The sequence below is a fragment of the Nocardioides sp. Z35_8 genome (assembly GCF_059621125.1).
This window is the reverse complement of record NZ_JCAQIE010000002.1, coordinates 395,586-508,814: the sequence shown is the minus strand read 5'-3', so window position 1 is coordinate 508,814 and position 113,229 is coordinate 395,586. Positions and strand designations below refer to the sequence as shown.

Below are 113,229 nucleotides of genomic sequence, written 5' to 3'. Positions count from 1 at the left end.
AGGCAGGGCCACCGCGTTGATCTGCTGATTGAACGCGACGCGACGCTCGGTGTAGCCGACTTTGCCAAGGGTGGCGCCAATGCAGACGACAAGCACGCTTCCCTCCGCCACGGTTCGAGAAGAAGCAACCCCACGCTCACTTATCGAACGCTGGACTGCGTGAACGACGTTGCCAAACGCCAGGTCTCCGGGTGTGACGAATGGGACGTCATTCCCGGCGTTCGCTGGGTCGCGCGTTGGCGGTGTCTTGCCGGTTATGACTTCCCCTAACTCAGCAATCGTCGTCCGCTCGTCGGTGTCGTCCCAAATCGATTCGCGGGCTGAATCGAGCAGCAGCTCTGCTCGACGACGTGCGGCGTTCAGGTAGCCAGCGGCGGCGTCAAGGCGGGAGAGGTGGTCTTCAAGAAGGTCGACGATGCGGCGCTGCTCATCGAGGGGCGGGAGCGGCACTTCGATGGCGCCCAGGTCAGTCTGGTTGACCTTGTAGATGCCGGCGGTAGTTCGAGCAGACGACTCGATCTGCCGGCGAATGCTGGGAGACGACCAAACGAGGGCGAGGAATCTGGGCTCGACCCTCGTGGTGTCCGGTCTAACTCGGATCATGGTGTCCGGGAACGCCACCTCGTCGGGATCGACCGCCACTAGCCCGCCGCGCCCTACCAAGTCGAGGCTGCCATTTCCTCGGGAAACGAGGAAGTCACCTGCTCTGACGAGAAACCGCTCGGCATCTGCACGACTCCAAGCGCCTTCCTTGCGCTGCTGCAAATCGATGGTGCCGTTGCGCAGAGAAGTGAGTCGCAGGACGGGAAATCCGCCGGGTTGGTCCTTCACGGATCTCCCGTTCGCAAGGGGTTCCGTGATCAAGTCGCGAAGCGCTGCAGACGGCGTGCTCACGCGGTGAGTTCCGAATTCAGTTCGTCGATGAGCTCCGCCGCGCGGTCGCCGAGGTCGCGCAGGGCGCCGTCGGTGCCACCGCGCTCGATGAAGGGGGCGTCGTCGAGGTCCTCCGTACGGATGCCGGCAGAGTTCGCGATCACCTTGACCATGTTGTCAAGCCACCAGCGCTCTGAGTCCGTGAACGTCACGCCTGCCTGCTCCTGCTGGGCCAGCCAGGCGCCGTACCTTTCCTGCACTCGTTCGACGTAGGGGACGAGCTTGTCGTCGACACCGACGGTGAAGCGGACCAGCGAAACCAGGTCGGTCAACGTGCGGTGGTGGTTTCGAGACGGGCGCTGCGCGCCCTCCTCAACCACCGAGGCTTCGTACTCAGGATTGAGGGCGACGTACGCGTTCCAGATGATGTCGGGCGTCCAGTTGTACGGCGGGCGTGCGATGCGGTCCGCAAGTTCCTTGATGTCGCTGAAGGAGATCCTCCGTTCCTTCGCTTCGGTGAGGAGCTGGATAGCGGTGATCTCCGCGCGGTGCTCGTTGAGGTAGGCGTGCCAAGACTCGACGACGGACGTTGCCTTGCTGGTGTCGACCACGCCATATGCATCGAGCAGCACGTCGGCGGAGGCCTCGTCCACTACCCGGTCGTGGGTGCGGCGGAGCTCGAGGATGCGGGCCCGCAGGTCAGGGTTGGATGCGAGTGGCTTCACGGCGTCGATAATCAGCTGCTGACGGACCGTGTCCGGGTCCTCGGCACCTTCGATGGCCTCGGCCTGCCGGTCGGGGTCGACCGCATCCACGAGGTGGCGCACGACCTTCCGCACAGACCCGCCGGCGACGGAGTCGAGCTCGGTGCGTTCCCCGGGAGTCAGCTGGTGTTCGAGGGCGGCGAGTCGTGATGCGAGGGTTGCTGTCTCGTCCTCGGTGATGGTCAGGTTTGCGGCCTTCTCCAGCAGCTTCTGGAGGCTGACCGACTTCTCGCGGTTGAGCGGCGGCTCGACGAAGCCGTGCTCGGTGACCCCGATGGCGTCGATGAGCACGAAGCGAGTCTTCTGCTTGGCGTCGGGGGTGACTGCCTGGAAGTCGGCTGAAGGGATGGTGCGGGCGCCTCGGCCCTTCATCTGCTCGAAGTACTGCGGCGAGCGCACGTCGCGCATGAAGAACACGCACTCCAGCGGCTTCACGTCGGTCCCGGTGGCGATCATGTCGACGGTGACTGCGATCCGGAGCGCCGGGCTGGTGCGGAAGGCGGCGAGCTGCTGGTCTGCGTTGCGGGCGGTGTAGGTGATCTTGGCGGCGAAGTCGTTGCCCTTGCCGAACACTTCGCGGACCTGGGTGACGATCTCCTCGGCGTGGGCGTCGTCCTTGGCGAAGATGAGGGTCTTCGGCACGGTCGACCGTCCCGGGAAGATCTCGGTGAAGAGCTTGTCCCGGAAGGTCTCCAGCACGGTGCGGATCTGGTCGGTCGCGGTGACCGCGCGGTCGAGCTGGCCGCTGGTGTACTCGAGGTCCTCGTCCAGCGCCTCGTAGCGCTGGGCGCGGGTGCGCCGGTCGACCTTGGGGACGACCGTGCCGGCCTCGATCGTCGAGCCCTGGTCGCTGATCTGGGTCTTGATCCGGTAGATGTCGAAGTCGACGTTGACGTTGTCGGCCACCGACTGCGGGTAGGTGTACTCCGAAACGAGGTTCTGCTTGAAGAACCCGAAGGTCTGCTTGCCAGGGGTCGCGGTGAGGCCGACGACATGGGCGTCGAAGTACTCCAGGACACCGCGCCACTGGCCGTAGATCGAACGATGAGCCTCGTCGACCACGATCAGGTCGAACGTCTCCGGTGGGATGTCGGAGTTGTAGGCGACCGTGACCGGTGCGTCGGGCACCCACCCGTCCAGCTCGGGGTCGTCGCTCTCACCGACCTCCTCGTTGCGCAGCGCCTTGAAGACGCGCTGGATGGTGGAGATCGCGAGAGCCGTCGACTCCGGCATCGGGCCGCGGTTGAGCCGGTTCACGTTGTAGAGCTCGGTGAAGCGGCGGCCGTCGTCGGGGGTGCGATAGTTCTCGAACTCGGCCATCGTCTGCTTCGCCAGGTTGTTGCGGTCGACCAGGAACAGGATGCGGTCGAAGCCGCCGAACTTCAGCAGCCGGTAGGACAGGGTGACCGCCGCGTAGGTCTTGCCGGCACCCGTGGCCATCTGGACGAGGCTCCGGTCATAGCGCTGCTCGCGCAGGCTCTGTTCGACGCCGTTGATGGCCTCGATCTGCGCTGGCCGAAGAGGAGCGGTGTCCAGCGGCGGCATGGCGGTGACCTTGCCTCGCCAGGTGGGGTGTTGCTCGTCCTTCCCTCGCAGGGTCTTGGCGAGGGTGGCCGCCTTGGGAAAGCTGAAGATCCGGCGAGCCCGCGGCTCGGGGTCGAAGCCGTTGGTGAAGTGGGTCTCGGTGCCACTGGCCTCGAAGACGAACGGGAGCCGGCCGTCCTTGGTCTGCGCCGCCAACCTGACATCCGCCGGGAGCCCGTCGGCGTACATCGCGGACTGCCACTCGACACCCGACAGGGGAGTGCCCTCAGGCTTGGCCTCGATCACACCGACGACCCTCTGGTCGACGTAGAGCAGGTAGTCGGCTCGACCGTGCCCCGTCGCCATCGTTGCCTCGCGGCGCGCGACGCCTTGGGCCGCGAACAGGTTGAGCGACCTGCTGTCCTGCACTGACCAGCCCGCGTCGGTGAGCTGGCGGTCGATCAACACGCGGGCACGCGCCTCCGCGGCAAGGCGGTTGGCGTCGTCCCCGAGGTTCATGATGCCTCGTAGGTTATGCGCTATGGACTGGTGTGATGGCACTTCCCGAGACTGACCTGCACCGCATCCGGCTCTGGTCGCGTGAGCGCGTGCCCGAGCGCCTGTGGGACGAGCTGAAGGTCGAGGCCGACGTTTCTGACCGTCACGTCGACATCGTCGAGGTTCGGCCGCCGTGGGACGGTGTCGGCGAGCACACCCGGTTCCCGATCGCGCGGCTGCGCTACACGAAGTCGACCGGCCAATGGGCGATCTACTGGCGCGATCGCAACCTCAAGTTCCACGAGTACAAGCGCAAGCGGCCGACAAAGAACGTCCAGGCGCTCCTTGATCACATCGAGACCAGCGGCGACCCGATCTTCTGGGGCTAGCGAGCGGGGCATTGACCGTCAATATAATGGAGGATAACATCAGTTATATGAGAACTGAGGCGCCGCTGCTCGCTCCGATCTTCCGGTCGGACGGTCAGGCGCGCCTGCTGTCCACGTTGTTGCTGACCAGCGAGGAGCTGAGCGTGACCGATCTGGCCAGGCAGGCCGGCCTGGCTTACCCGACCGCGCACCGCGAGGTCGCGCGCCTGGTGGACGCCGGCATCCTGAGTGAGCGACAGGTGGGCCGCACGAGGCTGATCCGCGCCAACGACGAGAGCCCGCTGGTGGACCCCCTGCGCGAGATCCTCACGGTCGTGACCGGCCCGGTGGTGATCCTGGCCGAGGAGCTCGGTCGTATCGACGGGATCGAGTCGGCGTTCCTCTACGGCTCCTTCGCTGCACGGCTGCTCGGCGATGCCGGTCCGGCACCGCACGACATCGACGTGATGGTGCTCGGTGAACCCGACGTGGACACGGTCTACGAGGCGTGCACTCGAGTCGAGGCCGCGGTGCACCGTCCGGTGAACCCGACGATCCTCACCTCGGCGGAGTTCGCCGTACGCTCAGGCTTCCTGGACAACGTGCGCAACGGCCCGGTGGTCGCCGTGATCGGAGACCTGCCGTGGCACTGACTCCGCTCACTCGCGTCCAGCACGCGACGGTGCTCGCGCTGGTCGAGGCGCGACGTCTCGACGTCGTGCCCGCGGACCTCGCGCGTGCGACCTCATTCCTGCGCCAGGCCGAGGAGCGCCTGAACCAGCTGCCGCTGCTCACCAGCGTCGTCGTCAGGTACGGCATTGCCTACGACGTCTGCCACGACATCGGCGAGGCGCTGCTGGCGGCGTACGGCTTCCGGACGACCAACGGGCCGGGCCAGCACGAGGCGCTCGGCCGCTATCTGCGTGCCATCCTCGACAGGCCGCCGGCCGACCGGGCGGCGCGGGAGTTCGACCGCCTGCGACGCGCTCGTAACCAGGACCGCTACGAGGCGAAGCCGGTGGGTGCCGCGGCTACCGAGAAGGCCGAGCAGGTCGCTCGGACGCTGTTCGACGCTGCCCTCGCTCGCGAGCTCTCGCCGTGACCCAGCGGTCCGCAAACAGTCCGCAAGAAGTCCGGCTGAGGCCGACCCCGGCCAACGACGCTCAACGCCCCGCCGACGCGTTTCCGCAGTTCAGACCGTGTTTGTCGGCTCTGGCCAACGATGACCAAGGACAGCCAAAAGCCCCACTTTCGTTCCGCTTCAACGTGTGACGCGGCCGGCCCCGGCGCGTCGTACAGGGTGGAAGTCCCGTGGTAGCGCCCGCCGGGCGTGCGGACCCGACCCCCGCGCGACTTCGTCCTGTCCGACGCGCCGCGGCGTCCCTCACGTCACGTGGACGCTCGGCGTGGAGCAAGCTCGCTGAGCGGCCGCACCAACAGTGACGCCCGCGGGCTACACGGTGGCCACGACGTCCGTCCGGCCTTCGTGGGCGTCGAGTGCCGCAGCGGTGAGGCTGTTGGCGATGTGCGAGCAGGTCAGGGACCGGGCAGCGTCGGCATCCCCCTCGGTCACCAGCTCCACGAGGCGGTGGTGCTCCTCGAAGTCGCGCGTGCGGGGTTCACCTCCCGACGGGAGCTCGAGACCGGCTCGACGGTAGCGGTCCGACTTGTCCCACAAGTCGTTCAGCATGCGGATCATGACCATGTTGTGCGAGGCGGTGTAGAGCGCCTGGTGGACCTCACGGTGCGCGGCCAACGCCACCTCGCCCCACTGTCGCGTGACTGGGAGCAAGCTCTCCAGGGCGGCGTTCATGCGGGCGATGTCTGCGTCCGTGCGGCGTACGGCCGCCAGTGCCATGGCGGCGGGTTCGAGTGCCTGTCGGGTCTCGAACAGCTGTCGCGCCTCCTCGAAGTCCATCGCCGCCACCCGGGCGTTGCGATGCCCTTCGAGAAGGACGAGCCCTTCGCCGCTGAGACGACGGATGGCCTCGCGCAGTGGGGTGATGCTGATGCCCATCGACGCGGCGAGCTCGTACTGGGCTAGAGCCGACCCCGCCTCCAGTGAACCGTCCAGGATCTGCTGGCGGATCTGGGCATAGGCGACGTCCGCCTTGCTCGTGAAGGTGTAGGTGGTCACACGAACAAGGATGCCACATGTTTCTTATAAGTCGGGGTTGCTATGTGGCGTCCGTCACTCGTAGGGTGACCCGACATGCATCTTATAAGGTGCGAGGCACCCGAAGGAGCAACCATGCATTTGCGTATCCCTCTCATCTCCGTGGCCAGCGTTGCCGTCCTGTCACTCGCGGCCTGCGGTGGCGGCGACGCCGATCCTGCGGCCTACCCCGAGTCCGAGATCACGTTTGTGGTGCCGTTCTCCGCCGGCGGACCGACCGACACCGTCACCCGGCTGATCGCTGAGCCGATGGCGGAGGAGCTCGGCCAGCAGATCGTCGTGCAGAACGTCGAGGGTGCTGGCGGCACCGTGGCAGCCGGACAGGTTTCCGGAGAGGCCGGTGACGGTTATCAGGTGCTCATCCACCACATCGGCATGTCCACGGCGCCGGCCCTCTACCCCGACCTGGACTACAGCCCGCTCGAGGACTTCAAGACCGTTGGCCTGATCACCGAGCTGCCGATGACGATCGTGGCCCGCGCTGACTTCGAGCCTGAGACGCTCGAGGAGCTCTTGGCCTATGTCGAGGAGAACGCGGACACGGTGACCATCGCCAACGCCGGCGTGGGTGCCGCCTCGCAGCTGTGCGGACTGCTCATCGAGCAGGCGGTCGGGGTTGACCTCACCGAGGTGCCCTATGACGGCACCGGTCCGGCCTTGACCGACCTCATCGGCGGTCAGGTCGACTTCATGTGCGACCAGACCCCCAACACCGTTGCGCAGATCGAGTCGGGCGACATCAAGGCCTACGCCGTGACGACCCCGGAGCGGATCGAGGCTCTGCCCGACCTGCCCACCACCGCCGAGGCCGGTCTTGATGGCGTCGAGGTCGCTTCCTTCCACGGGCTCTACGTCCCCTCCGACACGCCCGACGAGGTCGTCGAGAAGCTCACCGCCGCGCTGCAGGTCGCGCTGGCTGACCAGAACGTCATCGACAGCTTCGCGGATCTCGGCACCGCGGCGGTGGCCGAGGACCAGGCGACGCCCGAGGCGCTCACGGCCAAGCTCGAGGAGCAGCTCGAGCTGTGGACCCCGATCATCGAGGCCTCCGGGGTCACGGGCGGATGAGCACTGTGCCTGCGGCGCCCGGCGACTCCGCCGGGCGTTCGGGTGCGGAGCGTTCCGGACCGTCCTTTCCGGACCTGATGGCCGGCGGCACGTTCGTCGTCCTCGGTCTCGCGTTCGCCATTGGCGGGTCGCGGTACGACATCGGCAGCGCGCTGCGGATGGGCTCGGGCTACGTCCCGCTCGTCCTCGGGACCATCCTGGCCCTGCTCGGGGCCGTGATCGTGGTCGCGTCGTTCCGCGGCGTCGACCCGACCGTGGCCAACGCCGACCGCGGAGACATCCCCTGGCGTCGCATGGGCCTGCTCCTGGCTGCGGTGATGTTCTTCGGGTTCACGGTGAAGGGTCTCGGGCTCGGCCCGAGCCTGCTCGTCACGACCTTCCTCGCGGCTCTGGCCGGGCACGGCACCCGCCCCTACCGGGCCGCGATCATCGCCACAGGCCTCACCGTGGTGTGCCTGATCGTCTTCGTGGCACTTCTGCAGCTGCGGCTGTCCGTCCTCGGTGACTGGCTGGGAGGCTGAGATGGACGGCATCCTTCTGGGGTTCGAGGTCGCCCTCCAGCCCTCCAACATCCTGATCTGCCTGCTGGGTGTCACGCTCGGCACCGCCGTCGGCGTGCTACCCGGCATCGGACCGACCGCCACGGTTGCGCTGCTGCTCCCGATCACCTTCTCCTTCGATCCGGTCGCCTCGCTGATCATGCTGGCGGGCATCTACTACGGCGCCCAGTACGGCGGCTCCACCACGGCGATCCTGCTGAACCTGCCAGGGGAATCGTCCTCGGTCGTGACGGCCCTCGACGGCCACCAGATGGCCAAACAGGGACGGGCCGGGGTGGCTCTGGCCACCGCCGCGCTCGGCTCGTTCTTCGCCGGCACGGTGGCGACGGTGGTGGTCGCGCTCTTCGCGCCACCCTTGGCGCAGGCGGCCCTCGAGTTCGGGCCAGCGGACTACTTCAGCATCGTGGTCCTGGGCCTGCTCGCCTCGATCGCCCTGGCCAGCGGGTCAGCGGTCAAGGCGCTGGCCATGATCGTGCTGGGCCTGCTGCTCGGCACCATCGGCCAGGACCAGTTCACCGGCGTCCCGCGCTTCACCTTCGGGGTCCGCGAGCTCTACGGCGGGCTGGACTTCGTGTCGCTCGCAGTCGGCCTCTTCGGCATCGCCGAGATCATCCGCAACCTCGAGCAGCAGCACAACCCCAGCCTGGTCACCAGGAAGGTGCAGGGCCTCTGGCTCACGCGCAAGGACTTCCGGCGCATCCGGATGCCCGTCCTGCGTGGCACCACGCTGGGGTCACTGCTGGGCGTGCTGCCCGGTGGCGGACACGTCCTGGCCAGCTTCACGTCGTACTCGCTCGAGAAGCGGGTCTCCAAGACCCCCGAGGCGTTCGGCAAGGGCGCCATCGAAGGTGTGGCGGCGCCGGAGTCGGCCAACAACGCGGCCGCGCAGACGTCCTTCATCCCGCTGCTCACCCTGGGCCTGCCGGCCCACCCGGTGATGGCGCTGTTGGTGGGTGCCTTCATCATCCAGGGCATCACGCCGGGACCGAACGTGATCAACGACGAGCCTGAGCTCTTCTGGGGCCTGATCGCATCGTTCTGGATCGGCAACGTCCTGCTCGTGATGCTCAACCTGCCGCTGATCGGCCTGTGGGTGCGGATGCTGAGCGTGCCCTACAGCGTGCTCTTCCCGGCGATCGTCGCCTTCGCATCGATCGGCTGCTACTCGCTGGGCCTCAATGCGTGGGACGTCTTCGCCGTCGCGGCGGCCGGGCTGCTCGGCTACTTCCTCATCCGCTGGGGCTGCGAGGCCGCTCCGCTGCTGCTGGGCTTCGTGCTCGGACCACTCCTCGAGGAGAACCTCCGCCGGGCGATGATCATCTCCCGGGGCGACCCGTCGGTGTTCGTCACCCGTCCGATCTCGGCCACGCTGCTGGCACTAACCCTGATCATCGTGGTGGTTTCTCTACTCCCGTCCGTACGCCGCAAGCGTGAGGTCGTGTTCCAGGGCGAGGACGACTAGCGCGCCCACGTCCACGCTCTGACGCCTCGTCGGGGCGTCTACCCGGTCTCTCCTCCTGCCGTCTTACAAGTTGCGAGAAAGGTTTTGTTGATGCGCATCGTCTCCGCCCATGAGGGGGTCATCCCCATCAGCTCGTCGATGAGCAACGCCTTCATCGACTTCTCCACGATGGACTGCTCGATCCTGGCGTTGGTCAGCGACGTCATCGTCGACGGAAAGCCGCTGGTCGGCTACGGCTTCAACTCCAACGGCCGCTACTCGGCCGGCGAGATCCTGCGGCGCCGCATCCTGCCCCGCCTGATGGACGCTCCTGAAGGCGCCATCCTCGACGAGGGGGGAGACCTGTCTCCCTCTCGAGCGTGGGACACGATGATGCGCAACGAGAAGCCGGGCGGCCACGGCGAACGCTCGGTCGCCGTGGGGGTGGTCGACATGGCGTTGCACGACCTGGCCGCCAAGATCGCCGGCGTGCCGCTCTACCGGTGGATCTCCGACCACTATGGCGACGGGGATCCGGACGACTCCGTCTTCGTCTATGCCGCAGGCGGCTACTACGCTCCGGGCAAGAGCGATGGCCATCTCCAGGACGAGATGCGCCGCTTCCTCGCCGCGGGATACGACGTCGTCAAGATGAAGATCGGCGGAGCCCCCCTCGCGGACGACCTGCGGCGGATCGAGGCCGTCTTGGAAGTCCTCGACGGAGACGGCTCACGACTCGCCGTGGACGTCAACGGCCGCTTCGACCTCGACACCGCCCTCGAGTATGCGAAGGCCCTCGATCCCTACGGCTTGTTCTGGTACGAGGAGGTCGGCGACCCACTTGACTACCGGCTCAACGCGACCCTCTCCGAGCACTACGAGAACCCGATCGCGACCGGGGAGAACCTCTTCTCGTTGCAGGACGCGCGCAACCTCGTGAGGTACGGCGGCATGCGGCCGGACCGCGACTACATCCAGGTCGACCCGGCGCTCAGCTACGGGCTCGTCGAGTACCGACGGATCCAGGACATGCTCGCCCAGCACGGCTGGTCGTCACGTCGTTGCATTCCCCATGGCGGCCACCAGTTCTCCCTGCACATCGCCGCCGCCCTCAAGCTCGGCGGCAACGAGTCCTACCCGGGGGAGTTCCAGCCCACCGGAGGCTTCGCCGACGACGCAGTCGTCGACGGCGGCCGCGTCGCACTCGACGACCGCCCCGGCATCGGCTTCGAGGGCAAGGCGAACTTCCTCAAGGTCCTTCGCGAGCTGCACGAGTAATGTCCCCATCGGCGTGAGGTGTCGAAGGCGGCCCACGGTTGGCTACGAGCGCACTGCCGCGGCCGTGCCTTGTAATCGTGAGCTGTCAACGGTGATGGGTGACGCCGTGAGCTGCGTCTGACGCGCCGCGGCGGTGGCCGCCTCGAGGTGCTCCGCCCCCGCCTGCCTCGAACGTGATCGGCAGCGGTTCCTGCGCCTGCGGTCCTAGGATTCGCGCATGGGGGAGAGAGGCGCCCGGCAACGGGCGGGAACGCGCATGCCGAGCATGGCACAGGTCGCCGAGCGCGCCGGCGTCTCCCACCAGACGGTGTCGCGCGTCCTCAACGACGCCTCGTTGGTGAAGGAGGAGACCCGGCTCCGGGTCCTGGCCGCGATCGAGGAGCTCGGCTACCGCCGCAACTTCGCCGCGCGCCTTCTCGCGACCAACCGGTCCCGCCGCATCGGCATGGTGACCGCGCACCTCGCACTGCACGGGCCGAGCATGATCGCCCTCGGCGTGCAGGAGGCCGGCCACTCCGCGGGCTACGACGTCGCGTTGGTGGGACTGCCGGAGTTCTCGTCCGAGCTGCTCGACAACGCAGTCCAGCGCCTGCTCGACCAGGCTGTCGAGGCCATCGTCGTCGCGGTCGCGCACCGCGAGGCGGCCGAGATGACGCGCTCGCTGCAGCTCTCCATCCCCCTCGTGACGGTGCAGGGAGTGCGAGCCGGTGCGCCGCTGTCCGCCGGCATCGACCAGCACGCCGGGGCGGCGCTCGCCGTGGACCACCTGCTCGACCTCGGTCATCGCCGTGTGGCGCACGTCGCGGGACCGGCCGACTGGGTCGAGGCCGACCAGCGGCGCGCCGGCTGGCGACACGCCCACGAGGCGCGAGGGCTCCTGCCCGGACCGGAGCTGGTGGGCGACTGGTCGCCGGCCAGCGGCCACCGCGCCGGACTGCTCATCGCTGACGACCCGGACGTGACCGCGGTCTTCGCGAGCAACGACCAGATGGCACTCGGCCTGTTGAACGCGCTCCACGAGCGAGGGCGCAGGGTGCCCGACGACATCAGCGTCGTGGGGTTCGACGACGTGCCGGAGGCAGCGTTCTTCTGGCCGGCCCTCACCACCGTGGCGCAGGACTTCGCCGAGCTCGGCCGACGGGCGCTGGCGCTCGCTCTCGCGGCCGTACGCGGTGACGACGAGGCCACGATCGAGCCCATCGTGCCCACGCTGACCGTGCGACGCAGCACCGCGGCGCCAGCGGGCCGGCTCGGCGGGTAGGCCGCCGCAGCGCCCGTCGCGGAGGCCGTGCGCTCGCTCGAGACGCTCGCAGGTCCTGACGTTCGGCACTCCGCAGGTCGTCGATGTGCCGAGCCCCTTGCGGGAACGCATGTTAGCGCTAACACTGTGATCATCGTCACTGCGGCCCGAACTCGGAACGGGGAGATCGCGATGGTGCGCCAGGCATTGGTCCGACTGTTCGCGGCAGGGGGGTCACGAGCGTGCGTGTTGCTGACTGGTGGTGCCGGGTCCGGGCACGCGGGGCCGGCGCGGGTCGTCCCGTTCGTCCACACCCTCGACGACCACCCTCGACGACCACCTTCGACGACCACCTTCGACGACCACCCTCGACGACCACGCCGCCACCGTCGCCGAACGGTCCGTACGGATCGTGCGATGAGCGCCACCAGTTCCGCCCCGGCCTCCCCGGTCGGGTCACCCAATCGAGAGCAGGACTCATGAAGCCAGGACGACTCACACGCGTGGCGGCGGCATTCGTCGCGGTCGCTGCGACCACCGCCACGGCCACGCTGGCCTCCACCGCGGTCATCGCCCAAGCCGCTCCCGTGGGCACCGAGGTGATCGTCAACGGCGGCGCCGAGGAGACCACGATCGCCCCGTGGCAGGCCCGCGGCGGTGGCACCGTGACGGTCACCCGCAACACCGACGACAAGGCCACGGGCACCGCCAGCCTGCTGGCGGCCAACCGCTCCAGCTCGGTGCAGGGCATCAGCCAGAGGGTCACCGTCGATCCCGGCTCGACCTACAGCGTGAGCGCGAAGATCAAGTACACCGACGCCGACCCCGTGCCGGCCTCGATGAAGTTCAACCTCACCGCGGACTACGGATCGAGCGCCGACGGCGCCCAGTATGTCGTCCTGGCGAGCTCGACCATCGCCCGAGGGAGCTGGGCGACCTTCTCCGGCTCGTTCACCATCCCCGACGATCGTGCGGTCGGCAACTTCCAGGTCTACTTCGAGAACGACTTCGGCCTGACCGCCTACCCGGCCTCCTTCGGTCTGGACGACGTCAGCATCACGAAGACGGGGGAGGGCGCCACGCCGGTCACCCGCCCCGACCTCCTCGAACGCAACGACAACACCGAGGCGGGCTCCTTCGGTGCGTTCGCCAAGCTCCCCGGGACCACCGGCGTCGCCGCGCGCGGCAACCCGCTGGTGACGCAGAACTTCGGAGCCGATCCCTGGGCGTTCGAGTTCGACGGACGCGTCTACGTCTACACGACCAACGACACCCAGGAGTGGTCCGACTGGCTGACCAAGGGCGAGTCGAACAACTACGGCCTGATCAACCAGATCAACGTGTGGTCGAGCGCCGACATGGTCAACTGGACCAACCACGGCGGCATCAACGCGGCCGGGCCCGCGGGCCTGTCGGGCACCAGCGCCGGTCGTCCGGGCAACTCCTGGGCGCCTGCCGTGGTCGCGAAGGACACCGACGGTGACGGCGACGAAGAGGTCTTCCTCTACTTCGCCAACTCTGCTGGGGGCATCTGGGTGCTGAAGGGTGACAGCCCGGTCGGACCCTTCACCGCGCCGCGGCAGACCGCACTGGTCTCCTTCGACACTCCCGGTGTGCGCAACAACAGCAACCCCGATGCCGCCGACGTGTGGTGGCTCTTCGACCCGGCCGTCCTCGTCGACGACGACGGCAGCGGCTACCTCTACTTCGGTGGTGGCGTCCCGGAGGCCAACGGTCAGCAGGTCAACCCGGACTCACCCGGCACCGCCCGGGCCATCAAGCTGGGCGACGACATGGTGTCCCTGGCCGACGACGACGGTGACGGTGCCATCGACCCGGCCGTCCTGGTCGACGCTCCCGCCGTCTTCGAGGACTCCGGCATCCACAAGGTCGGCGACACCTACTACTACTCCTACTGCACGAACTTCACCAACAACCGCGTGATCAACGGCAGGTCCCTGGGCCGCGGCAACATCCACTACATGAAGTCCGACAGCCCCCTGGGTCCGTGGACCGAGGACACCTACGTCGGTCCGGTGTTCCAGAACCAGTCGGCCTTCTTCGGCGTGGGCGGCAACAACCACCACGCGATCTTCTCCTTCGACGACCAGTGGTACCTGACCTACCACGCCGAGACGCTGGACCAGGCGCTGCAGAGCCCAAGCGGCACCAAGGGGTTCCGCAACGCCCACATCGACAGGATCTCCATCGCAGCCGACGGCACGATCACGCCGGCCACGGGGACCCGGACCGGTCCGGGGCAGCTGGCCGACCTCGACCCCTACGCGGGCCCGGTCTCCGCGGAGACGATCGCGTGGCAGGCGGGGACCCGGCAGGGCTTCGACGGGGACGGCTCCTTCGGCACGACGGTGCCGACCTCGATCCTGACCAGCATCGACAACGGTGACTGGACCTCGATCTCGAACGCCGACTTCGGCGCCCGCGGCGCCCAGTCACTGGTCGCCAAGGTGCGTGGGCGCAGCGGTGGGACGATCACCGTCAGCACCTCACCCGACCGTTCCGCCACCGCGGCGGTCCTGGGGAGCGTCGAGGTGCCGGCCGGCGACGGCTCCACGTGGAGCGACGTCACGGTCCCGATCACCGCCGGCGCACTGAACGGCGTGTCGGACGTGTACTTCTCGTACGCCGGTGCCGCCGGGACCAAGCTCTTCGACGTGGCGTCCTGGACCTTCACCGCCGTCTCGGCAACGACCCCGCCCACCACCCCGCCCACGGTCACCCCGCCGACGGTCACCCCTCCCGTGGTGGTGCCGCCGGTCGCCACACCTCCGGCCGTGACCCGCGTGGTGGTGCGGCTGCCCAGGTCCGCCCGCGGCAAGGCGGTGCGAGTCGGCACCAAGCTGGCGCTCAAGGTCACCCTGGACAACGTGCCGGTCGGCACCGTGTTCAAGGTCCGCGACGGGAAGAAGCTGGTGCGCGAGGTGACCTGGACCGGTGCACCGATGAAGGTCCCGGTCAAGGTCAAGCGCACGGGCACGCACCGCTACTCCGTGGTCGTGCCCAGCTCCTCCGCGATCACCGGCGGGTCGGACAGCGTGAAGGTCAAGGCGCGCGCCAGGCGCTGACACGCAGCACGATCGCGCACCAGCGGAAGAGCCGCAGGTCCCTCACGGGGCCTGCGGGTCTTCTCGTGCTGCGTCCCGGACGACAGCGTCACCGGCCCGCGCCGACCATGGGCTCCTCGGCCGGCGAGCCGTCCGCCTCGGCGCGCTCGACGACGACGCGTCGGACGACGGAGGAGATCGCGGTGCTGATCACCTCGGGCGACTTGTCGCTCGTCCCCTCCAGGTGGGCCTTGATCCACGCCGTGAGGTCGTCGCGCAGCCGGTCGACCGCGCCCCTGCCCCGGGCGGTCACGGTCAGGTCGTCGAGGTCGCCCTCGACGTACCCGGCGGCGATGACCTGGCGGAAGGGCGGCTCGAGCACCGCGGTGGGCAGGTTTCGGGACCGCGCCATCTGACCGACGTCGGCGCGATGTCCGGCGGCGGTGAGCCCGTAGACCTGGACGACCGCCCAGAGCCCGGCCGCGTCCAGGTCCTCCTCGGAGGACTGCAGGAGGTCCAGCACCCGGTCGCGGTGCCGACCGTAGAGCAGGTTCGTGATCCGGCGCGACAGCACCTCCTCGTTGTCCGGCGAGTGCGGGGCACCGAACCCGGCGCCGAGGTCCGGCGCGGCGTCGGCCACGTTGTCGGCGAGCTTGACCTGCGGCAGCACGAGCGCCAGGACGAAGGCGAGCACGGCGACCGGGACCGCCCAGAGGAACACCTGGGTCAGCGCCCCGGAGTAGGCGTCGACGATCGGAGCGATCACCCGCGCCGGGAGTGCGTGCAGCGCTTCCGGCGTCGCCCGGTCGGCGGCTGTGACGCTGGGTGACGTGGCGATCGCCTCGGGCAGCCGGTCCTGGAGGAAGTTGGCATAGAGGGTCCCGAAGATGGCCGCACCGAAGGCGCTGCCCATGGTGCGGAAGAAGGTGACGCCCGAGGTGGCGACTCCGAGGTCGCTGTACTGGACCGAGCCCTGCACGACGATCGTGAGGACCTGCATGCTCATGCCGATGCCGAGGCCCAGGACGAACAGGTAGAGCGAGGAGACCCCGAGGGGGGTCGACGGATCCATCCGGGAGAGCAGGAAGAGACCGAGAGCCATCACCAGGCTGCCGACGACCGGGAAGACCTTGTAGCGGCCGCTCTTGCTGACGATGTTGCCGGCGGTGACCGAGGTGATCAGCAGGCCCACCACCAGCGGCAGCAGGCGGAACCCTGACTCGGTCGCCGAGACGCCCTCGACGTACTGGAAGAACGTGGGCAGGAACGTCATCGCGCCGAGCATCGTGAAACCGACGACGAAGCTCAGGGCGCAGCAGACGGTGAAGACCCTGGCACCGAACAGGCGCGGCGGCAGGATCGGGTCCGCCGCCCGTTGCTCGATGAGCACGAAGACGCCGAGGACCGCGACGCCGCCGACGAGGAGGCCGATGATCTGCCACGAGCTCCACGCGTACGTCGTGCCACCGAAGCTGGTCGCCAGGATCAGCATCGAGGCGCCCACGGCGACCGCGGCCATGCCGGGGTAGTCGATGCGCGGCTTGGCCCCGCGGGCCACGTGGGGGATGGTCCAGCGTGCGGCGACGACCACGACGGCGGCGAGCGGGACGTTGACGTAGAAGCACCAACGCCAGCTGGCATTGTCCGTCAGCAGGCCGCCGACCAGCGGTCCGATCACGGTGGCGAGGCCGAAGACGGCGCCGAGCGCGCCCTGGAACTTGCCGCGCTCGCGAAGCGGGATGATGTCGGCGATGAGCGCGGTGGCCGTGACCGTGAGGCCGCCGGCGCCGATGCCCTGCAGCGCCCGGGAGCCGATCAGCCAGACCATGCCGTCGGCCAGGCCGCACAGCGCCGAGCCCAGGATGAAGACGATGACGCTGAGCTGGAAGACGAGCTTGCGGCCGAACTGGTCGCCGAGCTTTCCGGCCAGCACGGTGACCGTGGTCTGGGCGAGCAGGTAGGACGTGACCACCCACGACACGTGCGTGCCGCCGCCGAGGTCGCCGACGATGGTCGGCAGTGCCGTGGAGACGATCGTCGCGTCGAGCGCGGCGAGCAGCATGCCCAGGCCGATGGTCGCGAACGCCGCGATCCGGCGCCAGCCGGTGAGCGCCCGTGTGGCGACCGGCGCGGGCGCCGGTGTGGCGGTGGTGGCGGTGGTGGCGGACAAGGGGCCTCCTCCGGGTCGGGGCACCCACAGTGTTCAAGCCTCCGTCCGGTGAAGGAAGGGCCGTTGTGCCGGGGTCCCTGCGCCGCACGATCGGGCGGGCGTGCGCGACAGCGAAGCCCCGCGGCTGCGCACAGGCGAAGGCGATCAGCTCGTTGCCCGAGCGGAGCCCTGGTGGCGAGGGCCCCCGATCCCGCGACGCGGCTGGGGACGCGGGTCGGCTGGTGTGCCCTCGAGGTTCAGGCCGGGGCGTGGGGGCGTCCCGCCAGGCCCGGCGTGCAATCAGCCGGCTCGATGGCGAGCCGCGGATGCGCTGCATGGGGTGGTGCCGAGAAGCGTGCGCACTCGGTGCCGTGGGCGCGCAGGTCAGGACCACCACGTCCAGGACAGGGAGCGGTCCACCGTGTCGGTGAAGACCTCGACCTGGCCGGGGACGCGGCAGGTGACGGCGACGCGCGAGGCGGGGGCGCCGGCGGGCGGCGTACCTCGTCCGACCGGACGCCAGACCGGGTCGGCGTACGTCGCGCAGCGGACCGTGCCGTCGAGGCCCGGCACGTAGACCGCGTGGACGCCGGGGTCGGTGGTGACCCACCCCAGATCGGCGCGGGGGCGCGGCCGCCAGGCATCGTCGGTCCGGGTCGGCACCCAGACGACCGGGTCGGCGCCCGGGCGGCGTCCCAGGCTGACCTGACCCGCGGGACCGGAGGCGGCGAGCAGGAGGTCGCCAGCGACTCCGCCCGCGTCGAAGCGCGAGACCACGAAGCCCGGTCCGCCGAGGTTCTCCCAGCCTCCGGCCATCAGCACGACCCGGTCGCGGTGCCGGCCCCAGAGCGTGCCGTCGACCGAGCTCGCCACGACGTACCCTCCGACGACGGCGAGCGGCGACGCCGGGGCCAGGGTGAGGTCGACGGTCTCCAGCCGGAGCCACGGTCTCGCGTCCGCGCCGGGGGACCAGCCCGCGTTGACGTAGACCTCGCCGTCGGAACCGGTCAGGTGGAGGTCCACGATCCCGGAAAAGCTGTTGTCGACGGGAACCACGGTGATGGTCGTCGACGACCCCAGGGGCACCGGTGCCGGGAGGATCCCGGCGCCGTCGGTCAGCGGCGCCGGGTCGGACCAGGGCTCGGTCCAGCGGCCGGTCTGGTCGCTCACCCGGACGTGCAGCCCTGCCGGGTCGACGGCGAAGAGCAGCGTCCGGCCCGTCATGTCGGAGCTGGCGGCCCACGAGACCAGCCGCCGCCAGTCGGGCGCGGCGCCTGCGCCGTCGTCCTCGTACCAGGCTCCCTGCGTCATCGCCGCCTTCGCGCGCTTGTGCCACAGACGACCCGCGTCGTCGACGACGAAGAGGTCGTGGTGTTCGAGCCACACCGCGCTCGCCGATGGCTGCCGCGCGAGCAGCCAGCGCCGCGACTCCACCCCGCCGGCGACCCGCTGCCAGGTGGCCCACCGGCCCACACGTACGGCGAACGGCCGGGGTCCGCTGTCGCGCCGGTCGTCCTCGACATTGATGCCGCCGAACGGCACCGAGCACTCCTTCAGGGTCCAGTCACCCATGAGCGCCTTGAGCGTGAAGCGGGCCTTCCACTCGGGGTCGTCGCCGGAGTCCAGCAGCTCGCCGATCGCCTCGAAGGGTGCGGCGAGGAGGTCGGGGACGCCCTCGGTCAGCAGGTCCCACGGGTCCATGCCGGCCAGCGCGTCGGGGTCGGGGAAGGAGAGGTCCAGCGGGTTGCCGCCGGCGGCCGGGTGCAGCAGCGACAGGGTCATGTCCGGGCTACGCTCGACGGGACCGGCGAGGTGGAGCCACTCCGCGTCGTGGTCGGTCTCCTCCGGCACCGGCCCGACGGCGGCGGTCTGGTAAGTGACGACCCTCTCTCCGCTGATGTCGACCGTGGCCAGCGCGGTGGTGAAGGGCTCCATCGCCTCCTCGCCGGTGCGTAGGAACACCACCAGGGCGATGATCTCGTCGGCCGCACCGGCGAGCAGACGTGGCTCGTCGACCCGCACCGGCGTGCGGTAGTCGCGCAGGTCGTGGAGCAGCGAGTGCCCGTTCCACTCCAGGCAGTAGCCCGGCTGTCCCCACTCGACGCGACCGCTGCGAACGAATGGGTTCTCGAACCTGGGGTAGAGATCGATGGCCAGCGGGTGGCCGTTGAGCTCGAACTCCGGGTCGTCGGTGTTGGTCACCCGCAGCCGGTCCGCGCCGCCCTCGGGCCGCGGCACGTCGTAGGTGCACTCGAGGTCGCCGGTGTCGTCGAGGTGCACCCTCGCCGAGGAGACCCGGTCCATGAACGCCTCGAAGCTGCCGTACTCCGAGCGGCTCCCGACCTGGACGATCCAGACGTTCTTGCCGTTGACATACCAGTCCCGGCCGGCGAACGGGTCGGGCCGGCCTTCCATCAGCTCTTCCTTCTCCTCCTCCTCGAGGCGCTTGGGGTAGGGGTCGTCGTCCTTGGAGAGCCATTCGGGACGCTGGTTGGAGAACACCCCGACGTAGCCCTCCTCGGGCTCGCCGGTGGTCCCCCCCGGCGTCGGGTGGCGCACCATGCCGAACACCCAGAAGCCCTTGGGGCCGATGTGCCCGATGTCGAGCAGCGCGAAGTCGGCGTCGTCGTAGGCCGATGTTCGACGCTCGACGACCCGGTCGAAGCCCTCCTGGGGGAACCACGCGTGTGACCCGCACTCGGCCAGGAAGTCCTGCACGGCGTGGAACTCCGACAGCATGATGACCGCGCCCCGGTGCGCGGCGATGCGTGGCGTCGCCCAGTAGCCGGTCCACCAGTCCGGGCCGTCGAGGCGGCCGAGCGGGTTGGTGCCCTCGAGGTACTCGTCCTCGAGGGCTACCGCGGCGATCCCGCCGGCGACCGCACCCAGCGGCCCGAAGACCACGCCCCCGACGGCGGCGCCGCCGAGGAAGACCACGAGGTCCGAGATGTCGAGGCCCTCGAACCCCGCAGTGACGAAGACGTTGAGCGCACCGGAGAGCGTGGCCTGCTGGAGGCTGCTCTGGAAGTTGAGCTGGCCGGGGCGGAAGTTCTGGGCGCTCGACTGCATCGCGCCGGGGGAGCGGTAGGTCAGGATGTTGGCGCGCGTGCGAGTGGAGCCCTCGAGCACCACGGACAGATCGTCGGCCGTGTCCTCGTCGATCTCCGCGACGCGGTCCCCCCCGTCGCCGCTGAAGAGGTCGGTCACCGGTCCGAGCAGGTCGCCCGGTCCGCCGGGCAGCGCGAAGTCCGTCGCCTTGGTGTAGCGCAGGACGTACTCGATCAGTGTGCGCACCATCCCGAACGCCTCGGCCTTCTCCAGCCCGAACTGGTGGACGAGCCGCAGCGTGTTGCGCACGACCTGCTTGTTGAAGAACGCCGACATGCCCCAGAAGAAGACGGTGTCGTCCTCCATCCGTCCGTAGTCCTCGTGCGTGCGGGCGATCTCGCGGTTGACCTCGTCGAGGTGCGGTTGGTGCAGCGCGCGCTTGACGGCGTATCCCCGCAGCAAGGAGTCCTTGGTGACGGACTTCTGCGAGTAGGCGATGCCGTACTTCGCCGCCTCGTCGAAGGTGACCGACACCCGGGCGCGGTCGGTGAAGGGGTACGCCGGCGGGTGACTGCCGATCTCGAGGAGGACCTGCGGCACCTCGTAGGTCGAGGTGGCGAAGCTGGCGCCGATCTCGGAGCTGCCCTCGGCGAAGACGCCCTTCACCCCGAGCAGCATCTCGGTCACGTCGGTCAGCCCGTTGTCGAAGCCGTGGCTCTTGGACTTGAACTGGCTGCGGCCGCCGGCCGCACCCATGGAGCCGCGGTGGGAGAAGCGCAGGACGTCGAAGAGCATCAGGTCAACGGCCATCGTGGCCTTGGTGCGCACCTCCTCGTCCTTCGCGAAATCGACCAGGTTGAGCAGCGCCCACAGGTGCTCGCGGTAGTAGCCGGAGGAGTTGAACTCCATCCAGCCGAACATCAGTCGGTTGTTGAGCCACTTGAGGCAACGGGCGCGACCGCGGCGCCGCCGCTGCTCCCCGCTCTTCACGCTCTCGGCCACGGCCGCGCCGGGGATCACCCGGCCCGGCTGGAAGGCGTCGTCGAGCCAGAGCTGTCCGAGGAGGTACTCCGACGAGGCGAACATGATGTAGTGGTTCTCGGACCAGAACTCCATCTCCCGGTCGTTCTCGTCGCCGTAGCCCAGGTCGCGCTTGACCTTGTTGACCCGGTCGTTGTCGAGGGCGCGCGGTTGCTCGTCGAGCCAGAACTTGTAGGACTGCAAGCCCTGCTTGAGGATCTCGCCGGCGATCGGTGACCAGCTCGTGTCGGGCGCGCGGGGCTGGCTCGCGGTCTCCTCGAGGATCACGCGCAGCTTGGCCTCGCCGGTGCGCAGCCGGTCGCGCAGCGGGTGGTTGTCGCCGCACGCGGCGGCGCGGGCATTGAAGAAGCCGGTGAAGGTGTCGTCGGGCACCGCCCTGGTGCGCCAGGCGGGGGTCGGGCCGAAGGACGCCGGCAGCGGGCCGTAGCGATAGAGCAGCCGGACCAGCTGGCACAGGCCCATGTCCGAGTTGGGCTTCCAGCCGATGCACTCGCGCAGAGGGTCGTTGTAGACGCCCACCCAGTACTTCATCCGGGTCGACCACGGGTAGTCGCGCACCGGCCCCATGGCGGCTCCGTTGGTCGCGACCGACAGGTAGTGGAAGTCCTTGTCCTCCTGGTTGTCCGCCAGCCGGATGCCCTCGGTGAACCTCGCCCGCACGTAGTCGCCAGCCGGTCGGGTCGTACTGGCGGTCAGCATCATCGACACGAAGGCCCGGTACGCCGCCGGTGCCGCCCCGATGGGCGTCCCGTCCGAGGAATCGCCGGATGTCCCCGCGTACGGCGGCCGGACGCCGGCGATGCCACCGATCGCCACTGCGAGGTCGGTCTCGAACGACGCGACGTAGCCCTCCAGCGACCGCACCCACCCCTCGGTCTCGAGAGTGTTCTCGCCCTCGAGCGGGAAGAGCTCGGGGACCAGCCACGGCATCCGGCCAGCGGTCTCCGCCCGCGAGATCGCAACCCCCCGAGAGTCGCCGCGCGCCCGGGCCGACGTCGTGATCTTGGGCGGGTCGCGCGGATAGCCGTTGAGCGTCGGGAAGGGATCGTGGGCGGACCTGGAGGCGCTGGCCTCGAGCTCCGTGCGCAGCGCTGCGAGCCTTTCTGCCAGGCGGTGCGGCTCCCGGGCACCCAGGAAGTCTCCGACCCGGCCGAGCAGCGTGCCGCCGAAAGCGCCGTGGAGCTCCTCGTCCTCCTCGGTCCAGACCGACTCGCCGCTGTCGAGGTAGACCCGGTCGATGTCCTTGATGCCGACACTCGGTCCGGCAGCCGGGTCGCCGGTGAGGCCGGTCGACTCCGAGATCAGAGGGAGGCGGGTGTCGTCGGACGTCGGGCGGATGCCGCGGAAGGTGTCGAGGTTGAGGCGTCTCAGCTGGCTCTCGAAGAACCACGCCTTGCGACGCTCGAGCGCCTCACGCAGGTCGCCGGCCACGCGGTCACGGTTCCGGCGGCACGGCAGGCCCGGGTCCGCACGGCGTGGGGTCCCAGTGCGGCAGGTCGGCGTCTTCCTTCAGCAGGACCAGCGTGGTGGGCAGGGTGACCTTCCACTGCTGGACGCAGACCTCCTGGTCCGGCGCGAAGTTGGCGGCCTTGATCTCGTCGATGATCGAGAGGTAGTGGTCGCCGAACATGTCGGGCATCTCCTGGCCCATCCACACGTCGCCGGTCTCCTGGTAGTGCGCGAGGGCTGCCTCGAACCCCGGGCGGACGGGTACGACGACTCGCGCAGCGCCAGCCTTGAGGAAGGCCTCGAACATCGGGTCGGCATCCTGCATCAGCGCCAGCTCCTGCCACCGCTGGGGTCGCGCCCAGAAGTAGGGGTAGCAGGTGTACATGAGGTTCTCCCACTCGAAGGCACGCTCGAAGAAGGCGATGACAGCGCCCCACTCGCGCACCTGCAGCGGGTCCGGGAGCGTCGCCGCGGGAGGTGCCGGGGCAGGCGCAGGGGTCGGCAGCCACGCGGCCGGGTGCTCGCCGAGCAGCAGGAACACGAACGCCCGCTTGAGCTCCTCCAGCGCCACCTTCGGGTCGTGGGAGAGGCCGCCGGCGGCGATCTGGGCGCGGAACCCCGCGACGTACCTGGTCAGCTTGTCCTCGTAGTCGGCCAGCTGGCGCTGGTAGCCGCTGACGAGCGCGGCGTGGGTGCGCAGCTGCCACTGGGCGTACGACGCGTCCGTGCGCTGGCAGACCAGGGCGACCGAGTAGGCCAGCAGGACGAGTTGGTCGAAGCAGCGGGCCGTCACCGGGATCTCGCCGGTCTCGCCGGCCATCGTGAACGTCACGTTGAGTCCCGGGTTGCCCGCCCCGCCGAGCCGGTGGTAGTTGCTCGAACCGACGAACACCTCCAGCATGCGACCGGGTTCTTGCAACCAGGTGGCGTTGACGCGCTGCACGTAGCCGCTCAGCGCCTGGTAGTCGCCGGGGATCGCGAGCTTGAAGGCGGTCTGGTGCGGCATCTCCCGCTCGCCCCCGTAGGCGTTGACCTTGTGGCTCCCGTCGACGACCTCGGTGTGCGCGACGGTCCGTAGCAGGTCCGGCGGCGGGTTCACGGATCCGGACACGCCGTACTGCTGGGCGTACCACTGGTAGTTGGCCGCATCGATCCCGCTGGGTGCGGGGATGGAGTTGACGGGCTTGGACAGCTGGAACGCCTCGGGAGCGACGGCGGACTGCAGCGCCTGCACCAGGACGGCCGCCGGCTCCGGCACCACCACGTCGTACATCAGGCGCTTGCCATAGTCGAGCACGCGCAGGCTGTACTCCTTGTCGACCCACTGGTAGATCCCGCGGATCTTCTCGGTGCCCTGGGAGTTGTCGAGCACGTGCTGCGCCCGCTCGGTGTAGCTGCGACCCTCGCGGCGGCCGCGCGTCGCGTGGACCTCCTGGGTGATGGTCTCCACCGACTTGTTGACCAAGGTCTGCGCGTAGGTGGACTTGCTGTTCTCGACGAGCTTGCCGTAGTCCGACGACGTCGTGCCGTCACCGGCCGTGCTGCTCTGGCGCCCGGACTCCTTCTGCACCTCCGAGGCCAGCTCGTGGTGCTCGGTGGACTGCTGGTCCCGCTCGCGCGACTCGCTGGTCGTGGTCTCGAGGGTCTCGAAGGTCTCCATGAACTCGTGCCGGCGGGTGCGGCGCCGCAGCAGCTCGCCCTCGAGCACGTTCTCGATGTGGGAGATGGCGCCGGGGGAGTAGCCGATCAGCTCCTGGCGGACCACCCGGAGGTTGCCGATCCCCACCGGGCGGGTGATCGCAATGCTGACGTCGGGCTCGTCGGCCGGCGGCTCGTCGGGCGCCTCGCCTGACAGGGTCGTCTTCGGACCGCCGGCAAACAGGCGCCCACCCACCCGGAACACCGGCGCCGCCGTGGTCACCTCCTGCGGCAGCAGCTGGTCGTTCAGGGTGACGAGGCGACGGGTGACCCGGTCGACCAGGAAGGGCAGCGGAGCCTGGTCGGGCTCGATGCCAAGGTCGCTCATGGCCGTCAGCTGGGCGTCGGAGAACCGCCGCCGTCCGCCGTCGTTCAGCCGGACCGTCGATGTGCCGAACCCGGCGGACTCCGTGGCCGTCTCGCCGTCCGGCCGGTCCGTACGCGCCTCGAGGCCGGCATCGACGGCGTCGGCGACCGTCACTCGGAGCTCATCGGGTCGCAACGTCACCAGCGCCTCCAAGGCTCCGGCGAGCGCGTCACGTTCGCCGCGCAGGGCCTCGCGGTCGCCGTCGTGGCCGGGCTGGTCCGTGTCGCGTGGTGGCGGCGGCTGCCGACGCACGGGCGTGCGCGCGGTGGCCGCCAGCGGCGCGGGAGGTACGCGGAGCGGCCGCGACAGCAGGCGGCGCATCTCGGTGCGGTCGGCGGGGACGGCCGCGTCGGTGGCGATCAGCTCCAAGAACGCGACAGCCCTCACCTGCCCCGCGATCCGCGCGGCGTCGACCCGGTCGAAGGCCGTCAGCAGCTTGACCGCGAGGGCGGCGTTCTGCAGCAGCTCGCGGTCGCGCTGGAAGTCGTCGCGGGCGACGACGTCCTGGGCCCGCACGCCGAAGAGGTCGGAGACCGCGCGGCGGGTGTTGGCGGGGTCGATCGTCTGGGTGCTGCGGAGCGCACCTCTGAGCTCCGTCAGCGGATCGCCCAGGCTTGCGGGCTCGGACGTCGGCGACGGGTAGTGCTCGTCCAGGTAGTCCCTCGCCAATGCCCGAACGCGCTCCCCGGGCGTCTGGTCACCGTTCGGGTCATCCTCGGTCGCCGCCGTCAGGGCCTGCTGGAAGTCGGAGTCGTTGGTGACGTCGATCGCGTCGGTCCTCGCGGGCGAGGCGAAGTCGTGCTCGATGAAACGGAACAGGTCGACCACCGGTCACCTCCAGACCGGCTGCGCACACGGGCGCCGCACTGACGACCCGGGCACAGTCACGCCTCATTGACTCTAAGGCCGCCCCCGAGGCCGGGTCGATATCCCGATCGCGGTATGTCTCGTCGCAGCCGCATCTGTCGCCGACGACGTTCCAACGGTCGCGCGGACGGCGTTTCCGCAGGTCAGGGGCGCGGGGCCGGGCGCGGGCGCGGGCTCAGCGGCGGAGCTTGTGGTTGACGGCGCCCGGTGAGAACTCGTGGTCCACCACGAGCCGGGTCATGCCGACCACCGCCGCGTCCTCGCCGAGGCTGCCGCGCTGGAGCCGCATGTGGCGGGTGGCGCGGGGGAGCGCCATGGCGTAGAGGGTCTCGCGGATCCCGGCGAGCAGGGCGGTAGAGGACAGGTCGCCGCCGACGAGGACGACATCGGGGTTGACGACGCAGACCAGGCTGGCCATCACCTCGCCGATGCGCCGGCCGGCCTCCTGGGTGAGGCGGGCCGCGTCGGGGTTGCCGACGCGCAGCAGCTCGCCCACCTCGCGGCCGGACGCCGCCTCGACCCCCAGCTCGCGGAGCTGGCGCGCGACGGCGCGCCCGCTGGCGACCGCGGCCAGGCAGCCCTGCATCCCGCACTGGCAGCGGGCGTCGGACGCCGGGGAGACCCGGATGTGGCCGATGTCGCCGGCGCCCCCGTCGGAGCCGGCGTAGAGCCGGCCGCCGATCACGATCCCGGTGCCGACTCCGGTGGACACCTTGACCAGGCACAGCGCCCGCGCGTCGCCGTGGCCGGCGGCCAGCTCGCCCAGCGCAGCGGCGTCGGCGTCGTTGGCCACGTGCACGGGGACGCCGTGGATCCCCGCCTGCAGGTGCTCGCCCACCGGGTAGGCGTCCCAGCCGGGCATGATCGGCGGCTCGCTGGGACGACTCGAGCGCGGGTCGATGGGCCCCGGCAGGCTCAGGCCGAGCCCGCAGAGCTCGGTCGCGTCGACGCCGAGGTCGCCGAGGAGCTCGCCGGCGCGGGCGGCGATGAGGTCGAGGACGGAGGAGGGGCCCGCGTCGACGGCCACGTCGAGGTGGGCGTCGCCGATCACCGTGCCGCCCAGGTCGGTGACGGCGATGCGGGTGTGGGTGGTGTCCACCGCCGCGGCCAGCACCTTGGCCTGGTCGGTGTTGAACGCGAGCCGGCGGCGGTGCCGGCCGCCGGTCGACTCGGTGGTGGTGCCCTCGACGATCATGCCGGCGGCGAGCAGCGCGTCCACGCGCTGCGCGACCGTCATCCGCGAGAGGCCCGTGGCCTCCAGGACGTCGCCTCGGGTGGAGGCGTGGCCGTGCCGGATCAGGTCGAGGATGTCGCCGGGTCCGGTGGGCACGGGCGGGTCTCCTCCTCCTGCGACTGTCTGCGAGCGCCGCAGTTGCGTCGGCATGATCCCACATGCGCAAGCGCTCAGCAGTAATTGCTTGACACCTAGACATGATAGGTCGATTGTGTGAGCAAAAGTGCGCGTGCTCACATCGGGAGGCTCCATGTCCACGTTCCGCCGGTCCCGATCTCGGGCAGCCGCCGTGCTCGCCACGACGCTGGTCGCCTCGCTGGCGGCCTGCGGCGGTGACGACGGGGACGGCGGCGGCGGGGACGCCGACGCCCTCACCGTCTGGATCGTCGAGGACCTCCCCGACCGGGTGGCCGCCACCCAGGCGGTCGTCGACGACTTCGCCGCCGACAGCGGCGTCGACGTCGAGCTGGTCGCCGTCGCCGAGGACCAGTTCAACCAGGTGCTCACCTCCAACGCCGCCGCGGGCGACCTGCCCGACGTCATCGGCGCCCTCCCGCTGGGGCAGGTGCGCACCCTGTCGGCCAACGAGCTCGTCGACACCGCCGCGGTCGGCGAGGTGATCGACAACCTCGACGCCGCCACCTTCAGCGAGAGCGCCCTCGAGCTGACGGCCGACGGCGACTCGCAGCTCGCGGTGCCCAGCGAGTCGTGGGTGCAGCTGCTCGTCTACCGCAAGGACCTCTTCGACAAGGCCGGACTGGCTGCGCCGGAGACGTACGACGACGTGCTGGCCGCAGCGGAGGAGCTCGACAGCAGCGACGTGGCGGGCTTCGTGGGCGCCAACGTCGCCGGTGACGCCTTCACCGCGCAGACCTTCGAGGAGATCGGTCTCGGCAACGACTGCGAGATGGTCGACGACGCCGGCGAGGTCACCCTCGACAGCGACGAGTGCGTCGAGGCGCTGGAGTTCTACAACACCCTGCAGCAGGACTACTCGGTCAACGGCGCCCAGGACGTCGACACCACGCGTGCCTCCTACTTCGCGGGGCAGGCGGCCATGCTGATCTGGTCGAGCTTCATCCTCGACGAGCTGGCCGGCCTGCGCGACGACGCACTGCCCACCTGCGAGGAGTGCACGGGCGACAAGGCCTTCCTGGCCGAGAACAGCGGCGTGGTGACCGCGATCCAGGGGCCGTCGGGCTCGGAGCCGAAGACGTACGGCGAGGTCACGTCGTGGACGATCACGCCCGACTCGGCCGACTCGGCCACGCAGTTCGTCGAGTACATGATGACCGACGGCTACGAGCCCTGGATCGCGATCGCCCCCGAGGGCAAGATCCCGGTCCGCTCCGGTGACAGCGCCGGCGCCACCGACTACGCCGACGCCTGGGCGAAGATGAAGGTCGGCGTCGACACGAAGGCCCCGCTCTCGGACTTCTACGGCCCCGACGTCCTCGAGGCGCTGACGTCCGGCACCGACACCCTCCAGCGCTGGGCGATCCCGCAGGGACAGGGCGACCTGCTCGGCGCCATCCAGGGCGAGCAGCCGGTGGCCAACGCCGTCAACGAGGCGGCCAACGGCACGTCTCCCGACGAGGCCGCGAAGCAGGCGGCCGACGCGATCCGAGCGGTGCAGGACTCGCTGTGACGATGAGCGGGCCGGCCGCCCCGGCCACGGTCGCGGCACCGGACCCGGGCGGCAGCACCCCGACCGGCCGGCGCAACCGGCGGGTGCGCTCGGTCCGCGCGCGGGACGACCGGCGCACCGGCTACCTGCTGATCACCCCCACGGTCGTCATCGTCGCGACGATGGTGGTGCTGCCGATCCTCTGGACGATCTCCCTGGCGTTCCAGCGGGTGCGGCTGCTCAACCTCAGCACCACCGGTGTGGTCGGCGACTACAGCCTCGAGAACTTCCGCAACGTCCTGACCTCCCCGGGCTTCCTCGACGCGCTGGTCAACACCCTCGTCTACTCGGTGGGCGGCACGGTCTGCGCCATCGCGCTCGGGCTGGTCGCGGCGCTCGCGCTGCGCCGGCCGTTCCGGGGGCGCGGGCTCGCGCGGGCCTGCATGCTGCTGCCCTACGTCGCGCCCGTGGTGGCCGCGACCTTCGTGTGGGCCACGATGCTCAACCCGCAGTTCGGCGTGGCCAACCACTACGGCACCACCCTGCTGGGCTGGGACGAGCCGATCGCGTTCCTCAGCTCGGGCGAGCCCATCTCGCTGTTCGGCGCGGAGCTCCCGGTCAGCCAGGCGATGCTCAGCGTGGTGCTGTTCGAGGCGTGGCGCTCCTTCCCGTTCGCCTTCCTCTTCCTCACCGCGCGGCTCCAGGCCATCCCCGACACCCTCGACGAGGCGGCGATGATGGACGGCGCGAGCCCGAGCCAGCGGTTCCGCCACGTCGTGCTGCCGCAGCTGCTCCCGACCATCGCCGTGCTCACGGTGCTGCGCTTCATCTGGACGTTCAACAACTTCGACGACATCTACCTGCTCACCGGCGGCGGAGCCGGCACCCAGGTGGTCGCGGTGCGCGTCTACGACTACCTGATCAACCGCGGCGACATCGGTGCCGCGGCGGCTCAGGCGCTGGTGCTGGCCGCGATCCTGGCGGTGCTGGTGACCGTCTACCTCAGGCTCTTCGGCCGTTCGGAGGAGGTGGCATGAGCACGACCGGCCGCGACGCGGTCGAGCGCAGGCTGTGGGGCGTGCTCCGGCCGCTCACGATCGCGTTCCTCCTCCTGATCACGCTCTTCCCCTTCTACTACATGGTGCTCCTGTCGTTCCGTCCGCTCGAGAGCCTGCTCCAGGACCCCGGCGCGCTGTGGCCGGCCTCGGGCGAGATCGACCTCGGCACCTACCGCGACGTGCTTGCCTCGACGCAGGACGGGGGGCAGGGCTTCTTGACCTTCATCAGGAACAGCGCCCTCGTCGCCGTCGGCACCGTCGTGCTGAGCCTGCTCGTGGCCATCCCCGGTGCGTACGCGGTGAGTCGGCTCGACTTCTTCGGCCGGCGCCAGATCAGCGCGGTCTTCCTCGCGGTCTACTTCTTCCCCGCGATCCTGCTCGCCATCCCGCTGTTCGTGTTCTTCACCCGCATCGGGCAGCGCGGCACCCTCACCGGACTGCTCGTCGTCTACGTCGCCCAGGTGGCGGCGGTGTCGATCTACATGCTGCGCAACTACTTCGACACCATCCCGGCCAGCCTCGAGGAGGCGGCCGCCATCGACGGGTGCACGCGCCTGCAGGCGATGCGGCACGTGAGCCTGCCGCTCGCGCTGCCGGCGATCGCGTCCAACGCGTTGTTCGTCTTCATGATCGCGTGGAACGAGTTCCTCTTCGCCCTGCTCTTCCTCGTCGAGCGTCGGGATAACTGGACCGTCTCCCTCGGGCTGTCCCAGCTGGCCGGGAGCATCGAGGTGCCGACCACGGTGCTGATGGCGGGCTCGGTCATCCTGACCCTCCCGATCGTCGTCATGTTCTTCCTCAGCGAGCGGTGGCTGGCGGGCGGGCTGACCGCGGGCGCGGAGAAGGGCTGAGCCGGGGGTGCCCGAGGTCGTCTCGTTCACCGCGCCGGGGAACGTCGCGCTGGTTCCGTGTGACGCCGCGCCGCTCGTGCCCGGATCGGTGCGGGTGCGCACCTGGTACTCCGGGATCTCGGCCGGCACCGAGCTGACGGCCTACCGGGGGTCCAACCCCTATCTCTCGCGCACCTGGGACGCCGAGCGCCGACTGTTCGTCGACGGGGCACCGACCTTCGCCTACCCGGTCCTGGGCTGGGGCTACTCCGAGGTGGGCGAGGTGGTCGAGGTGGCCGACGACGTGCCCGTCGACGTGCCCGGCGACGTGGGCGGTCCGGTCGTCGGCGACGTCGTCCACGGCATCTGGGGCCACCGGAGCGAGGCGGTCGTCCCCGCCGCGGCCGTGCGTGGCCGGGTGTGGACGGGGCAGGACGCCTTGTCGGGCACGTTCGCGCGGGTCGGGGCGATCGCGCTCAACGCCGTCCTCGCCGCCGACGCGCGCCTCGGCGACCGGGTCGCGGTCTTCGGCCAGGGCGTCATCGGGCTGCTGGCGACCCGGGTCACCGTCCTCAGTGGCGCGCAGGTGGTCGCCGTCGACGCCCTCGACCGGCGGCTCGGCGCGGCCCGCGCCATGGGCGCTGGGGCCGTGGTGGCGGCCGACGCCCCCGGTGGCGCCGGGGCCGTGGTCCGCGAGTGGTCCGGGGGCGGAGTCGACGCCGCGATCGAGCTCAGCGGCAGCGACCGGGCGCTGCACGAGGCGGTGCGGTCGGTGGTCGTCGACGGGACAGTCGTCGCCGCCGGCTTCTACCAGGGCGGTGCGGCCCACCTGCGGCTCGGCGAGGAGTTCCACCACAACCGGGTGCGGATCGTGGCGAGCCAGATCTCCGGCGTGCCGGCGGAGCTGCGCTCGCGGTGGGACCAGCCGCGACTGGTGCGGACGTTCATGGACCAGGTCCGGCGGGGACGGGTCGACGTACGGTCGCTGGTGACCGACGTGGTCGACGCCGCCGACGTGGCCACGATCTTCGCGCGCCTCGACCAAGGAGACCCCGACATCCTCCAGGCGGTGCTGCGCTTCCCGGCCGCCCCGGACGACGCATGAGCGCGCCGGCCCCGGGCGAGACCGGCCCCCGGTTCCCCGCCGACCGCGGCGGCGTGGCGATCCTCGGCTGCGGCGCCATCGCGCAGTCGGCCCACCTGCCCGCCTACGAGCAGTACGGCGTGGGGGTGGCCGGCGTGTGGAGCCGCAGCCCCGGCACCACGCGGACCGTGCGCGAGCGGTTCCCGTTCGTCGGCCGTGTCTACGACACGGCCGACGACCTGCTCGCCGACCCCGCCGTGCGGTTCGTCGACATCGCGACCGGCCCGGAGGGCCGGCTGGAGTGGATCGCGGCCGCGATCGCCGCCGGCAAGCACGTGCTCGCGCAGAAGCCGCTGACGCTGTCCGGCGACGACCTGCGCGCCCTGCCGGGCCTGCTCGCTGCCGCCGACGCGGCCGGTGTCCGGGTCGCGGTCAACCACAACGGGCGCTGGGCGCCGCCGTGGCGCGCGGCCACGCTGCTGCTGCGCGCGGGTGCGGTCGGCGACCTGGTCGGGGTCACCCACCTGCACGACAAGCCGCTTCCCCCACTGGCGGGGACGCCCTTCGACGACGTGCCGCACATGCTGCTCACCGACTACCTCCTGCACTGGGTGGACATCACCCGCACCTGGCTCCGCGACGGTGGCGCCGGCGAGGTGGTCTCGGTGCAGGCGGTGGACTCGCGGGTCCCCGGGCAGCCCGCCGACGCGCTCAACCCGTGGTCGGCGACGCTGTCCCTGGCCGCCCAGTCGGGCGCCTCCGCCGTCGTGCGGATCGCGGGGAACGCCGTCTCGGCCGAGCCCGGGTGCCCGTTCTGGGTGCACGGCACGACCGGCACCCTGCGCGGCAGCGTCCTGCTCGACTCCGACCGGCTCGAGCACGACGACGGCTCGTCGCGCCGTCCGATCCCGCTGCAGGGTGCGTGGTTCGTGGACGGGTTCGCGGCCGCGATGGGCGAGCTGATGTGCGCCGTGGCCGAGGGCCGGCAGCCGGAGAACAGCGCGGCCGACGCCTCCCGGTCCGTGGCGCTGGTGCTCGCCGCCCGCGAGTCCGCCGAGCGCGGCGGCGTCCCGGTCGCGCCGTCGTACCCCCTGGTGGCGCCGTGACGCGGGGCGGCGAGGTCGTCGGCGAGCTCGCGGTCGACCCGGTCCGCGGCCGCGTCTACGCCGAGGGCTGGCAGAGCTGGAGCCCTGCGACGTGGTCCCCGGTGACCGCGAGCCCCCGGCGTCCCGAGCACCACTGGCAGCACCTGATGCGCTTCCGCCCCGGCACCCCGGTCCACCGCGAGGCGTTCCAGGGCGAGGGCCTGCTGGTCGTCGACCCCGGGACCGGCGATCCGGCCCACTGCTACCGCGCCGCTGCGGGCCGCCACGACGTGCCGACCGTCCACGCCGTCCTCGAGCACGACCGGGTCGTCGTCCGCGCCACCGGCGACGTGGCCACGACCGAGCACGCCGACGGCGGTGAGGCCGCCCTGGCGGCGTACGGCGACGAGCTCGCCGCCGCCCGCGGCCCCCTCCCGAGGGGCGCGCCGCCGACGGTGTGGTGCTCCTGGTACCGCTACTTCGAGGAGGTCACCGCCGACGACGTCCGCGACAACCTCCACGCGCTTGAGTCCCACGACCTGCCGGTCGACGTGGTCCAGGTCGACGACGGGTGGAGCGCCGGGCTGGGGGAGGGCCTGCTCCCGTCCGCGCGGTTCGGGTCGCTGGCCGGGCTCGTCGAGGAGATCCGCTCGACCGGCCGCCGCGCCGGTCTCTGGGCGGCCCCCTTCCTGGTGGGGGTCGAGACCACCCTCGCCCGCGACCACCCCGACTGGCTGGTCGGCCCGGCCGGACGCAACTGGGGCCAGGCGCTGGCCGGCCTCGACCTCACCCACCCCGGCGTGCAGGAGCTGCTGGTCGACGCGCTCGGACGACTGACCGCCCTCGGCATCGACTACCTCAAGCTCGACTTCCTCTACGGCGGCGCGGTGCCCGGCCGGCGCCACGACGACGTCGACGGCGTCACGGCCTACCGGAGGGGGCTGGAGCTGGTGCGGGACGCGGTCGGCCCGCACGTCTACCTGGTCGGCTGCGGCGCACCCCTGCTGCCGAGCGTCGGCCTGGTCGACGCCATGCGAGTCTCCCCGGACACCTTCCACGAGGGCGGCGAGGACGGCTCGACCGGCCTGCGCGGGCTCATGCCGATGGCCGCGCGGGCGTGGCAGCACGGCCGGCTGTGGGTCAACGACCCCGACTGCGTGGTCGCGCGCCCGACGTACGCGCACCGCGAGCGGTGGGCGGCGCTCGCCCGCGAGTACGGCGGCCTCCGCTCGTTCTCCGACCGGGTCGCCGAGCTCGACGGCTCGGGCCTGGCGATCGTGCGGCGGCTGCTGGCCGACACCGTCGACGCGGGCACCCCGTTCCCGCTCGAGCGCATCCGGTCCGGCGCCGAGGTGGCGCAGCGCGAGGTGACGAGGTGAGCGCCGACGGCCTCGCGGCCAGGATCTCGCCGCACCTGGCGCTGCTCTACCCCGGTCGCTCCGACGAGGTCGGCGCCCGCCTGGTCGCCCTGGCGCAGCGGTACGCCGAGCTCCTCGCCGGGCGCGAGATCGCGCCGCTGACCCATCGGACGACCTACCTGATCACCTACGGCGACGGGATCCGCAGGCGCGGGGAGGCGCCGCTGCACACGCTCGGCCGGTTCCTGCACGACGCGGTCGGCGACGTGGTCAGCGACGTCCACCTGCTGCCGATCTTCCCGTGGACGTCCGACGACGGCTTCGCGGTCGTCGACCACCGAGCGGTCAACCCGGCGCTGGGCGACTGGCAGGACGTCACCGACCTGTCCGCCGAGCACGGGCTGATGCTCGACTTCGTCGCCAACCACACCTCCAGCCGCAGTCCGTGGTTCCTCGGCTGGCTGGCGGGCGACCCGGCCCGCCGCGGGTTCTACCTCGAGGAGGATCCCGACTTCGACACCTCCCGCGTGACGCGACCGCGGACGACGCCCCTGTTCCACGCCTTCGCGCGGCCCGACGGCACCGAGGCGCTGGCCTGGACCACGTTCGGTGAGGACCAGGTCGACGTGGACGTCCGGGAGCCGCGAGCCCTGGAGGAGCTGACCGACGTGCTGCTCGGCTACCTCGCGCGCGGCGCGTGCGCCATCCGGCTCGACGCGATCGGCTTCCTCTGGAAGGAGTCCGGCACCAGCTGCCTCCACCTCCCGCAGACACACGCGGTGATCAAGCTGTGGCGGGCGCTGGTCGACCACGTCGCGCCCGGCGCGCGGCTGCTGACCGAGACCAACGTGCCGCACGCCGAGAACGTCTCCTACTTCGGCGACGGTCACGACGAGGCCCACCTCGTCTACCAGTTCGCCCTCCCGCCGCTGGTGCTGCACTCCTTCGTGGCCGGGTCGACGTCGCGGCTCAGCGACTGGGCCGCCGGGATCGGACCGGTCAGCGACACGGCCACCTGGTTCAACTTCCTGGCCAGCCACGACGGGATCGGGATGCGTGCCACGGAGGGGATCCTCGACCAGGCCGAGCGCAGGGCGCTGGTCGACCGGACCCACGCCCACGGCGGCCGGGTCTCGTGGGTGGAGCGGCCCGACGGCTCACGGAGCGTCTACGAGCTCAACCTCAGCTATCTCGACGCGCTCTGCACCGTCGAGGAGGCGCGCGACCCGTCCGTGCTCGCCGGGAAGTCGCTGGCCGCGCACAGCATCCTGCTCGCGTTCCTCGGTGTCCCGGCGATCTACCTCCACTCGCTCGTCGGCTCCCCGCCCGACCTCGAGGGGATGGTCACCAGCCGGATCAACCGGCGGATCAACCGGGCGGTGCTCGACTCGGACCGGCTGCTGGCGGAGCTCGCCGCCGACCCCCGGCGGCGCGCGGTGTTCACCGGCCTCCGCCGGCTGCTCGACGTACGCCGCAGCGAGCCCGCCTTCTCGCCGTTCGGCACCCAGCACGTCGAACGGCCCGACGACCGCGTCTTCGCGGTCCGTCGTGGCCGGGGCACCCCCGACGAGCTCCTCTGCGTCACCAACGTCAGCGCCGACGTCGTCCGCCTCACCGACGTCGTCGGCACCGACGTGCTCACCGGCCGTCGCCTCGAGCCGCTGGAGCTGGGCCCGTGGGGCCACGCGTGGGTGCGGCCGGACCGCTGACCCCGACGGACGATCTTCGCCCGATCCCGCCGCTGCCCGCGCGCGAGGGGTTACCGTGGGGTAACCCACCCCCTCTCGACCCCGGGAGCGACGATGACCCCCCTGGCTCCGCGGACGGTCGTGCTCCACGGACACGAGCTGTCGTACGTCGACAGTGGCTCGGGGCCCGCGGTCCTCTTCATCCACGGCATCCTGGGCTCGCAGCGCCAGTGGTCCCACCTCGTCGACGCGGTCGACGAGGATCACCGTGTGGTGGTGCCCGACCTCTTCGGGCACGGCGACTCCGCCAAGCCGACGGGCGACTACTCGCTCAGCTCGCACGCCGCGACGCTGCGCGACCTGCTCGACCATCTCGGCATCGAACGGGTCACGCTCGTGGGCCACTCGCTCGGCGGCGGGATCGCGATGCAGTTCTACTACCTGTTCCCCGAGCGCGTGGACAGGCTCGTGCTCGTGGCGAGCGGCGGCCTCGGTCGCGAGGTCCACCTCGTGCTGCGCTCGGCCACGCTCCCCGGCGCCGCGCAGGTGCTCGGGGTGATCGCCTCCGCACCCGTCCTGGAGCGGGTCGAGGCGCTGGGCCGCGGAGCTCGGAAGGTCGGCTGGAGGCCCGGGGCCGACATCGGTGCGATCTGGCGCGGCTTCACCTCGCTCGGCGACCGCGAGAGCCGCCGGTCCTTCCTCGCGACCACCCGGGCCGTCATCGACATCGGCGGCCAGAGCATCAGTGCCCACGACCACCTGGGTGCCGTGACACCGCCGCCCACCCTGATCGTGTGGGGCTCGCGCGACCGGATGATCCCCGCCTGGCACGCGCTGAGCGCCCAGCGCGCACTGCCGGGCTGCCGGGTGGAGCTCTTCGAGGGCGCCGGCCACTTCCCGCACCTCGACGACCCCGACCGCTTCGCACGGGCGCTCCGCGAGTTCATGGCAGACGGCGACGCCGACACCAGCCCTGGTCCGTAACCGACGTTGTTACATAACGTGGTGCCAGCGAGGACGCGATCCCGGGAGGGCACGTGAGCAGCAACAGCCGACTCACCACGGCGATCCATGCGCTGTGCTGGCTCGAGCTGTCGGCGCGACGCGGCACCGCGACGCTGACGTCCGCGCAGGTGGCCGACAGCCTGCAGTCGCACCCGGTCCTCATCAGGCGCACGCTCGCGCCGTTGCGGGACGCGGGCCTCCTGAGGGTGGTGGGGCGCGGACCCGGGGCCGGCTGGCAGCTGGCCCGACCGGCCGGCGAGATCACGCTGCGCGAGGTGCACCGGGTGCTGGGCGAGGACCCGGTCTTCGCCCTGCACCCCCACCCGCCCAAGCCGGACTGCCCCGTCGGGCACGGCATCCCTGACGTGCTCGACCGCGTCTACCGAGACGCCGAGGAGGCGGTCGCGCAGGTGCTGCAGGGGCACACGGTCGCCGAGGTGCTCGACCGGATCCTGCGGGAGCGGCCGCTCCCGGCGTGATCCTCCTCCGGACGGGCGAGCCGACGCTCGGGCCTCGGTGTGCGCTCCGCCGCAGGCACGGTCAGGACGGCCCCGCCTCGTGGGGCGACGCGGCCGGGTGCTGCGAGCGTGCCGTCGGCTGCAGCCGGAGGTGCTGCCTCGTCGAGAGTCGGCGCTCGAGCGCCGGGGAGATGTCGTTGCGCCAGGTGGCGCTCCGTTCGAGCCGCTGCCTCGCGTCGCGACAGGCCGCCTCGTCGGCGAAGACCGCGCTCCACACGAACACGTTGTCGGCGCGCACCGGCAGCGCCGGGTAGTCGTTCTCCGCGGGCTCGGACCGGTACGTGGCAACCGGGGCCTGCAAGCGTTCCTCCAGCTCGGCGTGGACGTCCGTGGCCAGCCATCGTGCGAGCTCGGGGTCCGGGTCGTGCCCGTAGACCGACACGGTCACCCACTCGTCGGACGGCGGCGAGCCCGGGTGCGCCGAGCGCGGCGCACCCGGGCCACGCAACGGGTGCGCCGGTGACGTCGGGCGGAGGAGCAGGACGTCGTCGCTGTCGAGCATGGTGTCGTTCGCCGCGGAGCGGAAGCGTGCCCAGGTCGGCCCGTGGTAGAAGCCCTGCAACGCCTGGCGCCGCGCCGCCATGTCGGTGAAGCCGCGGAACCACACGAAGCGCTCGGCGTCGTCGCGGTCGAGGAAGACCCCGCCCACGCGCATGCCGGCAGCCTCCTGGGGCTCGATGAGCTCCCGCTCGAAGAGCTCGACCAGGTCGCCACGAGCTCCCGGCTTGAGCGTGTACTGGCGGAGCTCGACGAGGGCGGCGGCCGACATGCTGGACGGTGGCTTGGTCATGTGTCCTCGCTAGATCGTAACCAAAGTGATTACACACTGAGGTGGCCATCGACGCAAGGCCCGCCAGGGGTAGGTCCAGGCGCGACCTCAGGCGAGCGGGCGCGGGGCGGCGCCGCGCCGCCACTCGTCCGCGAGCAGCGCGAACACCAGCTGGGTCGCCCACTCGCCCTTGAAGTGCACACCGTCGACGAACCGGGCCTCCTGTCGGAAGCCGAGGCGCCCGAGCAGGCGGGCGGAGGCGTCGTTGCCGTCGATCACCACCGCGGTGATCCGGTGGAAGCCGAGGTCGTCGAAGCCCAGGCGCAGCATCGCGGTCGCGGCCTCGGCGGCGTAGCCGCGACCCTGGTGGTCGCCGTGGAGCGCGAAGCCGACCTCTCCCTGGCGGTCCGAGGCCCACTTGAGCAGCACCTCGCCGATCACGGTCCCCGTCTCGCGGAGCTCGACGGCGAGGACGAGCCACTGGCCGTGGGCGAGGAGCTCGGTCTGGGTGAGCTTGACGCGCAGGGTCTCCTCGGTGGCGGCCCGGTCGCGCACCGGCCACGGCACGTGGCGCACGACGTCGGGGTCGGAGTGGAACGCGGCAAGGTCGTCGAGGTCCTCCATCCGGTGGGGGCGCAGCAGCAGCCGCTCGGTCTCGACCGGGAGGTCGAGGGCCAGAGGCGTCACAGCGTGAAGTGGTCCGGCGCGAGGCTGCGCAGCACGCAGAACTCGTTGCCCTCGGGGTCGGCGAGCACCGTCCACGACTCCTCGCCCGTCTGCCCGATGTCGGCGTGGGTGGCGCCGAGGGCGAGGATGCGCTCGACCTCCTCCTCCTGCGAGACGTCCACCGGCGAGACGTCGAAGTGCGAGCGGTTCTTGACCACCTTGTCCTCCTCCACCTGCGCCAGGAAGATCGTCGGGCAGACCGGTCCGGAGCGCACGGCGTCGAGCAGCGCCTGGTCCTCGACCCGCGCGGGGCCGATCTCGACGAGGCCCGGCTCGCGGTGGAGGACGTCCCAGCCGAGCACGCCGCACCAGAAGTCGGCGAGCCGGTCGGGGTCGTGGCAGTCGAGGGAGATCTCGGTCAGTCGGGAGGCCATGCAGCGATTGAAACACCTCACAGCCGCCCGTGCTTTGATGATGGCGTGCGCCTCGTGCTCAACGTGATCTGGCTGGTGTTCGGCGGCTTCTGGCTGTTCGTCGGCTACGCGGTCGCCGGCGTGCTGCTCTGCATCCCGATCATCACGATCCCGTGGGCGATCGCGTCGTTCCGCATCGCCGTCTACGCGCTGTGGCCGTTCGGCCGCACCGTCGTCACGAAGCCCTCGGCGGGCGTCGGGTCGTTCCTGGGCAACGTGATCTGGTTCGTGCTGGCCGGTTGGTGGCTCGCCATCGCCCACATCGTGTCGGCGGTCGCGCTCGCGGTGACGATCGTCGGCATCCCGCTCGCTCTCGCCGACCTCAAGATGGTCCCGATCTCGCTGGCACCGCTCGGCAAGGACATCGTGCCCACGCAGCGCGGCGAGTTCGACGCCTACGCCTGACGGGCGGCGTACGCCGTCGCGATCTCCGCGCCCAGGCGCGCGTTGTGCTCGACGAGGGCGATGTTGGCCGTCAGCGAGGCTCCGTCGCTGATCTCGACGATGCGTCCCAGCAGGTAGGGGGTGGCGTCCTTGCCGGTGATGCCGAGCGAGTCCATGTCGGCCAGGGCGCGGTCGATGATCGCGCCGATCTCGTCGGCGGGGATCTCGGACCCGGCCGGGATCGGGTTGGCGACGACGACACCGCCGGCCAGGCCGAGGTCCCACTTGGCCCGCACCAGGTCCGCGACCTCGGCGGGCGAGTCGACCCGCATCGGAGCGGCGAAGCCCGACGAGCGCGAGTAGAACGACGGGAACTCGTCCGTGCCGTAGCCCAGCACCGGCACGCCGAGGGTCTCCAGCTTCTCCAGGGTGAGCCCGATGTCGAGGATGCTCTTCACCCCGGCGCAGACGACGGCGACCGAGGTGGTCGACAGCTCGGTCAGGTCGGCCGACACGTCGTACGACGTCTCGGCGCCGCGGTGCACGCCGCCCAGCCCGCCGGTCACGAACACGCTGATGCCGGCCAGGGCCGCGAGCCGCATCGTGGAGGCGACGGTCGTGGCGCCGTGGAGGCCGCGCGACACGACGTAGGGCAGGTCGCGCAGCGAGACCTTGACGACCGAGTCGTCGGAGGCGAGCAGCTCGAGGTCGTCGGGGGACAGGCCGATCCTCGGCCGGCCGTGCAGCACCGCGATCGTCGCCGGCACGGCCCCGCCCTCGCGGACGATGCCCTCGACGGTCCGCGCCATCTCGACGTTCTGCGGGTAGGGCATGCCGTGGCTGATGATCGTGCTCTCCAGCGCGACGACGGGCTGCCCGGACGCGAGCGCGTCGCGGACCTCGTCGGTGACGGTCAGCATCGGGGTTCCTCCCTCAGGGCGTCGGCCAGGTCCGGCCGGACGGTGGACGGGCTCTCGACGGTGGCGGCGGCGGCACGGTGGCCGAGCCGGGCGGCGGTGACGGGATCGGCGCCGCGCAGCCACGCCGCCACCCACGCGGCGAGCATCGCGTCGCCCGCGCCGGTCACGTCGACCACGGTCGCCGGCGTGGCCGCGAGGTGGACCGGCTCGGCGCCGTGACTGCACATCCACGAGCCCGCCGAGCCCTGCCGCAGCCACACGTGCTCGACACCGCGGTCGTGCAGCTCGGCGACGGACCCACGCCAGTCGGCGGCCGGGCGACCGGTCAGCGCGGCGACCTCGTCGGCGTTGGGGGTCACGAGGAACAGGTCGTGCACCAGGTCGGCCAGCCGCGCGGCCTTGGCCACCGAGACGGGCTCGAACGCGAGGGGCACGCCGGCCGCGGCCGCCGCGGCCACGACCCGGGCCGCCTGGGCGTGGGCGAGGTTGCCGTCGAGCACGACGAGCGCGGCGTCGGTGAGGTGGACCGTGTCGAGCACCAGCTCGTCGACGATCGCCATGTCCGAGACCGCGGCCACGAGCTCGCCGCGGTCGTCGAGGACGGCCGTGTAGGTGCCGGTCGCGCCCGGCACCCGGCGTACGGCACCCACGTCGGCGCCACAGGCGGCGGTCACCCGCAGCGCCTCGTCGCCGAACGCGTCGTCGCCGACCGCCGACACCAGCCGCACCGGAGCGCCGAGCAGGCCCAGGCAGGCGGCGATGTTGCGGCCGACGCCGCCGGGGGAGATCCGGGTCCGGCCGGGGTTGCTGGTCGCGGCGACGAGCGGCGCGGACGTGCGCGCGACGACGTCCATGTTGGTCCCGCCGACGACCACCACCCACTGGCTCACGGGGCAGATCCTGACATGCCCGGGGCCGACTCAGAGCTCGTCGTCGACGTACGTCGCCCGCGCCACGCGTACGCCGGCCAGCGTCAGCGGCACGGCGGTGAGCGCCAGCAGCACCAGCACGAGCGTCCAGTCGCCCGTCGCGTCGTGGACCAGACCCACCAGGAACGGGCCGATCGCGGCGAGCGCGTAGCCCACCGGCTGGACGAACCCGGAGAGCTGCGCCGTCACCGACGGGTGGCGGGTGCGCGCGGTGATGAGCGCGATGGAGGTGGGGAAGGCCAGCCCGGCGTAGCCGAGCATCAGGGCCCACAGCCAGGGGGTCGTGGCCGGGGCGAGGAGGAGTCCGGTGTAGCCGCCGGCGAGGAGCACGCCGAAGGACACGGCGAGCGCCCGGAGCCCCCGCCCGCGGTCGATCACGGTGGGGAGCACCAGCGCGCCGGCGATGCCGACGCTCGACAGCAGGGCCTGCAGCGCCCCGGCGTGCGAGGCGGAGATGCCCGCGTCGCGGTAGATCTGCGGCACCCAGCCGAACTGCACGTAGGCGTGCATCGACTGCACGCCGAACAGGACGGTGAGGGCGACCGCGGTCGGGGAGTGGATCATCCGGCCGTCGGGCGGCGCGTCGCCGCTCACCCGGTGCTCGGCGGGGGAGCGCCGCTCGCGCAGGGCCAGCCAGCCCCACAGCGGAAGGGCGACCGCGGCCAGGACGCCCCACGTGCCGAGACCGGCGCGCCACGAGCCGGCGGCCTCGGTGACGGGGGCCGTCACCAGCGTGGCGAACGTGGCGCCCACGACGAGCCCGGTGCCGTAGACGGTCATCAGCGCGACGGTGTGCCCGCGGGCCTTGATCCAGGCCGGCACGAGGACGTTGCCGACGGCCAGCCCGGCCAGGCCGACGACGGTGAGCAGCAGGAAGAGCGGGGCGTCGTCCACGGTCACCCGCAGGAGCAGGCCGGCGGCCGCCACGGCGAGGCCGAACGCGATGCCCGCGCTGATACCGACCTTGCGGGCGAGGCCGACCGCGAGGGCGCCGGCGAGGCCGAAGACCAGTCCGGGCACCCCGGTCAGCGCCCCCGCCACCTCGGCACCCATGCCGAGCCCGACGCGTACCTCCTCCAGGACCGGGCCGATCGAGGACGCCCCCGGCCTCAGGTTGACCGAGACGAGGACGACGGCGGCGACGAGCACGCCGAGCCCGAGCCCCGAGGCGCGCGGGGCAGCGCGGGCGCGGTCGTCAGCGCGGTCGTCAGCGCGCGGCACGGGCAGCGATCCTGGGCAGCACCAGGAGGGCGCCGAGGACGAGGGTCGCCACCACGACGAAGGGCAGGGCGGTGCCCTGGCCGCCGGCCTGACGGAGCACCATCCCCCCGGCCAGCGCGCCCAGCCACACGAGCACGCCGGACGAGATCGCGGAGGGCGGTCGCCGGGTGGCGGCCAGCGCGGCCCAGGCGAGGAGGGTGCCGACGAGGAACGGCCAGGCCGTGGTCCACCAGCCGGCGACGCTGAGCGTGTCGTAGTGGCTGAGCCGCCCGACGACCGCGAAGACGCCGACGAGGACGAGGTCGATCACGAGCCACATGCCGTCAGCCTAGGCAGCACTAGTCTCGGAGCATGTCCTCGCCCGCGTCCCGCCCAGTCCGTGGGACGCCGGGGGGACCGGGGGTCGGGCGCGAGCTGAGGTCGGGCGTCCACTGGGGCGTGGCCCACGGGCTGCCCACCCTCGTGCTGCGCCGCGCAGCCGGTCGCGGCGACCTGCAGGCCCGGCTGATCAGGGTCGGCGCGACGGGCGCCGACGAGGTGTTCGACCTCATCGAGGAGATCCGGTCGCGCGGACCGCTCTACCGCTCCCGGCTCGGCCACGTCACCACCGACCACGCGGCCGTGCGCCACGTGCTCACCAGCGACGACTTCCGTACGGGCCTGCCGACCGCGCAGGGTGCGCTCGGCCGGGTCACCCGCTGGGCCGCCCCCGACTCGCTCCACCCGGTCGAGCCGCCGTCGCTGCTGGTGACCGAGCCGCCCGACCACACCCGCTACCGCCGGCTCGTCACCCGCGTCTTCACCATGCGCGCCGTCGAGCGGCTGCGGGCGCGCACCGAGGAGATCGCCGCCGACCTGCTCGACTCCCTGGCGCCCCGCGCGTCCGACCCGGTCGACCTCGTCGAGACCTACTGCGCGGTCCTGCCGGTCACCGTCATCGCCGAGATCCTCGGGGTGCCCGAGCGCGACCGGGGCCAGGTGCTCGCCTTCGGCTCGGCCGCTGCCCCGAGCCTCGACCTCGGGCTCGGCTTCTGGCGCTACCGCTCGGTCAGCCGCGCGCTGGCCCGGTTCGACGACTGGCTCGGCGAGCACCTCGAGTCGCTGCGCCGAGACCCGGGCGACGACCTGCTCAGCCAGCTCGTCGCCGCGCGCGAGGAGGGCCGCGGCCTCGACGAGACCGAGCTCAAGGCCACGGCGGGGCTGGTCCTGGCGGCCGGCTTCGAGACGACGGTCAACCTGCTCGGCAACGGCATCTCGCTGCTGCACGACCACCCCGACCAGCGGGCCGCGCTCGCCGCCGACCCGTCCCTGTGGCCCAACGCGGTCGAGGAGGCGCTGCGCCTCGACCCGCCCGTGCTGCTGACCGGCCGGATGGCGGTGCGCGACACCGAGGTCGGCGGCGCTCCGGTGCGCCGTGGCGCGATGGTCACCGCGATCCTGGGCGGCGCCAACCGCGACCCTGCCGTCTTCACCGACCCCCTGCGCTTCGACGTCGCACGCCCCAACGCGCGCGAGCACATCTCCTTCTCCGCCGGCCGGCACCACTGCCTCGGCGCGCAGCTCGCCCGGATGGAGGGCGAGGTCGGCCTGCGGGCGATCTGGGAGCGGTTCCCCGACCTGCGGCTCGAGCCCGGCGCCGGTCGTCGCGAGACCCGCATCCTGCGCGGGTTCGAGCGGCTCCCGGCCACGTTGCGTCCCTGACCCGGCCGTCGGCGGGTACGTTCCCCCGGTGCCGAAACGAGGAGCAGCCCGCCTGCTCGTGCTGCTGCTCGCCGCGACCTTGCTGTCCGTCGTCGGCCCGGCCGCCTCCGGTCCGGCCTCCGCCGCCCCCGCGGAGGAGTGGGTGCCGCGGCCGGTGCTCAACCTCGACTTCCCCGACCCCGCGGTGGTCACCACCCCCGGCGGCCTGGTCGCGTACGCCACCGGAGACCTCGTGCCGCACGCCTGGTCGCGGCAGCCCGACGGCCCGTGGCGGCGCGGGCCGAGCCTGCTGACGCACAAGCCGTCGTGGTCGCGCGCCGGCGGCGTGTGGGCGGTCGACGTGGCGCGGGTGCGCGGACGGTGGCTGCTCTACTACGCGACGCCGGTGAAGGGGATGGGCGAGCACGGCCGCTGCATCGGCGTGGCCCGGTCACGCTCGGCCCGCGGGCCGTTCCGCCCCGTCGGCAGCGCGCCGCTCGTGTGTCCGTCGTACGCCGGGACGCCGCTGGCGCAGGACCCACTCCTGCCGCGCGACCCGACCCTGCCACGGGCCGGGGTGATCGACCCGTCCTGGTTCCGCGACGTCGACGGCACGTCCTACCTGCTCTACAAGACCGACCGGATCCCCTCCACCATCCGGATCGTCGCGCTCACCCGTGACGGGCAGTCGGTCAGGAGCGGCGCGACGAGCCAGGAGCTGCTGCGTTCCGAGGGGGTCCTGGAGAACCCCGTCCTCACGCTGCGGCCCGAGGGCTACGTGCTGTTCGCATCCGAGGGCGACTGGACGCGCTGCGGCTACCGCACCACCTGGCGACGCTCGCCCGCCCTGCTCGACTGGTCGACCGCCACGGGCGGGGTGTTCCTGGACACCACGACCACCGGACTCTGCGGTCCAGGTGGCGCCGACCTGGTCGACGGCCGGCGCGGCGGCCTCATCGCGTTCCTGCACGGCTGGACGTGCCGCGGCACCGCGCTCCCGTGCGCCGGCAGGGGCAAGTGGGACCACAAGCCGCGCCAGCGGGGCCGGCGGGCGCTGTACGCCGCCCGGCTGGGCTGGGCCGACGGTGTGCCGCAGGTCACCTCCTGGCTCCGCGCCCGCTGACCCGGGCCCGCCCTAGGCTCTTCGGATGGCCTCCGAGTGGGACGCGCACACCTCCCTGACCGCCGCCGGCGACGGCCTGTTCGGCGCCGAGCTCGACCCCGGCTGGATCGTCGGGGGCGGGGTCAACGGCGGCTACCTCCTCGGCGTCGTGGGCCGCGCCATCGCCGAGACGGTGCCCACCAAGCCCCACCCGCTCGCCGTGAGCGCCCACTACGTGTCCGCCTCGCGGCCCGGGCCCGCCCAGGTGTCCACCCGCGTGCTCCGCGAGGGCGGCTCGGTCGCGACGGTGGCCGCCGAGCTCGGCCAGGCGGGCACCACCCGCATCTCGGTGCTGGCGACCTACGGCGACCTCCGGGCGATGCCCGACGACGTGGACACCACGGCGGAGGAGCCGGTGCTCCCGCCGCTCGAGGAGTGCGTGCCCGCCTCCACCGCCCCGGAGGACGTACGACGCCTGGCGCCGATGATGGAGCGCTTCGACATGCGCTTCGACCCGGCCTGCGTCGGCTGGGCGATGGGCGAGCCCAGCGGCAAGGGGCACATCCAGGCGTGGTTCCGGATGGCCGACGGCCACGACGTCGACCCGGTGGGTCTGCTGATGGTGTGCGACGCCCTCCCGCCGGTCACCTTCGACCTCGGCCGGCCCGGCTGGGCCCCGACGCTCGAGCTCACCGTGCACGTCCGGGGCGTCCCTGCGCCAGGCTGGCTCACCGTCTCCCACCGCACCCGCAACGTGGCGGGCGGGATGTTCGAGGAGGACTGCGAGGTCTGGGACTCCGCCGGCCGGCTCGTCGCCCAGAGCCGCCAGCTGGCGATGCAGCCGCGCCGCTGACCTGCGCACTGTCCGCTGAGTCTCCTAGCGACTCAGGTGCTCCCGGCGACCGACGGTTCATCAAGGTATGTCGCTGGACCCGCACTTCCCTCGATCAGCTCACCGTGGGAAGTGCGGGTTTCCCTGCATACCTTGATGAACCATCAGCACCCCGGCGACCCCGGCGACCCCGGGCACCGGCGGCCGGCTCAGCGGTCGAGCCACCGCCGGTCCATGGCCACGATCCAGCGGCGGCGGGGATGCTCGGTGACCGACCAGATCCGGTCGGTCGAGGGCCAGTAGGACAGGTCCTCGGGCCCCATCGGGAGCGCCCAGCGCCGCTCGCGCATCGAGCCGGGGCGCCCGGACCACACGCTGCCGGGCGTCAGCCGACCGCGCGAGACCGAGACGTGGTAGCGCCCACCGGCCATCACCGCCCCCTGCATCTGCCGCACCCCGCCGTCGTCGACCGCGAGCGGCCGCGAGGAGCCGTCCTCGCCGGTCGCGAGCTGCCACGTCTCCGGGTCGAGCTCGTAGCGGGCCAGCCTCCGCGTCGCGTCCCGGTGCAGCGCGTACTCGCCGGCCACCAGCGCCGGCGGGTCGGAGTGGCGGTCGAGCGACATGAACGAGTAGCGCAGCTTCTCGTGCCCCTCGTCGGCGGAGGCCCGGTAGGTGAAGCGCACCGGCAGCACGTAGCGGTGGCCGTAGGAGTGGAGGGTGGCGCCCTCGATGCCGAACCGGTCCTGGTGGTCGTCGTCGCCGGGCACCCGCATGATGTCGTCGACGCGGGCGGTCACGAACCCCCGGGCCGTCGCGGCGACATGGAGGTAGGGCCCGGCCCACACGATGCCGCCGGCGTGGATGCTCATCGGGCGCAGCGTGAGCGCACCGGACTCGTCGAGGACCGGCACCACGAGCAGCACGTGGCGGTAGCGACGGGAGTCGAGGTCGACGACGCTGACCCGCGAGCCGCGCTTCACGCCGTCGCGGCCGGTGGAGTACCAGGTCGTCACCAGGACCCGGCGCCCGGCGATGTCCTCGGTGTCGGAGGCGTCGGCGCTGGTCGAGATGCCCTGGGGGTACCACTGCACGTCGCGCTCGTCGTAGGAGTCCCAGCGGTACGCCTCGCGCACCGCCCGGCCGAGCAGGCGCGGCGCCCGGGATCGGCGCAGGTCCCACTTCAGGTCGTCGAGCAGCCCGTCGAGCCCGGCCGGCTCGCCCAGCACCTCGGCGAGGGCCGCGATCTCGCGGACGTTCTCGTCGGTGCGCCTCAGGTGCACCCCCACGACGTCGGGCGGCTCGGAGGCGGTGGTCATCCTCCGACCCTAGCCAGCCGCGGGCGGTGGACAATGCTCGCGTGAGGGCGATCTTCTTCGACGAGGACGACGCGCAGGCGGTCGTCGCCCGGCTGCGCGCCGACGGCTTCGAGGCGCACGTGGAGCGCGAGCGGCTCGCGGGCGAGGACGACGACGAGGACCATCCCTGGGCGGTGCTCAGCGATGCCCCGGCGTTCATGCTGGAGGTCCTGGTCGACGTCCATGACGGCTGGCTCGACGAGGACGGCCACGACGCCCCGTCGTCCGCACCGCCCCCCGCGCTCGACCTGCCCACTGCTCCCCGCCGGATCAAGCGTCCCGACCTAGGCTCTGAGTCATGACCGACCGACGCATGCTGCTCGTCCACGCCCACCCCGACGACGAGTGCATCAACAACGGCGCCACCATGGCGCGCTACGTCGACGAGGGCGTCGGCGTCACCCTCGTCACCTGCACCGCCGGCGAGATGGGGGAGGTGCTCGTGCCCGAGCTCTCCCACCTCGCCTACGAGGAGCAGGGCGGGCTCGGCGAGCACCGCCGCGGTGAGCTCGACGAGGCGATGAAGGTGCTCGGCGTCACCGACCACCGCTTCCTCGGCGGGTTCGGCCGCTTCCACGACTCCGGCATGGCCTGGCACGAGGAGGGTCACGCGGTCGCCGCGGACACGCTGCCCGACAACGCCTTCTGGAACGCCGACCTCACCGAGGCCGCCGACGAGCTGGTCAAGGTGATCCGCGAGGTCCGCCCGCAGGTGCTCGTCACCTACGACCAGTTCGGCGGCTACGGCCACCCCGACCACATCCAGGCCCACCGCGTCGCGATGTACGGCGCGCAGCTGGCGGCCGTGCCGTCCTACAAGCTCGACCTCGGCGAGCCCCACGACATCGCCAAGGTCTACTGGACCGCGATGAGCGAGTCGCGGATGCGCGAGAGCCTGCGCCAGCTGCGCGAGTCCGGCGACACCGAGACCTTCGCCGGGATGGACCCCGACGGCAAGCTGCCGCCCTTCGTGACCCCGGACGAGCTGATCAGCGCGCGCGTCGACGGCGCGGCCACGGTGCAGCGCAAGATGGACGCGCTGGCCCAGCACCGCACCCAGGTGCAGCAGGACGGCGGGTTCTTCGCGGGCGCGGAGAGCGGACACTCGTGGTGGTCCGACGAGTACTACCGCATCGCCAAGGGCACGCCGGGCGCCCCGGGCCCGGACGGCTTCGAGGAGGACCTGTTCGCGGGTCTGTGAGGGCGCTCCTCGTCCCGGTCGCCCTCCTGGTCGGTCTGGTCTCGGGCGCAGCCGGGACGCTCGTGCACCAGCGCTGGTGGGGACTGCTGCTCGCGTTGGGGGCCGCCGTGGCCGTCCTCGGCTGGCTGCCGGCGGGCGCCCCGCGAGTGGCCTTCGCGTTGGGCTGGTGCGCACCGGTCGCGCGAGGCGCCCTTGAGGGGCCCGGCGGCGGCCACCTGATCTCCGCGGACGCGGCGGGGTGGTCGTTCCTGGCCGGATCGGCGGTGCTCCTCGGGGTCGCGCTGGCCACGGTCGGGGCGAGTCGTCGTACGCCCGCGGCTCGCGCCGACGATCCCGGGGTTCGCGGCCTGCCCTCCTAGACTCGCCGCGTGCCGAAGAACCAGACCAGTGCCGCGCAGCCCCGGGAGAAGGCCGGCGCGTCCGTCGTGCTGTGGCTCCTCGTCGGGATCGTGGTGCTGTTCGGCGGTCTCTACGCCGCCGCGCACTACGTCGCCGGCGACAAGGTGCCGCGCAACACGACCGTCGCCGGCGTGCGCATCGGCGGGCACCCGCAGGAGGAGGCCGCGGAGCGGCTCCGCGCCGGACTCGCCGACCGGGTCGCCCGCGACATCGCCACGACCGTCGACGGCGAGCAGGTGGCGGTCGACCCGGCCACGGCCGGGCTGTCGGTCGACTACGAGGCCTCCGTCGCCGAGTCCGGCGGCGAGCGCAGCTGGGACCCGGTCCGGCTCTGGGACTACTTCACCGGCGGTGACGCCTCCGAGGCGGTGGTCGAGGTCGACGAGGCCGCCTACAACGCCTTCCTCGCCGAGCTCGACGAGCAGCACGGTGAGGCCCCGCGCGACGGCGCGATCGCCTTCGCCGGCAACCGGCTCGAGACCACCGACGCCCGCGCCGGTCGCGCGCTCGACCCCAGCGACACGCTGGCGGCGCTCGAGTCCGCCTTCCTCGAGGAGGAGCCCGACGTGGTCGCCCTCGAGATGGTCGAGGTGCAGCCCGACATCGACGCCTCCGACGTGCAGGAGGCACTCGACGGGTTCGCCTCGCCGGCCGTCGCCGCGCCCGTCGTCCTGCGCTTCGAGGGCTCCGACGTGAAGGTGTTCCCGGCCGACTACACCGGCGCCCTCTCGCTCGTGCCGACCGACGGCGAGCTGGTGCCCACGCTCGACGCCGCGGTGCTGTCGGAGGTGGTCGCGGGCACGGTCACCCAGGGCGCGCCCGTCGACGCCTCCGTCGCGCTGGTCGGCGGCAAGCCGCGGGTCGTCCCGGCCAAGCCGGGCGTCACGTTCGACCCCGCCGAGCTCGAGGCGGGGTTCCTCGACGTCGTCGCCAAGCCGCAGGGCGAGCGCACCCTGGCCCTCACTGCCAAGGTCGCCAAGCCCGACTTCACGACCAAGGACGCCCGCGCGCTCCGCGTCCGCGAGCGGGTCTCGACCTTCACGACCTACTTCCCCTACGCGGAGTACCGCAACGTCAACATCGGCCGCGCCGCCGAGCTCATCGACGGCACCCTGCTCAAGCCGGGGGAGACCTTCTCGCTCAACGACACGGTCGGCGAGCGCACCGAGGCCAACGGCTTCACCAAGGGCTACGTGATCAACGACGGCATCCTCGTGCAGGACCTCGGCGGCGGGGTGTCGCAGATGGCCACCACCCTCTTCAACGCGATGTTCTTCGCCGGCCTCGAGGACGTCGAGCACAAGCCCCACTCGTTCTACATCGACCGCTACCCGGTGGGCCGCGAGGCGACCGTGGCCTGGGGCGCCGTCGACCTGCGCTTCCGCAACGACACCCCCTACGGCGTGCTGATCGACACCTCCTTCACCAACTCCACGCCGTCCTCCTCGGGCGCGGTGACCGTGACGATGTACTCCACCAAGCACTGGAAGATCACGTCCACCACGGGCGAGCGCCACAACCTCACCCAGCCCGAGACCCGTCGCATCGACTCCCTGACGTGTCACGCCAACCAGGGCTTCGGCGGCTTCGACATCGACGTCGTACGCCGCTTCGAGCCGGTCGGCGACAACACCGAGACGCGCGAGGACGAGGTCTTCAGCACCACCTACATCCCGAGCGACACGGTGATCTGCACCAACCCCGACGCCGTCGACGAGTAGCCGGACCGCGCCTAGGGCGCCAGCCGGTGCAGGTCCCGGGGGAAGAGGGTGACCTCGCGGACGTTGGCCGCCTCCACCAGGCGCGCCACCCACCGCTCGAGCCCGATCGCGAACCCGCCGTGCGGCGGCATCCCGTGCCGGAACGCCTGGAGGTAGGCGTCATACGCCGCGGGCTCCTCGCCGCGCGCCCGGATGGCCCGCTCGTAGTCCGCCGGCCGGTGCAGCCGCTGGCCGCCCGTGACCAGCTCGAGGCCGCGGAACAGCAGGTCGAAGCTGTTGGACCAGCGCTCGTTCCCGGGCTGGGGGTGGGTGTAGAAGGGTCGCTTCGTCATGGGGTAGCCCTCCACCGCCAGCAGCTCGGAGCCGTGCTCGGCCAGCGCCCACGCACCCAGCGCCCGTTCGTGCTCGGGTGACAGGTCGGGCTCGTCGGCCGGCGCGCCGACGATCGTGAGCGCGTCCGCGAAGTGCACGACCGGGATCTGCGCCGGCACGACGGGCAGGCGAGCGCCGGTGAGGTGGAGCGCTTCGTCCTCGTGGCCCAGCGCCTCGACCATCCCGGAGAGCACGTCGCGCAGCACGGCCAGCACGTCACGGTGGTCGCGCACGAAGCCGAGCTCGACGTCGAGGGAGCGGTACTCCGCGAGGTGGCGCACCGTGTCGTGCGGCTCGGCACGGAACACCGGGCCCACCTCGTAGACCCGCTCGAAGACGCCGACGAGCTGCTGCTTGTGGAACTGCGGGCTCTGGGCGAGGTAGGCGGGGCGCCCGAAGTAGTCCACCTCGAAGACGGACGCGCCGGACTCGGTCGCCGACGCCACCAGCTTGGGGGTGGCGACCTCCGTGAAGCCCTTCGCGTCCAGGGTGGACCGGAAGCCCCGCAGGGAGGCGGCGGCGAGCTGCCAGCGCGCTCGCTGGGCAGGATGGCGCCACAGCACGGGCGCGTGGTCGAGCAGCGTCGGCAGCGACACGTCGAGCGCGGGGCGCCACAGCTCGGCCGGCGGGGTGGCCGCGTCCGAGGTGAGCGCTTCCACCCGGGCGTCGGTGACCTCGACGCCTCCTGGCGCTCGGGGCGTGTGGGTGGCGGTGCCGGTGACCCGGACGGTCGTCTCCTCAGGAGGCACGCTCGCCCTCGGTGGCAGCACCACCTGGGCAAGACCGCTGCGGTCGCGCAGCACGAGGAAGGTCACGCGCGACAGCTCGCGGCGACGGTGCACCCACCCCTCGAGGGTCACGGTCGAGCCGGGCTCGACGGCCGGGAGCGATGAACAGAGCGATCTCATGATGTCCTCCAGTCGGTGTCGGCCCTGGAGGTGTGGGCGGGGGCAAGGTCGCGGTGCCACCACACCTTCGCCGGCGGCCCCGTGGGGTGCCGGCCTCTCGTCGGGTACGCCGGACGCGCGGACGACCGCGTCGCTGCCCGCAGGCAGGGGGTTCGTCAGGCCCCACGCTCGTCGCGGCGAGCCTAGGGCGCGGGCTGCCGCCACTGCGACCGATTTTCGCGGCGCCTGCGGCCGCCAGGTCGACCCGGTGGGGTCGGCCGCAGTCGGTCAGTCGCGGACGGCGGCGCGGGCGGTCAGCGCGAGCACGGCCGCGGCGGCGACCGCGGCGACGATGCCGACCAGCGTCGAGGCGGGCTCGTCGGTCAGCCGGCCGACGGCGATCCAGGCCAGGCCCCAGGCCGCCGCGAGGGCGAAGGCCCAGCGCGGCCCGGTGCGGGCGACGACCACGGCGGCGACGCCGACCACCACGGCGATGACCAGCGCGGCCACCAGCTCGCCCACCAGGGTCGAGGAGTCCACGCCCTCCGCCACCAGGGTCGCCGTGATGTTGGCGCAGGTGGCCACCGAGACCCAGCCCAGGTAGAGCCCGAAGGTGCCGTCGACCACCACCCGCTGCAGCAGCGACGGCGCGGGGTCGAGGTCGGCGAGGCGCTGCACCAGCAGCCCGAGCACGACCACCAGCGCGAGGATCACGACGACGCTCGCCCACAGCCAGCCCTGCTGCGTGACGAGCAGCCAGCCGGCGTTCAGCAGCATCGACGCCGCGGCCAGCCAGCCGGTGCTGCGGGCACGGGCGTCGGTGGCGGAGGACGGCAGCCACTGCCAGATCGTGTAGGCGGCCAGGCCGGCGTAGATCACCGACCAGATCGAGAAGGCCGGGCCGAGCGGGGCCAGCAGAGTGGCGTCTGCGGAGAGCGCGCCGCCCGAGGAGCTCTCGACGCTGGTGCCGACGACGCCGACCCCGACGAGCGTGCCGTACAGGCACAGGACCTCGGCGACCGTGACGCCGACCTGGCGTCCGCGGTCTGCTCCGGTCGGGGCGGGGGCGGTGGTGCGCTCGGTGACGGTCATCCCTCCATCCAACAGGGCGGCAGGTGAGACCCGGCTACGCGACGAGGTAGCGGTTGGTGTGGTGGGTGACGAAGCCGTGCCGCTCGTAGAGCGCGATCGCGGCCTCGTTGTCGGTCTCGACGTGCAGCAGGGCGGTGGTCGCGCCGGACGACGCGCCCCAGTCGAGGACCTCCGCGAGGACCGCCGTGGCGAGGCCGCGGCGGCGGTGGGCCGCGTCGACGGCGAGCGACTCGACCAGCAGCCAGTCGCCCGACAGGACGCCCCGTCCGGTCGCGGCGCCGCCCTCGAGCGACACCACCACGGAGCCCGGCCGTTCGTCGTACGTCGCGGCGACGTCCGGGGCCGCCGCCCGGGCCGAGCGCAGCGCGCGGGCCACGGACGCGAGCTGGGCGTGCGCGTCGCCGTCTCCCATCGACCGGAAGCCCAGCGGGGCGAGGGTCCGCTCGACGTCCGACCCGCGCTGCACCTGCACGATCGGCGTCTGGTCGAGCGCCTCGTAGAACCGGCGTACGCCGTACGCCGCGTCGGCCCAGCCGATGCCCGGCTCGGCCATCGCCAGCGCGGAGTTGCCGCGGCGGCGCAGCCGACCGCCGTGCGGCGGCGAGGCCCGCAGGAGCCACCGACCGAGCGGCTCGGTGGTGATCGAGTCCCAGAGCGCCGAGACGTGCTCCTCGACCTCCTGTGCGGACACCCGGGCGCGCACCGACGCGCGTGGTGGCACCGGCTTGCCCGTGACGACGTCGGCGAGGGCGATCACCACCGGGCCGTGCCCCTCTCGGTCGACGGTCATCGACGCGGCGTCCCACGACGTGCAGGTGCCGAGCACGTCGGTGGCCCGGCCGTCCGGCAGGAGATGGCGTACGACGACGCGCTGGCCCACGACGTGCGGGCCGAGGGCGTGCCGGCCGGTGGTCGTCTCGTCGGCACGGGGTTCTGACGTGTCGGACACCCGCCGGATACTAGAGTGAACCGACACGTTCCCCCACCCCGAGCACCCCCGCCTCCAGGAGGACCAGGTGACCTACGTCATCGCCCAGCCGTGCGTCGACCTCAAGGACCGCGCGTGCGTCGACGAGTGCCCCGTCGACTGCATCTACGAGGGCAAGCGGATGCTCTACATCCACCCCGACGAGTGCGTCGACTGCGGCGCCTGCGAGCCGGTCTGCCCGGTCGAGGCGATCTTCTACGAGGACGACACCCCGGAGGAGTGGAAGGGCTACTACGACGCCAACGTCCACTTCTTCGACGACCTCGGCTCGCCCGGTGGCGCGGCCAAGATGGGCGTCATCGACAAGGACCACGAGCTCGTCGCCGCGCTGCCCCCGCAGGAGCACGACGAGTGACCTGCCCCCTCGGCGGCTGAGGTGCACGCGCACCGACCTCGCGTGTCCGCGCGCCTCCCGGACTTCCCCTGGGACCGGCTGACGGCGTACGCCGCGACGGCCCACGCCCACCCCGACGGCATCTGCGACCTCTCGGTCGGCACGCCCGTCGACCCCACGCCTGCCGTCGTGCAGGACGCGCTGCGTTCTGCAGCCGACTCCCCGGGCTACCCGACGACGATCGGCCTCGAGGACACCCGCCGGGCCGCGATCGACTGGCTCGCCCGGCGTCACGGGGTGCGCGGCCTCGGACTCGACGGCGTGCTTCCGGTGACCGGCTCCAAGGAGCTGATCGCCGACCTCGCGCTGCACCTGGGCATCGGGCCCGGCGACCTCGTCGGCTACCCCGCCCTCGCCTACCCGACCTACGAGGTCGGCGCCGCCCTGGCCGGCGCGGAGAGCCTGGCGACCGACTCGCTGACCGCGTTCGGACCGCGGGTCCCGAGCCTGCTGTGGCTCAACAGCCCGGCCAACCCCAGCGGTCGGGTGCTGCCCCTCGACCACCTGCGCAAGGTCGTCGACTGGTGCCGCGAGCGCGGCACCGTGCTCGTCTCCGACGAGTGCTACATCGAGTGCGCGTGGGAGGGCGACAAGCCTCTCTCGATCCTCGACCCGCAGGTCAACGGCGGCTCGCTCGACGGCGTCCTTGCGGTCCACTCGCTGTCCAAGCGCTCCAACCTCGCCGGCTACCGGTGTGCCTTCGTCGCCGGCGACCCCGCCCTCGTCGGCGAGCTGCTGGCGGTCCGCAAGAACCTCGGCCTCCAGATGCCCGGCCCTCAGCAGCACGCGATGATCGCGGCCCTCGACGACGATGCGCACGTCGCCGAGCAGCACGCGACCTACGCCCCCCGGCGGGCGCTGCTCAAGGAGGCCCTGCAGGTCGCCGGCTTCCGCATCGACCACTCCGAGGCCTCGCTCTACCTCTGGGCGACCCGGGGCGAGGACTGCTGGCGTACGGTCGCCGACCTCGCCGAGCAGGGCATCCTGGTGGCGCCGGGCGAGTTCTACGGCCCGTCGGGGCGCGAGCACGTACGCGTCGCGTTCACCGCCACCGACGAGCGGGTCGCCGCCGCCGTGGCTCGCCTCGCCGGCTGAGCCCCGACTTGTCGGCGTAGTCCGACACTCGGAGGGGGTTGCAACAGCCTCCAGGTGTCGGAGTCCCCGCTCGAGCGGGGACTCCGACAGCCGGCAGTCGCCCGGCCGTCGCCGCCGCCGAGGACGTCAGTCGAAGACGTCGACGTGCACGTGGTCGCGGTGCTCGAGGATCGCGCGGTCGCCGCGGGAGGAGGACGGCACGCGGTAGTCGCGCCACCCGTCGTCCGTCCCGGCGCGCCAGATGCGGCCGTCGAAGATGACGGTCTTGATGTCGAGCCGGTCGGCGTTGGCGACGAGGTAGGACGCCACCGCCCAGCCGCGCTTGGTGTTGTCGGCGTTGATGGGGCGGAAGAAGACGTCGATCGCCCGGCCGTCGTAGTGGGCCGAGCCCTCCATGTGGCCGCTGGAGACCCCGCCGGGCTCGAACCCGCCCAGCGACAGCGTCCCGAAGCGCGCCTCCAGCGCACGGCGCACGGACGTCGCGCGCGAGACCAGCCCCGACTCGTCGAGCGCGTCGTCGACCTCCTCGGCGTCGCCCGGGACGTCGCACCACAGGGCGCCGGGCGAGTTGCCGGTGAGGGCCGAGGCGAGCGCGCGGCCGTCCTTCTCGTGGTCGGCGTAGGCGTCGGGGAAGCCCGAGCGCTGCACCTCCTGCGCGGCGACGGTGATTTCCATCGTGTCGTAGCCCTCGACCTTCTGCAGGGCGTCGTAGAAGGCGTTGGTCGCGTAGACGGGGTCGGTCAGCTGCGCCACGCTGCCCCAGCCCTGCGACGGGCGCTGCTGGAACAGCCCGACCGAGTCGCGGTCGCCGTAGTCGATGTTGTAGAGCTTGGACTCCTGGTAGGCCGTCGCCAGCGCGATGCTCGCCGCCCGCGCGGGCATGCCGCGCTCGATGGAGACGGCCGTGATGAGGGCGGCGTTCTCGGCCTGCTCGAGGTCGACCTCGACGGTGTGGCCGTCGACCTCGGCGGTGCACCCGCTGGAGTCGAGGAGCGGGGGCACCGCGCCGCGGTCCACGAGCACCACGGCGGTCGCGACGGCGCCCACGGCCACCACCACGCCGATGGCGGCCGTACGGAGGGAGGCGGGCACGGGCGGAGGGCTAGTTGGCGTGCAGCGCCGCGTTGAGGGCGACGCCGTCGCCCTTCCACGGCACGGCCTCGACGGCGCCGCTGACCGAGTTGCGGCGGAACAGGATGTTGTCGACGCCCGAGAGGCTCCCGGCCTTGACGACCTGCGGCTTGCCGTCCATGTCGGTGACGGTGACCTTGGTGCCGGCGGTGACGTAGCAGCCGGCCTCCACGACGCAGTCGTCGCCGAGGGAGATGCCGATGCCGGCGTTGGCGCCGATCAGGCAGCGCTCGCCCACCGAGATGACCTCCTTGCCGCCACCCGACAGCGTGCCCATGATCGAGGCGCCGCCGCCCACGTCGGAGCCGTCGCCGACGACGACGCCCGCGGAGATGCGGCCCTCGACCATCGACGCCCCGAGCGTGCCGGCGTTGAAGTTGACGAAGCCCTCGTGCATGACGGTCGTGCCCTCGGCGAGGTGCGCGCCCAGGCGTACGCGGTCGGCGTCGGCGATGCGTACGCCGCTGGGCATCACGTAGTCGACGAGGCGGGGGAACTTGTCGACCCCGAGGACGGTGACGTGCCGGCCGCCGGCGCGCAGCCGCGCGCGGGTGGCCTCGAAGCCCTCGACGGCGCAGGGGCCGGCCGAGGTCCACACGACGTTGGTGAGCAGGCCGAACACGCCTTCCAGCGACGTGCCGTGGGGACGGACCAGCCGGGTGGAGAGCAGGTGCAGCCGCAGCCAGACGTCCTCGGTCGACGACGGCGCCTCGTCGAGGTCGGCGATCTCCACCAGCCGCACCTCGCGCCGTACGCCCCGGACCTCGTCGTCGCCCTCGAGCGCGGCCAGCTCCGGCGGCGCGTCGCCCTCGGTCGCACCGAGCGCGGGGGAGGGGAACCAGGCGTCGAGCACGGTCTCGCCGTGCAGGGTCAGCAGGCCGTAGCCGGAGGCAGCAGTCACGCGGTTCAGCCTACGGAAGGCGCCCCACGGCGAGTCGGACGGCCTGATCGGATGCCGAAGGATCTTCCCAGACCCCCATGGCCCGGGCAGACTGACCGCAGCCGACGGGGTCGGTGCCACGGGGGAGGAAGACGCATGCGCAGGACGATCGCGATCGCGACCGCCATCGGACTGGGCGGAGGGCTGCTGGTCGGCGTGACAGCGCCGGCCGGCGGGACCGAGCCGAGCGCCCCCGGCGGCGCGCTCGTCGGCCAGTCGTTCAAGATCGGGGAGAAGGGCCCTCGGCAGCGCCGAGCCGGCGCCGAGCAGCTGATCAGCGCGACGGCGACCTTCACCGCCGCCAACCGGGTGGCCGGCATGCCCACCAGCACCGCTCCGCACCACCAGTTCGTGATGCCCGGCGGAAGCCTCTCCGTGACGGTGGACTACGGCTACCACTGGCAAGACGACTCCCTGATCTACGACTACAGCCTCGACACCGCGATGGGGGCCGGAGATCCCGACGCCAGCACCCGGACGGTGCTCGGCTTCGGCAGCCGCCAGGGCACCAGCTGCACCGTCGAGGAGATGAGCGTCGCCTGGCTCTACCGCTACATCCCCGACGTCCTGCTCTACGACGACAAGGAGACTCCCGACCTCGCGAGCGCTGCCGGGTGGGACTGCGCGGTGCTGCTCGTGGACTCCGGGCCCGGCACGCCGCCCTACGACGCCTTCGTCAGCGTCCTCGACGTCGTCGCGGCCACGCCCGAGCTCGCGGTGCGGGCGCCGAGGAAGGACCGGCTCGTGAAGGGCGTGTGGACCCGGATCCCGGTCACGGTGTCCAACGCCTCGCCGGAGGGGATCGGCGCCCGCGACGTCGCGGTCACCGGCGCGGGCAAGGGCGTCAAGGTGCGACCTCTCGCGCTGGGTTCGCTGCAGGGGCAGGACGACATCGACGGCCATGTCTGGGCCCGGCTGACGCGGCCGAAGGGCACGTTGCGGCTCACCGTCAGCGAGAAGGGCCAGGCGCTCGGTCGGGCGACGGTGAAGCTCCGGCGACGCCCGGCTCCTGCGCCTCCCAAGGCGGGCAGCTGGTCGGCCGGCGGAGTGAGCTTCACGGTCCGCGGTAGCAAGGTGCGCGGCTTCCGGATCAACGCCCGGACGACCTGCGGCGGCTACCCCGACATGCCCACGACGACCAACAACACCTACAGCTTCGTCACCACCACGATCCCGCGCAACAACGAGGTGGTCGGCACGGAGCGCAACGACCAGGAGAGCAGCGCCGCCTACGCGGCCTACCTCGATCTGGAGTTCGTCAGCCGCACCAAGGCGGTCGGGAGGTTCTCCTACTACGGCCCGGCGCGGTGCACCGCCATCGAGAGGTTCACCGCCAGGCTCAGGCGCTGACCCGGTCGCGGGTGCCCGTCACTGACCCGCGCGGCCGTCGATGCACTCGCGCACCAGGTCGGCGTGCCCGCAGTGGCGGGCGTACTCCTCGATCATGTGGACCACGATGTCGCGCACCTCGACCGGGTCGCCGTGGACGTCCACGACGGTGTCGAGGTCGGTGCGGTCGAGCACCTCGCGGGCGTAGGAGACCTCCGACTGCCACAGCTCGTGGCTGGCGCGCACCAGCTCGTCGTCGGCGTCGGGGAAGTCGAAGCCGGCGTCCTCGTCGTCACCGGAGAACAGCCGCGGGATGTCCATCCGGGCCTCGAGCACCCGGCGGAACCAGCTCTGCTCGACGCGCGCCATGTGGCGCACGAGACCCAGCAGCGACATGTTGGACGGCGGCACCGCCTTGCTGGCGAGCTGCTCGGCGGTGAGGCCGTCGCACTTCAGCGCCAGCGTCTGGCGGTAGTGCTCGAGATAGCCGACGAGGCACTCGCGCTCGCCCCTCGTCGGCCCCGCCTGCATCCGGGGATCCTGGTCGGTCGGGAGCCACATGCCGTCGTATCCGGGGTGAGCCATCCGCCCAGCCAACCGCAGCCCGCTCCCGGGCGTCCAGTCGATAGGCGTGCGGCCTCAGTCGCCCTTGATGGTCCGAAGCACGTCGCCGGTGGCGGCGTCGACGACGACGGTCTGCTCGACGGCCGAGTCCTCGTCGAACTTGACGTCCCACACCGGCGTGCCCTTGTCGACGTCGAGGTCGAGCCCGGTGATCGTCCCGGTCGTCACGGCGCCCCGTGCGGCGGCGAGCGCCTCCTCGGGGTCGAGGTCGACGTCGGCGAGCAGCCGCTCGCGCTCGGCACGGTCCTCAGCGTCGGTGTCCTCGACCGGGTCGCGGGTCACGGTGGCGCCGTCGGCGGAGACCGTGAGGTCGAACGCCTTCGCGTCGGCGTCGACGACCTCGGCCTCCCAGCCGTCGACCTCCTGGTCGAGGCTGAAGAGCGTGCCGCCCGGCACCGCCTCGACGGCCGTCAGCACGGCCGCGAGCACGGGGGCGTCGGCATCGGACGGGGCGTCGGTCTCGGTGTCGGCGGAGCTGGACGAGTCCGACGGGCTGGCGGGGCTCGACGAGGCCGACTGGTCGTCCGACGCGTCGTCGGCGCTGTCGTCGCCGCACGCGACGAGCGCGATCGACAGAGGGAGGGCGAGGGCGGCGAGCGCGGTGCGACGAACGTTCATGGGAAGCGTCTCCTCGAGTCGGTGAGCGGTACGTCTCCACGGTGCGCCGCTGGGTGCTAAGGCCGGGCCAACCGTTCCTCAACGGCAGGCAAAGCCGGTGGTCACCTCACTCGGGGTCGGGGACGAAGACCTCGTCGACCCGGACCTCGAAGAGCCGGCTGATCCGGAAGGCGAGCGAGAGGCGTGGATCGAAGTGGCCCTTCTCGATGGAGATCACCGTCTGGCGTGAGACGCCGAGGGCGGTCGCGCACTCGCCCTGCGACATGCCTGCCGCCTCGCGCAGGGACCGGAGCGTGTTGTGCATCAGGACTCCCGGCGACGGAGGACGGCGAGCCGGGCGGTGAAGTCGGCCAGCGCGAGAATCACGAAGATCCACAGCGGCGCGCTGCGGGTGTCGAGCACCGCGGTGGCGAAGACCGTCAGTCCCATGGCGGTCACGGTGTCGAAGAAGGCGCCGCTGCTGGCGCGGGTCGTCCACTGCCTCTCGACGGAGTCCTCGTGCTGCTCGGGATGCTCGCTCCGGTCGAGCAGGAGGGCGCCGAGCGCGAGGACGAACGGGAACGTCATCGCGGCGAACACGGCGAAGGTGAGGCCGTCGGGTGCGTCGGTGCGCACTGCTGCGGCGCCGGCGCCGACGGCCAGTGCCACGACGACCGCGGGGACGGCGGCCTTCAGCCAGGGGGACAGGGGGGTGCGTGCGGTCGTGGTCATCGGGGTCGCTCCTCGGTAGGTGTTAGAGTTCTTTGACATCAGCGACGATGCCGGACACTCGCCCGGATGTCAAGTTTCTTTGACACCGTTCGTGGAGCCGATTGGCGCGGCCGGGCGCGCCGGTCGTACGATCGCCGCAGGCGTCTGAGCCGTCATCAGCGGCGAGCCTCGGGAAGAACGGGTGCGGCGAGCCGGCCGCCACCTCACTAGAACCCGGCGGGTGCGGCCCGACACAGCCGACGAACGAGCGGTTCCCCGACGGTGGGGAGCAAGCGAGGTGGTACCGCGGCAGCCCTGTCGTCCTCGTGTCATCAGACCGAGACGTACGACGCCACCGCAGGAGTGCCGCCCATGACCTACCCGAAGGTGTCGCACACCGATGCGACCACGGTCCCCAGCAGCCCGCGCTTCCCGGACATCGAGGAGGCGGTGCTCGCCTACTGGGAGTCCGACGACACCTTCCGGGCGAGCGTCGAGCAGCGCGAGGCCGGCGAGGACGGCGCCAACGAGTTCGTCTTCTACGACGGACCGCCCTTCGCCAACGGCCTGCCCCACTACGGCCACCTGCTGACGGGCTACGTCAAGGACCTGATCCCGCGCTACCAGACGATGCGCGGGCGCAAGGTGGAGCGCCGCTTCGGCTGGGACACCCACGGCCTTCCCGCCGAGCTCGAGGCGATGCGCCTCAACGGCATCAAGACCACCGACGAGATCGCCGAGCTGGGCATCGAGAAGTTCAACGAGGCCTGCCGCGCGTCGGTGATGAAGTACACCGGCGAGTGGCGCGACTACGTCACCCGCCAGGCGCGCTGGGTCGACTTCGACCACGACTACCGCACGATGAACCCCGACTACATGGAGTCGGTGATCTGGGCCTTCAAGCAGCTCCACGACAAGGGCCTGGTCTACGAGGGGTTCCGCGTCCTGCCCTACTGCTGGCAGGACGAGACGCCGCTGTCCAACCACGAGCTGCGCATGGACGACGACGTCTACCAGATGCGCCAGGACCCGGCCGTCACCGTCGGCTACGACGTCACCACCGACGGGCCGTTCAAGGGCGTCAAGGTCCTCGTCTGGACGACGACCCCGTGGACCCTGCCGGCCAACCTCGCCGTCATGGTCGGCGAGGACATCGACTACGTCGTGGTCTCCTCCGACGGCCCCACCGGCAGCCCCGAGCGCTACCTGCTCGCCGAGGCCCGCCTCGCGTCGTACGCCCGCGAGCTGGCCCCTCGTGATGGGCAGAGCGACCCGGAGGTCACCTGGCGCGGCACGGGCGCCGACCTCGTCGGCCTCGAGTACGCCCCGCCGTTCAGCTACTACGCCGGCCACGAGCGGGCGTTCCGCCTCGTGCCCGCCGAGTTCGTCACCACCACCGACGGCACCGGGCTGGTGCACACCGCCGGCGCCTTCGGTGAGGACGACAAGGTCGTCACCGACCGCGAGGGCATCGAGGCGGTCATGCCGGTCGGCAAGGACGGCCGCTTCACCTTCCCCGTCACCGACTACGAGGGCATGCAGGTCTTCGACGCCAACCTGCAGATCATCGACCACCTCAAGGCGGCGACACGGGGCGAGGCCGCGGGCTCGGTCACGCCCGGCACCGTGCTGGTGCGCCGCGAGACCTACGACCACTCCTACCCGCACTGCTGGCGCTGCCGGCAGCCGCTGATCTACAAGGGCGTCTCGTCGTGGTTCGTCGAGGTGACCAAGGTCAAGGAGCGCCTGATGGCGCTCAACCAGGACATCCGCTGGGTGCCCGAGCACATCAAGGACGGCCAGTTCGGCAAGTGGCTGGAGAACGCCCGCGACTGGTCGATCACCCGCAACCGCTTCTGGGGCAGCCCGGTGCCGGTGTGGAAGTCCGACGACGAGCACTACCCCCGCATCGACGTCTACGGGTCCTTCGAGGAGATCGAGCGCGACTTCGGCACGCTGCCGCGCGACAAGGACGGCAACCCCGACCTGCACCGGCCCTACGTCGACGAGCTGACGCGGCCCAACCCCGACGACCCCACCGGCAGGTCGACGATGCGTCGCGTCACCGACGTGCTCGACGTGTGGTTCGACTCCGGCTCGATGTCGTTCGCGCAGGTGCACTACCCGTTCGAGAACAAGGACTGGTTCGAGCACCACTTCCCGGGCGACTTCATCGTCGAGTACATCGGGCAGACGCGCGGCTGGTTCTACACGATGCACGTCCTGGCCGGCGCGATCTTCGACCGGCCGGCGTTCTCGACCTGCCTGAGCCACGGCATCGTCCTGGGCAACGACGGCCAGAAGATGTCGAAGTCCCTGCGCAACTACCCCGACGTGCGCGAGGTCTTCGACCGCGACGGCGCCGACGCGATGCGCTGGTTCCTCATGTCGAGCCCCATCCTGCGCGGCGGCAACCTGATCGTCACCGAGCAGGGCATCCGCGACTCGGTGCGGCAGGTGCTGATCCCGCTGTGGAACAGCTGGTCGTTCTTCAGCCTCTACGCCAACGCCGCGGGCGACGGTGAGGGCCACGACGCGACCTGGCGCACCGACAGCGCGCACCCGATGGATCGCTACATCCTGGCCAAGCTCCGCGACTACGTGTCCGCGATGACCGACCAGCTCGACGACTACGAGGTGGCGGCGGCGTGCGACTCCACGCGCGGCTTCCTCGACGTGCTGACCAACTGGTACATCCGCCGCTCGCGCGAGCGCTTCTGGGACGAGGACGCCGACGCCTTCGACACGCTCTACACCGTGCTCGAGGTCGTCTGCCGGGTCACGGCGCCGCTCATGCCGCTCACGACCGAGGAGGTCTGGCGCGGCCTGACCGGCGAGCGGTCGGTGCACCTCACCGACTGGCCGTCCGCCGAGAGCCTGCCCGCCGACGACGCGCTCGTGGCCTCGATGGACACCGTCCGCGACGTCTGCTCGGCCGGCTCGGCGCTGCGCAAGGCCGCCAACCTGCGCAACCGGCTCCCGCTCGCCCGGCTGACCGTGGTCACCGAGGCCGACCTCGCGGGCTTCGAGCAGCTGGTCGCCGACGAGCTCAACCTCAAGGCGGTCGACGTGCTGGCGGCTGACGCGCCCGAGGCGGCGTCGTACGGCGTCTCGCAGCGGCTCACGGTCAACGCCCGCGCAGCCGGGCCGCGACTCGGCAAGGACGTCCAGCTCGCGATCAAGGGCTCGAAGTCCGGTGACTGGTCGGTCGCCGACGACGGCACCGTCACGTCCGGTGGCCTGGCGCTGGTCGAGGGGGAGTACGCCCTCGAGACGGTGGCCGGCACGTCGGACGACGACAGCGCGATCGGCATGCTGCCGCGCGGCGGCTTCGTCGTCCTCGACACCGCGGTGACGCCCGAGCTCGAGGCCGAGGGCACCGCCCGCGACCTGGTGCGCGCCGTCCAGCAGGCCCGCAAGGACGCCGGCCTGCAGGTGAGCGACCGGATCGGCGTGACGATCAGCGGCCCCGAGGCCACCCTTGCCGCGGCCCGGACCCACGAGGGACTCATCGCCGAGGAGACCCTGGCCACGTCGGTGTCCTACGCGGACGCAGCGGAGGTGGGCGTACAGGTCGCTCGGGTGTGAACCACCGGTTGCGGGGAAAGAGGGGAGCCGGCGCGCACACGCGCCTGCACTGACGGGGGAGAAGCTGCATGGATGGACCGACCGATGTCGACTCGCTCGCCGAGGCGCTGCGCCAGGACGGCGTGGTCGTCGACAGGGTGATGGGATCGGGGGCGGCGCAGGAGTCGCACGACCGCATCGCGGCACTGGTGCGGGAGACGCCGTTCCCGGTCTACGTCGCGCTCGTGGAGCAGCCGAAGGGTCTGCCGGACGACGCCATCGATGCGACCGAGGCGCTCGCCGGCCTGCTCAACCGCCGCCTCGGCGACGGCCTCTACGTCCTCGACACCACGGAGGGCATCCAGCAGGTCTTCGCCTACGGCCTGGACACCAATCCCTCCCGCCTGAGCCTCGGTGCCGGGCGCAACGACGACGCGCTCGACGAGGCGATGCAGGAGGTGGGCGGCTACCGGATCGGCACCCAGGACTACCTCTACCCGCCGGCGGTCGCCGAGGCGGAGGCGCAGGTGCTGGCCGCCGAGGACCTGGTGGAGATGGCCCGCGAGCCGTCCGGTGACGACTACCCGGTGACCCTGGAAGAGACCGAGGTCGAGGACCTGGCGCGCTACGCGGTGCGGGTCGCGGCCACCGCGGACTGGCGCCCCGCGTCCGAGGAGTACGTCTCGGTCCGCACGGCGGCGTCGGGCCTCTCCGCGCTCGTCGGAGGTCTCGGGGGACTGGTCGTGGCGCTGCTCGTGGGCCAGTCACTGCGGGGGTGGCCGCGTCGGGGCGCCCCGCGTCGCGCCGTCGCGCCGACGGCGGAGAAGGCGGCGACGTACGCCGTGGCGCCCCCGGACCTCGAGGACGAGCGCAAGCGCGCCGTGCGCCTCGCCGACGCGCTGACGCGGTCGCTGGAGAAGACCGACTGGGAGACCCTGCGCGACCGCGACGTGGCGGCCCGCGCCCTCACGGCGCGCGACGCCGTCGAGCCGCTGCTGGCCTCCGGAGACGTCGGCGACGTGATCGGCGCCCGCACGATCGCCCAGATGGGCGCGCACGACCTCGGACGGGGCCGCCGCGGGAGCGGCGCGGCGCTGGTGCCGTGCTTCTTCGACCCGCGCCACCCCGACGGCACCGCCACCGCCTCGTGGCGCCTGGGCGACGGCACGGTCGAGGTGCCGTGCTGTCCCGCGTGCGCCACCGCGGTGGGCCAGGGCGCGACGCCCCGTCACCTCCGCCTGCCCCACCGGCTGCCCCACCGTCGCGGCACGGTGCCCTACTGGGAGCGCGACGACGTGTGGGCGCGCACCGGCTTCGGCGCCATCACCGACGACCTGGCCGGCGACGTGCTCGCCGAGCGAGTGGGTGAGCCGTGATCCGCCGCTTCGGCTGGGCGATCGGCGCGCTCGTGGGCGTCGTCGCAGGCACCGCCCTGGGGCTCTGGACACAGTCGTGGCAGGAGTCCCGCGAGGAGGACGACATCGCGCTGCGCGCAGAGGTCTTCGGCCGCCAGGACGTCGTGCCCGGACCGGTGGACACCGTCCAGGAGCTGCTGCGCCAGGACACCCGGGTGGCCGTCGACCCGATGCTCAGCGGCCGCATCCCGCCGGACGACCTGGCCGAGGCCGAGGCGGTGCTGGCCGGCTCGCGGGTGCCGGCCAGGATCGCCTACCTGCCCTATCCCGACACCAACGACGTCGGCTACACCGCGTCGGGCGTGGGGCCGCAGTGGTGGACGGCCGTCGGTGAGGAGGGCCACTACGTCGTGCTGTGGGACACCGGCAGCACCGACCCCGGCGCCGTCGGGCTCGAGGAGCACTACGTCGAGTCCCGCACCAAGGGCCAGCCCGGCCCGGCCCTCGTGCGGCTCGCCGAGGAGATGGCCACCTGGGAGGCCCAGCCCCTCCCGACCGAGCCCGCCCCGCCGAGCGACTTCGACTACTGGGGGGGCCTGTGGGGCGGCCTCGGCGCGGCCGTCCTGTTCGGTGCGTTCGGCGTGCTGCCCGCGTTCGGCGTGCTGCGCTGGTGGGTCGGGACCCGACGACGGAAGGTTGGGTGAGGACATGAGCAGCGAGCAGATCAGTGACGCCACGATCGCCGAGATCGAGCAGGAGCTCGCCGGTGACGGGGTCTGGATCGACCCCGCGTTCGCCCGCAGCCACGACATCTCCGCCGCCGACGAGGCACGCATCGAGGATGCCGTCGCCACGGCGCAGGACAGCAACCTCAAGGTCGTCCTCATCGAGGTCGACATCGACGACGAGCGCTTCCAGGGCAGCTTCACCAGCCTGAGCGCCTGGCTGCAGGACAGCGCCGCCGAACCCGACGCGACCTACGTCGGGTGGGAGGAGTGGAGCGAGCCCAGCCTCAGCCTGCAGGAGTTCGGCGACCAGCCCGAGGCGATCTACGTCGCCAACGTGGCCAACCACGAGCACCCCGACGCGGTGGTCGACCAGGTCGTGCGCGTCGCCGAGCTCCTCGACGACGGCAACGCCGAGGACCTCTGGCACGAGGTCCCCTCCGACGAGAGGTACTCCTGGACCGCCGACGAGGGCCTGCAGACCTCGGAGGTCGTCGTCGGCATCGGCGTGCTCGCCGCGCTGGTCGCCGTCGTGCGCGCGCTGGTGGTCTGGCGCAGGCGTCGCCGCCTGCGCCCGTCGGGGTTCACCCTCCCCGCCACCGTCCTGCACACGGTCCGCTCCGCGGAGGACCGGCGCCTGCGCCAGCAGGCCGAGGCGGAGGTGCTGGCGCTGGGCGAGGCCATCGGGCGCGGCGACTCCGGCGGCACCGCCGCCGCGCTCGAGGCCTGGCAGCAGGCGCTCGACCACTACGCCGCCGCCCGCTCGATCCTGGCGCAGGACGCCGCGCCCGCCGACGTCGTGGGCGCCCTCGTGCTCGCGCGCCGCGGCGAGGACGCCCGGGCGAGCGCGGAGGAGCGCGGATCCACCGCGTGGGAGCCGCCGGTGCACTGCTGGTTCAACCCGCTGCACACCGGGCCCACGGCGGAGGTCGTGTGGCGCGACGACGACCGCGCGGTCGACGTGCCCGCCTGCGCGGCCTGCGCCGGCGACGTCCGGGCCGGCCGCGAGCCCGACGACGTCCTCGACTTCATCCAGGGCGACCGCACCGTGCACTACTTCCGGCTCGACCTCGGCCCCTGGAGCCGCACGGGCTACGGCGCCCTCGAGCGAGACCTGCTCGGAGCACTGCGCCGCCGCTGAGGTCCCTCACAGCGAGAGTCGCCGGTAGGCGCGGGCCGACAGCGGCACGAACACCGCCGCCAGGACCAGCGGCCAGACGAGCGCGACGGCTACGGCGTTGTCGGCCAGCATGCCCTCGGTGATGCCCGACGGGTTGCCGAACAGCTCCCGGCACGCGGCGGCGGTGGCGGAGACCGGGTTCCACTGGGCGAGGACGCCCAGCCACGCCGGCATGTCCTGGGGCGAGACGAAGACGTTCGAGAGGAACCCGATCGGCCACACCAGGATCTGCACGGCCATCACCCCACCCTCGGCGCGGAGGGTGAGGCCGAGGAAGATGCCCAGCCAGAGCAGCGCGAACCGCAGCCACAGCAGCAGGCCGACGGCCAGCAGGGTCTCGGGCCAGGTCCCGCCCGCACGCCACCCGATGAGCAGGCCGCCTGCCATGAGCACGGCGAGCTCGACCGACGAGTTGACCAGGTCCGCCCCGGCGCGCCCGAGCGGGACCGCGACGCTGCTGATCGGCAGGGAGCGGAAGCGGTGGGTGACGCCCTTCTTGGAGTCGTTGGTGATCGCGCTCATCGTCCCCTCGAGCCCGAACATCATGGCGAGCGCGAACATCCCGGGCATGAGGTACGCCAGGTAGTCGCCGCCACCCGGCAGCTCGATCGAGCCACCGAAGAGGTAGCCGAAGACGAGCACCAGCATGATCGTGAAGGCGATCCCGAACAGCGGCGCCCAGGGCTCGCGCTGCCAGTGCTTGAGGTCTCGCTGGACGATGATCCAGCTCTGGCGCAGGGTGGTGGTCGTGCTCATCGGGGGCCTCCGTCGAGGTGGGCAGGAGCGGGCGTGGCCGGTCGGGGGGCGGGGTGGTCGGTGAGGTGGAGGAACACCTCGTCGAGCGTCGGCTCCCGCAGCTGGACGTGGGTGGGGCTCACCGAGGCGGCGTCGAGGGCCCGGACCACGGCGAGGAGGGCGGCGGTGCCTCCTGCGGGACCCGCCTCGATCACGAGCTCGCCCGACGGGTCTGTCCCGTCGATGAGCCGTACGTCGAGCGCGGTGGCGCCGGCGACGATCCGGCGGACCGACTCACCCTCCGCGTCGGGCGCCAGGCCGACGAGCACGCGGTCGCCCCCGAGCCGGGACTTCAGCCCCGCGGGCGTGCCCTCGGCGACCACGCGCCCGGCGTCCATGACGGTGATCCGGTCGGCGAGCTGGTCGGCCTCGTCGAGGTACTGCGTCGTGAGCAGCACGGTCGTGCCCAGGGCCACCACGCGTCGTACGGCCCGCCAGACGTCGGCGCGCCCACGCGGGTCGAGGCCGGTCGTCGGCTCGTCGAGGAACAGCACGGCCGGGCGGGTCACGAGGCCGGCGGCGATGTCGAGGCGGCGCCGCATGCCGCCGGAGTAGGTCGAGACCTTGCGGTCCGCGGCGTCGTCGAGGTCGAACGTCGTCAGCAGCTCGGCCGCCCGCGCTCGCGCCTGCGCGGTCGACATCCCGTGCAGCCGGGCGAACATGACGAGGTTCTCGCGCCCGTGCAGGACCTCGTCGAGTGCGGCCGACTGGCCCACGAGCCCGATCGCCGAGCGCACCTGCGCGTGCTGGGTGCGTACGTCGAAGCCGGCGACGCTGGCCTCGCCCTCATCGATCCTGGTCAGCGTCGCCAGGGTGTGGACCGCCGTGCTCTTGCCGGCCCCGTTGGGTCCGAGCAGGGCGTGCACCGACCCGGCGTCGACCGTCAGGTCGAAGCCGTCGAGCGCGTGGGTGTCGCCGTAGCGCTTGCGCAGCCCGCGCGCCCGGAGGGGCGCGTCGAGGGAGGGCTGGAGGGGTGGGGCGAGGGCCATGGGTGCTCCTTTGATCGTACGGTGTACGGAGTTCGACGGACGAACGCTAGCATTTATTCGTACGCCGTACGAAGAAGTTAGGGTGGGTAGGTGCCCGACTCCGATCCCGTGCTTGCGCTCCTGTGGCGGCACCGTGCACCGACGCCCGAGGAGACGGGCCCGCGTCGCGGCCCGAAGCAGCGCGTCAGTGTCGACGACGTGGTGGACGCGGCGATCGACCTCGCCGACCGCGACGGGCTGGCGGCGCTGTCCATGCGCGGACTGGCCCAGCACCTGCGCCTCGGCGCGATGACGCTCTACACGTACGTGCCCAACCGTGCCGACCTGGTGGTGCTCATGGTCGACCAGGTGCTGGGCCGCACCACCTTGCCGGAGCACCCCGAGGACCTGCGTGCCCGGCTCGAGCTCGTGGCCCGTGTCCAGTACGAGGACCACCGCGCACACCCGTGGCTGCTGGAGGTCACGGGCGTGCGGGCCTGGCTCGGCCCCCACATGGCGGACCGCTACGAGTGGCAGCTCGCAGCCGTGGAGGGCATCGGGCTCGACGACATCGAGATGGACCAGACCGTCACCCTGCTCGCCTCCTTCGGCACCAGCATCGCCCGCGCCGAGCAGGTCGTACGACAGGCCGAGCGGGAGACCGGCATGACCGACGCCGTGTGGTGGGCGGCCAACCACGAGGCGCTGGGACAGGTGATGGCAGGTGCCGACTATCCCCTTGCCGGCCGTGTCGGCACGGCCGCCGGCGAGACCTACCAGGCGGCCAGCGACCCGGGGCGCGAGCTGGAGTTCGGCTTGGCCCGCATCGTCGACGGGCTGCTCGCACACCTCGCCGACCGCTAGCCCGGCGGCGCCTCGCATCGATGGTTGAATCGTCGCCATGCCCCACCTCGATCTCTCCGCCGACGTCGTCACCCTGACCCGGCAGCTCGTCGACATCCCCTCCGTCAGCCACGAGGAGCAGGAGATCGCCGACGCCGTCGAGGCGGCGCTGACCGCGCTGCCGCACCTCACGGTGACCCGCCGCGGCCACACGGTCGTGGCCCGCACCGACCTCGGCCGCGACGAGCGCGTCGTCATCGCCGGGCACCTCGACACCGTGCCGCGCAACGACAACCTGCCCGGTCGCCTCGAGGACGGGGTCCTCCACGGCCTCGGCAGCTGCGACATGAAGGGGGGCGACGCGGTGATGCTCAAGCTCGCCGCCGACCTCACCGAGCCCAACCGCGACCTGACGTTCATCTTCTACGAGGCCGAGGAGGTCGACTCGGTGCACAACGGGCTGCGCAAGCTCACCGAGAGCGACCCCGACCTCGTGCAGGGTGACTTCGCGATCCTCATGGAGCCCAGCAACGCCGCGGTCGAGGCCGGCTGCCAGGGCACCATGCGCGTCGACCTGCGCACCACCGGCGAGCGGGCGCACAGCGCGCGCAGCTGGAAGGGCGTCAACGCGATCCACCTCGTCGCCCCGGTGCTCGCCCGGCTCGACGCCTACGTCGCGCGCCAGCCCGTGATCGACGGCCTGACCTACCACGAGGGCCTCAACGCCACCGGCATCCGCGGTGGCGTGGCCGGCAACGTGGTCCCGGACGAGTGCGTCGTCGAGATCAACTTCCGCTTCGCCCCCGACCGCAGCGAGGCCGACGCCGAGGCGTTCGTCCGCGACTACTTCGAGGGCTACGACCTCACCGTCACCGACATGGCCGCGGGCGCGATGCCCGGCCTCGACCGTCCCGCGGCGCGGGCCTTCGTCGACGCGGTGGGAGGCGACGTCGCCCCCAAGTTCGGCTGGACCGACGTCGCGCAGTTCACCAGGCTCGGTGTCCCGGCCGTCAACTTCGGCCCCGGCGACCCGATGTTCGCCCACAAGCAGGACGAGCACGTCCCCGCCGAGCACGTCGAGCGGTGCGAGCGCATCCTCAAGGAGTGGCTGGCATGAGCGAGCGCACCGACCTGCCCGGCGATCGCCAGGGGGGCCGCATGGCGGGCCCGGTGATCGAGCGGCGCGGCCAGGTCCACGAGGGCAGCACCACCGACCAGCGCCTCCTCGACTCCCGTGGCCCGACCGACTGGGTGCACACCGACCCGTGGCGGGTGCTGCGGATCCAGGCGGAGTTCGTCGAGGGCTTCGGCGCGCTCGCCGAGCTCGGCCCGGCCATCGCGGTGTTCGGCTCCGCCCGGACCGCGGTCGACGCCCCGGCGTACGCCGTCGGCGAGGAGGTCGGCCGGCGGCTCGTCGAGGCCGGCTTCGCCGTCGTCACCGGCGGCGGTCCCGGCGCGATGGAGGCGGCCAACAAGGGTGCGTGCGAGGCCGGCGGGGTCAGCGTCGGGCTGGGCATCGAGCTGCCCTTCGAGTCCGGGCTCAACCAATGGGTCGACAAGGGCATCAACTTCCGCTACTTCTTCGCCCGCAAGACCATGTTCGTCAAGTACTCCCAGGGCTTCGTCGTGCTGCCCGGCGGCGTGGGCACCCTCGACGAGCTCTTCGAGGCGCTGACCCTGGTCCAGACCCGCAAGGTCACCTCGTTCCCCATCGTGCTCATCGGCACGTCCTACTGGTCCGGCCTGGTCGACTGGCTGCGCGAGACGGTGCTCGCCGAGGGCAAGATCAACGCCGCCGACCTCGACATGATGGTGGTCACCGACGACGTCGACGAGGCGGTCGAGCTGATGGTCGCCGCGCGGGCGGATCGCTGGCCCACCCCGGCTCCGGAGCGGCCCGAATGATGATGTGGTTCTTCGCCGTCCTCATCGTCCTCGCCATGGGCGGGGTCGCGGTGATCGCCTCGGGCCGCGGCGGCTCGATGCCCCCGGCCTACGACGACCGTCCCGACCTCGACCTGCCCGAGGGGCGCCCCATCGGGGCCGACGACCTGCGCAGGGTGCGGTTCCCGCTCGCGCTGCGCGGCTACCGGATGTCCGAGGTCGACGCCCTGCTGGCCCGCCTGGCCACCGAGATGGAGGAGCGGCGGCGCCGCGAGCCGGGCCCGGGACCCTCGTCTGGCGAGCCGCTGAGCGACTAGGGCAGACTCCCGCGTCATGTCGTTCCCGATCGTCGTCTGGATCCTCACGGCCCTGGCGGCCGTGGCGATCGTGCTGACCCGGCTCCGCCTCCGCGGCGAGAGCGCGGCGGGCCGGCTGTCCATCAGCAGGCGGGTCCCCTGGGTGCACTTCGGGTCGGGCGTCGTGGCACTCGTCCTCTGGCTGGGCGTGCTCGTCGCGCCGGAGGACTCGCCCGTCGGCGGACCACTGGTCGGGATCCTCGCGATCGCCTGCTGGTGGGTGACCGCCATCTGCGGTCTCCTCATCCTCGCTCGCTGGCTGCCTGCCAGGGGACGTCATGCCCCGGCGGCGGCCGGCGACTCGTGGAGCGACGGGCCGGGACTCTCGCTGCTTGCCCACCTCGGCATGGTGGTCGGCGTGCTGGTCTTCACCTACGCCTATCTCACCGCGGCGGTCTGAGGCTCACCGTCCCCGGAAGACCGGCTTCTGCTTGGACATGAAGGCGTCGACGGCGGCGAGGTGGTCGTCGGTGCCCCCGGTGAGCGCCATCTTCTCGGCCTCGAAGGCCAGCGACTCCTCCAGCGGGTGGGCGGCGGCGTGGGCGACCGCCTGGCGGATCGACCCGAGGGCGACGGTCGGGCCCGCGGCGAGCCGGGCGGCCAGCTCGCCCACGGCCTGCGGAAGCTCCTCCGCGCTGACGACCTGGGTGGCCAGCCCGAGCTCGAGCGCCTCCTGCGCCGTCACGGTGCGCGGGAAGTAGAGCAGCTCCATCGCCTTGGCCCGCCCGACGAGGCGGGGCAGCGTCCAGCTCGCCCCGGTGTCGCAGGAGAGCGCGACGCCCGCGAAGGAGGTGTTGAACCCGGCCGTGTCGACGACGATCCGGAAGTCGGCGGCGAAGGCCAGGCTGGCGCCGGCGCCCGCCGCGACGCCGTTGACCGCGGCGATCACCGGCTTCGGCATCGTCGCCAGGGCGAGCACGATCGGGTTGTAGTGCATCGTCACGGTCTCCGACAGGGGCACGTCCGCCTCGCCCTTGAGGCCGGCGAGGTGCTCCTTGAGGTCCTGTCCCACGCAGAAGGCCCGGCCGCTGCCGGTCAGCACCACGCACCGCACCTCCGGGTCCGTGGCGACGCGGTGGACGGTGTCGCGCAGCAGCTCCTTGGTCGCGACGTCGAGCCCGTTCATCGCCTCGGGCCGGTTGAGCGTGATCGTCGCGACGGCGTCCTCGACGTGGAGCAGCACGGGGTCGGGATCGGCGGCGGGGTCGGCGGCGGGGTCGGGTCGGGAGGTCGTCATGGGCGAAGTCTGCCCGACGTGGAGGAGGTGTTGCGGCCCTGTGGTGCCGATCACGCGCGTCATGAGGGATAATGGGCGCCGTACGACGCCGATCGGGGCGGCCAGCACGCTCAGCCGCCTCGATTCGCATGTGAAGAGCCGCATCCAGTGATGGCTGAACAAGGAAGAGGTGCGCCGATGGCCGCCATGAAGCCCCGCACGGGCGACGGACCGCTCGAGGTCACCAAGGAGGGACGCGGCATCGTGATGCGCGTCCCGCTCGAGGGCGGTGGCCGGCTGGTGGTCGAGCTCAACGCCGAGGAGGCCGCGGCTCTCGGAGACGCCCTCAAGGACGTCGTCGGCTGATCGTGCCCATCACCGCACTGCCGACCCAGGTCTCGCCCCCCGAGTTCGCCCTCAGCCCCGCGCTGCCGCACCAGATCGGCGGCGCGGAGGTGTGGGCGTTCCCGGTGCTCCCCGGCGACGACGACGCCCCGCTGCTGGGCCCCGGCGCCGACGAGGCCGCGCAGGTCCTCGGCGTCGACCTCCTCGCCGCGCTCGAGTCCTCGCGGGCCACGGGTCGCACGGGCGAGGTGACGACGATCCCCGTCGCCGCTCCGCCCGACCTCGAGGGGGCGACCGACAGCCTCGGCACGGTGCTGCTCGTGGGTGTCGGCGAGGCCACGGCGACCGACCTCCGCCGCGCCGGCGCCGCGCTGGCCCGCGCGACCAAGGACCGCTCCAGCGTGATCACCTCGCTGCCGGCGATCGCACCTGCCGACGGCCTCGGCGACCTCGTCGTCGGCGCCATGCTGGCCTCGTTCGCCTTCCACTGGCGCTCGACCGGGCCCAAGGAGCGGCCGGTCGCCCGGATCGTGCTGGCCGGCGTGAGCGACGACGGCGCCGACGAGGCGCTCGCCCGGGCGCTCGCCCTCGGTGGCGCCGGCTGGCGCTCGCGCGTGCTGGCGACCGTCCCGTCCAACCTCAAGACACCCGCCTGGCTGGCCGACCAGGCCGTCGCGGTGGGTGCGGCCGCGGGCCTCGACGTGGAGGTCTGGGACGACGCCCGTCTGGAGGCGGAGGGCTTCGGCGGCATCCGTGCCGTCGGCGGCGGGTCGGTCAACGAGCCGCGGCTCATCCGGATGGACTACACCCCGCGCGGTGCCACCAAGCGGGTGCCCACCGTCGTGCTGGTCGGCAAGGGCATCACCTTCGACTCCGGCGGCCTCGACATCAAGCCCAGCGAGGGCATGCTGACCATGAAGCGCGACATGAGCGGCGGCGGAGCGGTGATCGCGACGATGGCCGCCCTCGCCGACGTCGACTGCCCGGTCCGCGTCGTCGGCCTGGTGCCGGCGGCCGAGAACTCCGTCAGCGGCTCCGCGATGCGCCCCGGCGACGTCATCACCCACTACGGCGGGCGCACCTCGGAGGTCAACAACACCGACGCCGAGGGCCGCCTCGTGCTGGCCGACGCGATGGCCTACGCCGTCAGCGAGCTCGACCCGGCGGTGCTGGTCGACATCGCCACGCTGACCGGCGCGATGAAGGTCTCGCTGGGCCAGTGGACCGGCGGCTACTTCGCCAACCACGAGGGACTCGCCGAGCACGTCGCGGCCGCCGCGGCCGCCTCCGGTGAGAACGCCTGGCGGATGCCCCTGGTCGCCGACTACGAGGACAAGGTCAACTCCGACATCGCCGACGGCGACAACGCCGCGGGTGGCGCCGGTGCGATCACGGCCGCGCTCTTCCTGCAGCACTTCGCCGGCGACGTGCCTTGGGCCCACATCGACTTCGCCTCGGCCGCCGAGTCACCGGTCGACCGCCACGAGTGGACCGCCGGCCCCAGCGGCTGGGGGCCGCGGCTGCTGCTGTCCTGGCTGGGCTCCGACGACCCCCTCGCCGGCATCGCCTGATGCTCGGACTCACCGTGCGGTGGTCGCTGGCCGGCGCGCCGGAGGGCGTCGAGGACCGGCTGGCGGCCTACGTCGCCGAGACCTCCCATGCGCGGTTCACCGGCATGGACGGCCTGCGCTTCAAGACCTGGCGCCAGGTGCCGGGGGAGTGGTTCGAGGGCTGCTACGTCTTCGCCAGCAGCCAGGCGCGCGAGGACTTCCAGCGCGCCTTCGTGGCCGGCGCCGCCGAGGCGCCGGGCTCGCAGATCGTCGGCAGCCCGCCGGTGCTGGTCGAGGCGTGCGACGTCGTCGCCGTCGCCGAGGGCTGGGACGGCTTCACCGCCGCCGCGCGCCTCTGACATCTCGTCGAGTGGGCGCGTCCTGACCGCCAGATCCCGTCGAGTCGGCGCGTCCTGACCGCCAGATCCCGTCGAGTCGGCGCGTCCTGACCACGCTCGCCCCCGGCAGCGCTCAGGTCTCGGGGGCCCACTCCTTCTTGGCGGCCAGCAGGCCGTCGCCGACGGGCAGCAGCACCGGCACCAGGGCCTCGTGCTCGAGGACCGCCCGGCCGAGGTCACGGATCGTCACCGTCTCCTCGTCGCGCTGGGCGGGGTCGGCGACCCGGTCGTGCCACAGGGCGTTGTCGAACGCCACGATCCCCCCGGGGCGGAGCAGGCGCAGCGCCTCCTTGAGGTAGGCGGCGTACTCGCGCTTGTCGCCGTCGCAGAACACCAGGTCGTAGTGGCCGTCGGTGAGGCGGGGCAGCACGTCGAGACCCGCGCCGGCGATGGTGCGGGCCCGGTTGCCCGGGATCCCGGCCTCGGTGAAGGTCTCCTTGGCCAGGCGTTGGTGCTCGGCCTCGATGTCGACCGTGGTGAGCACGCCGTCGGCGCGCATGCCGCGCAGCAGCCACAGCCCCGAGACGCCGGTGCCGGTGCCGATCTCGACCACGGCCCGCGCGTCGAGCACGGAGGCGAGGAAGCGCAGCGCGGCCCCGACGCCGGAGCCGACGGGGGCCACGCCCACCTCCTCCGCGCGGCTGCGAGCGGCGGCGAGGACCTCGTCCTCGGCCACGAACGACTCGGCGTAGGACCAGCTCGCGGACTTGATCGGCGGGGTGTGGGTCGGCACCCGCCGACCCTATCGCGCGGTCGGCGCCGGGCGTGGCCGGGAACACATGCGGCCCTCCGGTCGTTGGACGCTGTGATCCGACGGGCCGCTCAGGTTTCTTGGCCGGAGCGCATGTGGCTCACAGGGAACTCTCAGTCGGCATGCCTAGCGTCAGGGAAGGACAGCGAACCGGTGCAGCTGCGGTCGAGAAGGACGAACAAGGGAGCCCTCGTGGGTGATCACGTCGACGCCACACCCGACGTCGACGCGGTCGACGTACCCACCTGGGACGAGGTCGTGGAGCAGCACTCCGACCGCGTCTTCCGCCTCGCCTACCGCCTCACCGGCAACCGGCCCGACGCCGAGGACCTCACCCAGGAGGTCTTCGTCCGGGTCTTCCGGTCGCTCGACGGCTACACCCCCGGCACGTTCGAGGGGTGGCTCCACCGCATCACCACCAACCTGTTCCTCGACGGGGCGCGCCGCAAGCAGCGCATCCGCTTCGACGCGCTCTCCGACGAGCGCGCCGCGCGCCTGACCAGCACCGCGCCCGCGCCGGAGCTGGCGGTGGCCGACCGGACGTTCGACGACGACATCGAGACCGCGCTCGCCACGCTGCCCCCCGACTTCCGCGCCGCCGTGGTGCTCTGCGACGTCGAGGGCCTCAGCTATGAGGAGATCGCGGAGATCATGGACGCCAAGCTCGGCACCGTACGCTCGCGCATCCACCGCGGTCGCACCATGCTCCGCAAGGCCCTGGCGCACCGCGAGCCGGCCGCGGGCCGCTCGCGCTACTCGGGGCCGCTCGGCGCGCAGCCGCGGGTGTCGTGATGAGCCACCTCGGATCGCGGGTCAGCGCCCTCCTCGACGGCCGGCTCACGGCAGAGGAGGAGGAGCGCTGCTGGGACCACGTCCACGTCTGCCATGCCTGCCGTGACCTCGTCGAGCAGGAGGGGTGGGTCAAGACCCAGCTCGCCCAGCTGTCGTTCGGGCCCGGGCAGACCTCGCACGACTTCAAGTCCGCCCTGGTGGGCCGCTGCTCCGCGCTCGAGCCGGGCCCGGGCCTCGGCGTGGGCGCCGCGCCGTTCCCCACCTCCCGGCCGCGCCCGCGCCGCGCCCTCGTCGCGATCGGCGGTGGTGCGGCGGGCGCCTGCGTCGTGGGCGTGCTCGCCCTCGGCGTCGCCGGCGGTCCCCGCGTCGAGCCGCGTCCGCCGGTCACCGACCTGAGCCGCCCCACCGGCCCGGTGAGCCCGGCCGCCATGGTCGACGACCGCGCCACCCGCGGTCCGGCCACGCCCTCCCGGACGCCCCTGGCCGAGCGCCTCGTGGCGATCCGGGAGAAGATCGTCCCGTGAACGACGAGCACAGGCCCGACGAGCGGGACCACGACGACCAGGTCCCGGCCGAGCAGGCGCCCGCCCGGCACCCCGAGCCCGCGGCTCCCGACCCCGACGAGATGGCTGCGACCGACGAGGAGCCGACCCAGCCGCTGGCCGGCTGGCGGTCGCGGGAGCCCGAGCCCGAGCCCGCACGCGGAGGCGACCAGCTCGCGCCGAGCGCGCCGGCCGCCCAGGCCGCCCACCCGGAGGGACGGCCCTACGGCGCCGACCCGACCCCCGAGCCGACCCCCGAGTCGACCGGCGAGCCGGTTGCCGGCCAGGCATCGGACGAGTCCTCCGGCGACGCGATGCTCGGCGGCCCGCCGCCGCACCACACGCCCTTCGGTGAGCCCGCGTTGCCGCGGCACGCCCAGGGCCACGACCCGGCGGCCCCCACGGTGCCCTTCCCGAGCGGCTGGGGCCAGCAGCCCGCGCAGCCGGGCCAGCCCTACGTCGGCCCCGGGCCGCAGCCGCGTCCGTACGCCGGCCCCTCGGCCGTCGCCCGCAGGATCCCGCTGTGGGTGTGGCCTGCGGTCGCCTCGCTGGCGCTGGTGGTCGGGATCCTCGGCGGCCTCGCCGGTGCCGCGATCCAGGACGAGCTGTCGTCCCGGCCCGGCACGAACGACAACGGGCTGAGCGGGGTCCGCACCCAGACCGCCGCGCCGCTGGAGGCCGAGAACGGCTCGGTCGCCGCCGTGGCCCAGGCGCTGCTTCCCAGCACCGTGCAGATCGTCGCGGAGCTCGACGGGGAGGCCGGCGGCGCCACCGGCTCCGGCTTCGTCCTCGACCGCGAGGGCCACGTCGTGACCAACAACCACGTCGTCGCCTCAGCCGCCGAGGACGACGGCACCATCGTCGTCATCGACACCAACGGCGAACGCCTCGACGCGACCGTCGTCGGCCGCAGCTCGGTCTACGACCTCGCGGTGCTGCTCGTCGAGGCCGCCGACACCCTCGAGCCGGCGGCGCTGGGCGCCTCGCAGGTGCTGCGCGTCGGCGACCCCGTGGTCGCCTTCGGCGCGCCCCTGGGCCTGAGCCAGACGGTGACGTCGGGCATCGTCAGCGCCCTCAACCGACCGGTGACGACGGGACAGTCGGAGGACGACTCGTCCTACATCAACGCCGTGCAGACCGACGCCGCGATCAACCCGGGCAACTCCGGCGGCCCGCTCGTCAACCTGACCGGCGAGGTGGTCGGCGTCAACTCCGCCATCGCCACGACCGGCGGCCTGTCGCGCGAGTCGGGCAACATCGGCGTGGGCTTCGCGATCCCGATCGAGCAGGTCCGCACGACCGTCAACCAGATCCTGCGCACCGGCCGCGCGGAGTACCCCGTCATCGGCGCCCAGGTGCGCACCGGCGGCGAGTCGCAGTCGAACGGCGCCACCATCACCGAGGTCATGCCTGACACGCCCGCCGCGCGCGCGGGTCTGGAGAAGGACGACGTGATCGTCGCGGTCGACGACCAGCCCGTGAGCGACGGCATCGCGCTGATCGTGGCGATCCGCACCCACCGGCCCGGCGAGACGGTCGAGATGTCGGTGGTCCGCGGCGACGAGGAGCGGGTCGTCGAGGTCGAGCTCGACGGGAAGGTCGGCTGACGCAGCCCGGGCCCGGCCCCGTCAGCGCCCCAGCCCAGCACCTAGCGCCCCAGCCCAGCACCTGGGGATGTGCTCGAAGCGCACCGGCCGATGAGCCGAGCTCGCGCAACCCCTGCGCGCGCCGACTCCCTCGAGGCCTTGGAGGTCCTGCGGTTCCCGCCGAGCCCCACATGAGCGCACAGGAGTACGCCACCTGGTCACAGGCCGCCGCCAACGGCGAGGACCCGGCGGTCGCCCATCCGCGAGACGGCCGGCGAAGACTCCCGGCAAACGCCCGGCGCGACTCATCATCACGATGCCCCCACAGGAGGGGAAGTCCACGAGAGTCACGACAGGACTTTGGGCTCTGGGTCCGGCCCCGCACCGAAGCCCAGCACCCGTGGGCTCCATCCGCGTCCGCTGGGCGCCGTGTCGCTTCGGCCGTCCTTGGCCACCCGTACCGCCGTGCGCCAGGCACCGCTGTCATCATCGCCGGACTCGAAGGGGTACGGGAGCTGGAGGCATTCCCACAGGGTGAGGCTGACCCAGACGAGGGGCTGACCGGGACGCACCTTGTAGACAGGCAGGAAGTCCTGATCCTCTCGGCAGTAGACCCGGGTCCCGGGGCCGTCCCAGCCGCCGCCGATCCGGAACTGCTGGTCGACGCGAAGGCGGCGGGGGTGCCTCGGTCCGGGCGTTCTCAAGCGCACGTCGAAGCGGCCCTCGGGCTCGGCGTCCCCGTCGACGTCGAACCAGATCGTGAGGTGGTGCCCGGGTCGGAACCCGCCGGGCACCGCGACGCGCACGGACTGAGTTTCCGACATCTTGGGGGCGCCTGCCACCACGACTCGCGAGATGTCCACGGACGGGCTCGAGGTCCGGCTGTCGTGGACGGTGACCTGCCCAGGCAGGGCGACCTCGGCCGCGGGCGCCGGCGGGAGCGCGACCACGGCGAGCAGCAGCGCCGTGACAGCGGTGAGAGGCAGACGCGAGGACACGCGGCGAGGCAGCATCGATCGACGCTAGCACCGCCCGAGGGGCTTGGCGAGGCCCTGTCGCTACCGCGCCCGGTCAGCCGGGCGGTGGTGTCGTCGGCCCACTCGCACCGCCGCGCAGCGGTCTGATCACGACACGCCGCAGCCCCTTCACTCAGTCGGTGTCGGCCTCGACGTCGACGAAGGGGTGCTGGTCGACGAACGTGCGGGTCTCGTCGTACATGCGCTGGATGAACTCCTCGAGCTGCGCCCGCTCGACGCGCCACTGGCCGCGTCCGCCGATCTTGATCGCGGGGAGCTCGCCGCGGCGGACCAGCGCGTAGACCTGCGCTCCGGAGGTGTTGAGCACCTCGGCGACGTCGGCGAGCGTCAGGAAGCGGGGGTCGTCGGCCATGGGACCATCGTGCCACCGCACGTCCGGCGCCCGGCGCCGCCCGGCCGTGGGCTGTGGAGAGCCAGGTGTGAAGTCCGCCCCCCGGGGCAATGATGGCGTCGTGCCTCGGACCACGTCTCGGACCACCTCCCGCAGCATCAGCCGCCACGGCCCACTCGCCACCACGCCGGCGGGTGACGGGGCGGGCGTGGTGCCGGCGGCCATCCGCGCCACCACGCCGGGGTGGCGCGATCCCCGGCTCTGGATCGGGGTCGTGCTCGTGACGGGCTCGGTGGTGGCCGGCGCGCGGCTGCTCTCCGGGGCCGACGACATGACCCCGGTGTGGTCGGCCTCGGCCGACCTGGTGGCGGGGCAGACGCTGACCGCCGACGACCTCGAGGCGACGCTGGTGCGCTTCGACGACTCCGCCGACCACGCCCGCTACCTCGCCGTGGACGACGAGCTGCCCGCGGCGCTGACCCTGACCCGGGCGCTGACGGCCGGGGAGCTGGTGCCCGCCTCGGCGCTGGGGGAGGAGGCGGCGGGCGACACGGTGTCGCTCTCGATCGCGGTCGCGGCCGAGCACGTGCCCACCGGCCTGGTCCGGGGGTCGCGGGTCGACGTCTGGGTGGTGCCCGAGCCCGGCCTGGCGCAGCGGCGTTCCGGGCCGCCCGCGGAGCTGGTGCTGGCCGACGTGGTGGTCCTCGACGCGCCCGTGGTGTCCGACGCGTTCGCCTCCGCGACCGCCCGCCAGCTGGTGCTGGCGGTGCCCGAGGCCGACGACGAGGCCCTCGGCACGGTGCTGGCGGCCGTCGGCGACGACCGGCTCCGCGTGGTCGGCCGGGGCTGATCGCCGTGATCTGCGTGCTGCTGCTCGCAGCGGGCGAGCCGTGGGAGTCGCCGGCGCTGGCCGACCTCGAGGCCCATCCGGGGGTGGTCGTGCTGAAGCGCTGCGTCGACGTCGACGACCTGCTCGCGGCCGTCGCCAGCGGGCAGGCCGACGTCGCCGTGGTCTCGCTCGACGCCCCGGGGCTCGACCCGGCGAGCATCGCGCACCTGCACCGCCACGCGGTGCGCCCCGTCGCCGTCACCTCGGCCCTCCCGGAGGACCTCGACGCGCGTGAGCACGCCGGACGCCTGGGCATCAGCGCGCTCGTCGGCCGTGGCGAGCTGGCGACCCTGCCGCGGGTCGTCACCACGCTCGACGACGTCGACACCCGGGCCGGGCACGAGGGCGCGCCCGTGCCCGACCCGCCCGACGCCGAGCCCGGTGCCGCCCCCGTCTGGGGCCGGGTCGTGGCGGTGTGGGGTCCGGCCGGCGCTCCGGGCCGAACGACGGTCGCGACCAGCCTGGCGTCCGAGGTGGCCCGTCGTGGCGTGCCCGTCGTGCTCGCCGACCTCGACCCCTACGGCGGCGCCGTGGCGCAGCAGCTGGGGATCCTCGACGAGGTCTCCGGGCTCCTCTCCGCCTCCCGGCTCGCGGCCGCCGGCCAGCTCGACGAGCGGTTCGCGTCGGTGTGCCGGGGCGTCGGCGAGCACCTCGCGGTGGTCACCGGGCTGCCACGCGCCGACCGGTGGCGCGAGGTCAGGGGGGCTCAGGTCGACCGGCTGCTCCAGCGTGCCCGCGCCCACGGGGACGTCGTGGTCGACACCGGGTTCAGCCTCGAGGACGAGGCCGGCTCCGACCTGAGCGGACGGCCGGGGCGCAACGCACTGACCCTGGCGGCGCTGGAGCAGGCCGACGAGGTCGTGGTCGTGGGATCGGCCGATCCGGTCGGCCTGACCCGGCTCGCTCGGGCGCTGGTCGATCTGCGCGAGCGTGGGGCGCCCACGCCGGTGCGCGTGGTCGTCAACCGCATGCGCTCCTCGATCGGGTGGTCGGAGAAGGAGATCGCCGGCATGGTCGAGGGCTTCAGCAGGGTCGCCGGCCTGCACTTCCTCCCCGACGACCGCGCCGGGCTCGACCGCGCGCTGGTCAGCGGCCGTGCGGTCGTCGACCTCGGCGACTCGGCGCTGGCCCAGGGCGTCGGTGCGTTGGCCGACGCGGTGTTCCCCGAGCACGCGGTCCCCGGCGACCGGACCACCGGCGACCGCTCGGGCCCCCGTCGCTGGCCTTTCCGGCGAGCCCGCGGGCCGGGGCGCGGCAGACGGGCGGCGGCGGCCGGATGAGGCGTCCCAGGTGGGCCAAGACTCTGTAAAAGATCAAGATTTGACCTATTTTGTTCGTATGCCACCTCAACTGCGACTCACCATCCTCACGAGCCTGGTCGTCGTCCTGGCGGCCGGCCCGGCCTGGTCGGCCAAGCTCACCATGGGCACCACCAGCGACGACGTCATCCGCGGCAAGAACCGCGCCGATCGGATCATGTCGCTCGGTGGCGCGGACAAGGTGAAGGGCCGCGGCGGGCACGACACCATCTTCGCCGGCAAGGGCCACGACACCGTGACCGGTGACGACGGCAACGACTGGATCACCCTGCAGCCCGGCGACGACTGGGGTGCCGGCGGGCTCGGCGACGACTCGATCGACGGCGGGCAGGGCGACGACGAGATCTACGGCGGCGAGGGCAACGACAAGCTCACCGCCGGGCCCGGCAACGACGTGGTCCACGGCGAGGCGGGCAACGACCTCGTCGGCGGCGGCCCCGGCGACGACCGCCTCCACGGCGGCGACGGCATCGACAAGCACATCGGCAACGACGGCAACGACTGGATCGACGCCGGCCCCGGCGACGACGGCGCGATCCAGGGGGGCCCCGGCGACGACGTGCTGATCGACGGCGCGGGCGACGACGTCAAGATCAAGGGCGACGAGGGCGACGACGTCGTCTTCCTCGGCCCCGGCGCCGACAAGGTGTTCACCGAGCAGGGCAACGACACGATCTACGTCCTGCCCGACGGCCAGCGCGACAAGATCCACTGCGACGACCCGACGCAGGGCGACAACGGCGACGCCGACCGGGTGGTCTTCGTCGGCTGGCGCGACCCGGCCGACGTGATCGACTACCGCGGGTCGTGCGAGATCGTCACGGTCACCGACGTCCTGCCCGAGGGCTGGCCCTACGGGCCGGTGCCGCCGCAGCGGGCCGTCATGCCGCGAACAGCAGGTACAGACCTCCCACGGTGAAGCAGACCATCGCTGCCAGCAACGGCAGCTGACCGGTCAGCTGGTGCCGCGGCGGCAGCAGCTTGATCGCGCGATCGTGGGCCGCCACCACGCCGACGACGTGGCCGAGCGCGACCGCGAGCACCTTGGTGACTGCGAGGAACGTCGGGTGCGACGAGAGCCAGTAGTCGACCTGAAGGTCGGCCGTGCCGAGGTAGTTGTCGCCGCGGCTGAAGGGATCGCTCAGCTGGATCAGCGTCTGCTGGCCGTACTCGACGAAGTAGGTCAGGTAGTGGGCCACGATGTAGCCCACGATGATGGGCACCACGGAGTGCGCGAACAGGTCGGGCAGGGCCCGCCGGGGCGTGTCGCTGGTGACCCCCGTGGCCATCGTCGCGATCGTCAGGACGAGGGCGACCCCGGCGGAGAACGCGATGAGCGCCAGCGTGTCGGGCCACACCCGCGAGCCCGACAGCGACTGCACGAGCTGGAGCCAGGGCGTCGACTCGCGGAAGGAGTCGAAGGCGGTGCTGCCGAAGAGCACGCCGACCACGGCGACCAGGCCCGGCCGGGGCACCACAGTGTCGAGGTTGGCGAGCGGGCTGCGCAGCACCAGCACGCCGTCGCGGCGTCCCCAGATCGACAGCTTGGCGACCAGCGAGGAGTAGACCTCGAAGGGGTCGGCACGCTCGAGGAACGTGGTGCCCCACAGCGCCGAGCCGATGAACATGATGCCGAGGTAGGCCGCGCACCACAGCCGGACGGGGCCCACGTCGGTCGAGTAGGGGTAGACCAGCTCGAGCCAGACGAAGGCGAAGAGCCCGGCGGCCGCCGGCCAGTAGCCGAGCCGGGCGGGATAGGCGTAGAGCCCCTGACCCTCGGGCACGCCGGACACCTTCGCGAAGGCCATGCTGATGGTCCGCGCCGGGCTGACCGCCTTGAAGACCGGGCCGAGGAGCAGCGACGCCGGCACGATGCCCACCCACAGCAGCACGTAGAAGGTGCCCAGGAACGGGTTGATCAGGGAGTCCTGGCCGAACACCGCCGCGGCGGCGACGTAGAGGAAGAACGCCATGCCCAGCACGCGGGCGGTCACCGCCAGCGCACGCGAGGACACCAGTCGGTCGAGCCATGCCGGCGCCGGCCGGCCGCTGGTGGCGGCGTCGTAGCGCGGCTCGCGCCAGGCCACCGCGAGCACGGTGAAGGAGACGACGAGTGCGGCGACGGCGCCGGCGATCGCCAGCTCGGAGGGGATCGGCAGGTCCTTGGCGCCGCCCAGGCCGTGCGCCGAGATCGCTCCGCCCACGCCGGAGGCCCCCGCGCTCACCGGACTTCGAGCTGGAGCAGGACGATGTCCGGGTCGTGGCTCTCGACCTCGACCACGCCGGGCCGGTCGATGGTGATCTCGTGCTCCGAGGTGCCCTCGTCGTAGGAGATCTCCTGCTCGGGGGTGCTGTGGACGTGCAGCTCACCAGGCTCGTCGGAGTCGATCGTCAGGACCAGGGTCTGGCCCACCGCCAGCTCGACGCGCTCCCCGTTGGGGGTGAAGGTGTCGCCCTCCCGCGTCACCGACACGGTCGCGGAGCCCGACTCCGAGGACCCCGACGAGGAGGACGGGGAGGACGAGGAGGACGACGGGGACGAGGACCCGGACGGCGACGAGGTGTCGTCGTCGCCGCACGCGGTGAGCGAGACGGCCAGGACGAGCACGACAGGGGTGAGGCGCGCGAGGACGCGACCGGACACGGACATCTCCTTCGGCGGGGTGAGGGACGGGCAGCGGCCGGCGCGGACGCCGGCTCGCAGCCTCTGTCAGAATCCCATGCGGGACAAGATCATCGACGAGAGGGCAGCACATGAGTGAGCGGCTCCGGCCGCGGGACCTGGCCATCCTGGCCGCCGAGTCCCCCACGACGCCCATGCACAACGCCACGGTCGAGATCTTCGACCCGGGTGACTCCGGCTTCGACCACGACCGGCTGGTCCGGCTGATCGGCGACCGGATCGCGTTCGTCCCGCGCTACCGCCAGCGCCTCCAGATGGTGCCCGCACGTCTGGCCAATCCGGCCTGGGTCGACGACGAGGGCTTCGACCTCGGCTACCACGTGCGCCGCTCGGCGCTGCCGCGCCCGGGCTCGATGGACCAGCTCCGCGACCTCGTCGCGCGCATCGCCTCGCGTCCCCTCGACCGCAACCGGCCGCTCTGGGAGTGCTACGTCGTGGAGGGCCTCGAGCACGGCCGGGTCGCCCTGCTGACCAAGAGCCACCAGATCCTGGTCGACGGACGCGAGACCGTCGACATCGGCCAGGTGCTGCTCGACACCTCGCCCGACCGATCGCCGTTGGGCCACGACGACTGGCGCCCGCGCCGGCCCCCCGGCCCGGTGTCCGCGGCGTTCGACGCCGTCACCGACACCCTCGAGAGCCCGCGCACCCTCTGGCTGACGACCCGTGCCAACGCCGACTCGCTGGGTCGCGCGGCGTCCGCGTCGGGCGCCCGGATGGTGCAGGTGGCCAACGCGCTCGCCGGTCGCGGGCCGGTCCATGCCACCCCGGTGCACCGGCGGCTGTCCCAGCAGCGCCGCTTCGTGACGGTGCGCACCGAGCTCTCCGACTACCGGGCGGTCCGCGAGGTGCACGGCGGCACGGTCAACGACGTCATCCTCGCCACGCTGGCCGGCGGCCTCCGCAGCTGGCTGATGGCGCGCAACGAGTCGCTGGGCGGGCTGCGGACGATCAAGGCGATCGTGCCGATGTCGGTCATCGACGACGAGCTCGAGTCCACCTCGCTCGGCACCCAGATCACCGGTCACCTCGTGCACCTGCCGATCGGCGAGCCCAGCCCGGTGGTGCGGCTCCACCAGGTCAGCTACGACCTGCGCGCCCACCGCGACAACGGCCGCAACGTCTCGGCGCGGCGGCTCTCCGGGATCGCCGGGTTCGCGCCGACGACCTTCCATGCGCTCGGCTCGCGACTCGCCGCCGCCGAGATGCGGCGCGGCTTCCACATCTCGGTCACCAACGTCCCCGGACCACAGTTCCCGCTCTACGCCGACGGCGCCCGGATGCTCGAGTCCTATCCCGTGCACCCGCTGCTGCCCGACCACCCGATCGCCATCGGGGTGACGTCCTACGACGGCGGGGTGTTCTACGGCATCACCACCGACCGCGACGCCGTGCCCGACGCCGACGTGCTCGCCCAGAGCGTCTGCGACGCCCTCGACGAGCTCAAGGACTCCGCCTCCGACACCCGACCCCGCGCCCCGCGGGGTCGCCGGAAGGCGACACCGAGGACGCCGCGAAAGGCGACGACGTGACCCGGCGCTACCTCCCGTCGACGCTCGCGCGGCTGGCCGAGGACTGGGAGGCGGACGGACCGCGCACGACCGGCGCGGTCGTGGCCGCCGACGACGGCGAGGAGAGCGAGTACGTCGCCCTGATGCGCGCAGCGGACGCCTCGGCCGAGCTGGTGGCCGGGCTGCCCGACGGCTGTCGCCGGCGGGTCGTGGTGGTCGTCGAGACTGCGGCGGACGACGGACCGGTCCGGTGGCGCGACGTGGTCGCCGCGCACGTCGACACCGACGACGACGCCGACGCCGACGACGACCTCGCCTGGTGGGCGACCCAGGAGATCGGCGACCTGCTCGCCTCGCGCTGACGGCCGCTTGGTGCCCGCTGGCCTCTCTGACACGATCACGGCATGGACGCGATCACCTTTCCGCCGGCTCCCACCAACGAGCCCAACCTGACCTACGCGCCCGGCACCGCGGAGCGAGAGACCCTCGTGACGGAGCTGGCGCGGCTGGAGACGCAGCAGCGTTCCCTCCCGGCCGTGATCGGCGGCGAGCGCCGTGACGGCGGCGGCGCCGAGATCGAGGTCGTGCAGCCGCACGACCACGCCCACGTGCTGGGCACGCTGCGCAACGCGACCACGAAGGACGCTGAGGACGCGATCGCGGCGGCCGCCGAGGCCGCGCCGGGCTGGCGGGGGATGCCGTTCGACGAGCGGTGCGCGATCATCCTCAAGGCCGCCGACCTGCTGGCCGGACCGTGGCGGCAGCGGCTCAACGCCGCGACGATGCTGGGGCAGTCGAAGACGGCGGTGCAGGCCGAGATCGACGCGGCGTGCGAGCTGATCGACTTCTGGCGCTTCAACGTCCACTACGCCAAGCAGATCCTCACCGACCAGCCGATCGCCAACAGCCCCGGCATCTGGAACCGCACCGACCACCGCCCCCTCGAGGGCTTCGTCTACGCGATCACGCCGTTCAACTTCACCGCGATCGCGGGCAACCTGCCGACCGCCCCGGCGCTGATGGGCAACACGGTGATCTGGAAGCCGTCGCCGACCCAGCAGCTGGCCGCGTCGCTGACGATGGAGCTGCTCGAGGAGGCCGGGATGCCGCCGGGCGTGATCAACATGCTCCCCGGCGACGGCCTCGACGTCTCCACGGTGACGCTGGCGCACCGCGACCTGGCCGGCATCCACTTCACCGGCTCCACCCCGACGTTCCAGCACCTGTGGCGCACAGTGGGGGAGAACATCGCCGGCTACCGCTCCTACCCGCGCATCGTGGGCGAGACCGGTGGCAAGGACTTCATCGTCGCCCACCCCAGCGCCGACCCCGACGTGCTGCGGGTCGCGATGATCCGGGGCGCGTTCGAGTACCAGGGCCAGAAGTGCTCGGCGGCCTCGCGCGCCTACGTCCCGCGCTCGGTGTGGGCGAAGATCAAGGACCAGCTCATCGCCGACACCGAGGCGCTCACCATGGGCGACGTGACCGACCTGTCCCACTTCATGGGCGCGGTCATCGACGACCGGGCGTTCGCCAAGCACCGCTTGGCCATTGCGCGGGTCGAGGGCACCGACCACCTCGCCCTGCTCGCCGGCGGGCAGACCGACGACTCGGTGGGCTGGTTCGTGCGGCCCACGATCGTGGAGTCGAGCGACCCGACCGACCAGATGTTCTCCGAGGAGTACTTCGGGCCGATCCTGGCCGTGCACGTCTACGACGACGCCGACTTCGAGTCGGTGGTGGCACAGATGGAGTCGTTCGCCCCGTACGCGCTGACCGGCGCGATCATCGCCCAGGACCGCTCGGCGATCGCGTGGGCGCGCAAGACGCTGCGGTTCGCGGCCGGCAACTTCTACGTCAACGACAAGCCCACCGGTGCCGTGGTCGGCCAACAGCCGTTCGGCGGCGGTCGGGCGTCGGGCACCAACGACAAGGCCGGTGCCGCGGTCAACCTGCTGCGCTGGACCTCACCGCGCTCGATCAAGGAGACCTTCGTGCCTCCGACCGACCACCGCTACCCCCACCAGGGCTGACGTCCCGGCCCTCGGCCGGATGGGGGAGGATGGGGGCGTGCTCGTCCCCGTCCTCCCGCTCCGTCCCCTGTGGCACATGGGGGCGCTCCACCCCTACGAGCAGGCGCTGACGCTGCTGCTCGCCTTCGGGCCGTTCGTGCTGCTCGGCCTGGTGGTGTGGCTGCGCCGCCGCGAGGACGACCGTGTCGAGTCGCCTGACGACTCCGGGCAGGCGGAGAGCCGCACCGCACCCGGGAGCGACCGGCTCAGCTGAGGACCGGGTCGGTCACCGGGACGCGAGCCACTCGACGCCCGTGCGGTGCTCGGCGTCGAGCGCCTTGAGGAGCAGGTCGCCGACGAGCCCCTCGATCTTGCCGCCGACCAGCGGCAGGCGCACGGTGACCTCGAGGTCGACCCGCTGGGTGGTGCGGCCGCCCGACTCGGTGAGCGTCGCCGTGCCGGACATCTCGCCCGGCTTGCCCGGGATCGTGACCTCGATGTCGGCGCGCTCGGGGGAGCGCCAGGTCTCCACCTGCACGATGCGGATCTCGTCGCCGACCAGCTTGGTGGCGAACGACGGCAGGCCGGAGGCGGACTGCACCTGGTCGAGGGTCACCACCCCGTCCTCGACCACGACGCTGCCCCGCACGACCTTCATCCGCTCGAGCACCCGCTCGCGGAACGCCGGGTCGGTGAGCATCGCCCACACCTCGTCGAGCGGGGCGTCGTAGGTGATGTCCTTGACCACGCGCTTGCCCATCTGGGGGTCCTCCGGAGTGTTCGTGCGGGCGGTCGGGACGGGCGTCCCGACCGGTGACCCATCATGGCCGACCAGTCGCGACGCGGCGAGGACGGTGACGTCCGTGCCCGTGGAAGGCTCGCGAGTGCGGCGCCACGGACCCGTGTTGTGACGGTCACATCGCGCGTCCTAGGGTCGATGCGTGGCCACGCCTGAGGAGACCAAGGACCAGCAGCTCAAAGCGGCGACGGCGGACCGTCCGGAGTGGGGCGACCTGCTCCGGGCCTACTACCGCCACGTCGCTCCGGAGGAGGTCGCCGAGCGGTCCCCGGACGACCTGCTCGGCGCCGTGGCGTCGCACCGCGAGCTCGCCTCGGCGCGACCGCAGGGCACCGCCGCCGTGCGCGTGGTGACCCCCACGATCGCCGGCTCCGGCTGGTCGGCGTCGGGCCGCTCCGTCGTCGAGGTGGTCACCGACGACATGCCCTTCCTCGTGGACTCCGTGACGATGGAGCTCAACCGCCTCGGGCACACCGTGTACGCGGTGGTCCACCCCCAGCTGGCCGTCGAGCGCGACATCACCGGCGCGCTCCAGCACGTGCACGCCCACGAGCCCCGGGCCGCGACCAGCGGCACCACGGAGGCTCCCGAGGCCACCGAGTCGTGGATGCACCTCGAGATCGACCGCACCGACGACGAGGAGGCCGCCGAGATCACCGAGGCGCTGCAGCGGGTCCTCCGCGACGTGCGCGAGTCGGTCGAGGACTGGCAGAAGATGCACGCCCAGGCCCTCGCCGTGGTCGCCGAGCTCGACCAGGCGCCGCCGCCGCTGCCGGCGGAGGAGCTGCGCCAGGGCCGCGACTTCCTCACCTGGCTGGCCGACGACCACTTCACCTTCCTGGGCTACCGCGAGTACCAGCTCGAGGCCGAGGAGGGCGCGCCCGAGGAGTGCGGGCTCCGGGCCGTGCCGGGCTCCGGGCTGGGCATCCTGCGCCACGACCAGGACCTGTCGACGTCGTTCGCCAAGCTGCCCCCGCTGGTCAAGGCCAAGGCTCGGGAGAAGAGGCTGCTGGTGCTGGCGAAGGCCAACTCGCGCGCCACCGTGCACCGTCCGGCCTACCTCGACTACGTCGGGGTGAAGACGTTCGGCCCCGACGGCGAGGTGGTCGGCGAGCGCCGCTTCCTCGGCCTGTTCTCCAGCGCCGCCTACACCGAGTCGGTCACCCGCATCCCGGTGCTGCGCGAGAAGGTCACCGAGGTGATGCGCCACGCCGGCTTCGACCCGCGCAGCCACGCCGGCAAGGCGCTGATGGACACCTTGGAGAACTACCCCCGCGACGAGCTCTTCCACACCTCGCCCGACGAGCTGGCCCCGGTCGCGCAGGACGTGATGAGCGCCCGCGAGCGCCGCCAGCTGCGCGCGTTCGTGCGCCGCGACACCTACGGGCGCTACGTCTCGGTCCTCGTCTACCTCCCGCGCGACCGCTACAACACGGCCGTGCGTGAGCGGTTCTCCGAGATCCTGCGCGAGCAGCTCGGCGGCGAGCACGTCGAGTTCACCGCCCGGGTCAACGAGTCGACGACCGCGCGGGTGCACTTCGTGGTGCACCCGCCCAAGGGCGCGCAGGTGCCCGAGATCGACGTGCCCGACCTCGAGCGGCGGCTGATGGAGGCCTCGCGCTCGTGGCGCGACGACTTCGTGGCGGCCGTGGTCGCCGAGTACGGCGTCGACGAGGGGTCGACGCTGGCGCGGGCGTGGTCCGAGGCGTTCCCCGAGGCCTACAAGGAGGACTACCAGCCCCAGCGCGCCTCGGCCGACCTCGGGCGCATCGAGGCCATCCAGGGCGAGGAGGGCATCGACCTCGCGCTCTTCGACCAGGACGAGGTCCGCGGCACCTACCGCCGGGGCGAGTCGCGGCTCAAGGTCTTCCGCGTGGGCGAGCCCCTGTCGCTGAGCGCGATGCTGCCGATGCTCACCTCGATGGGCGTCGAGGTCGTCGACGAGCGGCCCTACGAGCTCAGCGGGCTCGCGCGCCCGTCGTTCATCTACGAGTTCGGCCTGCGCCACGGCCGGGTGCTGGCCCCCCGCGAGCGAGCGCTGTTCGCGGAGGCGCTGCGCGCGGTGTGGGACGGCTACAACGAGATCGACGGCTTCAACCGGCTCGTGCTCGCGGCCGGGCTGACCTGGCGCCAGGCCACCGTGCTGCGCGCCTACGCGAAGTACCTCAAGCAGGGCAACTCGCCCTTCGCCCTCGACTACATCGAGGAGGCGCTGCGCAGCAACGTCGACATCACCCGCCTGCTCGTCGAGCTCTTCGAGGCGCGCTTCGACCCCGGCCGCGACGGCCGGGCGCTCGAGCACGACGCGGAGGCGCGCGTGGCGAAGGTGGAGGCGGTGGAGGAGCGGCTGGCCAGGGCCCTCGACGACGTCGTCAGCCTCGACCACGACCGCATCCTGCGCTCCTACCGCACGCTGATCCGCGCGACGCTGCGCACCAACTTCTTCCAGCGCTCCGCCGACGGCGACGTGCACCCCTACATCTCGTTCAAGCTCGAGCCGTCGGCCATCCCCGAGCTGCCCGAGCCGCGACCGCGCTTCGAGATCTTCGTCTACAGCCCGCGCGTCGAGGGCTCCCACCTGCGCTTCGGCGCCGTCGCGCGCGGCGGCCTGCGCTGGTCGGACCGTCGCGACGACTTCCGCACCGAGGTGCTGGGCCTGGTCAAGGCGCAGATGGTGAAGAACACCGTGATCGTCCCGGTGGGGGCCAAGGGCGCGTTCTTCTGCAAGCAGCTCCCCGACCCCTCCGACCGCGACGCGTGGCTGGCCGAGGGCGTGGCCTGCTACCGCATGTTCATCTCGGGCCTGCTCGACATCACCGACAACCTCGTCGACGGCCGGACCGTGCCGCCCCGCGAGGTGGTGCGCCACGACGGCGACGACTCCTACCTCGTCGTCGCGGCCGACAAGGGCACCGCGACGTTCTCCGACATCGCCAACGGCGTGGCCAAGGACTACGGCTTCTGGCTGGGCGACGCCTTCGCCTCCGGCGGGTCGGTGGGCTACGACCACAAGGCGATGGGCATCACCGCCCGCGGCGCGTGGGTCTCGGTCCAGCGCCACTTCCGCGAGATGGGCGTCGACTGCCAGACCGAGGACTTCACCGCGGTGGGCATCGGCGACATGTCCGGCGACGTCTTCGGCAACGGCATGCTCTGCTCCGAGCACACCCGGCTGGTGGCGGCGTTCGACCACCGCGACATCTTCATCGACCCCTCGCCCGACGCCGCGACGTCGTACGCCGAGCGGCGCCGGCTCTTCGAGCTGCCGCGGTCGAGCTGGCGCGACTACGACACCTCCCTCATCTCCGAGGGCGGCGGGGTGTGGCCCCGCTCGGCCAAGTCGATCCCGGTGTCGGCGCAGGTGCGCCAGGTGCTCGGGCTGGGCGCCGACGTCACCGCGCTCACCCCCGCCGAGCTGATGAAGGCGATCCTGCTCGCGCCGGTCGACCTGCTCTGGAACGGCGGCATCGGCACCTACGTGAAGTCCTCGGAGGAGACCAACGCCGACGCCGGCGACAAGGCCAACGACGCGATCCGCGTCAACGGCGAGGACCTGCGGGCCCGCTGCGTGGGGGAGGGCGGCAACCTCGGCTTCACCCAGCTCGGTCGCGTGGAGTACGCCCGGTTCGGCGTCAACGGCGACGGCGGGCGGATCAACACCGACTTCATCGACAACTCCGCCGGCGTCGACACCTCCGACCACGAGGTCAACATCAAGATCCTGCTCGACCGCGTGGTGCGCGCGGGTGCGATGGACGAGGACGCGCGCAACACGCTCCTCGCCGCGATGACCGACGAGGTCGGCGAGCTGGTCCTGCGCGACAACTACGAGCAGAACCTCGCGCTCGCCAACGCCCAGGCGCACGCGCCGTCGCTGCTGCACGTGCACGAGGAGTGGATGCGCGCGCTCGAGCGCCGCGGCGTGCTCAACCGCGAGCTCGAGGGGCTGCCCAGCACTCGTCAGGTCCGCCGCCGCCTCGACCGCAAGCAGGCGCTGTCGACGCCCGAGCTCTCGGTGCTGCTGGCGTGGACGAAGATCGTGCTGGCCGAGGAGCTCATCGACTCCGACCTGCCCGACGACCCCTACCTGCGCGAGGACCTGCTGGGCTACTTCCCGAGGCAGATGCTGCCCGACCTCGAGGCGGCCATCGAGGACCACCCCCTGCGGCGCGAGATCATCGTGACCCAGGTGGTCAACGACCTGGTCAACGGCGCCGGCATGACGTTCTGGCCGCGGCTCCAGGGCGAGACCGGCGCGAGCCCGGCCGACCTGACCCGTGCCAACTTCGTCGCGCGCGAGATCTTCGGCTCGCTGCCGCTGCGCCAGGAGATCGCGGCGCTCGACAACCAGGTGCCCGCCGAGCGGCAGACCCGGATGCGCATCGAGATGCGCACCCTCGTCGAGCGCGCGTCGCGCTGGCTGGTCACCAACCGGCGGCCCCCGCTCGACTCGAGGGCCACGGTCGAGTTCTTCCGCGAGCGCGTGCAGACGGTCATGGCCGCGCTGCCGGAGATCATGAGCGGGCGCGAGCTCGACGACTACCAGGCCCGGGAGAAGCGGCTGACCGACCAGGGCGTCCCCGCCGACCTGGCGTCCCGGGTGGCGGTGCTGGCCTCGGCCTACGCGCTGCTCGGCATCGTGGAGACCGCCGACCGGCTCGACCTCGACCCCGTCGAGGTGGCCCGGGTGCACTTCGCCCTGGGCGAGCGACTGGGGCTGCCGGCCATGGTGGAGCGGATCTTCGGCCTGCCTCGCGACGACCGGTGGCAGACGATGGCGCGGGCCGCGGTGCGCGACGACCTCTACGGTGTGCACCAGCAGCTCACGGCGCAGGTGCTGGAGTCGACCGACGCCGCCGACCCGGCGCCGGCCCGGGTGGCGGCGTGGGAGGAGGCCGACGCGCAGCTGGTCGGGCGGGCGGCCAAGACGCTCGAGGAGATCTGCCGCGAGGAGAGCGCCGAGCTGGCGCGCCTGTCCGTCGGCCTGCGGGTGGTGCGGGGCCTGCTGTCCTGAGGGGCGGCCCCGGGCCCGGCTGTGCGCCGGGCCCGGGCCGGCCAGGACTCAGAACAGCAGGAGCGCCGCCACCACGCCCGCCGCGACGACGGCACCACGGAAGACCGCGTCGGGCAGCTTGCGACCGATGCGCGCGCCGACGTAGCCGCCGACCAGCGAGCCGGCCGCGAGCAGCACCACGACGTCCCAGCGCGGGTCGGCCACGACGGCGAAGATGGCGCCCGCGACGATGTTGCCGACCATCAGCGACAGGGTCTTCAGCCCGTTGACGACGCGCAGCTCGAGGTCGGTGCCGATGCCGAGCACCGCGACCATCATCACCCCCGCGCCGGCGCCGAAGTATCCGCCGTAGACGCCCGTGATCGTGGCGAAGACGGTGGTCAGGGGCGACATGTGGCGGCGCTCGGCCAGGGCGACGCCGTGGCGTGTCTCGTGGCGCGCCCGCAGCCAGGCGGCGATCCGCGGCTGGATGCCGACGAGCAGGCAGGTGAAGAGGATCAGGTAGGGCACGATCGCCTCGAAGACGCCGGGTGGCAGTCCGATCAGGAGCGCGGCGCCGAGGATCGCGCCGAGGCCGCAGACGACCATGATCACGTACGCCACGCGACCCGCCTCGCGCACCTCCTGCCGGTAGCCGACGACCCCGCCGAGCCCTCCGGGGATGAGCCCCATGGTGTTGGAGACGTTGGCGACGACCGGGGGCAGCCCGAGGCCGACGAGGACGGGGAAGCTGAGCAGCGACGCGACCCCGACGGTGGACGACAGGACGCCGGCGGCGAGCCCGGTCGCCACGACCAGGACCAGCTCCGCGGGACTCACTGCTGCTCGCGGAGGAGCGCGACGTCGCTGACCAGCGCCACGTGCGCGTGCATCGCCTCGGCCGCGCCGGCCGCGTCCTGCGCACGGATCGCCTCGGCGATCGCGCGGTGGCCGGCCAGCGAGTCCTGGGGGCGGCCCGGCTGGCCGAGCGACTCCAGCCGCGTCTCCTCGACCAGGTCGCCGATCTCGTCCATCAGCCGGGCCAGGAGCAGGGAGTGCGACGCGGCGGTGACCGCGCCGTGGAAGCGCTCGTCGCCCTCCACGCCGCGCCCGCCGGCCTCGATGTCGGCGGCCATCGCGTCGAGGGCGTCGTCGATGCGCGCGAGGTCGTCGTCGGTGCGACGCACGGCGGCGAGCGCGGCGATCTTGGTCTCGAGGGCGTCGCGGGTCTCGATGATCTCGGGCAGCCGGTCGGCGTGGCTGCGGATCGCGTCGACGATGCGGCGCGTCGTGCGGTGCCCGGCGGTGACGACGGTGCCGTCGCCGTGGCGCACCTCGACCACGCCGATCACCTCCAGCGCGACGAGCGCCTGGCTGAGCGTGGCGCGGCTGACGCCGAGGCGCTGGGCCAGCTCGCGCTCGGGGGGCAGCCGGTCGCCCGCCGTCAGCCCGTTGTCGTCGATCCAGGCCGAGATCTGCCCGGCGACCTGCTCGTAGAGCCGCGTACGGAGCAGGCGCTGGGGGAAGGAGGACGACTCGGACATGTCTCCAGCCTATTGACGATCCGGCTCATTGTCCTATTGGCTAGGCCACTGCGCCGCGCTGTGACCAGGGCCACCCCCCGAGGCCCCGCCGTGCCGGCCCTCTACTCGGAAGGGGACCGCAATGGGTCCGGAATGGATTGCGATCATCGCGCTGGTCGCGTTGTTCGTGGTCGGCACGGTGCTGCCGATCAACATGGGCGCGCTGGCCTACGTGGCCGCGTGGTTCGTCGGCATGTACGCCCTCGACCTCGACGAGAAGGAGATCCTGGCCGGCGTCAGCGGCGACCTGATCCTGACGCTGATCGGCGTCACCTACCTGTTCGCCATCGCCCGCAACAACGGCACCGTCGACCTGATCGTGCGCACGGCCGTGCGCGCCGTCGGCGGACGCGTGGCGCTGATCCCGTGGGTGATGTTCGCCGTCACCGGCGTCCTCACCGGCATCGGCGCGGTCAGCCCCGCCGCGTGCGCGATCATCGGCCCGATCGCGCTGGGCTTCGCCGGGCGCTACGGCATCAGCCCGCTGATGATGGGCATGTTCGTCGTGCACGGCGCCCAGGCCGGCGGCTTCTCGCCGATCAGCATCTACGGCGTCATCACCAACTCGGTGATGGAGGACGCCGGCCTGCCCTCGAGCGAGATCACGGTCTTCCTCGCCAGCCTGGTCGTCAACACGGTGATGGCCGCGATCCTCTTCGTGGTCCTCGGCGGCCGCAAGCTGATGGCGCTGCGGATCGACCCGGACGACGACGACACGCTCGACGACGACCTGCACCGCGGCGGAGTCACGGTGCCGGCGCGGGGGATGGGCGCGACCGCCCCGGTCGGCACCCAGGCCCAGGGCGTGCGCCGCGACCAGGTGCTCACCCTGGTCGCGTTCGTCGGGGTGGCCCTGGTCGCCCTCGTCTTCGACAAGAACATCGGCTTCGTCGCCATCACGGCCGCGGTCATCCTCGCGATGCTCTCGCCCAACGAGCACAAGGACGCCATCCGCCAGGTGGCCTGGCCCACCGTGCTCCTCGTCGCCGGCGTCAGCACCTACGCCACGATCCTCACCGCCGCCGGCTCGCCGGAGTTCGTCGGCAGCTGGGCCGCCGGCCTCGGTGCGGCCGCCATCGGTGCCCTCGTCCTCTGCTACGTCGGCGGCGTCGTGTCGGCGTTCGCCTCCTCGACCGCGCTGCTGCCGGTCATCATCCCGATCGCCGTGCCCCTCATCGCCGACGGCGGCATCAACGCGGCGATGTTCGTCGCGGCCCTCGCCGTCGCCTCGACCATCGTCGACGTCAGCCCGTTCTCGACCAACGGTGCGCTCATGCTCGCCAACAAGCCCGACACGATCGAGGAGCCGGTCTACTACAAGCAGATCCTGACCTACGCCGTGATCGTCACCCTGGCCGGGCCGCTGCTCGTCTGGGCCGCCCTCGTCCTCCCCGGATGGTGAACCCCGACATGACCGACGCGACCGCATCCCCGACCGGCCCGCTCTCCGACCTCCTGGTCGTCGACCTCACCCGCGCGCTCGCCGGCCCGCACGCCACCCAGATGCTCGGCGACCTCGGCGCGCGGGTGATCAAGGTCGAGGCGCCCGGCAGCGGCGACGACACCCGCGGCTGGGGACCGCCGTTCGTCGGCGAGCCCGACGCGCGCCAGTCGACCTACTTCCTCTGCACCAACCGCAACAAGGAGTCGATCGCGCTCGACCTCAAGGACGACGTCGACAAGGACGTGCTGGTCGGCCTCGTCGAGCGCGCCGACGTGCTGGTCGAGAACTTCCGCACCGGCGTGCTGGAGCGCCTCGGCCTCGGCATCGAGGAGCTGATGCGCCGCAACCCGCGGCTCGTGGTGCTCTCGATCACCGGCTTCGGCCACGACGGTCCCGAGGGAGGTCGCGCCGGCTACGACCAGATCGCCCAGGGTGAGGCGGGCCTGATGTCGCTCACCGGGTCGGGTCCCGACGACCCGCAGCGCGTCGGCGTGCCCATCGCCGACCTGCTGTCGGGGATGTACGGCGCCTACGGCGTGCTCGCCGCGCTCCACGAGCGCGAGCGCACCGGCAAGGGCACGGTCGTGCGTACGTCGCTGCTCGCGTCGGTCGTCGGGGTGCACGCCTTCCAGGGCACCCGCTGGACCGTGGCCGGCGAGGTCGGGCGCGCCCAGGGCAACCACCACCCCTCGATCGCCCCCTACGGCCTGTTCCACTGCCGTGACGGCGCGGTGCAGATCGCGCTGGGCAGCGAGGGGCTGTGGAAGCGGTTCTGCGAGGGCTTCGGGCTCGACCCCGAGGCCGAGGGGATGGCCACCAACGGCGAGCGGGTCGCCCGCCGCGAGGAGGTCATCGAGGTGGTCGAGCGGGCCTTCGCCGACTGGGACGCCGAGCCCCTGCTCGCCCGCCTCGCCGAGGTCGGCGTGCCGGCGGGCAAGGTGCGCACGCTCGACGAGGTCTACGCGTGGGACCAGGTCGCCAGCCAGGGACTGCTCGTCGACGTCGAGCACCCCACGCTCGGCGACATCACCCTGCCCGGCCCGCCGCTGCGGTTCTTCGACGCCGAGGGCACCGAGGTCACCCGGCGCGACCACGTCGCCCCGCCACTGCTCGACCAGCACGCCGACGAGATCCGCTCGTGGATCGGCGGGGGCGGCGCGTGACCGCGCGAAGGGGCCGAGTGGGCGCGTCCTGACCGCGCATCGGGGCCGAGTGGGCGCGTCCTGACCGCGCATCGGGGTCGAGTGGGCGCGTCCTGACCGCGCATCGGGGTCGAGTGGGCGCGTCCTGACCGCGGAGCACCTGTGCGACGATCCGGCATGACCTCCCCGGCTGAGCTGCTGACCCTGCCCGACGGACGACGGCTGGAGTACCTCACCGGCGGCGCCCCCGACGGCCTCGCGCTCGTCCACCACTCCGGCACCCCGAGTGCCGCGGTCGTCGACCCGTCCCTGTGGGACGCCGCCGGGCGAGCCGGCCTCCGGCTGGTCACGTGCTCACGCCCGGGATACGGCGCCTCCACCCCCCGGCCCGCGCCGGAGGGATGGCCGGTGCCGCTCGTCGCCGACGCCGACGACACCGCGGCCCTGCTCGACCACCTCGGGATCGACGAGTTCGTCACGCTCGGCCACTCCGGCGGCGGGCCGCGCGCCCTGGCGTGCGCGGCGACCATGCCGCAGCGGTGCCGGTCGGTGGCCCTCCTCGCGGGCGTCGCCCCGTTCGACGCCGCCGGGCTCGACTGGAGCGCCGGCATGGGTCCGGAGAACGTCCGCGACTTCGCGGCCGCGGCGTCCGGTCGCGAGGCCTACCTCCCGATCGCGACCGAGCAGGCCGCCGAGCTGGGCGCCGTGACGGCCGACGACATCGTCGCCGCCTTCGGTGGCCTGGTCGACGAGGTCGACGCCGCTGCCCTGACGGGCGGGTTCGCCGGGTACGTCGCCGCATCCTTCCGCCACGCCATGGCGCAGGGACCCGGTGGCATGGTGGAGGACACCCTGCAGATCGTGCGGCCGTGGGGCTTCGACGTCGCCGAGGTCACCGTGCCCACCTCGGTCTGGCAGGGCGCCCACGACAAGATGGTGCCCTTCGAGCACGGTCGCTGGCTCGCGGCCGCGATCCCCGGCGCACGGGCGCACCTGTTCGACGACGAGGGACACATCTCGCTGGTCGCGAGGTTCGAGGAGATCCTCGCCGACCTGCGCGACCTCGCGAGCGCCTGACGGCCCCGGCCCCTGACGGCCCGGCCCTCGGCCTGAGGGGAGGGTCAGCTGGCCTTCCTGGCCTGCTTCTTCGCCGCGGTCTTCTTGGTCGTGCTCTTCGTGGCGCTCGACTTCTTCGCCGCCGCCTTCTTGGCGGGCACCTTCTTGGCCGAGGGCTTCTTCGCGGCGCTCTTCCTCGCCGGCTTCTCGTCCTCGTCGGAATCGGCGTCAGAGGAGTCGGAGTCGTCGGACGAGGCGGCGTCCTCGCCGCGGGCGCTCTTGGCGGCGGCGACCGACTTCTGCAGCGCGGCCAGGAGGTCGACGACCTCGCCGGAGGTCTTGGTGGAGGTCTCGGTGCGCTTGATCTCCCCACCCTCGATCTTCGACTTCACGAGCGCCTCGACGGCGCCGGCGTAGTCGTCCTCGAACTCGGTGGCGTCGAAGTCGCCCGACAGCGTCTCGACGAGCATGTGGGCCATCTTGACCTCCTGCGGCTTGGCGTCGTCGACCTCGACCTTGAAGTCGGGGGTGCGCACCTCGTCGGGCCACATCATCGTCTGGAGCACGATGACCTCCCCGGCCTCGGTCTCGCGCACCCGCAGCACCGCGATGGTGGTGCGCTGGCGCAGCGCGACGGTCACCACCGCCATCCGGTCGGCGTCCTTGAGGGCCTGGCGCAGCAGGGCGTAGGGCTTGGCGCCGGCGCCCTCGGGCTCGAGGTAGTAGGACTTCTCGAACAGCAGTGGGTCGATCTGCTCGCGGGGCACGAACTTCTCCACCGCGATCTCCCGCGACGACGTCGAGGGCAGCTCGGCCATGTCGTCGTCGGTGAGGATGACCATCTCGCCGTCCTCGGTCTCGTAGCCCTTGGCGATGTCGGCGTAGGCCACCTCCTCGCCGTCGAGGGAGCAGACCCGCTGGTACTTGATCCGGCCGCCGTCCTTGGCGTGCACCTGCCGGAAGGACACGTCGTGGCTCTCCGTGGCGGCGTAGAGCTTGACCGGGACACTGACCAGGCCGAAGGAGACGGCACCCTTCCAGATCGCACGCATGCACCGACGATAGCCGCCGCCACGGACGGTCGTCTCCCCTCGCGGGGTGCCGCCCGCGCGCCCTGGTGCCAGACTGCACCCCGTGCGCCCGATGCTCGCCAGCAAGACCGACCGTGTGCCCGCGGGGGCCGAGTGGCTGCACGAGGTCAAGTGGGACGGCGTACGCGTGCTCGTCGACGTCCGCGACGGCGGCGTGCGGATGACCAGCCGCAACGACAACGACGTCACCCCGGCCTGGCCCGACCTGGCCGTCTCGCCGCTCGGCGACCGCGACGTCCTCGTCGACGGCGAGGTGATCGCCCTCAACGAGCGCGGCGTCCCCGACTTCCGGGTGCTCCAGCACCGCATGCACGTGCGCAACAGCCGGGAGGTGGCCCGCCTCGTCACGGCGGTGCCGGCCACGCTGATGGTCTTCGACCTCCTGCGCCTCGACGGCGACGACCTCACCTCCCGGCCGCTGGAGGAGAGGCGGGCACTGCTCGAAGGGCTGCCGCTGGCCGACTCGACGTGGCAGGTCCCGGCGTCGTACGACGACGGCGACATGCTCTTCGAGGCCACCCTGCAGCAGGGTCTGGAGGGGGTGGTGAGCAAGCGGCGCTCGTCGCGCTACCGCTTCGGCGCCCGCAGCGAGGACTGGCGCAAGCTCGCCCACCGCCACCGTGGCTCGTTCGTCGTCGGTGGCTGGCGCCCCCAGGTCGGCACGACCGACCGACTCGCGGCCCTGCTCGTCGGCGAGCAGACGCCCGACGGCCTGCTCTACCGCGGACGGGTGGGCAGCGGCATCGCCGGCGCCACCAGCGCGCGGCTCGCCGGCCTGCTCGCCCCGCTCGCGACCGGGACGTCGCCGTTCGCCGACGAGGTGCCGCGGGTCGACGCGGCCGGCACGTTCTGGGTGGAGCCGCGGGTCGTGGTGGACGTCGACACCCACGGGCTGGGCTACGACCGGCTGCGCCAGCCGTCGTTCCAGGGCGTGCGCGACGACGTGACGCCCGAGGACCTCTCCCGAGGGGAGCGGCAGGCGTGAGCGAGGTGCAGGTCGACGTGGAGGGCCGCACGCTCACCATCAGCAACCTCGACAAGGTGCTCTACCCGCGCACCGGCACGACGAAGGGGGAGGTGCTCAACTACTACGCGCAGGTCTCCCCGGTCCTGCTGCCGCACCTGCGCGACCGCGCCGTCACCCGCATCCGCTGGCCGCACGGCGTCGAGGGATCGAGCTTCTTCGAGAAGAACGCGCCCTCCCGCACGCCGTCGTGGGTGCGCACGCACGAGGTGCCGACCACGGGCTCGCGCTCGGGCAAGGGCGACGGCACCATCCGCTTCCCGATCTGCGACGACCTCGCCACCCTCACCTGGCTGGCCAACCTCGCCGCCCTCGAGCTGCACGTCCACCAGTGGACCGTCGACGCGAGGGGCCGGCCGCGCAACCCCGACCGGCTCGTCATCGACCTCGACCCCGGCGAGCCCGCTGGGCTCCACGAGTGCGCGCAGGTGGCGCTGCTGGTGCGCGACGCGCTGGCCGAGCGCGACCTCGGCTGCACGCCCGTCCTCAGCGGGAGCAAGGGGCTGCACCTCTACGCCCCGCTGCCCACCGGGCGCGGCAGTCTCGACAGCGACGGCACGACGGCCCTGGCCAAGGAGGTCGCCGAGGAGCTGATGAGGGAGCACCCCGAGCAGGTCACGAGCGTGATGACCAAGGCCAAGCGGCCGGGCAAGGTGTTCCTCGACTGGTCGCAGAACTCCGGCTCCAAGACGACCATCTCCCCCTACTCGCTGCGCGGCCGGGAGCGACCCACCGTCGCGGCGCCGCTGACCTGGGCGGAGGTCGAGGAGGGGGCCGCCGACGACCTCGCGCTCGAGCAGCTCTCGATGGACGAGGTGCTCCGCCGGGTCGCCGAGCTGGGCGACGTCTTCGAGGCCTGACACCCCCAGGGGTGAGGCGGACCACGGCCGTCCGATTCGCCCCACCGTTTGCTGGAAGCGCCTCTATGCTCTCGCCATGGCTCACGACGTGTTGGTGGTGGAGGACGAGGAAGACATCGCCGTCCCCCTCATGCGCACGCTCGAGCGTGAGGGCTACGAGGTCAACCGGGTGTCCGTGGGCTCCGAGGCCGTGTCGTTCGCGGTGGGCGCGGGGCCGGCGCTCGTGATCCTCGACCTGGGCCTGCCCGACATGGACGGCATCGACGTATGCCGCCAGATGCGCTCGGGCGGCTACCTCGGCGGCATCATCATGGTGACCGCCCGCGCCGGCGAGCTCGACCGCGTCGTCGGGCTCGACGTCGGTGCCGACGACTACCTCGCCAAGCCGTTCGGCCTCGCCGAGCTCCTCGCGCGGGTGCGGGCCCTGCTGCGCCGCAGCGGCGGCGCGCCGGCGCACGACGCCACGACCGTCACCACGTCCTCGGGCCTGCGCATCGACGCGGGCTCGCGCCGCGTGCACTTGGGCGAGCGCGAGATCGCGCTGACCGCCAAGGAGTTCGACGTCCTCGCCGTCCTCGCCACCCACCACGACAAGGTCGTGTCGCGGGAGACGCTGATGACCGAGGTGTGGGACCAGAACTGGTACGGCTCGACCAAGACCCTCGACGTCACGATCGGGCGCCTGCGCAGCAAGCTGGAGGCCGCCGCGGCCGGCGAGAAGGTCGTCGCGATCCGCGGGGTCGGCTTCCGCCTCGAGACCGGCACCTGACACCCCGGGCTAGCGTGGCAGGGTGCCCGACACCCCCCAGCACCACGACGTCCTGATCGTCGGCGGCGGCAACGCCGGCATCTCGCTCGCCGCCCGCCTGCTGCGTGACGGGGCCCCCGACGTCGCCGTGGTCGAGTCCCGCCCGGTGCACCGCTACCGCCCGCTCCTCAACTACGTCGGCGGTGGCGAGGCGACCATGGCGTCGCTCTCCCGCCCGGCGGATCGGGTCGTGCCCGAGGGTTGCACGGCGCTGCGCGACGAGGTCGTCGCGGTCGACCCGTCCGGGCCGTCGGTGGAGACCCGCTCGGGTCGCCGCCTCACCGGCACGACGCTGGTGGTGTGCCCCGGTCTCGACGAGGACTGGGACGCGACCCCGGGCCTGCGCGAGGCGTACGCCAGCGGGTGGGCGGCCTCGACGTTCGACGACGACACCGCCGCGGGGGTCTGGCCGGCGCTGCGCGGGGTGCGGTCGGGGCGCGTCGTGTTCACGGTCCCGCCCGAGCCGGCGCCGTGTGGCGCGACCGCGCTCAAGCCGCTCTTCATGGCCTGCGACCACTGGCGCCGTGCCGGCGTGCTGCACGACGTCGACGTCCACCTGGTGCTCCCCGGCCGCACGCCGCTGGGCCTCGACGGGCCGGACGCCAGCCTCGAGGCGGCGCTGGCGTCGTACGGCGTCACGGTCCACCGCGAGTCGCTGGTCACCGGGCTCCACGACGGCCGGGTCACGCTGGTCACGCCGACCGGGCCCGACCGGCTCGACGACGTCGCGTTCGCGCACGTCGTGCCGCACTACCGGGCGCCCGGCTGGGTGGCCGACTCCGGCCTCGCCGGGGGCCACCTCGCGGGCCTGGTCGACGTCGACCCGCTGACGATGCGGCACCGCCGCTTCCCCGACGTGTGGTCGCTCGGCGACGTCGCCGACCTGCGCACCCGGCCCTCGGGGGGAGCCCTGCGCAAGCAGGTCGCCGTGCTGGCGCCCAACCTCCTCGCCGCCCGCACCGGGGGGCCGATGGCGCACTACGACGGCTACACCGTCATGCCGATCACGACCGCGCGGCGCCGGCTCATGCTCGTCGAGGTGGACCGCGACGGCCGACCGCGGCCGAGCGTGCCGTTCCCCGACCTCACCGTGCCGCGGGCGGTGACCTGGTGGGTGGACCGGTACGCCCTTCCGCAGGTCTACTGGCGCCGCATCCTGCGCGGCCGCGTCTGAGGCGACGCGGCCGCGTGCCCGGGTCGCTCAGGCGTCCTGGTGGTCGTCCTCGACCGCCGCGCGGAGCTTGGCCTCCTCCTCGGCGGACAGGTTGGTCTCGATCAGCTCGCCGCGGATGCCCTCCTCGCGCAGGGAGCTGTGGACGCGGTCGATCACGGCGTCCGAGCTGAGCACGAAGAGCGCCGAGGTGCCCGGCGTGACCTTGGAGCGGACGTCCTTGATGAACTTGTCGTCGATGCCGATGTCGGTCAGGGCGCCGATGAGGGCGCCGGTGGCGGCGCCGACGGCGAGGCCGATCAGCGGGATGAAGAAGATGATCCCGAAGAGCAGGCCCCAGAACATCCCGCCCAACAGTCCCGGGCCCCACAGGTCGTTGGCCTGGCGCGTGCGGGGGCGCTTCTTCCCCTCGGGCCACGACACGGTGGCGGCGTCGAGCACCGTGATGAGCTCCTGGCGTTGGAGCTTGAACAACGCCTTCTCCGCCTGCTCGGCGCCTTCCGGGGTGTCGAACTTCCACACGGTCAAGGTGGCCATGTCTGCTCCTCCGAGTTCGGTCCAGTGAGTCGGCCACGGGTCGTGGTCGCGATCCCGACGCTATGTGCGGCCGACGGGGGGGAACAGGGGCCAACGACACGGGTCCCCGCGCGCTCGTGCGGAGGCGGTGCCGGTCGGGTGGCGTACGCGTCCCGGGGGCTGGTCGGGCCGGTGTCAGCCGGTGTCGGTGGCCGGGCGCGGCCGGCGTCCGGCACGGGCCGGGCCGGCGGTGCGAGCGGCGTGCGCGCACAGCAGGCCGCCGATGACGAACCACGGCTCGACGGCGACCAGGAGGTAGGGCGGCATGGGCCCGTCGGGCACCAGCAGGAGCAGGGACAGCAGCCCGATCGCGCCTCGGACGAGCAGCAGGACGGCCGTGACCTGCAGGACGCGGCGCCAGCCGGGGACGTGCGTACGAGGTCGCAGCGCGAGCCAGCCGCACAGGAGGGCGCCGAGCACCGAGGCGACGGTGACGCCCCAGTTGTAGGCGGAGAACCAGGTCGTTCCGAGCGCGGCGTCGGCGGCCCCGCTCTCGGCGCCGAGACCGCCACGGCCCCCGAACGCCCAGTAGAGGTGCGGCGCGGCGAACAGCAGCGCCCACAGCGCCAGCGCGCCGTGGGCCGTGCGGGCGGCCCGCTCGTCGACCGGCTGCGGGGCGGCGCCGGACCCGGCCGGTGTCGCGATGGGCTTCCTCGTCACTCGACCATGATCGCGACGGGGGTGCTCGCAGACCATCGATATTGCAGCCGCGGGGTCGGGGGCGGCGTCGCTAGCCCAGATCGTAGGACAGCCAGATGCGGTGCACCCCGGTGTCGTCCACGGTGATCCCGCCGGTCCCCGAGATCGCGCTGAGTTCGCCCGAGCCGCTGGACGGCACGATGGCGAGGTGCTCGGCGGTGCGGTCGGTGCCGGAGGTGCTGGCGGAGTGGACGAAGTTGAAGGCCCCGCTCCGCTCGCCCAGCGATCCCTCGAACGCCTCGACCGCGACGTAGGTGCCGACACCGGTCGTGTCGTCGAACACCGAGGTGAAGACGGTGGCGGAGCGGCCGGAGAGCTCACCGGCGAACTCCTTCAGCATCACCGCCACACCGATGGGCAGCCGCGCGGTGATCGCCGGCTCCGGACTGATCGAGGCGGGCTGGAACTCCGCCACAGTGAAGGTCGCTTCGGCACGCATCGCGCGAGACTAGTGCCGTGGCTGCCGGGCACGCACCTGCTTTCCGGGGGCTGGTGCGACGGGTCACCGCGATGCGGCGCCCCGCAGGACGACACGCCACCACCGGCGACGGGCGAGCCTCGTTCGTTCGGCGTGCTCGGCTGCGCGGATGTGGTCCTGCGCGATGGCGAGGAACATCTCGGGATAGGCATCTCGGAACGGCGGCATCAGGGGTACTCCTTCGGGTCGTCCGGATCCGCTGTCGCCGGAACCGGGTCTACTCGTCCGACGAGGACCGAGGCGCCACCATCGACAGACTGGTCGACGACCTGCCGATCCCACCCGGGTCCTGTCGATCGTGGCGCCGGCGGTTCGTCGTAGGAGTAGACAGACCCCGGAGAGAGCACGAGAGGACGCGCGCGATGGCGAAGTACATGATCCTGATCTACGGCGACCAGCAGCAGTGGGACGAGATGACGCCCGAGGAGCAAGAGGCTCTCTACGCGGCGCACGCGGCCTTCGCGGCGTCAGCGGGGCCCCGGATCCTCGACAGCGCCGAGCTCCAGCCCCCACCCATGTCGACGACGGTGCGCTCAGATGCCGGCGGTCGGATCGTCACGACGGACGGGCCCTTCCTCGAGACCAAGGAGGTCCTCGGCGGCTACTACGTCCTCGAGGCCGCCGACCTCGACGAGGTGCTCGCGCTGGTCCCCGGGCTGCACGAGGTGCATGCCCACCACAGCGGCGTCGAGATCCGCCCGCTGGTGGACCACGGATGAGCGGTGAGGTCCTCGCTGCGCTCGCTGACGCGCACCGCACCGACTGGGCCCGGATCCTCGCGACCACGGCCCGGGTGACGGGGGACCTCGGCCTCGCGGAGGAGTGCACGCAGGACGCCTACGCCCGCGCGCTGGAGACGTGGTCGCAGTCGGGCGTTCCGTCGCGGCCGGCCGCCTGGCTGACGCAGGTCGCCCGCAACCGGGCGCTCGACATCGTGCGGCGCGACTCCGTGTGGCGGCGTTCGCTGCCGCAGCTGGTGCAGAGCGCGTCGGTGCCGGGCCCGGAGGACGGTCTCGACGACGACCGGCTGCGGCTCATCTTCACCTGCTGCCACCCTGCGCTCGCTCGGGAGGCGCAGGTCGCGCTGACGCTGCGGCTGGTCTGCGGGATGTCCACCGTCGAGGTGGCCCGGGCCTTCCTCGTGCAGGAGTCGACGATGGCCGCGCGGATCACCCGGGCGAAGAAGAAGATCGCGGTGGCCGCGATCCCCTACCGGGTGCCGACCCCCGACCACCTGCCCGAACGCGTCGGAGCCGTCCTCGAGGTGGTGCACCTGATCTTCACCACCGGGCACACAGCACCCGTCGGGACCCAGCTCGTGCGTCACGACCTGGTCGACAACGCCATCGGTCTCGCCAGGTTGCTGCGCACGCTCATGCCGAACGACCCGGACGCCGCCGCCCTGCTCGCCCTCTTCCTCATCAACGACGCGCGGCGTGCGACACGGGTGGGACCCGAGGGCCGGCTCCGCGTCCTGTCCGAGCAGGATCGGTCGCAGTGGGACCGGGCCGCGATCGCGGAGGGCACGCGCCTGCTGAGCGCGGCGCTCCGGAGCGGCCCCCCGTCCCGCTACGCCCTGGAGGCAGCCGTGGCGGCGGTCCACGCCGAGGCGCCGACGTGGGAGGCGACGGACTGGGGGGAGATCGTCGACCTCTACGACGTCATGCTCCGCCGCTTCCCCTCCGCCGTCGTCGCGCTGAACCGTGCCGTGGCCGTCGGCCTCCGGGACGGCCCGCGAGCCGGGCTCGAGGCGCTCCGGCCGCTGATGGACGAGCCGGCACTGGCGACGTACGGCGGATACCTCAGCGCCGCGCGGGCCCACTTCCTCCTGCGCCTCGGCAGCCACCGGAAGGCGCTCGAGGCGTACGAGGAGGCGTTGGCGCTCACCGACAACGAGGCGGAGCGTCGATTCCTCGCCGGGCGGCTCGAGGAGGCGCGGCACGGCCCCACGACCGCGCAGGACCGGTGACGACCCGGTCCGCGACGACCTTTCGGGCCGCGGTCAAGTCCTAGGGTTCGTCAGCAGACGCCGATGAGTTCCACAGCGGCGAGCCGATCCTGGTCGTGGCGTGCAAGGCGTGGGTGAACGCCGGACCGGGCAACGACCTCGTCATCGCCGAGGCCGAGTCCGGCGACCGCGACGGCGCTGAGATGGGCACCCCCGGAGTGCGGCACGTACCGCGCGGTCGTGAACGGCGGCCGGGGCGACGACACGATCAAGGGCACCCCGGGGGACGACCACCTGGACGGCGACCGCGGCCGCGACGCCACCGACGGCCGCGGCGGGCGCGACACCTGCGACGCCGAGCGCCGGGTGCGATGCGACCGTCGCACCTGACTGGCACGGCCCTCTGCCCGTACGCAGCCAGGGACGCTGTGCGGACCGGGTGGTCAGGATGACCGCCGAGCGGCCCTCCATTCGTCGAACGCCTCGCGCGACGTCCTGGTCGGGGTGTACCCGAACACCGCCTTCAGGCGCGTGTTGTCGAGCACCGGGCGATACTGCAGGAACCGCGTCTGCTCCGGTCCGTACGGGGAGAGGCCGACTCGCGACGCCACGGCGAGCGCGCCCCGCAGGACCGGCTCGGGGACGGTCAGCACCGGCTTGCCGAGCAGTCCGGCGATCTCGGTGATCGTCAGCGCGCCGTCGCCCGCGACGTTGAAGACGCCGGTGACCGACCCGGTCACGGCCCGCTGGATGATCGCGACGACGTCCTCGTCCCAGATGAACACGAACGGCGACTCCGACCCGCGGATCCGCAGCAGCCGCCTGCGCTCGAACAGCGCGGTGATCTGGTTGTCGACCGACCGCCCGAGGATGGTGCCGATGCGCAGCACGACCTGCTCCAGGGAGGGGTAGGACGCGAGCATCTCCTCGACCAGCCGCTTGTGGTGGCTGTAGGCGAACTCCTCGTTGCCGCGGACGGGCTGGTCCTCGGTGATCCAGGCCGGGTTGTCCGCGTGGTAGCCGTACGCGGCCCCGCTGGAGGAGACGACCACGCGCCGCACCCCGGCGGCGACACAGGCGTCGAGGACGTGGCGCGTCCCGGTGACGTCGACGGCGTGCTCGAGCTCGCGGGTGGAGCCCGGGCCGGGGGTGACGATCGACGCGAGGTGGACGACCACCTCCGGCCGCTCGGCCGAGATGACCTGCGAGACCTGCTCCGCCGAGGTCACGTCCATGACCACGCTCGGTGGCCGCAGGTCGGTGCTCACCACCTCGTGTCCGGCCGCGGCCAGCCCGCGCACGACCGACGAGCCGAGGAACCCGCCGCCTCCGGTGACCAGGACCTTCATGCGGTCACCTCCGCCGAGGTCGTGGCGGGTGCCGTGCCGCGGACCCGCCGCCAGGCGACGGCGACGGTGAGCCCGGCGATGATGTCCCAGATGCCCCACCAGGCCGCGACCAGCGCCATGCCCCCGAGGCCGTCGAAGTAGGTGAACACCAGCAGCAGACCGAGCCCGGCGTTGCGGATGCCGACCTCGAAGGTCATCGCCCGGACGCTGCCGTCGGGCAGGCGGGCGCCCTTGCCGACGGCGTACCCGAGCGCCAGGGCGAGCGCGTCGTGCAGGAACACCGCGATCAGCACGACCCCGATGTAGTCGACGAAGACGTCCCAGTTGTTGGCGACGCCGATGACGATGATCCCGGCCAGCGCGACGTAGGACAGCGGCCCGACGATGCGGTGCCCGACCGCCGCGATCCGGGGCCACAGCCGGGCGATGGTGATGCCGAGGGCGAAGGGGACCCCGATGACCAGCCCCACCTCGACGAGCATGTCGCTCGCCGAGAGCGAGATGTCCTCGAGGATCGCCTTGCCCGTGGGGTGCAGGCCGCCCCAGAACGCGACGTTGAGCGGCATCAGGAAGATCGCGAGCACGTTGCCGACCGCGGTCATCGACACCGACAGCGCGACGTCGCCGCCGGAGCGGTGGGTGAGGATGTTCGAGACGTTCCCCGGCGGGCAGCAGGCCACGAGGATCAGCCCGAGTGCGAGCGAGGCGCGCAGGTCGAGCACCAGCGTGAGCAGGAAGGTGATCGCCGGCAGGGCGAGGAACTGGACGAGCACGCCGACGGTGATAGCGAACGGGCGCCTGAGCGCGACCGCGAAGTCCTCGAGCCTCGTGTCCAGCGCGATACCGAAGAGGATCGCGCCGATGACGATCTTCAACGTCGTCAGCGAGCCCTCCTCGAAGACGATCCTGATGGTGTCGACGTCGGTGGCCATGGGGGTCATGCCTGGAGCCTCTCGATCTCGGCGCGCACCGCGGAGCGGTAGGCGTCCTTGTTGACGTAGTAGGACATCCGCTCCAGTCCGAGGTAGCGGTATCCGCCCGAGAGGTCCGGCCGGGGCCCGCCGACGCGGGCCTCGAAGTCGCGTGCGGCGGCCGGGTTGTCGCTGCGCGCGCGCAGGTACGCCGCCACGAGCTCGGCCTGCTCGTAGCGTCCCTGCCAGCCGATGCCGGAGGCCTCGATCATGCCGAGCACGAAGAGGTCGGGGTCCTCCTGCGTGAAGATGTTGAGGTAGAGGTCCGGCGCGCTCCCTCGGCCCTTCCAGCGCAGCAGCGCGGGGTCCAGGAACGGGTAGTGCAGGTGGTAGCCGGTGGCCAGCACGATCACGTCGTACGCGCTCGTGCTGCCGTCGACGAACTCGACCTCCCCTCCGGCGAACCGGCGGACGTCCGGCCGGACGGCCAGGTCGCCGTGGCCGAGGTGGTGCAGCACCAGCGAGTTCACGATCGGGTGCGACTCGTAGATCTTGTAGTCGGGCCTGGGGAAGCCGAACTTCACCGGGTCACCGGTGAACAGCTTGAGCACGCGGGAGTCGATCGCCTGCTTGATCCGCGGCGGCAGCGGCCTGCCCTGGTTGAGGGTGTCCGCGGGCTTGCCGAACAGGTACTTCGGGACGAAGTAGTAGCCGCGCCGCACCGACATGTCCACCGAGGCCGCGTGGTGGACCGCGTCGACGGCGATGTCGCACCCGGAGTTGCCGGCGCCGATGATCAGCACCCGCTTGCCCGCGAGCACCGTAGGCGACTTGTAGGCGCTGGTGTGGAACATCTCGCCGTCGAAGGATCCCGCGAACGCCGGCACCGACGGCTCGCTGAGCGTCCCGTTGGCGGCGATCACGCCGGCGTGGCGGCGTTCGACGGTCCCCGCCGGACCCGTGGAGACCACCGTCCAGGAGCCGTCGCCGGTCGGCCGCGCGGAGACGACCTCGGTGCCGAACGCGAAGCCGTCGGTCAGCGAGTAGGTCTCGGCGAAGTCGCGGAAGTAGCCGAGCAGCTCGCGGTGCGAGGGGTAGTCGGCGACGTCGGCGCGCATCGGGTGCTCGGCGAACTGCGTGGTGGTCTTCGACGAGATCAGGTGCGCGGACTCGTAGACGGTGCTCCGCGGCCCGCCGATGTCCCAGAGTCCGCCGACGCCGGACGCCAGCTCGTAGCCCGACCAGGGGATGCCGGCCTTCTGGAGGTTACGGGCGGCGGCCAGGCCCGAGGGGCCGGCCCCGATCACGGCGTAGGTGTCGCGGGTGTCGTGGGTCACGCCGGGCATGATGTCGGCATGCGCCCCGTGCTCGCCACTCCGGGGCGACACGCGCACCCTCCACGCCGACAGCCCGCGTGAGGGGCTGCTCTCCACAGATTGGTCCAGACCTCTGTTTTGCGCCCGCTCGGTGCGGGTAGTTTTCGAGTGCCGGCAACCTTCTCGGGATGGGGGCACCACCATGACGCTGGCGCGTCCAGACACCGCAGACAACAGCATGGTCGAGGCCCTCGACGCCCGCGTGCGCGAGCAGGTGCGGCGCGAGGGTGTCGACCCGCAGCGCGAGCCGGCCGTCGTGCGCCGCATCGCCGAGGACGTGGTGCGCGCCCACGACGAGCTCAGCCTCACCGGAGCGGTGGCCCCGATCGCCGACGACGGTGCGGTGGTCGGCGAGCTGGTCGCCCGGCTCTCCGGCTTCGGCCCGCTCCAGCCCTATCTCGACGACCCCGAGGTGGAGGAGGTGTGGATCAACGACCCCAGCCGGGTCTTCATCGCCCGCCGCGGCCGCCACGAGCTCACCAACCTGCGCCTCGACGCCGCGCAGGTCGACGA

At 72.2% G+C, this 113,229-nt stretch carries 106 protein-coding genes (2 of these 106 running past the window's edge); 63 read left to right on the top strand and 43 right to left on the bottom strand.

From position 1 onward, the window contains the following. Together AC54T2_RS14170 and AC54T2_RS14165 are read right to left on the bottom strand one after the other, a co-directional pair. A protein-coding gene (locus AC54T2_RS14170) for a restriction endonuclease subunit S (RefSeq protein ID WP_496666493.1) crosses the window boundary here: on the bottom strand, window positions 1–831 show its 5' portion. 336 nt of this gene lie to the left of the window's left edge; only the first 831 of its 1,167 coding nucleotides appear in the window; the start codon lies at window positions 829–831; its stop codon lies beyond the left edge, outside the window. 59 nt (window positions 832–890) lie between these two features. Beyond that, window positions 891–3,680, bottom strand: coding sequence for a type I restriction endonuclease subunit R (locus AC54T2_RS14165; RefSeq protein WP_496666492.1), 2,790 nt, complete (start codon window positions 3,678–3,680; stop codon window positions 891–893). 35 nt (window positions 3,681–3,715) lie between these two features. On the opposite strand from AC54T2_RS14165, the gene AC54T2_RS14160 reads away from it, so the two are divergent. The 3 genes from AC54T2_RS14160 to AC54T2_RS14150 are packed head-to-tail and all read left to right on the top strand — an operon-like array spanning window position 3,716 to window position 5,129. After that, entirely contained in the window at window positions 3,716–4,048 is a 333-nt protein-coding gene (locus tag AC54T2_RS14160; RefSeq protein WP_496666491.1) for a DUF3024 domain-containing protein, read from the top strand. A gap of 11 nt (window positions 4,049–4,059) precedes the next feature. After that, the gene (locus tag AC54T2_RS14155; RefSeq protein ID WP_496666490.1) at window positions 4,060–4,680 is read left to right on the top strand and encodes an ArsR family transcriptional regulator; all 621 of its coding nucleotides are present in this window, start codon (window positions 4,060–4,062) and stop codon (window positions 4,678–4,680) included. 29 nt (window positions 4,681–4,709) lie between these two features. Further along, window positions 4,710–5,129 (top strand): hypothetical protein, encoded by a 420-nt coding sequence (locus tag AC54T2_RS14150; protein WP_496666489.1) that lies wholly within the window; start codon window positions 4,710–4,712, stop codon window positions 5,127–5,129. Window positions 5,130–5,480: 351 nt separating this feature from the next. Here AC54T2_RS14150 and AC54T2_RS14145 read toward each other — a convergent pair whose 3' ends face one another. Further along, a complete protein-coding gene (locus tag AC54T2_RS14145) occupies window positions 5,481–6,164 on the bottom strand; it encodes a GntR family transcriptional regulator (RefSeq protein WP_496666488.1) in 684 nt (227 codons plus the stop codon). 114 nt (window positions 6,165–6,278) lie between these two features. Between AC54T2_RS14145 and AC54T2_RS14140 the strand changes: the two genes are divergently transcribed. The 6 genes from AC54T2_RS14140 to AC54T2_RS14115 all read left to right on the top strand — a co-directional run bounded on the left by AC54T2_RS14140 (window position 6,279) and on the right by AC54T2_RS14115 (window position 14,876). Further along, window positions 6,279–7,271, top strand: coding sequence for a tripartite tricarboxylate transporter substrate-binding protein (locus AC54T2_RS14140; RefSeq protein ID WP_496666487.1), 993 nt, complete (start codon window positions 6,279–6,281; stop codon window positions 7,269–7,271). Next, window positions 7,268–7,792 carry a tripartite tricarboxylate transporter TctB family protein gene (locus AC54T2_RS14135; protein WP_496666486.1) on the top strand — a complete coding sequence of 175 codons (525 nt, stop codon included), beginning with the start codon at window positions 7,268–7,270 and terminating at the stop codon, window positions 7,790–7,792. The genes AC54T2_RS14140 and AC54T2_RS14135 overlap by 4 nt, the downstream gene beginning before the upstream one ends. Window position 7,793: 1 nt before the next feature. Next, a complete protein-coding gene (locus AC54T2_RS14130) occupies window positions 7,794–9,293 on the top strand; it encodes a tripartite tricarboxylate transporter permease (RefSeq protein ID WP_186340556.1) in 1,500 nt (499 codons plus the stop codon). Between the two features lie 90 nt (window positions 9,294–9,383). Next, window positions 9,384–10,550: a mandelate racemase/muconate lactonizing enzyme family protein gene (locus AC54T2_RS14125; protein ID WP_186340557.1), complete on the top strand. Its 1,167-nt coding sequence runs from the start codon at window positions 9,384–9,386 to the stop codon at window positions 10,548–10,550. A 256-nt stretch (window positions 10,551–10,806) separates the two neighbouring features. Beyond that, the gene (locus AC54T2_RS14120) at window positions 10,807–11,811 is read left to right on the top strand and encodes a LacI family DNA-binding transcriptional regulator (RefSeq protein WP_496666485.1); all 1,005 of its coding nucleotides are present in this window, start codon (window positions 10,807–10,809) and stop codon (window positions 11,809–11,811) included. A 458-nt stretch (window positions 11,812–12,269) separates the two neighbouring features. Then, on the top strand, window positions 12,270–14,876 hold the full coding sequence (locus tag AC54T2_RS14115; protein ID WP_496666484.1) for a family 43 glycosylhydrolase: 2,607 nt from the start codon (window positions 12,270–12,272) through the stop codon (window positions 14,874–14,876). A gap of 88 nt (window positions 14,877–14,964) precedes the next feature. Here AC54T2_RS14115 and AC54T2_RS14110 read toward each other — a convergent pair whose 3' ends face one another. The 4 genes from AC54T2_RS14110 to AC54T2_RS14095 form a co-directional block, all read right to left on the bottom strand. Beyond that, window positions 14,965–17,025: an MDR family MFS transporter gene (locus tag AC54T2_RS14110; protein ID WP_496666483.1), complete on the bottom strand. Its 2,061-nt coding sequence runs from the start codon at window positions 17,023–17,025 to the stop codon at window positions 14,965–14,967. A gap of 363 nt (window positions 17,026–17,388) precedes the next feature. After that, entirely contained in the window at window positions 17,389–22,524 is a 5,136-nt protein-coding gene (locus AC54T2_RS14105; RefSeq protein WP_496666482.1) for a PLL family lectin, read from the bottom strand. 4 nt (window positions 22,525–22,528) lie between these two features. Then, complete coding sequence (locus AC54T2_RS14100; RefSeq protein WP_496666481.1) at window positions 22,529–25,435, bottom strand: hypothetical protein; 2,907 nt, start codon at window positions 25,433–25,435, stop codon at window positions 22,529–22,531. A 214-nt stretch (window positions 25,436–25,649) separates the two neighbouring features. After that, entirely contained in the window at window positions 25,650–26,804 is a 1,155-nt protein-coding gene (locus AC54T2_RS14095) for an ROK family protein (protein ID WP_489974976.1), read from the bottom strand. A gap of 154 nt (window positions 26,805–26,958) precedes the next feature. On the opposite strand from AC54T2_RS14095, the gene AC54T2_RS14090 reads away from it, so the two are divergent. The 9 genes from AC54T2_RS14090 (at window position 26,959) to AC54T2_RS14050 (ending at window position 36,922) form a co-directional block, all read left to right on the top strand. Beyond that, complete coding sequence (locus AC54T2_RS14090; protein WP_489974975.1) at window positions 26,959–28,356, top strand: extracellular solute-binding protein; 1,398 nt, start codon at window positions 26,959–26,961, stop codon at window positions 28,354–28,356. A 2-nt stretch (window positions 28,357–28,358) separates the two neighbouring features. Beyond that, complete coding sequence (locus AC54T2_RS14085) at window positions 28,359–29,372, top strand: ABC transporter permease subunit (protein WP_489974974.1); 1,014 nt, start codon at window positions 28,359–28,361, stop codon at window positions 29,370–29,372. After that, window positions 29,369–30,244 (top strand): ABC transporter permease subunit, encoded by an 876-nt coding sequence (locus tag AC54T2_RS14080; protein ID WP_489974973.1) that lies wholly within the window; start codon window positions 29,369–29,371, stop codon window positions 30,242–30,244. Before AC54T2_RS14085 ends, AC54T2_RS14080 begins: the two co-directional genes overlap by 4 nt. Window positions 30,245–30,251: 7 nt before the next feature. Further along, window positions 30,252–31,328 (top strand): zinc-dependent alcohol dehydrogenase, encoded by a 1,077-nt coding sequence (locus AC54T2_RS14075; RefSeq protein WP_496666480.1) that lies wholly within the window; start codon window positions 30,252–30,254, stop codon window positions 31,326–31,328. Continuing rightward, window positions 31,325–32,413 (top strand): Gfo/Idh/MocA family oxidoreductase, encoded by a 1,089-nt coding sequence (locus AC54T2_RS14070; RefSeq protein WP_489974971.1) that lies wholly within the window; start codon window positions 31,325–31,327, stop codon window positions 32,411–32,413. Before AC54T2_RS14075 ends, AC54T2_RS14070 begins: the two co-directional genes overlap by 4 nt. Then, window positions 32,410–33,771, top strand: a complete 1,362-nt coding sequence (locus AC54T2_RS14065) for a glycoside hydrolase family 36 protein (protein WP_496666479.1) — start codon at window positions 32,410–32,412, stop codon at window positions 33,769–33,771. The genes AC54T2_RS14070 and AC54T2_RS14065 overlap by 4 nt, the downstream gene beginning before the upstream one ends. After that, the gene (locus AC54T2_RS14060) at window positions 33,768–35,459 is read left to right on the top strand and encodes a sugar phosphorylase (protein ID WP_496666478.1); all 1,692 of its coding nucleotides are present in this window, start codon (window positions 33,768–33,770) and stop codon (window positions 35,457–35,459) included. Before AC54T2_RS14065 ends, AC54T2_RS14060 begins: the two co-directional genes overlap by 4 nt. Before the next feature lie 93 nt (window positions 35,460–35,552). Continuing rightward, entirely contained in the window at window positions 35,553–36,422 is an 870-nt protein-coding gene (locus AC54T2_RS14055) for an alpha/beta fold hydrolase (RefSeq protein ID WP_186340568.1), read from the top strand. A 53-nt stretch (window positions 36,423–36,475) separates the two neighbouring features. Beyond that, the gene (locus AC54T2_RS14050; RefSeq protein ID WP_186340569.1) at window positions 36,476–36,922 is read left to right on the top strand and encodes an Rrf2 family transcriptional regulator; all 447 of its coding nucleotides are present in this window, start codon (window positions 36,476–36,478) and stop codon (window positions 36,920–36,922) included. 61 nt (window positions 36,923–36,983) lie between these two features. Here the strand turns inward: AC54T2_RS14050 and AC54T2_RS14045 are convergent, their stop codons facing one another. The 3 genes from AC54T2_RS14045 to AC54T2_RS14035 all read right to left on the bottom strand — a co-directional run bounded on the left by AC54T2_RS14045 (window position 36,984) and on the right by AC54T2_RS14035 (window position 38,830). Then, on the bottom strand, window positions 36,984–37,751 hold the full coding sequence (locus AC54T2_RS14045) for an NIPSNAP family protein (protein ID WP_496666477.1): 768 nt from the start codon (window positions 37,749–37,751) through the stop codon (window positions 36,984–36,986). Window positions 37,752–37,838: 87 nt separating this feature from the next. Continuing rightward, window positions 37,839–38,417, bottom strand: a complete 579-nt coding sequence (locus AC54T2_RS14040; protein WP_241005182.1) for a GNAT family N-acetyltransferase — start codon at window positions 38,415–38,417, stop codon at window positions 37,839–37,841. Beyond that, window positions 38,414–38,830, bottom strand: coding sequence for a VOC family protein (locus AC54T2_RS14035; RefSeq protein WP_186340571.1), 417 nt, complete (start codon window positions 38,828–38,830; stop codon window positions 38,414–38,416). The genes AC54T2_RS14040 and AC54T2_RS14035 overlap by 4 nt, the downstream gene beginning before the upstream one ends. Before the next feature lie 45 nt (window positions 38,831–38,875). Here AC54T2_RS14035 and AC54T2_RS14030 point away from each other — a divergent pair, with 45 nt between their 5' ends. Next, window positions 38,876–39,274 (top strand): YccF domain-containing protein, encoded by a 399-nt coding sequence (locus AC54T2_RS14030; RefSeq protein ID WP_496666476.1) that lies wholly within the window; start codon window positions 38,876–38,878, stop codon window positions 39,272–39,274. Here the strand turns inward: AC54T2_RS14030 and AC54T2_RS14025 are convergent. The 4 genes from AC54T2_RS14025 to AC54T2_RS14010 are packed head-to-tail and all read right to left on the bottom strand — an operon-like array spanning window position 39,265 to window position 42,642. Continuing rightward, entirely contained in the window at window positions 39,265–40,173 is a 909-nt protein-coding gene (locus AC54T2_RS14025; protein ID WP_489974967.1) for a pseudouridine-5'-phosphate glycosidase, read from the bottom strand. The two genes, AC54T2_RS14030 and AC54T2_RS14025, sit on opposite strands and share 10 nt — an antisense overlap. After that, the gene (locus AC54T2_RS14020) at window positions 40,167–41,063 is read right to left on the bottom strand and encodes a carbohydrate kinase family protein (RefSeq protein ID WP_496666475.1); all 897 of its coding nucleotides are present in this window, start codon (window positions 41,061–41,063) and stop codon (window positions 40,167–40,169) included. Before AC54T2_RS14020 ends, AC54T2_RS14025 begins: the two co-directional genes overlap by 7 nt. 30 nt (window positions 41,064–41,093) lie before the next feature. After that, entirely contained in the window at window positions 41,094–42,323 is a 1,230-nt protein-coding gene (locus tag AC54T2_RS14015; protein ID WP_489974965.1) for an MFS transporter, read from the bottom strand. Next, entirely contained in the window at window positions 42,310–42,642 is a 333-nt protein-coding gene (locus tag AC54T2_RS14010) for a DUF3054 domain-containing protein (RefSeq protein ID WP_186340575.1), read from the bottom strand. Before AC54T2_RS14010 ends, AC54T2_RS14015 begins: the two co-directional genes overlap by 14 nt. 32 nt (window positions 42,643–42,674) lie before the next feature. Between AC54T2_RS14010 and AC54T2_RS14005 the strand changes: the two genes are divergently transcribed. From AC54T2_RS14005 to AC54T2_RS13995, 3 genes are read left to right on the top strand one after another with little or no spacing between them, the layout of a single operon-like run. Beyond that, window positions 42,675–44,024 (top strand): cytochrome P450, encoded by a 1,350-nt coding sequence (locus AC54T2_RS14005; RefSeq protein ID WP_496666474.1) that lies wholly within the window; start codon window positions 42,675–42,677, stop codon window positions 44,022–44,024. Window positions 44,025–44,052: 28 nt separating this feature from the next. After that, complete coding sequence (locus AC54T2_RS14000) at window positions 44,053–45,126, top strand: family 43 glycosylhydrolase (protein ID WP_496666473.1); 1,074 nt, start codon at window positions 44,053–44,055, stop codon at window positions 45,124–45,126. A 25-nt stretch (window positions 45,127–45,151) separates the two neighbouring features. Beyond that, complete coding sequence (locus AC54T2_RS13995) at window positions 45,152–45,958, top strand: acyl-CoA thioesterase (protein ID WP_496666472.1); 807 nt, start codon at window positions 45,152–45,154, stop codon at window positions 45,956–45,958. Between the two features lie 188 nt (window positions 45,959–46,146). Here the strand turns inward: AC54T2_RS13995 and AC54T2_RS13990 are convergent, their stop codons facing one another. Continuing rightward, window positions 46,147–47,253, bottom strand: a complete 1,107-nt coding sequence (locus AC54T2_RS13990) for a hypothetical protein (protein WP_496666471.1) — start codon at window positions 47,251–47,253, stop codon at window positions 46,147–46,149. A gap of 41 nt (window positions 47,254–47,294) precedes the next feature. On the opposite strand from AC54T2_RS13990, the gene AC54T2_RS13985 reads away from it, so the two are divergent. The 4 genes from AC54T2_RS13985 to AC54T2_RS13970 are packed head-to-tail and all read left to right on the top strand — an operon-like array spanning window position 47,295 to window position 50,613. After that, the gene (locus tag AC54T2_RS13985; protein ID WP_241005180.1) at window positions 47,295–47,594 is read left to right on the top strand and encodes a hypothetical protein; all 300 of its coding nucleotides are present in this window, start codon (window positions 47,295–47,297) and stop codon (window positions 47,592–47,594) included. After that, window positions 47,591–48,493, top strand: coding sequence for an N-acetyl-1-D-myo-inositol-2-amino-2-deoxy-alpha-D-glucopyranoside deacetylase (gene mshB, locus AC54T2_RS13980; RefSeq protein WP_186340581.1), 903 nt, complete (start codon window positions 47,591–47,593; stop codon window positions 48,491–48,493). The genes AC54T2_RS13985 and mshB overlap by 4 nt, the downstream gene beginning before the upstream one ends. Then, complete coding sequence (locus AC54T2_RS13975; protein WP_489974959.1) at window positions 48,490–48,852, top strand: hypothetical protein; 363 nt, start codon at window positions 48,490–48,492, stop codon at window positions 48,850–48,852. The genes mshB and AC54T2_RS13975 overlap by 4 nt, the downstream gene beginning before the upstream one ends. 9 nt (window positions 48,853–48,861) lie before the next feature. Next, window positions 48,862–50,613 (top strand): VanW family protein, encoded by a 1,752-nt coding sequence (locus AC54T2_RS13970; protein ID WP_489974958.1) that lies wholly within the window; start codon window positions 48,862–48,864, stop codon window positions 50,611–50,613. An 11-nt stretch (window positions 50,614–50,624) separates the two neighbouring features. Here the strand turns inward: AC54T2_RS13970 and aspS are convergent, their stop codons facing one another. The 3 genes from aspS to AC54T2_RS13955 form a co-directional block, all read right to left on the bottom strand. Then, on the bottom strand, window positions 50,625–51,893 hold the full coding sequence (gene aspS, locus AC54T2_RS13965; RefSeq protein WP_496666470.1) for an aspartate--tRNA(Asn) ligase: 1,269 nt from the start codon (window positions 51,891–51,893) through the stop codon (window positions 50,625–50,627). Between the two features lie 267 nt (window positions 51,894–52,160). Next, the gene (locus AC54T2_RS13960) at window positions 52,161–52,964 is read right to left on the bottom strand and encodes a TspO/MBR family protein (RefSeq protein WP_186340584.1); all 804 of its coding nucleotides are present in this window, start codon (window positions 52,962–52,964) and stop codon (window positions 52,161–52,163) included. 34 nt (window positions 52,965–52,998) lie between these two features. Then, window positions 52,999–53,913, bottom strand: coding sequence for a GNAT family N-acetyltransferase (locus AC54T2_RS13955; RefSeq protein ID WP_496666469.1), 915 nt, complete (start codon window positions 53,911–53,913; stop codon window positions 52,999–53,001). 67 nt (window positions 53,914–53,980) lie between these two features. Between AC54T2_RS13955 and fdxA the strand changes: the two genes are divergently transcribed. Both fdxA and dapC read left to right on the top strand, forming a co-directional pair. Next, the gene (gene fdxA / locus AC54T2_RS13950) at window positions 53,981–54,307 is read left to right on the top strand and encodes a ferredoxin (protein ID WP_056604759.1); all 327 of its coding nucleotides are present in this window, start codon (window positions 53,981–53,983) and stop codon (window positions 54,305–54,307) included. Between the two features lie 42 nt (window positions 54,308–54,349). After that, entirely contained in the window at window positions 54,350–55,441 is a 1,092-nt protein-coding gene (gene dapC, locus AC54T2_RS13945) for a succinyldiaminopimelate transaminase (RefSeq protein WP_496666468.1), read from the top strand. Between the two features lie 126 nt (window positions 55,442–55,567). On the opposite strand, the gene AC54T2_RS13940 is transcribed toward dapC, so the two are convergent. Both AC54T2_RS13940 and dapD read right to left on the bottom strand, forming a co-directional pair. Then, complete coding sequence (locus tag AC54T2_RS13940; protein ID WP_496666467.1) at window positions 55,568–56,533, bottom strand: VldE C-terminal domain-containing protein; 966 nt, start codon at window positions 56,531–56,533, stop codon at window positions 55,568–55,570. Between the two features lie 10 nt (window positions 56,534–56,543). After that, complete coding sequence (dapD, locus tag AC54T2_RS13935) at window positions 56,544–57,482, bottom strand: 2,3,4,5-tetrahydropyridine-2,6-dicarboxylate N-succinyltransferase (RefSeq protein ID WP_496666536.1); 939 nt, start codon at window positions 57,480–57,482, stop codon at window positions 56,544–56,546. Between the two features lie 126 nt (window positions 57,483–57,608). Between dapD and AC54T2_RS13930 the strand changes: the two genes are divergently transcribed. Beyond that, on the top strand, window positions 57,609–58,862 hold the full coding sequence (locus AC54T2_RS13930; protein ID WP_496666466.1) for a hypothetical protein: 1,254 nt from the start codon (window positions 57,609–57,611) through the stop codon (window positions 58,860–58,862). A gap of 18 nt (window positions 58,863–58,880) precedes the next feature. On the opposite strand, the gene AC54T2_RS13925 is transcribed toward AC54T2_RS13930, so the two are convergent. The 4 genes from AC54T2_RS13925 to AC54T2_RS13910 all read right to left on the bottom strand — a co-directional run bounded on the left by AC54T2_RS13925 (window position 58,881) and on the right by AC54T2_RS13910 (window position 60,794). Beyond that, the gene (locus AC54T2_RS13925; RefSeq protein ID WP_496666465.1) at window positions 58,881–59,426 is read right to left on the bottom strand and encodes a DinB family protein; all 546 of its coding nucleotides are present in this window, start codon (window positions 59,424–59,426) and stop codon (window positions 58,881–58,883) included. Between the two features lie 54 nt (window positions 59,427–59,480). Further along, window positions 59,481–60,083: a PepSY domain-containing protein gene (locus AC54T2_RS13920; protein ID WP_186340591.1), complete on the bottom strand. Its 603-nt coding sequence runs from the start codon at window positions 60,081–60,083 to the stop codon at window positions 59,481–59,483. Between the two features lie 106 nt (window positions 60,084–60,189). After that, a complete protein-coding gene (locus AC54T2_RS13915; RefSeq protein WP_186340592.1) occupies window positions 60,190–60,387 on the bottom strand; it encodes a helix-turn-helix transcriptional regulator in 198 nt (65 codons plus the stop codon). Next, on the bottom strand, window positions 60,387–60,794 hold the full coding sequence (locus AC54T2_RS13910; protein ID WP_186340593.1) for a hypothetical protein: 408 nt from the start codon (window positions 60,792–60,794) through the stop codon (window positions 60,387–60,389). The genes AC54T2_RS13915 and AC54T2_RS13910 overlap by 1 nt, the downstream gene beginning before the upstream one ends. A 351-nt stretch (window positions 60,795–61,145) precedes the next feature. On the opposite strand from AC54T2_RS13910, the gene ileS reads away from it, so the two are divergent. From ileS to AC54T2_RS13890, 4 genes are all read left to right on the top strand, one after another. Further along, window positions 61,146–64,361 carry an isoleucine--tRNA ligase gene (gene ileS / locus AC54T2_RS13905; protein WP_496666464.1) on the top strand — a complete coding sequence of 1,072 codons (3,216 nt, stop codon included), beginning with the start codon at window positions 61,146–61,148 and terminating at the stop codon, window positions 64,359–64,361. A gap of 68 nt (window positions 64,362–64,429) precedes the next feature. Further along, the gene (locus AC54T2_RS13900) at window positions 64,430–65,716 is read left to right on the top strand and encodes a hypothetical protein (RefSeq protein WP_496666463.1); all 1,287 of its coding nucleotides are present in this window, start codon (window positions 64,430–64,432) and stop codon (window positions 65,714–65,716) included. After that, the gene (locus tag AC54T2_RS13895) at window positions 65,713–66,399 is read left to right on the top strand and encodes a hypothetical protein (protein WP_496666462.1); all 687 of its coding nucleotides are present in this window, start codon (window positions 65,713–65,715) and stop codon (window positions 66,397–66,399) included. The genes AC54T2_RS13900 and AC54T2_RS13895 overlap by 4 nt, the downstream gene beginning before the upstream one ends. 4 nt (window positions 66,400–66,403) lie before the next feature. Continuing rightward, on the top strand, window positions 66,404–67,561 hold the full coding sequence (locus AC54T2_RS13890; RefSeq protein ID WP_186340597.1) for a hypothetical protein: 1,158 nt from the start codon (window positions 66,404–66,406) through the stop codon (window positions 67,559–67,561). 6 nt (window positions 67,562–67,567) lie between these two features. On the opposite strand, the gene AC54T2_RS13885 is transcribed toward AC54T2_RS13890, so the two are convergent. Further along, on the bottom strand, window positions 67,568–68,356 hold the full coding sequence (locus tag AC54T2_RS13885) for an ABC transporter permease (protein WP_186340598.1): 789 nt from the start codon (window positions 68,354–68,356) through the stop codon (window positions 67,568–67,570). Then, window positions 68,353–69,384, bottom strand: a complete 1,032-nt coding sequence (locus tag AC54T2_RS13880; protein WP_186340599.1) for an ATP-binding cassette domain-containing protein — start codon at window positions 69,382–69,384, stop codon at window positions 68,353–68,355. Before AC54T2_RS13880 ends, AC54T2_RS13885 begins: the two co-directional genes overlap by 4 nt. A 90-nt stretch (window positions 69,385–69,474) precedes the next feature. On the opposite strand from AC54T2_RS13880, the gene AC54T2_RS13875 reads away from it, so the two are divergent. Genes AC54T2_RS13875 through AC54T2_RS13855 form a run of 5 tightly spaced genes read left to right on the top strand, consistent with a single transcriptional unit; the run spans window position 69,475 to window position 72,846 of the window. Continuing rightward, window positions 69,475–70,227 (top strand): TetR/AcrR family transcriptional regulator C-terminal domain-containing protein, encoded by a 753-nt coding sequence (locus AC54T2_RS13875; RefSeq protein ID WP_186340600.1) that lies wholly within the window; start codon window positions 69,475–69,477, stop codon window positions 70,225–70,227. A gap of 37 nt (window positions 70,228–70,264) precedes the next feature. Then, window positions 70,265–71,323, top strand: a complete 1,059-nt coding sequence (gene dapE / locus AC54T2_RS13870; RefSeq protein ID WP_186340601.1) for a succinyl-diaminopimelate desuccinylase — start codon at window positions 70,265–70,267, stop codon at window positions 71,321–71,323. Next, window positions 71,320–72,111, top strand: a complete 792-nt coding sequence (locus AC54T2_RS13865; RefSeq protein ID WP_186340602.1) for an LOG family protein — start codon at window positions 71,320–71,322, stop codon at window positions 72,109–72,111. Before dapE ends, AC54T2_RS13865 begins: the two co-directional genes overlap by 4 nt. Further along, window positions 72,108–72,407 (top strand): DivIVA domain-containing protein, encoded by a 300-nt coding sequence (locus tag AC54T2_RS13860; protein ID WP_241005178.1) that lies wholly within the window; start codon window positions 72,108–72,110, stop codon window positions 72,405–72,407. The genes AC54T2_RS13865 and AC54T2_RS13860 overlap by 4 nt, the downstream gene beginning before the upstream one ends. Before the next feature lie 16 nt (window positions 72,408–72,423). Then, window positions 72,424–72,846 carry a hypothetical protein gene (locus AC54T2_RS13855; RefSeq protein WP_186340603.1) on the top strand — a complete coding sequence of 141 codons (423 nt, stop codon included), beginning with the start codon at window positions 72,424–72,426 and terminating at the stop codon, window positions 72,844–72,846. Window positions 72,847–72,849: 3 nt separating this feature from the next. Here AC54T2_RS13855 and AC54T2_RS13850 read toward each other — a convergent pair whose 3' ends face one another. After that, entirely contained in the window at window positions 72,850–73,683 is an 834-nt protein-coding gene (locus tag AC54T2_RS13850) for an enoyl-CoA hydratase/isomerase family protein (RefSeq protein WP_186340604.1), read from the bottom strand. Between the two features lie 177 nt (window positions 73,684–73,860). Between AC54T2_RS13850 and AC54T2_RS13845 the strand changes: the two genes are divergently transcribed. The 3 genes from AC54T2_RS13845 to AC54T2_RS13835 are packed head-to-tail and all read left to right on the top strand — an operon-like array spanning window position 73,861 to window position 75,916. Beyond that, entirely contained in the window at window positions 73,861–74,028 is a 168-nt protein-coding gene (locus AC54T2_RS13845; protein WP_121138412.1) for a DUF3117 domain-containing protein, read from the top strand. A gap of 2 nt (window positions 74,029–74,030) precedes the next feature. Further along, on the top strand, window positions 74,031–75,578 hold the full coding sequence (locus tag AC54T2_RS13840; RefSeq protein WP_496666461.1) for a leucyl aminopeptidase family protein: 1,548 nt from the start codon (window positions 74,031–74,033) through the stop codon (window positions 75,576–75,578). Beyond that, a complete protein-coding gene (locus AC54T2_RS13835) occupies window positions 75,578–75,916 on the top strand; it encodes a hypothetical protein (RefSeq protein WP_489974943.1) in 339 nt (112 codons plus the stop codon). Before AC54T2_RS13840 ends, AC54T2_RS13835 begins: the two co-directional genes overlap by 1 nt. 112 nt (window positions 75,917–76,028) lie before the next feature. On the opposite strand, the gene AC54T2_RS13830 is transcribed toward AC54T2_RS13835, so the two are convergent. Next, entirely contained in the window at window positions 76,029–76,688 is a 660-nt protein-coding gene (locus tag AC54T2_RS13830; protein WP_241005177.1) for an O-methyltransferase, read from the bottom strand. A 210-nt stretch (window positions 76,689–76,898) separates the two neighbouring features. On the opposite strand from AC54T2_RS13830, the gene sigE reads away from it, so the two are divergent. From sigE to AC54T2_RS13815, 3 genes are read left to right on the top strand one after another with little or no spacing between them, the layout of a single operon-like run. Further along, complete coding sequence (gene sigE, locus AC54T2_RS13825; protein ID WP_241005176.1) at window positions 76,899–77,498, top strand: RNA polymerase sigma factor SigE; 600 nt, start codon at window positions 76,899–76,901, stop codon at window positions 77,496–77,498. Further along, window positions 77,498–78,022, top strand: coding sequence for an anti-sigma factor (locus AC54T2_RS13820; protein ID WP_489974941.1), 525 nt, complete (start codon window positions 77,498–77,500; stop codon window positions 78,020–78,022). The genes sigE and AC54T2_RS13820 overlap by 1 nt, the downstream gene beginning before the upstream one ends. Beyond that, window positions 78,019–79,647: a S1C family serine protease gene (locus AC54T2_RS13815; protein ID WP_496666460.1), complete on the top strand. Its 1,629-nt coding sequence runs from the start codon at window positions 78,019–78,021 to the stop codon at window positions 79,645–79,647. Before AC54T2_RS13820 ends, AC54T2_RS13815 begins: the two co-directional genes overlap by 4 nt. A 326-nt stretch (window positions 79,648–79,973) precedes the next feature. Here the strand turns inward: AC54T2_RS13815 and AC54T2_RS13810 are convergent, their stop codons facing one another. After that, the gene (locus AC54T2_RS13810; RefSeq protein ID WP_186340610.1) at window positions 79,974–80,639 is read right to left on the bottom strand and encodes a hypothetical protein; all 666 of its coding nucleotides are present in this window, start codon (window positions 80,637–80,639) and stop codon (window positions 79,974–79,976) included. A gap of 136 nt (window positions 80,640–80,775) precedes the next feature. Then, complete coding sequence (locus AC54T2_RS13805; protein WP_186340611.1) at window positions 80,776–81,015, bottom strand: helix-turn-helix domain-containing protein; 240 nt, start codon at window positions 81,013–81,015, stop codon at window positions 80,776–80,778. 100 nt (window positions 81,016–81,115) lie between these two features. Here AC54T2_RS13805 and AC54T2_RS13800 point away from each other — a divergent pair, with 100 nt between their 5' ends. Genes AC54T2_RS13800 through AC54T2_RS13790 form a run of 3 tightly spaced genes read left to right on the top strand, consistent with a single transcriptional unit; the run spans window position 81,116 to window position 84,121 of the window. After that, complete coding sequence (locus AC54T2_RS13800; RefSeq protein ID WP_489974939.1) at window positions 81,116–81,844, top strand: CpaB family protein; 729 nt, start codon at window positions 81,116–81,118, stop codon at window positions 81,842–81,844. Window positions 81,845–81,849: 5 nt separating this feature from the next. Beyond that, on the top strand, window positions 81,850–83,163 hold the full coding sequence (locus AC54T2_RS13795) for a nucleotide-binding protein (RefSeq protein ID WP_489974938.1): 1,314 nt from the start codon (window positions 81,850–81,852) through the stop codon (window positions 83,161–83,163). Between the two features lie 58 nt (window positions 83,164–83,221). After that, the gene (locus tag AC54T2_RS13790) at window positions 83,222–84,121 is read left to right on the top strand and encodes a calcium-binding protein (protein WP_489974937.1); all 900 of its coding nucleotides are present in this window, start codon (window positions 83,222–83,224) and stop codon (window positions 84,119–84,121) included. Here the strand turns inward: AC54T2_RS13790 and AC54T2_RS13785 are convergent. Both AC54T2_RS13785 and AC54T2_RS13780 read right to left on the bottom strand, forming a co-directional pair. Further along, entirely contained in the window at window positions 84,084–85,427 is a 1,344-nt protein-coding gene (locus AC54T2_RS13785) for a hypothetical protein (RefSeq protein ID WP_241005175.1), read from the bottom strand. The genes AC54T2_RS13790 and AC54T2_RS13785 overlap by 38 nt on opposite strands. Then, window positions 85,424–85,846, bottom strand: coding sequence for a hypothetical protein (locus AC54T2_RS13780; protein ID WP_241005174.1), 423 nt, complete (start codon window positions 85,844–85,846; stop codon window positions 85,424–85,426). The genes AC54T2_RS13785 and AC54T2_RS13780 overlap by 4 nt, the downstream gene beginning before the upstream one ends. 110 nt (window positions 85,847–85,956) lie before the next feature. Between AC54T2_RS13780 and AC54T2_RS13775 the strand changes: the two genes are divergently transcribed. The 4 genes from AC54T2_RS13775 to AC54T2_RS13760 are packed head-to-tail and all read left to right on the top strand — an operon-like array spanning window position 85,957 to window position 89,682. After that, the gene (locus AC54T2_RS13775) at window positions 85,957–87,417 is read left to right on the top strand and encodes a WS/DGAT/MGAT family O-acyltransferase (RefSeq protein WP_496666459.1); all 1,461 of its coding nucleotides are present in this window, start codon (window positions 85,957–85,959) and stop codon (window positions 87,415–87,417) included. Then, the gene (locus AC54T2_RS13770) at window positions 87,414–87,758 is read left to right on the top strand and encodes a DUF6912 family protein (RefSeq protein WP_496666458.1); all 345 of its coding nucleotides are present in this window, start codon (window positions 87,414–87,416) and stop codon (window positions 87,756–87,758) included. The genes AC54T2_RS13775 and AC54T2_RS13770 overlap by 4 nt, the downstream gene beginning before the upstream one ends. A gap of 42 nt (window positions 87,759–87,800) precedes the next feature. Then, window positions 87,801–89,429: an L-glutamate gamma-semialdehyde dehydrogenase gene (pruA, locus tag AC54T2_RS13765; protein WP_496666457.1), complete on the top strand. Its 1,629-nt coding sequence runs from the start codon at window positions 87,801–87,803 to the stop codon at window positions 89,427–89,429. Between the two features lie 37 nt (window positions 89,430–89,466). After that, window positions 89,467–89,682, top strand: coding sequence for a hypothetical protein (locus AC54T2_RS13760; RefSeq protein WP_496666456.1), 216 nt, complete (start codon window positions 89,467–89,469; stop codon window positions 89,680–89,682). A gap of 12 nt (window positions 89,683–89,694) precedes the next feature. On the opposite strand, the gene AC54T2_RS13755 is transcribed toward AC54T2_RS13760, so the two are convergent. After that, on the bottom strand, window positions 89,695–90,168 hold the full coding sequence (locus tag AC54T2_RS13755; protein WP_496666455.1) for a DUF2505 domain-containing protein: 474 nt from the start codon (window positions 90,166–90,168) through the stop codon (window positions 89,695–89,697). Between the two features lie 181 nt (window positions 90,169–90,349). On the opposite strand from AC54T2_RS13755, the gene AC54T2_RS13750 reads away from it, so the two are divergent. Continuing rightward, window positions 90,350–95,221 carry an NAD-glutamate dehydrogenase gene (locus AC54T2_RS13750; RefSeq protein WP_496666454.1) on the top strand — a complete coding sequence of 1,624 codons (4,872 nt, stop codon included), beginning with the start codon at window positions 90,350–90,352 and terminating at the stop codon, window positions 95,219–95,221. Window positions 95,222–95,269: 48 nt separating this feature from the next. On the opposite strand, the gene AC54T2_RS13745 is transcribed toward AC54T2_RS13750, so the two are convergent. Then, window positions 95,270–96,040 (bottom strand): sulfite exporter TauE/SafE family protein, encoded by a 771-nt coding sequence (locus tag AC54T2_RS13745; protein WP_186340622.1) that lies wholly within the window; start codon window positions 96,038–96,040, stop codon window positions 95,270–95,272. Continuing rightward, a complete protein-coding gene (locus tag AC54T2_RS13740; RefSeq protein WP_186340623.1) occupies window positions 96,037–96,744 on the bottom strand; it encodes a FadR/GntR family transcriptional regulator in 708 nt (235 codons plus the stop codon). The genes AC54T2_RS13745 and AC54T2_RS13740 overlap by 4 nt, the downstream gene beginning before the upstream one ends. Window positions 96,745–96,865: 121 nt before the next feature. On the opposite strand from AC54T2_RS13740, the gene AC54T2_RS13735 reads away from it, so the two are divergent. The 3 genes from AC54T2_RS13735 to AC54T2_RS13725 all read left to right on the top strand — a co-directional run bounded on the left by AC54T2_RS13735 (window position 96,866) and on the right by AC54T2_RS13725 (window position 100,446). Further along, window positions 96,866–98,185, top strand: a complete 1,320-nt coding sequence (locus AC54T2_RS13735; RefSeq protein ID WP_496666453.1) for an SLC13 family permease — start codon at window positions 96,866–96,868, stop codon at window positions 98,183–98,185. An 8-nt stretch (window positions 98,186–98,193) separates the two neighbouring features. After that, on the top strand, window positions 98,194–99,390 hold the full coding sequence (locus tag AC54T2_RS13730; RefSeq protein ID WP_496666452.1) for a CaiB/BaiF CoA transferase family protein: 1,197 nt from the start codon (window positions 98,194–98,196) through the stop codon (window positions 99,388–99,390). A gap of 156 nt (window positions 99,391–99,546) precedes the next feature. Then, the gene (locus tag AC54T2_RS13725; protein ID WP_186340626.1) at window positions 99,547–100,446 is read left to right on the top strand and encodes an alpha/beta fold hydrolase; all 900 of its coding nucleotides are present in this window, start codon (window positions 99,547–99,549) and stop codon (window positions 100,444–100,446) included. Window positions 100,447–100,490: 44 nt separating this feature from the next. On the opposite strand, the gene ku is transcribed toward AC54T2_RS13725, so the two are convergent. Then, entirely contained in the window at window positions 100,491–101,477 is a 987-nt protein-coding gene (gene ku, locus AC54T2_RS13720) for a non-homologous end joining protein Ku (RefSeq protein WP_496666451.1), read from the bottom strand. A gap of 91 nt (window positions 101,478–101,568) precedes the next feature. On the opposite strand from ku, the gene ligD (AC54T2_RS13715) reads away from it, so the two are divergent. From ligD (AC54T2_RS13715) to AC54T2_RS13700, 4 genes are all read left to right on the top strand, one after another. Further along, window positions 101,569–102,501, top strand: a complete 933-nt coding sequence (gene ligD / locus AC54T2_RS13715) for a non-homologous end-joining DNA ligase (protein WP_496666535.1) — start codon at window positions 101,569–101,571, stop codon at window positions 102,499–102,501. Further along, window positions 102,498–103,400: a non-homologous end-joining DNA ligase gene (gene ligD, locus AC54T2_RS13710; RefSeq protein WP_496666450.1), complete on the top strand. Its 903-nt coding sequence runs from the start codon at window positions 102,498–102,500 to the stop codon at window positions 103,398–103,400. Before ligD (AC54T2_RS13715) ends, ligD (AC54T2_RS13710) begins: the two co-directional genes overlap by 4 nt. A gap of 76 nt (window positions 103,401–103,476) precedes the next feature. Then, window positions 103,477–104,169: a response regulator transcription factor gene (locus AC54T2_RS13705; RefSeq protein WP_186340629.1), complete on the top strand. Its 693-nt coding sequence runs from the start codon at window positions 103,477–103,479 to the stop codon at window positions 104,167–104,169. A gap of 22 nt (window positions 104,170–104,191) precedes the next feature. After that, the gene (locus tag AC54T2_RS13700) at window positions 104,192–105,382 is read left to right on the top strand and encodes an NAD(P)/FAD-dependent oxidoreductase (RefSeq protein ID WP_496666449.1); all 1,191 of its coding nucleotides are present in this window, start codon (window positions 104,192–104,194) and stop codon (window positions 105,380–105,382) included. A 27-nt stretch (window positions 105,383–105,409) separates the two neighbouring features. Here AC54T2_RS13700 and AC54T2_RS13695 read toward each other — a convergent pair whose 3' ends face one another. The 4 genes from AC54T2_RS13695 to AC54T2_RS13680 all read right to left on the bottom strand — a co-directional run bounded on the left by AC54T2_RS13695 (window position 105,410) and on the right by AC54T2_RS13680 (window position 107,300). Further along, window positions 105,410–105,916 carry a DUF1269 domain-containing protein gene (locus AC54T2_RS13695; protein ID WP_186340631.1) on the bottom strand — a complete coding sequence of 169 codons (507 nt, stop codon included), beginning with the start codon at window positions 105,914–105,916 and terminating at the stop codon, window positions 105,410–105,412. A gap of 174 nt (window positions 105,917–106,090) precedes the next feature. Next, window positions 106,091–106,615, bottom strand: a complete 525-nt coding sequence (locus tag AC54T2_RS13690; protein ID WP_496666448.1) for a DUF3995 domain-containing protein — start codon at window positions 106,613–106,615, stop codon at window positions 106,091–106,093. 70 nt (window positions 106,616–106,685) lie between these two features. Next, window positions 106,686–107,093, bottom strand: coding sequence for a DUF3224 domain-containing protein (locus tag AC54T2_RS13685; RefSeq protein WP_186340633.1), 408 nt, complete (start codon window positions 107,091–107,093; stop codon window positions 106,686–106,688). A gap of 63 nt (window positions 107,094–107,156) precedes the next feature. Continuing rightward, window positions 107,157–107,300, bottom strand: coding sequence for a hypothetical protein (locus AC54T2_RS13680; protein ID WP_496666447.1), 144 nt, complete (start codon window positions 107,298–107,300; stop codon window positions 107,157–107,159). A 194-nt stretch (window positions 107,301–107,494) separates the two neighbouring features. Here AC54T2_RS13680 and AC54T2_RS13675 point away from each other — a divergent pair, with 194 nt between their 5' ends. The 3 genes from AC54T2_RS13675 (at window position 107,495) to AC54T2_RS13665 (ending at window position 109,470) form a co-directional block, all read left to right on the top strand. Then, window positions 107,495–107,851 (top strand): YciI family protein, encoded by a 357-nt coding sequence (locus tag AC54T2_RS13675; protein ID WP_496666446.1) that lies wholly within the window; start codon window positions 107,495–107,497, stop codon window positions 107,849–107,851. Continuing rightward, window positions 107,848–109,101 (top strand): RNA polymerase sigma factor, encoded by a 1,254-nt coding sequence (locus AC54T2_RS13670; RefSeq protein ID WP_496666445.1) that lies wholly within the window; start codon window positions 107,848–107,850, stop codon window positions 109,099–109,101. The genes AC54T2_RS13675 and AC54T2_RS13670 overlap by 4 nt, the downstream gene beginning before the upstream one ends. Before the next feature lie 219 nt (window positions 109,102–109,320). Next, window positions 109,321–109,470 (top strand): hypothetical protein, encoded by a 150-nt coding sequence (locus AC54T2_RS13665; protein ID WP_496666444.1) that lies wholly within the window; start codon window positions 109,321–109,323, stop codon window positions 109,468–109,470. A gap of 53 nt (window positions 109,471–109,523) precedes the next feature. Here AC54T2_RS13665 and AC54T2_RS13660 read toward each other — a convergent pair whose 3' ends face one another. The 3 genes from AC54T2_RS13660 to AC54T2_RS13650 are packed head-to-tail and all read right to left on the bottom strand — an operon-like array spanning window position 109,524 to window position 112,677. Further along, entirely contained in the window at window positions 109,524–110,429 is a 906-nt protein-coding gene (locus AC54T2_RS13660) for an NAD-dependent epimerase/dehydratase family protein (RefSeq protein ID WP_186340637.1), read from the bottom strand. Further along, a complete protein-coding gene (locus tag AC54T2_RS13655; RefSeq protein WP_186340638.1) occupies window positions 110,426–111,370 on the bottom strand; it encodes a bile acid:sodium symporter family protein in 945 nt (314 codons plus the stop codon). The genes AC54T2_RS13660 and AC54T2_RS13655 overlap by 4 nt, the downstream gene beginning before the upstream one ends. Further along, a complete protein-coding gene (locus tag AC54T2_RS13650) occupies window positions 111,367–112,677 on the bottom strand; it encodes a flavin-containing monooxygenase (protein ID WP_496666443.1) in 1,311 nt (436 codons plus the stop codon). Before AC54T2_RS13650 ends, AC54T2_RS13655 begins: the two co-directional genes overlap by 4 nt. A gap of 181 nt (window positions 112,678–112,858) precedes the next feature. Here AC54T2_RS13650 and AC54T2_RS13645 point away from each other — a divergent pair, with 181 nt between their 5' ends. Further along, window positions 112,859–113,229, top strand: partial view of a hypothetical protein gene (locus tag AC54T2_RS13645; protein ID WP_496666442.1) — the 5' portion only. It continues 166 nt past the right edge of the window; only the first 371 of its 537 coding nucleotides appear in the window; the start codon lies at window positions 112,859–112,861; its stop codon lies off the right edge, out of view.

Bases quoted from the DNA above. Each gene is read 5' to 3' on its own strand.
- AC54T2_RS14165 (WP_496666492.1), bottom strand. From the start codon at position 3,680: ATGAACCTCGGGGACGACGCCAACCGCCTTGCCGCGGAGGCGCGTGCC.
- AC54T2_RS14160 (WP_496666491.1), top strand. From the start codon at position 3,716: ATGGCACTTCCCGAGACTGACCTGCACCGCATCCGGCTCTGGTCGCGT.
- AC54T2_RS14140 (WP_496666487.1), top strand. From the start codon at position 6,279: ATGCATTTGCGTATCCCTCTCATCTCCGTGGCCAGCGTTGCCGTCCTG.
- AC54T2_RS14135 (WP_496666486.1), top strand. From the start codon at position 7,268: ATGAGCACTGTGCCTGCGGCGCCCGGCGACTCCGCCGGGCGTTCGGGT.
- AC54T2_RS14130 (WP_186340556.1), top strand. From the start codon at position 7,794: ATGGACGGCATCCTTCTGGGGTTCGAGGTCGCCCTCCAGCCCTCCAAC.
- AC54T2_RS14125 (WP_186340557.1), top strand. From the start codon at position 9,384: ATGCGCATCGTCTCCGCCCATGAGGGGGTCATCCCCATCAGCTCGTCG.
- AC54T2_RS14120 (WP_496666485.1), top strand. From the start codon at position 10,807: ATGCCGAGCATGGCACAGGTCGCCGAGCGCGCCGGCGTCTCCCACCAG.
- AC54T2_RS14115 (WP_496666484.1), top strand. From the start codon at position 12,270: ATGAAGCCAGGACGACTCACACGCGTGGCGGCGGCATTCGTCGCGGTC.
- AC54T2_RS14090 (WP_489974975.1), top strand. From the start codon at position 26,959: ATGTCCACGTTCCGCCGGTCCCGATCTCGGGCAGCCGCCGTGCTCGCC.
- AC54T2_RS14085 (WP_489974974.1), top strand. From the start codon at position 28,359: ATGAGCGGGCCGGCCGCCCCGGCCACGGTCGCGGCACCGGACCCGGGC.
- AC54T2_RS14080 (WP_489974973.1), top strand. From the start codon at position 29,369: ATGAGCACGACCGGCCGCGACGCGGTCGAGCGCAGGCTGTGGGGCGTG.
- AC54T2_RS14070 (WP_489974971.1), top strand. From the start codon at position 31,325: ATGAGCGCGCCGGCCCCGGGCGAGACCGGCCCCCGGTTCCCCGCCGAC.
- AC54T2_RS14055 (WP_186340568.1), top strand. From the start codon at position 35,553: ATGACCCCCCTGGCTCCGCGGACGGTCGTGCTCCACGGACACGAGCTG.
- AC54T2_RS14045 (WP_496666477.1), bottom strand. From the start codon at position 37,751: ATGACCAAGCCACCGTCCAGCATGTCGGCCGCCGCCCTCGTCGAGCTC.
- AC54T2_RS14035 (WP_186340571.1), bottom strand. From the start codon at position 38,830: ATGGCCTCCCGACTGACCGAGATCTCCCTCGACTGCCACGACCCCGAC.
- AC54T2_RS14025 (WP_489974967.1), bottom strand. From the start codon at position 40,173: ATGCTGACCGTCACCGACGAGGTCCGCGACGCGCTCGCGTCCGGGCAG.
- AC54T2_RS14010 (WP_186340575.1), bottom strand. From the start codon at position 42,642: ATGTGGCTCGTGATCGACCTCGTCCTCGTCGGCGTCTTCGCGGTCGTC.
- AC54T2_RS14005 (WP_496666474.1), top strand. From the start codon at position 42,675: ATGTCCTCGCCCGCGTCCCGCCCAGTCCGTGGGACGCCGGGGGGACCG.
- AC54T2_RS13995 (WP_496666472.1), top strand. From the start codon at position 45,152: ATGGCCTCCGAGTGGGACGCGCACACCTCCCTGACCGCCGCCGGCGAC.
- AC54T2_RS13990 (WP_496666471.1), bottom strand. From the start codon at position 47,253: ATGACCACCGCCTCCGAGCCGCCCGACGTCGTGGGGGTGCACCTGAGG.
- mshB (WP_186340581.1), top strand. From the start codon at position 47,591: ATGACCGACCGACGCATGCTGCTCGTCCACGCCCACCCCGACGACGAG.
- aspS (WP_496666470.1), bottom strand. From the start codon at position 51,893: ATGAGATCGCTCTGTTCATCGCTCCCGGCCGTCGAGCCCGGCTCGACC.
- AC54T2_RS13960 (WP_186340584.1), bottom strand. From the start codon at position 52,964: ATGACCGTCACCGAGCGCACCACCGCCCCCGCCCCGACCGGAGCAGAC.
- AC54T2_RS13930 (WP_496666466.1), top strand. From the start codon at position 57,609: ATGCGCAGGACGATCGCGATCGCGACCGCCATCGGACTGGGCGGAGGG.
- AC54T2_RS13925 (WP_496666465.1), bottom strand. From the start codon at position 59,426: ATGGCTCACCCCGGATACGACGGCATGTGGCTCCCGACCGACCAGGAT.
- AC54T2_RS13920 (WP_186340591.1), bottom strand. From the start codon at position 60,083: ATGAACGTTCGTCGCACCGCGCTCGCCGCCCTCGCCCTCCCTCTGTCG.
- AC54T2_RS13915 (WP_186340592.1), bottom strand. From the start codon at position 60,387: ATGCACAACACGCTCCGGTCCCTGCGCGAGGCGGCAGGCATGTCGCAG.
- AC54T2_RS13910 (WP_186340593.1), bottom strand. From the start codon at position 60,794: ATGACCACGACCGCACGCACCCCCCTGTCCCCCTGGCTGAAGGCCGCC.
- ileS (WP_496666464.1), top strand. From the start codon at position 61,146: ATGACCTACCCGAAGGTGTCGCACACCGATGCGACCACGGTCCCCAGC.
- AC54T2_RS13900 (WP_496666463.1), top strand. From the start codon at position 64,430: ATGGATGGACCGACCGATGTCGACTCGCTCGCCGAGGCGCTGCGCCAG.
- AC54T2_RS13890 (WP_186340597.1), top strand. From the start codon at position 66,404: ATGAGCAGCGAGCAGATCAGTGACGCCACGATCGCCGAGATCGAGCAG.
- AC54T2_RS13885 (WP_186340598.1), bottom strand. From the start codon at position 68,356: ATGAGCACGACCACCACCCTGCGCCAGAGCTGGATCATCGTCCAGCGA.
- AC54T2_RS13880 (WP_186340599.1), bottom strand. From the start codon at position 69,384: ATGGCCCTCGCCCCACCCCTCCAGCCCTCCCTCGACGCGCCCCTCCGG.
- dapE (WP_186340601.1), top strand. From the start codon at position 70,265: ATGCCCCACCTCGATCTCTCCGCCGACGTCGTCACCCTGACCCGGCAG.
- AC54T2_RS13865 (WP_186340602.1), top strand. From the start codon at position 71,320: ATGAGCGAGCGCACCGACCTGCCCGGCGATCGCCAGGGGGGCCGCATG.
- AC54T2_RS13860 (WP_241005178.1), top strand. From the start codon at position 72,108: ATGATGATGTGGTTCTTCGCCGTCCTCATCGTCCTCGCCATGGGCGGG.
- AC54T2_RS13855 (WP_186340603.1), top strand. From the start codon at position 72,424: ATGTCGTTCCCGATCGTCGTCTGGATCCTCACGGCCCTGGCGGCCGTG.
- AC54T2_RS13850 (WP_186340604.1), bottom strand. From the start codon at position 73,683: ATGACGACCTCCCGACCCGACCCCGCCGCCGACCCCGCCGCCGATCCC.
- AC54T2_RS13845 (WP_121138412.1), top strand. From the start codon at position 73,861: ATGGCCGCCATGAAGCCCCGCACGGGCGACGGACCGCTCGAGGTCACC.
- AC54T2_RS13835 (WP_489974943.1), top strand. From the start codon at position 75,578: ATGCTCGGACTCACCGTGCGGTGGTCGCTGGCCGGCGCGCCGGAGGGC.
- AC54T2_RS13820 (WP_489974941.1), top strand. From the start codon at position 77,498: ATGAGCCACCTCGGATCGCGGGTCAGCGCCCTCCTCGACGGCCGGCTC.
- AC54T2_RS13810 (WP_186340610.1), bottom strand. From the start codon at position 80,639: ATGCTGCCTCGCCGCGTGTCCTCGCGTCTGCCTCTCACCGCTGTCACG.
- AC54T2_RS13805 (WP_186340611.1), bottom strand. From the start codon at position 81,015: ATGGCCGACGACCCCCGCTTCCTGACGCTCGCCGACGTCGCCGAGGTG.
- AC54T2_RS13790 (WP_489974937.1), top strand. From the start codon at position 83,222: ATGCCACCTCAACTGCGACTCACCATCCTCACGAGCCTGGTCGTCGTC.
- AC54T2_RS13775 (WP_496666459.1), top strand. From the start codon at position 85,957: ATGAGTGAGCGGCTCCGGCCGCGGGACCTGGCCATCCTGGCCGCCGAG.
- pruA (WP_496666457.1), top strand. From the start codon at position 87,801: ATGGACGCGATCACCTTTCCGCCGGCTCCCACCAACGAGCCCAACCTG.
- AC54T2_RS13755 (WP_496666455.1), bottom strand. From the start codon at position 90,168: ATGGGCAAGCGCGTGGTCAAGGACATCACCTACGACGCCCCGCTCGAC.
- AC54T2_RS13740 (WP_186340623.1), bottom strand. From the start codon at position 96,744: ATGTCCGAGTCGTCCTCCTTCCCCCAGCGCCTGCTCCGTACGCGGCTC.
- AC54T2_RS13735 (WP_496666453.1), top strand. From the start codon at position 96,866: ATGGGTCCGGAATGGATTGCGATCATCGCGCTGGTCGCGTTGTTCGTG.
- AC54T2_RS13730 (WP_496666452.1), top strand. From the start codon at position 98,194: ATGACCGACGCGACCGCATCCCCGACCGGCCCGCTCTCCGACCTCCTG.
- AC54T2_RS13725 (WP_186340626.1), top strand. From the start codon at position 99,547: ATGACCTCCCCGGCTGAGCTGCTGACCCTGCCCGACGGACGACGGCTG.
- ku (WP_496666451.1), bottom strand. From the start codon at position 101,477: ATGCGTGCGATCTGGAAGGGTGCCGTCTCCTTCGGCCTGGTCAGTGTC.
- ligD (WP_496666535.1), top strand. From the start codon at position 101,569: ATGCTCGCCAGCAAGACCGACCGTGTGCCCGCGGGGGCCGAGTGGCTG.
- AC54T2_RS13705 (WP_186340629.1), top strand. From the start codon at position 103,477: ATGGCTCACGACGTGTTGGTGGTGGAGGACGAGGAAGACATCGCCGTC.
- AC54T2_RS13695 (WP_186340631.1), bottom strand. From the start codon at position 105,916: ATGGCCACCTTGACCGTGTGGAAGTTCGACACCCCGGAAGGCGCCGAG.
- AC54T2_RS13685 (WP_186340633.1), bottom strand. From the start codon at position 107,093: ATGCGTGCCGAAGCGACCTTCACTGTGGCGGAGTTCCAGCCCGCCTCG.
- AC54T2_RS13680 (WP_496666447.1), bottom strand. From the start codon at position 107,300: ATGCCGCCGTTCCGAGATGCCTATCCCGAGATGTTCCTCGCCATCGCG.
- AC54T2_RS13675 (WP_496666446.1), top strand. From the start codon at position 107,495: ATGGCGAAGTACATGATCCTGATCTACGGCGACCAGCAGCAGTGGGAC.
- AC54T2_RS13670 (WP_496666445.1), top strand. From the start codon at position 107,848: ATGAGCGGTGAGGTCCTCGCTGCGCTCGCTGACGCGCACCGCACCGAC.
- AC54T2_RS13660 (WP_186340637.1), bottom strand. From the start codon at position 110,429: ATGAAGGTCCTGGTCACCGGAGGCGGCGGGTTCCTCGGCTCGTCGGTC.
- AC54T2_RS13655 (WP_186340638.1), bottom strand. From the start codon at position 111,370: ATGACCCCCATGGCCACCGACGTCGACACCATCAGGATCGTCTTCGAG.